General features: G+C 42.4%; 107 protein-coding genes and 2 pseudogenes (1 of these 109 running past the window's edge). 70 read left to right on the forward strand and 39 right to left on the reverse strand.

Features of this window, described 5'->3' with window-relative positions; all coding sequences use genetic code 11:
- A pseudogene (locus tag Q0R52_RS20385) lies at window positions 1-246 on the forward strand (hypothetical protein); the annotation flags it as partial.
- A gap of 224 nt (window positions 247-470) precedes the next feature.
- On the forward strand, window positions 471-1,523 hold the full coding sequence (locus Q0R52_RS20390; protein ID WP_295797765.1) for a serine hydrolase domain-containing protein: 1,053 nt from the start codon (window positions 471-473) through the stop codon (window positions 1,521-1,523).
- Between the two features lie 113 nt (window positions 1,524-1,636).
- Here the strand turns inward: Q0R52_RS20390 and Q0R52_RS20395 are convergent, their stop codons facing one another.
- Genes Q0R52_RS20395 through Q0R52_RS20405 form a run of 3 tightly spaced genes read right to left on the reverse strand, consistent with a single transcriptional unit; the run spans window position 1,637 to window position 4,019 of the window.
- Window positions 1,637-1,948, reverse strand: a complete 312-nt coding sequence (locus Q0R52_RS20395; protein WP_295797768.1) for a hypothetical protein — start codon at window positions 1,946-1,948, stop codon at window positions 1,637-1,639.
- Between the two features lie 11 nt (window positions 1,949-1,959).
- Window positions 1,960-3,387, reverse strand: a complete 1,428-nt coding sequence (locus Q0R52_RS20400; protein ID WP_295797769.1) for a hypothetical protein — start codon at window positions 3,385-3,387, stop codon at window positions 1,960-1,962.
- A 47-nt stretch (window positions 3,388-3,434) separates the two neighbouring features.
- A complete protein-coding gene (locus Q0R52_RS20405) occupies window positions 3,435-4,019 on the reverse strand; it encodes a Crp/Fnr family transcriptional regulator (RefSeq protein ID WP_295797771.1) in 585 nt (194 codons plus the stop codon).
- Window positions 4,020-4,280: 261 nt separating this feature from the next.
- Here Q0R52_RS20405 and Q0R52_RS20410 point away from each other — a divergent pair, with 261 nt between their 5' ends.
- The 18 genes from Q0R52_RS20410 to Q0R52_RS20495 all read left to right on the forward strand — a co-directional run bounded on the left by Q0R52_RS20410 (window position 4,281) and on the right by Q0R52_RS20495 (window position 18,842).
- Window positions 4,281-5,153, forward strand: a complete 873-nt coding sequence (locus Q0R52_RS20410) for an RteC domain-containing protein (RefSeq protein ID WP_295797776.1) — start codon at window positions 4,281-4,283, stop codon at window positions 5,151-5,153.
- Between the two features lie 157 nt (window positions 5,154-5,310).
- Window positions 5,311-5,853 (forward strand): hypothetical protein, encoded by a 543-nt coding sequence (locus tag Q0R52_RS20415; protein ID WP_295797778.1) that lies wholly within the window; start codon window positions 5,311-5,313, stop codon window positions 5,851-5,853.
- 67 nt (window positions 5,854-5,920) lie between these two features.
- Entirely contained in the window at window positions 5,921-6,268 is a 348-nt protein-coding gene (locus Q0R52_RS20420; protein ID WP_295797781.1) for a DUF4134 domain-containing protein, read from the forward strand.
- Entirely contained in the window at window positions 6,265-6,588 is a 324-nt protein-coding gene (locus Q0R52_RS20425; RefSeq protein ID WP_295797783.1) for a DUF4133 domain-containing protein, read from the forward strand. The genes Q0R52_RS20420 and Q0R52_RS20425 overlap by 4 nt, the downstream gene beginning before the upstream one ends.
- Entirely contained in the window at window positions 6,585-9,086 is a 2,502-nt protein-coding gene (locus tag Q0R52_RS20430; RefSeq protein ID WP_295797788.1) for a TraG family conjugative transposon ATPase, read from the forward strand. The genes Q0R52_RS20425 and Q0R52_RS20430 overlap by 4 nt, the downstream gene beginning before the upstream one ends.
- Before the next feature lie 18 nt (window positions 9,087-9,104).
- On the forward strand, window positions 9,105-9,482 hold the full coding sequence (locus Q0R52_RS20435; protein ID WP_295797791.1) for a hypothetical protein: 378 nt from the start codon (window positions 9,105-9,107) through the stop codon (window positions 9,480-9,482).
- A 63-nt stretch (window positions 9,483-9,545) separates the two neighbouring features.
- Window positions 9,546-10,226, forward strand: a complete 681-nt coding sequence (locus Q0R52_RS20440; RefSeq protein WP_295797792.1) for a conjugal transfer protein TraI — start codon at window positions 9,546-9,548, stop codon at window positions 10,224-10,226.
- The gene (locus tag Q0R52_RS20445; protein WP_295797795.1) at window positions 10,213-10,905 is read left to right on the forward strand and encodes a hypothetical protein; all 693 of its coding nucleotides are present in this window, start codon (window positions 10,213-10,215) and stop codon (window positions 10,903-10,905) included. The genes Q0R52_RS20440 and Q0R52_RS20445 overlap by 14 nt, the downstream gene beginning before the upstream one ends.
- Before the next feature lie 12 nt (window positions 10,906-10,917).
- Complete coding sequence (locus Q0R52_RS20450; protein WP_295797797.1) at window positions 10,918-11,553, forward strand: TerB family tellurite resistance protein; 636 nt, start codon at window positions 10,918-10,920, stop codon at window positions 11,551-11,553.
- 2 nt (window positions 11,554-11,555) lie between these two features.
- On the forward strand, window positions 11,556-12,743 hold the full coding sequence (traJ, locus tag Q0R52_RS20455) for a conjugative transposon protein TraJ (protein ID WP_295797800.1): 1,188 nt from the start codon (window positions 11,556-11,558) through the stop codon (window positions 12,741-12,743).
- 41 nt (window positions 12,744-12,784) lie between these two features.
- On the forward strand, window positions 12,785-13,408 hold the full coding sequence (gene traK, locus Q0R52_RS20460; protein WP_295797803.1) for a conjugative transposon protein TraK: 624 nt from the start codon (window positions 12,785-12,787) through the stop codon (window positions 13,406-13,408).
- Entirely contained in the window at window positions 13,405-13,620 is a 216-nt protein-coding gene (locus Q0R52_RS20465; protein WP_295797805.1) for a hypothetical protein, read from the forward strand. Before traK ends, Q0R52_RS20465 begins: the two co-directional genes overlap by 4 nt.
- Before the next feature lie 29 nt (window positions 13,621-13,649).
- Entirely contained in the window at window positions 13,650-14,717 is a 1,068-nt protein-coding gene (gene traM / locus Q0R52_RS20470; protein ID WP_295797807.1) for a conjugative transposon protein TraM, read from the forward strand.
- A 4-nt stretch (window positions 14,718-14,721) separates the two neighbouring features.
- Window positions 14,722-15,996, forward strand: coding sequence for a hypothetical protein (locus Q0R52_RS20475; protein ID WP_295797808.1), 1,275 nt, complete (start codon window positions 14,722-14,724; stop codon window positions 15,994-15,996).
- A 59-nt stretch (window positions 15,997-16,055) separates the two neighbouring features.
- The gene (locus Q0R52_RS20480; protein ID WP_295797811.1) at window positions 16,056-16,235 is read left to right on the forward strand and encodes a histone H1; all 180 of its coding nucleotides are present in this window, start codon (window positions 16,056-16,058) and stop codon (window positions 16,233-16,235) included.
- 576 nt (window positions 16,236-16,811) lie between these two features.
- Complete coding sequence (locus Q0R52_RS20485; protein ID WP_295797813.1) at window positions 16,812-17,393, forward strand: hypothetical protein; 582 nt, start codon at window positions 16,812-16,814, stop codon at window positions 17,391-17,393.
- A 206-nt stretch (window positions 17,394-17,599) separates the two neighbouring features.
- Window positions 17,600-17,800, forward strand: coding sequence for a hypothetical protein (locus tag Q0R52_RS20490; RefSeq protein WP_295797817.1), 201 nt, complete (start codon window positions 17,600-17,602; stop codon window positions 17,798-17,800).
- A complete protein-coding gene (locus Q0R52_RS20495; RefSeq protein WP_295797820.1) occupies window positions 17,784-18,842 on the forward strand; it encodes a DUF932 domain-containing protein in 1,059 nt (352 codons plus the stop codon). Before Q0R52_RS20490 ends, Q0R52_RS20495 begins: the two co-directional genes overlap by 17 nt.
- A gap of 58 nt (window positions 18,843-18,900) precedes the next feature.
- Here the strand turns inward: Q0R52_RS20495 and Q0R52_RS20500 are convergent, their stop codons facing one another.
- Window positions 18,901-20,121, reverse strand: a complete 1,221-nt coding sequence (locus Q0R52_RS20500; protein ID WP_295797823.1) for an IS4 family transposase — start codon at window positions 20,119-20,121, stop codon at window positions 18,901-18,903.
- Between the two features lie 171 nt (window positions 20,122-20,292).
- Between Q0R52_RS20500 and Q0R52_RS20505 the strand changes: the two genes are divergently transcribed.
- Window positions 20,293-20,490 carry a hypothetical protein gene (locus Q0R52_RS20505; protein ID WP_295797827.1) on the forward strand — a complete coding sequence of 66 codons (198 nt, stop codon included), beginning with the start codon at window positions 20,293-20,295 and terminating at the stop codon, window positions 20,488-20,490.
- Between the two features lie 219 nt (window positions 20,491-20,709).
- Window positions 20,710-21,309 (forward strand): chemotaxis protein CheB, encoded by a 600-nt coding sequence (locus Q0R52_RS20510; protein ID WP_295797829.1) that lies wholly within the window; start codon window positions 20,710-20,712, stop codon window positions 21,307-21,309.
- A gap of 17 nt (window positions 21,310-21,326) precedes the next feature.
- Here Q0R52_RS20510 and Q0R52_RS20515 read toward each other — a convergent pair whose 3' ends face one another.
- The 3 genes from Q0R52_RS20515 to Q0R52_RS20525 form a co-directional block, all read right to left on the reverse strand.
- Window positions 21,327-21,566: a hypothetical protein gene (locus Q0R52_RS20515; RefSeq protein WP_295797833.1), complete on the reverse strand. Its 240-nt coding sequence runs from the start codon at window positions 21,564-21,566 to the stop codon at window positions 21,327-21,329.
- A 107-nt stretch (window positions 21,567-21,673) separates the two neighbouring features.
- The gene (locus Q0R52_RS20520; protein WP_295797835.1) at window positions 21,674-21,925 is read right to left on the reverse strand and encodes a hypothetical protein; all 252 of its coding nucleotides are present in this window, start codon (window positions 21,923-21,925) and stop codon (window positions 21,674-21,676) included.
- Between the two features lie 211 nt (window positions 21,926-22,136).
- Window positions 22,137-22,316: a hypothetical protein gene (locus tag Q0R52_RS20525; RefSeq protein WP_295797838.1), complete on the reverse strand. Its 180-nt coding sequence runs from the start codon at window positions 22,314-22,316 to the stop codon at window positions 22,137-22,139.
- Window positions 22,317-22,736: 420 nt separating this feature from the next.
- On the opposite strand from Q0R52_RS20525, the gene Q0R52_RS20530 reads away from it, so the two are divergent.
- The 3 genes from Q0R52_RS20530 to Q0R52_RS20540 all read left to right on the forward strand — a co-directional run bounded on the left by Q0R52_RS20530 (window position 22,737) and on the right by Q0R52_RS20540 (window position 27,230).
- Complete coding sequence (locus Q0R52_RS20530; RefSeq protein WP_295797840.1) at window positions 22,737-26,270, forward strand: chemotaxis protein CheB; 3,534 nt, start codon at window positions 22,737-22,739, stop codon at window positions 26,268-26,270.
- A 96-nt stretch (window positions 26,271-26,366) separates the two neighbouring features.
- The gene (locus tag Q0R52_RS20535) at window positions 26,367-26,732 is read left to right on the forward strand and encodes a response regulator (protein WP_295797843.1); all 366 of its coding nucleotides are present in this window, start codon (window positions 26,367-26,369) and stop codon (window positions 26,730-26,732) included.
- Window positions 26,733-26,810: 78 nt separating this feature from the next.
- On the forward strand, window positions 26,811-27,230 hold the full coding sequence (locus tag Q0R52_RS20540) for a response regulator (protein WP_295797845.1): 420 nt from the start codon (window positions 26,811-26,813) through the stop codon (window positions 27,228-27,230).
- Window positions 27,231-27,314: 84 nt separating this feature from the next.
- Here the strand turns inward: Q0R52_RS20540 and Q0R52_RS20545 are convergent, their stop codons facing one another.
- From Q0R52_RS20545 to Q0R52_RS20560, 4 genes are all read right to left on the reverse strand, one after another.
- Complete coding sequence (locus Q0R52_RS20545; RefSeq protein ID WP_295797848.1) at window positions 27,315-27,575, reverse strand: hypothetical protein; 261 nt, start codon at window positions 27,573-27,575, stop codon at window positions 27,315-27,317.
- A gap of 16 nt (window positions 27,576-27,591) precedes the next feature.
- Window positions 27,592-27,786 (reverse strand): hypothetical protein, encoded by a 195-nt coding sequence (locus Q0R52_RS20550; protein ID WP_295797851.1) that lies wholly within the window; start codon window positions 27,784-27,786, stop codon window positions 27,592-27,594.
- A gap of 12 nt (window positions 27,787-27,798) precedes the next feature.
- A complete protein-coding gene (locus Q0R52_RS20555; RefSeq protein WP_295797854.1) occupies window positions 27,799-28,221 on the reverse strand; it encodes a hypothetical protein in 423 nt (140 codons plus the stop codon).
- Window positions 28,222-28,405: 184 nt separating this feature from the next.
- Complete coding sequence (locus tag Q0R52_RS20560) at window positions 28,406-30,760, reverse strand: ATP-binding protein (protein WP_295797857.1); 2,355 nt, start codon at window positions 30,758-30,760, stop codon at window positions 28,406-28,408.
- A 472-nt stretch (window positions 30,761-31,232) separates the two neighbouring features.
- Here Q0R52_RS20560 and Q0R52_RS20565 point away from each other — a divergent pair, with 472 nt between their 5' ends.
- From Q0R52_RS20565 to Q0R52_RS20585, 5 genes are all read left to right on the forward strand, one after another.
- Window positions 31,233-31,829 carry an SGNH/GDSL hydrolase family protein gene (locus tag Q0R52_RS20565; RefSeq protein WP_295797860.1) on the forward strand — a complete coding sequence of 199 codons (597 nt, stop codon included), beginning with the start codon at window positions 31,233-31,235 and terminating at the stop codon, window positions 31,827-31,829.
- Between the two features lie 59 nt (window positions 31,830-31,888).
- Complete coding sequence (locus tag Q0R52_RS20570; protein WP_295797862.1) at window positions 31,889-32,617, forward strand: alpha/beta hydrolase-fold protein; 729 nt, start codon at window positions 31,889-31,891, stop codon at window positions 32,615-32,617.
- 149 nt (window positions 32,618-32,766) lie between these two features.
- The gene (locus Q0R52_RS20575; protein ID WP_295797865.1) at window positions 32,767-33,666 is read left to right on the forward strand and encodes a helix-turn-helix domain-containing protein; all 900 of its coding nucleotides are present in this window, start codon (window positions 32,767-32,769) and stop codon (window positions 33,664-33,666) included.
- A gap of 103 nt (window positions 33,667-33,769) precedes the next feature.
- A complete protein-coding gene (locus tag Q0R52_RS20580; RefSeq protein ID WP_295797868.1) occupies window positions 33,770-34,177 on the forward strand; it encodes a VOC family protein in 408 nt (135 codons plus the stop codon).
- Window positions 34,178-34,198: 21 nt separating this feature from the next.
- Window positions 34,199-34,813, forward strand: coding sequence for a YdeI/OmpD-associated family protein (locus Q0R52_RS20585; RefSeq protein WP_295797871.1), 615 nt, complete (start codon window positions 34,199-34,201; stop codon window positions 34,811-34,813).
- A 185-nt stretch (window positions 34,814-34,998) separates the two neighbouring features.
- On the opposite strand, the gene Q0R52_RS20590 is transcribed toward Q0R52_RS20585, so the two are convergent.
- Window positions 34,999-35,451, reverse strand: coding sequence for a pyridoxamine 5'-phosphate oxidase family protein (locus Q0R52_RS20590; protein ID WP_295797873.1), 453 nt, complete (start codon window positions 35,449-35,451; stop codon window positions 34,999-35,001).
- 211 nt (window positions 35,452-35,662) lie between these two features.
- On the opposite strand from Q0R52_RS20590, the gene Q0R52_RS20595 reads away from it, so the two are divergent.
- The 8 genes from Q0R52_RS20595 (at window position 35,663) to Q0R52_RS20630 (ending at window position 43,143) form a co-directional block, all read left to right on the forward strand.
- A complete protein-coding gene (locus Q0R52_RS20595; protein WP_295797875.1) occupies window positions 35,663-36,433 on the forward strand; it encodes an ABC transporter permease in 771 nt (256 codons plus the stop codon).
- A gap of 1 nt (window position 36,434) precedes the next feature.
- The gene (locus Q0R52_RS20600; protein WP_295797877.1) at window positions 36,435-37,163 is read left to right on the forward strand and encodes an ATP-binding cassette domain-containing protein; all 729 of its coding nucleotides are present in this window, start codon (window positions 36,435-36,437) and stop codon (window positions 37,161-37,163) included.
- An 8-nt stretch (window positions 37,164-37,171) separates the two neighbouring features.
- Window positions 37,172-38,140, forward strand: coding sequence for an MlaD family protein (locus tag Q0R52_RS20605; protein ID WP_295797879.1), 969 nt, complete (start codon window positions 37,172-37,174; stop codon window positions 38,138-38,140).
- Between the two features lie 103 nt (window positions 38,141-38,243).
- Window positions 38,244-39,599 (forward strand): DUF3943 domain-containing protein, encoded by a 1,356-nt coding sequence (locus Q0R52_RS20610; RefSeq protein ID WP_295797882.1) that lies wholly within the window; start codon window positions 38,244-38,246, stop codon window positions 39,597-39,599.
- 9 nt (window positions 39,600-39,608) lie between these two features.
- Window positions 39,609-40,433, forward strand: coding sequence for a patatin-like phospholipase family protein (locus Q0R52_RS20615; protein ID WP_295797886.1), 825 nt, complete (start codon window positions 39,609-39,611; stop codon window positions 40,431-40,433).
- Between the two features lie 108 nt (window positions 40,434-40,541).
- Entirely contained in the window at window positions 40,542-41,381 is an 840-nt protein-coding gene (locus tag Q0R52_RS20620; protein WP_295797889.1) for a universal stress protein, read from the forward strand.
- Between the two features lie 12 nt (window positions 41,382-41,393).
- Window positions 41,394-42,236, forward strand: a complete 843-nt coding sequence (locus tag Q0R52_RS20625) for a universal stress protein (protein WP_295797892.1) — start codon at window positions 41,394-41,396, stop codon at window positions 42,234-42,236.
- Window positions 42,237-42,285: 49 nt separating this feature from the next.
- A complete protein-coding gene (locus Q0R52_RS20630) occupies window positions 42,286-43,143 on the forward strand; it encodes a universal stress protein (protein WP_295797895.1) in 858 nt (285 codons plus the stop codon).
- Window positions 43,144-43,249: 106 nt separating this feature from the next.
- Here the strand turns inward: Q0R52_RS20630 and Q0R52_RS20635 are convergent, their stop codons facing one another.
- A complete protein-coding gene (locus tag Q0R52_RS20635) occupies window positions 43,250-45,691 on the reverse strand; it encodes a TonB-dependent receptor (RefSeq protein WP_295797898.1) in 2,442 nt (813 codons plus the stop codon).
- Between the two features lie 226 nt (window positions 45,692-45,917).
- Between Q0R52_RS20635 and Q0R52_RS20640 the strand changes: the two genes are divergently transcribed.
- Entirely contained in the window at window positions 45,918-46,799 is an 882-nt protein-coding gene (locus Q0R52_RS20640) for a hypothetical protein (protein WP_295797901.1), read from the forward strand.
- A gap of 43 nt (window positions 46,800-46,842) precedes the next feature.
- Here the strand turns inward: Q0R52_RS20640 and Q0R52_RS20645 are convergent, their stop codons facing one another.
- The 5 genes from Q0R52_RS20645 to Q0R52_RS20665 all read right to left on the reverse strand — a co-directional run bounded on the left by Q0R52_RS20645 (window position 46,843) and on the right by Q0R52_RS20665 (window position 50,506).
- The gene (locus Q0R52_RS20645; RefSeq protein WP_295797903.1) at window positions 46,843-47,811 is read right to left on the reverse strand and encodes a YihY/virulence factor BrkB family protein; all 969 of its coding nucleotides are present in this window, start codon (window positions 47,809-47,811) and stop codon (window positions 46,843-46,845) included.
- Between the two features lie 150 nt (window positions 47,812-47,961).
- Window positions 47,962-48,369: a thioesterase family protein gene (locus Q0R52_RS20650; RefSeq protein ID WP_295797911.1), complete on the reverse strand. Its 408-nt coding sequence runs from the start codon at window positions 48,367-48,369 to the stop codon at window positions 47,962-47,964.
- The gene (gene mltG / locus Q0R52_RS20655) at window positions 48,369-49,424 is read right to left on the reverse strand and encodes an endolytic transglycosylase MltG (RefSeq protein WP_295797914.1); all 1,056 of its coding nucleotides are present in this window, start codon (window positions 49,422-49,424) and stop codon (window positions 48,369-48,371) included. Before mltG ends, Q0R52_RS20650 begins: the two co-directional genes overlap by 1 nt.
- A 1-nt stretch (window position 49,425) precedes the next feature.
- On the reverse strand, window positions 49,426-49,737 hold the full coding sequence (locus tag Q0R52_RS20660) for a rhodanese-like domain-containing protein (RefSeq protein WP_295797917.1): 312 nt from the start codon (window positions 49,735-49,737) through the stop codon (window positions 49,426-49,428).
- Complete coding sequence (locus tag Q0R52_RS20665; RefSeq protein ID WP_295797921.1) at window positions 49,721-50,506, reverse strand: PASTA domain-containing protein; 786 nt, start codon at window positions 50,504-50,506, stop codon at window positions 49,721-49,723. Before Q0R52_RS20665 ends, Q0R52_RS20660 begins: the two co-directional genes overlap by 17 nt.
- Window positions 50,507-50,848: 342 nt before the next feature.
- Between Q0R52_RS20665 and Q0R52_RS20670 the strand changes: the two genes are divergently transcribed.
- Complete coding sequence (locus Q0R52_RS20670) at window positions 50,849-51,352, forward strand: hypothetical protein (protein WP_295797924.1); 504 nt, start codon at window positions 50,849-50,851, stop codon at window positions 51,350-51,352.
- A gap of 196 nt (window positions 51,353-51,548) precedes the next feature.
- Here the strand turns inward: Q0R52_RS20670 and Q0R52_RS20675 are convergent, their stop codons facing one another.
- Window positions 51,549-52,472 carry an NADP-dependent oxidoreductase gene (locus tag Q0R52_RS20675; protein WP_295797927.1) on the reverse strand — a complete coding sequence of 308 codons (924 nt, stop codon included), beginning with the start codon at window positions 52,470-52,472 and terminating at the stop codon, window positions 51,549-51,551.
- 259 nt (window positions 52,473-52,731) lie between these two features.
- On the opposite strand from Q0R52_RS20675, the gene Q0R52_RS20680 reads away from it, so the two are divergent.
- The 6 genes from Q0R52_RS20680 to Q0R52_RS20705 all read left to right on the forward strand — a co-directional run bounded on the left by Q0R52_RS20680 (window position 52,732) and on the right by Q0R52_RS20705 (window position 59,459).
- On the forward strand, window positions 52,732-54,399 hold the full coding sequence (locus Q0R52_RS20680) for a D-arabinono-1,4-lactone oxidase (protein ID WP_295797930.1): 1,668 nt from the start codon (window positions 52,732-52,734) through the stop codon (window positions 54,397-54,399).
- Between the two features lie 191 nt (window positions 54,400-54,590).
- Window positions 54,591-55,226: an ABC transporter ATP-binding protein gene (locus Q0R52_RS20685; RefSeq protein ID WP_295797933.1), complete on the forward strand. Its 636-nt coding sequence runs from the start codon at window positions 54,591-54,593 to the stop codon at window positions 55,224-55,226.
- On the forward strand, window positions 55,226-56,365 hold the full coding sequence (locus Q0R52_RS20690) for a hypothetical protein (RefSeq protein WP_295797936.1): 1,140 nt from the start codon (window positions 55,226-55,228) through the stop codon (window positions 56,363-56,365). Before Q0R52_RS20685 ends, Q0R52_RS20690 begins: the two co-directional genes overlap by 1 nt.
- A 120-nt stretch (window positions 56,366-56,485) precedes the next feature.
- Window positions 56,486-57,595, forward strand: coding sequence for a hypothetical protein (locus tag Q0R52_RS20695; protein ID WP_295797939.1), 1,110 nt, complete (start codon window positions 56,486-56,488; stop codon window positions 57,593-57,595).
- A gap of 345 nt (window positions 57,596-57,940) precedes the next feature.
- A complete protein-coding gene (locus tag Q0R52_RS20700) occupies window positions 57,941-58,831 on the forward strand; it encodes a DMT family transporter (RefSeq protein ID WP_295797941.1) in 891 nt (296 codons plus the stop codon).
- A 55-nt stretch (window positions 58,832-58,886) separates the two neighbouring features.
- A complete protein-coding gene (locus Q0R52_RS20705; protein WP_295797943.1) occupies window positions 58,887-59,459 on the forward strand; it encodes a peptidylprolyl isomerase in 573 nt (190 codons plus the stop codon).
- 173 nt (window positions 59,460-59,632) lie between these two features.
- On the opposite strand, the gene Q0R52_RS20710 is transcribed toward Q0R52_RS20705, so the two are convergent.
- The 6 genes from Q0R52_RS20710 to Q0R52_RS20735 all read right to left on the reverse strand — a co-directional run bounded on the left by Q0R52_RS20710 (window position 59,633) and on the right by Q0R52_RS20735 (window position 69,773).
- Window positions 59,633-60,658 carry a c-type cytochrome gene (locus Q0R52_RS20710; protein ID WP_295797945.1) on the reverse strand — a complete coding sequence of 342 codons (1,026 nt, stop codon included), beginning with the start codon at window positions 60,656-60,658 and terminating at the stop codon, window positions 59,633-59,635.
- A 6-nt stretch (window positions 60,659-60,664) separates the two neighbouring features.
- Window positions 60,665-62,092: an aryl-sulfate sulfotransferase gene (locus tag Q0R52_RS20715; RefSeq protein WP_295797947.1), complete on the reverse strand. Its 1,428-nt coding sequence runs from the start codon at window positions 62,090-62,092 to the stop codon at window positions 60,665-60,667.
- A 73-nt stretch (window positions 62,093-62,165) separates the two neighbouring features.
- Window positions 62,166-63,683, reverse strand: coding sequence for a RagB/SusD family nutrient uptake outer membrane protein (locus Q0R52_RS20720; RefSeq protein WP_295797950.1), 1,518 nt, complete (start codon window positions 63,681-63,683; stop codon window positions 62,166-62,168).
- A 40-nt stretch (window positions 63,684-63,723) separates the two neighbouring features.
- Entirely contained in the window at window positions 63,724-66,777 is a 3,054-nt protein-coding gene (locus Q0R52_RS20725; RefSeq protein ID WP_295797955.1) for a TonB-dependent receptor, read from the reverse strand.
- An 809-nt stretch (window positions 66,778-67,586) separates the two neighbouring features.
- On the reverse strand, window positions 67,587-68,291 hold the full coding sequence (locus tag Q0R52_RS20730; protein WP_295797958.1) for a hypothetical protein: 705 nt from the start codon (window positions 68,289-68,291) through the stop codon (window positions 67,587-67,589).
- Between the two features lie 63 nt (window positions 68,292-68,354).
- Window positions 68,355-69,773, reverse strand: coding sequence for a DUF3863 domain-containing protein (locus Q0R52_RS20735; protein WP_295797960.1), 1,419 nt, complete (start codon window positions 69,771-69,773; stop codon window positions 68,355-68,357).
- Window positions 69,774-69,887: 114 nt separating this feature from the next.
- On the opposite strand from Q0R52_RS20735, the gene Q0R52_RS20740 reads away from it, so the two are divergent.
- The 4 genes from Q0R52_RS20740 to Q0R52_RS20755 all read left to right on the forward strand — a co-directional run bounded on the left by Q0R52_RS20740 (window position 69,888) and on the right by Q0R52_RS20755 (window position 73,085).
- The gene (locus Q0R52_RS20740) at window positions 69,888-70,226 is read left to right on the forward strand and encodes a cupin domain-containing protein (protein ID WP_295797962.1); all 339 of its coding nucleotides are present in this window, start codon (window positions 69,888-69,890) and stop codon (window positions 70,224-70,226) included.
- Window positions 70,227-70,520: 294 nt separating this feature from the next.
- On the forward strand, window positions 70,521-71,735 hold the full coding sequence (locus tag Q0R52_RS20745; protein ID WP_295797964.1) for an ABC transporter substrate-binding protein: 1,215 nt from the start codon (window positions 70,521-70,523) through the stop codon (window positions 71,733-71,735).
- Window positions 71,736-71,873: 138 nt separating this feature from the next.
- Window positions 71,874-72,653: an aldolase/citrate lyase family protein gene (locus tag Q0R52_RS20750; RefSeq protein WP_295797967.1), complete on the forward strand. Its 780-nt coding sequence runs from the start codon at window positions 71,874-71,876 to the stop codon at window positions 72,651-72,653.
- A gap of 24 nt (window positions 72,654-72,677) precedes the next feature.
- On the forward strand, window positions 72,678-73,085 hold the full coding sequence (locus Q0R52_RS20755) for a DUF6855 family protein (protein WP_295797970.1): 408 nt from the start codon (window positions 72,678-72,680) through the stop codon (window positions 73,083-73,085).
- Between the two features lie 64 nt (window positions 73,086-73,149).
- On the opposite strand, the gene Q0R52_RS20760 is transcribed toward Q0R52_RS20755, so the two are convergent.
- On the reverse strand, window positions 73,150-73,857 hold the full coding sequence (locus Q0R52_RS20760; RefSeq protein WP_252793175.1) for a Crp/Fnr family transcriptional regulator: 708 nt from the start codon (window positions 73,855-73,857) through the stop codon (window positions 73,150-73,152).
- 97 nt (window positions 73,858-73,954) lie between these two features.
- On the opposite strand from Q0R52_RS20760, the gene Q0R52_RS20765 reads away from it, so the two are divergent.
- From Q0R52_RS20765 to Q0R52_RS20775, 3 genes are read left to right on the forward strand one after another with little or no spacing between them, the layout of a single operon-like run.
- Window positions 73,955-74,617 (forward strand): methyltransferase domain-containing protein, encoded by a 663-nt coding sequence (locus tag Q0R52_RS20765; RefSeq protein ID WP_295797972.1) that lies wholly within the window; start codon window positions 73,955-73,957, stop codon window positions 74,615-74,617.
- Window positions 74,618-74,621: 4 nt separating this feature from the next.
- A complete protein-coding gene (locus Q0R52_RS20770) occupies window positions 74,622-75,281 on the forward strand; it encodes a class I SAM-dependent methyltransferase (protein ID WP_295797975.1) in 660 nt (219 codons plus the stop codon).
- A 44-nt stretch (window positions 75,282-75,325) separates the two neighbouring features.
- Window positions 75,326-76,966, forward strand: a complete 1,641-nt coding sequence (locus Q0R52_RS20775; RefSeq protein ID WP_295797977.1) for a SulP family inorganic anion transporter — start codon at window positions 75,326-75,328, stop codon at window positions 76,964-76,966.
- A gap of 29 nt (window positions 76,967-76,995) precedes the next feature.
- Here the strand turns inward: Q0R52_RS20775 and Q0R52_RS29380 are convergent.
- From Q0R52_RS29380 to Q0R52_RS20785, 3 genes and pseudogenes are all read right to left on the reverse strand, one after another.
- Window positions 76,996-77,118: pseudogene (locus Q0R52_RS29380) on the reverse strand (hypothetical protein); the annotation flags it as partial.
- Window positions 77,119-77,299: 181 nt separating this feature from the next.
- Complete coding sequence (locus Q0R52_RS20780) at window positions 77,300-77,863, reverse strand: hypothetical protein (protein ID WP_295797980.1); 564 nt, start codon at window positions 77,861-77,863, stop codon at window positions 77,300-77,302.
- 22 nt (window positions 77,864-77,885) lie between these two features.
- Entirely contained in the window at window positions 77,886-80,939 is a 3,054-nt protein-coding gene (locus Q0R52_RS20785) for a GH92 family glycosyl hydrolase (RefSeq protein ID WP_295797983.1), read from the reverse strand.
- 180 nt (window positions 80,940-81,119) lie between these two features.
- Here Q0R52_RS20785 and Q0R52_RS20790 point away from each other — a divergent pair, with 180 nt between their 5' ends.
- Entirely contained in the window at window positions 81,120-82,298 is a 1,179-nt protein-coding gene (locus Q0R52_RS20790) for a TlpA disulfide reductase family protein (protein WP_295797985.1), read from the forward strand.
- A gap of 73 nt (window positions 82,299-82,371) precedes the next feature.
- On the opposite strand, the gene Q0R52_RS20795 is transcribed toward Q0R52_RS20790, so the two are convergent.
- Window positions 82,372-83,157 (reverse strand): amidohydrolase, encoded by a 786-nt coding sequence (locus Q0R52_RS20795; RefSeq protein WP_295797986.1) that lies wholly within the window; start codon window positions 83,155-83,157, stop codon window positions 82,372-82,374.
- Between the two features lie 191 nt (window positions 83,158-83,348).
- Window positions 83,349-84,494, reverse strand: a complete 1,146-nt coding sequence (locus tag Q0R52_RS20800; RefSeq protein ID WP_295797989.1) for a methionine aminotransferase — start codon at window positions 84,492-84,494, stop codon at window positions 83,349-83,351.
- Between the two features lie 99 nt (window positions 84,495-84,593).
- Here Q0R52_RS20800 and Q0R52_RS20805 point away from each other — a divergent pair, with 99 nt between their 5' ends.
- The 5 genes from Q0R52_RS20805 (at window position 84,594) to Q0R52_RS20825 (ending at window position 91,673) form a co-directional block, all read left to right on the forward strand.
- The gene (locus tag Q0R52_RS20805; protein ID WP_295797991.1) at window positions 84,594-85,565 is read left to right on the forward strand and encodes an ABC transporter substrate-binding protein; all 972 of its coding nucleotides are present in this window, start codon (window positions 84,594-84,596) and stop codon (window positions 85,563-85,565) included.
- Complete coding sequence (locus Q0R52_RS20810) at window positions 85,565-86,434, forward strand: ABC transporter permease (RefSeq protein ID WP_295797994.1); 870 nt, start codon at window positions 85,565-85,567, stop codon at window positions 86,432-86,434. Before Q0R52_RS20805 ends, Q0R52_RS20810 begins: the two co-directional genes overlap by 1 nt.
- Window positions 86,435-86,630: 196 nt before the next feature.
- On the forward strand, window positions 86,631-87,380 hold the full coding sequence (locus Q0R52_RS20815; RefSeq protein ID WP_295797995.1) for an ATP-binding cassette domain-containing protein: 750 nt from the start codon (window positions 86,631-86,633) through the stop codon (window positions 87,378-87,380).
- Window positions 87,381-87,614: 234 nt separating this feature from the next.
- Window positions 87,615-90,221 carry a M1 family metallopeptidase gene (locus Q0R52_RS20820; protein ID WP_295797997.1) on the forward strand — a complete coding sequence of 869 codons (2,607 nt, stop codon included), beginning with the start codon at window positions 87,615-87,617 and terminating at the stop codon, window positions 90,219-90,221.
- 159 nt (window positions 90,222-90,380) lie between these two features.
- Window positions 90,381-91,673, forward strand: coding sequence for a metallophosphoesterase (locus Q0R52_RS20825; RefSeq protein ID WP_295798000.1), 1,293 nt, complete (start codon window positions 90,381-90,383; stop codon window positions 91,671-91,673).
- A gap of 31 nt (window positions 91,674-91,704) precedes the next feature.
- On the opposite strand, the gene Q0R52_RS20830 is transcribed toward Q0R52_RS20825, so the two are convergent.
- The 4 genes from Q0R52_RS20830 to Q0R52_RS20845 all read right to left on the reverse strand — a co-directional run bounded on the left by Q0R52_RS20830 (window position 91,705) and on the right by Q0R52_RS20845 (window position 96,495).
- The gene (locus Q0R52_RS20830; RefSeq protein ID WP_295798001.1) at window positions 91,705-92,925 is read right to left on the reverse strand and encodes an ABC transporter permease; all 1,221 of its coding nucleotides are present in this window, start codon (window positions 92,923-92,925) and stop codon (window positions 91,705-91,707) included.
- Between the two features lie 127 nt (window positions 92,926-93,052).
- On the reverse strand, window positions 93,053-93,754 hold the full coding sequence (locus tag Q0R52_RS20835) for an ABC transporter ATP-binding protein (protein WP_295798862.1): 702 nt from the start codon (window positions 93,752-93,754) through the stop codon (window positions 93,053-93,055).
- A 50-nt stretch (window positions 93,755-93,804) separates the two neighbouring features.
- On the reverse strand, window positions 93,805-95,106 hold the full coding sequence (locus Q0R52_RS20840; RefSeq protein ID WP_295798003.1) for an efflux RND transporter periplasmic adaptor subunit: 1,302 nt from the start codon (window positions 95,104-95,106) through the stop codon (window positions 93,805-93,807).
- Window positions 95,107-95,118: 12 nt separating this feature from the next.
- Window positions 95,119-96,495, reverse strand: a complete 1,377-nt coding sequence (locus tag Q0R52_RS20845; protein ID WP_295798006.1) for a TolC family protein — start codon at window positions 96,493-96,495, stop codon at window positions 95,119-95,121.
- Window positions 96,496-96,794: 299 nt separating this feature from the next.
- On the opposite strand from Q0R52_RS20845, the gene Q0R52_RS20850 reads away from it, so the two are divergent.
- Together Q0R52_RS20850 and Q0R52_RS20855 are read left to right on the forward strand one after the other, a co-directional pair.
- Window positions 96,795-97,745: an energy transducer TonB gene (locus Q0R52_RS20850; RefSeq protein ID WP_295798009.1), complete on the forward strand. Its 951-nt coding sequence runs from the start codon at window positions 96,795-96,797 to the stop codon at window positions 97,743-97,745.
- Window positions 97,746-97,751: 6 nt separating this feature from the next.
- The gene (locus Q0R52_RS20855) at window positions 97,752-98,768 is read left to right on the forward strand and encodes an energy transducer TonB (RefSeq protein WP_295798012.1); all 1,017 of its coding nucleotides are present in this window, start codon (window positions 97,752-97,754) and stop codon (window positions 98,766-98,768) included.
- A gap of 30 nt (window positions 98,769-98,798) precedes the next feature.
- Here Q0R52_RS20855 and mdh read toward each other — a convergent pair whose 3' ends face one another.
- Entirely contained in the window at window positions 98,799-99,737 is a 939-nt protein-coding gene (gene mdh / locus Q0R52_RS20860) for a malate dehydrogenase (protein ID WP_252790410.1), read from the reverse strand.
- Window positions 99,738-100,368: 631 nt separating this feature from the next.
- Here mdh and Q0R52_RS20865 point away from each other — a divergent pair.
- On the forward strand, window positions 100,369-101,379 hold the full coding sequence (locus tag Q0R52_RS20865; RefSeq protein WP_295798014.1) for a glutamine synthetase beta-grasp domain-containing protein: 1,011 nt from the start codon (window positions 100,369-100,371) through the stop codon (window positions 101,377-101,379).
- A gap of 71 nt (window positions 101,380-101,450) precedes the next feature.
- On the opposite strand, the gene Q0R52_RS20870 is transcribed toward Q0R52_RS20865, so the two are convergent.
- Window positions 101,451-103,604, reverse strand: a complete 2,154-nt coding sequence (locus Q0R52_RS20870) for a protein kinase (RefSeq protein WP_295798016.1) — start codon at window positions 103,602-103,604, stop codon at window positions 101,451-101,453.
- A gap of 106 nt (window positions 103,605-103,710) precedes the next feature.
- Window positions 103,711-104,109 carry a gamma-glutamylcyclotransferase family protein gene (locus Q0R52_RS20875; RefSeq protein ID WP_295798020.1) on the reverse strand — a complete coding sequence of 133 codons (399 nt, stop codon included), beginning with the start codon at window positions 104,107-104,109 and terminating at the stop codon, window positions 103,711-103,713.
- A gap of 128 nt (window positions 104,110-104,237) precedes the next feature.
- On the opposite strand from Q0R52_RS20875, the gene Q0R52_RS20880 reads away from it, so the two are divergent.
- The 8 genes from Q0R52_RS20880 to Q0R52_RS20915 all read left to right on the forward strand — a co-directional run bounded on the left by Q0R52_RS20880 (window position 104,238) and on the right by Q0R52_RS20915 (window position 113,472).
- The gene (locus Q0R52_RS20880; RefSeq protein ID WP_295798023.1) at window positions 104,238-105,596 is read left to right on the forward strand and encodes a glutamine synthetase family protein; all 1,359 of its coding nucleotides are present in this window, start codon (window positions 104,238-104,240) and stop codon (window positions 105,594-105,596) included.
- 68 nt (window positions 105,597-105,664) lie between these two features.
- Window positions 105,665-106,051: a GxxExxY protein gene (locus Q0R52_RS20885; RefSeq protein ID WP_295798027.1), complete on the forward strand. Its 387-nt coding sequence runs from the start codon at window positions 105,665-105,667 to the stop codon at window positions 106,049-106,051.
- Between the two features lie 156 nt (window positions 106,052-106,207).
- Window positions 106,208-107,314: a hypothetical protein gene (locus Q0R52_RS20890; protein WP_295798028.1), complete on the forward strand. Its 1,107-nt coding sequence runs from the start codon at window positions 106,208-106,210 to the stop codon at window positions 107,312-107,314.
- Between the two features lie 142 nt (window positions 107,315-107,456).
- Window positions 107,457-108,326: an HAD-IIA family hydrolase gene (locus tag Q0R52_RS20895; RefSeq protein ID WP_295798031.1), complete on the forward strand. Its 870-nt coding sequence runs from the start codon at window positions 107,457-107,459 to the stop codon at window positions 108,324-108,326.
- A gap of 78 nt (window positions 108,327-108,404) precedes the next feature.
- Window positions 108,405-109,436, forward strand: a complete 1,032-nt coding sequence (locus Q0R52_RS20900; protein ID WP_295798033.1) for a glycoside hydrolase family 43 protein — start codon at window positions 108,405-108,407, stop codon at window positions 109,434-109,436.
- 84 nt (window positions 109,437-109,520) lie between these two features.
- Window positions 109,521-110,954 (forward strand): beta-lactamase family protein, encoded by a 1,434-nt coding sequence (locus Q0R52_RS20905; protein ID WP_295798036.1) that lies wholly within the window; start codon window positions 109,521-109,523, stop codon window positions 110,952-110,954.
- A gap of 238 nt (window positions 110,955-111,192) precedes the next feature.
- Window positions 111,193-112,254, forward strand: a complete 1,062-nt coding sequence (locus Q0R52_RS20910) for a glycoside hydrolase family 2 TIM barrel-domain containing protein (protein ID WP_295798038.1) — start codon at window positions 111,193-111,195, stop codon at window positions 112,252-112,254.
- 42 nt (window positions 112,255-112,296) lie between these two features.
- The gene (locus tag Q0R52_RS20915; RefSeq protein ID WP_295798040.1) at window positions 112,297-113,472 is read left to right on the forward strand and encodes an aldose epimerase family protein; all 1,176 of its coding nucleotides are present in this window, start codon (window positions 112,297-112,299) and stop codon (window positions 113,470-113,472) included.
- A gap of 50 nt (window positions 113,473-113,522) precedes the next feature.
- Here Q0R52_RS20915 and Q0R52_RS20920 read toward each other — a convergent pair whose 3' ends face one another.
- Window positions 113,523-115,343 carry the 3' portion of a CocE/NonD family hydrolase gene (locus tag Q0R52_RS20920; RefSeq protein ID WP_295798043.1) on the reverse strand. It continues 447 nt past the right edge of the window, so the window shows 1,821 of its 2,268 coding nt (coding positions 448-2,268); its start codon lies beyond the right edge, outside the window; its stop codon occupies window positions 113,523-113,525.

The following is a 115,343-nucleotide window of genomic DNA, read 5'->3' on the forward strand; positions in this document are numbered from 1 at the left end:
GCATGGGCTGCGGTTCGCATGAAAGATTCCTATTGGCATGCTTTATTCGATAAATTACGTAAACGTATGAAAGCGCAAAAAGCCATTGTCGCTGTCGCAAGAAGATTACTTAAGGTGGTGTATAAAACATTGGAAACATTAACTATTTATCAGGAAAAAGGTATTGCTCATTTTGTGGACTTACAGGCAAAGGCAGCGTTGTATCATGCTGCAAGACTATCATGGCCGCAAACTGATAATATTTAAACGAATTAAAAGGACGGAAAAGGTAATAGAATAAAAAGTCTGAAACCTAAGCTGCCAAAACTGTAGATAGCACCCAGGCTTGTTCCATGAGAACGCAGAGGAAACTTATTTTTTAATCTTGTAAATATTGCTAACTAATGATTTTGATGGCAGGTAATGGTTTTATATTGAATGAGACATGTAACGAATAAACTTTTACCGCGTCTTAAGGACAAACAAAGTTTATGAATAAATCATATAAAAGTACCTTATTTATTTTTCTAACAACATTTTTAATTGGAACCCGAACATTTGCACAAAATGACAAAGCTTCCTTAATAAATACTTATTTAAAAGATGCAAATCAAGCAGGCCTTTTCAATGGGAATATATTAATAGCCGATCACGGGAAAGTGATCGTTAGAAAGGCAATCGGATTTGCAGATGCGTCGAAAAATGTTCCGCTTACCCTGCAATATCGTTTTCATATAGGGTCGATAGCGAAAGAGTTTGATGCAGTAGGCATTATGATGCTTCAAGAGCAGGGTAAATTAAGTAACAATGATAAGGTATCTAAGTTTTTCCCGAATTTACCGGCATGGGCAGAAAAAATTACTATCAAAAATTTATTACAGTATACAAGCGGGCTACCTGAAATAAAGTATCAGACAGTTCACGGTGATGCTGATAATTGGAAGAATCTGGATTCGCTGCAAAAATTAGATTTTGAACCTGGCAGCAGCTATGCGTACAATAATAATAATACCTTTTTGCGCAGACAAATAATTGAACAGGTAACGGGTATACCATTTAACCAATTTGTACAGCAAAACATGCTCAAAGCCTCGGGTATCAACAACGGCGTGGTAGACCCAGCTGCCAGTGATACATTAATAGCCCGGTCTTTTAATAATGATTTTAAACAGGATGGGCTTGAAGTGCCAATATCCGGCTGGACTTGTCTAACTACCGACGATTTTTACAAATGGTCACAGTGTATCAGTAATTTCTGCTTGATCAGCCCTGCATCTACGCGTACGATCATCACTCCCGCCGGACCTGATGAGCAATGTGGCCTTGGCGGCGGCAGTATGAAAGGCGAAAAGGTTATTACTCATACACACGATGGTACAGCCTTACATTACCAGGCCTTAGAATTAACAGATGCTACTAAGGGAAGGACAATAATCATCCTATCCAACCAAAGGCAGGGAAATGTTTATGACATCGCAACCGCGATACAGGCAATTTTAGATGGTAAATCCTACCAATCACTGTCCAAAGCTGGTTCAAAATAGATGCTTATTTTGATAAGGTTCCCTTTGTATTTTTAGAGGAAACCTTATCACAAGAGCAAGCGAGTTGCTTGCATTTAGATAAGTGCAAATTATATATTATAATGGATTATTTCTTATTTTTCTTCCAAATAAGTTAGGCTAAACCTCTTATGGTGAAAAATCATCTGATACCACTCCCAAAATCGCCAGGGCTTTATGGTAAAAGTCCTATAGAGGGTTTTATCTTTAATATCGGGATGAGTTTCTAAAAAGTAGGCATATTTTCGCTGGCAGCCCTCAAAGGATTTCCCTTTGCCCCCCTCTTCATTGTAATAAAAACTGCCGTCAATATTACTATAGGTGTAGTTCTCCTGAAAAAAGAAGTTAAACAATGGTAGGTTGCTAATTATAACAATTGCCACTATAATGATCAGTATCTTTTTCATAATTATGGATGTTAATTACATGGGCCACTGCTATTTGGTGTATAACCACCAGTCGTATTTACATTGCTTTGACCTTTCATATCTTCTATACTGCCGCCCAGATGTGCTGGTGTCATAGCCTTATCTAATGACATGGTAGCACCGTTCAATCCAACCACTCCCATCGCATCCGGTATTGTGATGCCGCCTGCCTGACAAGCACTACTTACAAAATTGGTACAATTAAAAGTATTTAAATCATAAGTACCTGGAGGATTAGCTACATAGTTGGTAATTTGATTAAATTGGGTTGCACTTACCGAGTAACTTATACTTACATTATAATTTAAATCTCCACCATTATCCACAATTTTGGAAGGAGCATTAAGTTTGGCGTAACCCGTCGCATTAGGATAAAATCCAACAGTTTGTGTTATTGAAGTGCTCCCGCTTGATTTGGTAAGACCAATAGCAACGTGACCAACGCTATTTGGCCCGATGTCAAATGACGTTCCTGGCCAGGGTTCTTCAACGTAAACCGTTACAGTCATTTTTGCATTCGGATCAGTGATGTTACCGAAGCACTTCATTAAAGCTTTTGGATTAACCGCATCTTTATTTTCGCCGGGCAAATTAGATGGTTGCGATGCAGGGCTTGAACTACTGCCCGTTCCGCCACCGCCACCGCCTGCATCCCCTGTGCTTCCAGTGTAGCCACCACCACCGCCACTACCACCGCCATCATCATAAATCGTTGTAGTGCAGTCTAATTCTGAATAGACGGTAAACACCCCATCACCGTCAATGTAACTGCTGTCATTCCATTGACAATCCTGTTGAACAGAAACCTCATCGGTTTGAAATTTTGATGGCTGTGTTGTACTGGTTTGTGTTGTTGCAGAAGAAGTCAGCTTAGGTTTAATTTTGCCCATCAGTTTACCATTCCCATAGACATCCCCACTAATTAATTTATAATTTTGGTCATAAATAAATACCCGGCCTGTAAAATCAGCGACTGTCGCTTTCTGTTTCCGTTGCAGGTAAATGGCATCGGGAATAATTTCTAAAATTCTGGATTGAATTTTCCCTGTTGAATCTCTTATAAAGGCCAGTTTACGGTATCCTTGTTTTACGTTTTTAAATTTAGGTTGACCATCTAAATAAACAAGCCAGTAATTCCCTTTTGTATTATTAACCGATTGTGCCTTTTCCCAGGCAAACGGTACGGAAGATAGTGCAAACGTTTTATTTGAACCTGCCGTACTTGTTGCATTCAAGCTATTGGTATTTGATGGTGTAGAAGCATTTTTGCCGTACCAATCTTTAACTTGTGCGAGTGATAGCGTTTGAAGCGAATCGCTGTTTTGTAAAGCTGATTTTGAGTTGACCGACTGCTGGTCTTTTTTACAGGAAATAATCATACTCAATAAGAGTAGCATTGAAATTAATTTCGTTTTCATAGCTTTTCATTGATTTTAGAACGGGTTTGCATTGGTTAATTTTTGACTTATGTCAAAATTCCTTTTTTACCGCGTACCCTGCTTAGGGTTTCAGGGCTTATTCCCAGGTAAGAAGCTACTTGCCCCATTGATGCTTTTTTCAAAATACCAGGGTGGGATTTAAGTAGTAATTCGTACCGTTCTCTTGCTGAAAGCGTCCGAAGCAAAATTGACCTTTCTTCGCTTTGTATATAATATTTCTCTGTAACTATCCTGCCTATATAATTAAACTCTTTAAAGTCGGCATAAATAGCTTGTAAATCAGTCCAAGACATAGATTGGATTACGCTATGCTCCAGTATTTCAATACTTTCTGCTGCTGGCTGTTGGGTTAAAAAGCTATAGATAGAGATCATAATGTCTCCCTGGCCCATGAACCAGGAAGTACATTCCTTACCCTCTTTGGTGTAATAGTAGGCCCTTGCAAATCCTTCTTTAATAAAAAAGATCTTTTTCGCGGTCTGGCCTTCGGTAAGTAAAAGATGTTTTTTAGGATAATGATCCTCAGTGATATAGCCTGCGAATGCCTGCTGCAATCCGGCTGATAACGGAGCAATGAATGTAAGTGTTTGTAATAGCAAATCGGCATCCATAAAGCAAAAACTGTTTAGTTAAAACGATTTTGATATTTATCAAGGCTTATTCAGGCGATAGTACTTTTCTTTAAAATTACAATTGGTACTTATTAGTTAACCCCCGAATGTTTAAAATATTGCCCTTGTAAGATTTCAGTTCGTTGAATTAACCGAAAAAATGGATTAGCCTATGGATAAACTGCTACTTATTTTCCTGCCTAAGTGAAAAGTTGTTGCCAGTGAACAGGCGTGTCAGGGCTTACCTAAAATATAGCTAATATGATTCAGGAATTAAGTACCCGGCTTTCAAAACAATTAGAGCAGGATTTGGAACAAGTAGTATTACAAATCAAAGATCCATTCAAGAAACTCACGAGCGCCTTAAAACTCATTAGGGAAGCCCTTAAAAAGTTAAGGGGATATATCACACAATATCCCGTTGAAAACAAGGAAGAGGAAATACTCATCTTCAAGTTTACCAAGCCCGCATTTTACCAGTGGCAAATTTATTATACGGAATTATATACCATCGAGGCCGATTTGCCATTCGGTGACCTGGAAAAGCAAGTTGCTTACCTGCAACGGGAGCTACACTACATCGAACGTTTTTTCCGGCAATATGCCTTTCTTTACCAATACTATAAACTCGGCGCTGTTGAACTGGATACCCTGTATTTCGTGCGAGGTGTCGATGTTCAAAGTGTACTCCTACCAAACGTCCCTGATCTCGACCCTGAATTTTGCACCAGTTGCGGTTACCTTTTTTCCAAGTTTAAGGCTTTTGAGGGCTTGCAGGAATGGGTTACCGAAAGGCTAATGTTTCTGAAGAAAAACCCGCTTACCCCTTATCAGATTGGAAACGATCCCGGAGAAATGAACTGGACGGGCGATACCATCAACCTTGCTGAAGTCGGTATCGGTTTTTTCAATACGGGGCAAGTCAGGAACGGTACGGCCAGTCTATCCGAAATTTTCAGATGGCTGGAAGAAAAGTTCCAGGTCAGCATAGGCGTGCCGTCCAAACGTTTGGCTGAACTCAGGCGCAGAAAACGGCTTAGCCGAACAAAATACCTCGATGAAATGAAAGAAAGCATCATCCATAAATTAGATAAGGAAGATGGGTATGACCCGGACAGGGGAAACAACAAATAAAGAACAAAATAGTAAACCGCATAAATATCAGATTTTAAACGATTTAACATTTATTGTTAAGGTATCCCTGAATGGTTCAGTAAAGATTTTGGGGTTGTTGAAAATTTGCTTTTGTAAATCACGGCACAATAGGGTGCCGGGATAAAAGTAAAATATTATGTTACACTATTTCACATGGCAAGCCTTTTTAGTCGCTGCCCTAATCCTTACCATCACCTGGTATGCGGTGGTTATCCTTCTCTTTTACCGCAAAGAATTAAATGATTTTATAAGCGGCAACCGTCCGCCTGCCATGCAGCCCGAACCGTTGACCCACGCATGGGATGAAGACTTTGACAACGACCCTTTAGCCGATGAAGAAAATTTGATAGGCAAGCCTGTTATGCCCGAGGGAATGAGCAGGTTGAGTATGTCGCAATTCGGCTTTGCACCGAATGTTAAGGAAACTGCAATTCAAGATGACCACAGGGACACAGCTTTAGGACTAATACCTGATGTGTTGGAAGAACTGAAAAGGATCTTTCATATCCTGGATACAGAGCATGGGGATAAGGAAGATTTCATATCGCTGTTTGGTTTGGTAAGCTCCAAGTATCCTAAAATCAGGAACACCGCTAATCAGCAAGCCTTAAACGATTATATCCGTGAAAACCTGGCCTTTGAAATTTCAAACGAGGAATTGGACAAACTCTGGATATAATCTAAACACCTTTTAAACCCTGTTTAATCAATTTCTAATTAGTGTAATCCTAAAAATTAGAATCATCATGAAAAGTCAATTCATAGGTCCCAAAAAGTTATATATCGCTAAACTATTGTTGCTTGCTTTCATAGTCAACGCCTACTCCTTGTTACTCGATGCCTTAAATGCAATGGCCCAGGATGGCAACGCTGGCATTCAGCAAGCAACCACAATGGTCAAGGGTTATTTTGACACCGGTTGCAGCCTCATGTATGCCATCGGCGCAGTTGTCGGCATAGTGGGGGCCATCAAAGTATTCAACAAATGGAATGCCGGCGAACCGGATACTAACAAGGTGGCCGCAGCCTGGTTTGGTTCATGTATTTTCTTAGTCGTGGTAGCCACTGTAATCAAATCATTTTTCGGGTTATGAGCAGCGTATATCACATTAACAAGGGCATTAACAAGCCGATTGAATTTAAAGGTTTGCGGGCACAATACATCGCATATTTGGCCGTAGGGCTTGTTTCACTATTGGTCAGCTTTGCCGTCTTGTATATCTGCGGCCTAAGCCTTTTTGTTATACTACCAGTGATATTAGGCTTAGGGACAGCCTTGTTCCTTATCGTATTCCGGTTAAGCCACAAATACGGCGAACATGGCCTGATGAAATATTTTGCCAAAAAACAATTGCCAAAATACCTATGGTTCAGTTCGCGCCGCTTATTCACTCAATTAAAAACCTTATCATGAATAGAAGCAGAAACAGTTTTCCAACAAACGGAGGAATAAGAGGTGCCGATATATGGCCATTGAGCAAAGTAGAAAATGCCGCTATCCTTTCGGCAAATGGCGACATCACTATTGCCTACGAAGCCGGGCTACCGGATATTTTTTCATTGTCTGACCGGGATTACGAAGCCTATCATCAGGCATGGGTAAAAGCGATCAAGGTGTTACCACAATTCAGCATTTTTCACAAACAGGATTGGTTTACCGAAGCTGCTTATAAGGCGAATTTTGAAAAGACCGATAAAAGTTTCCTGTCCCGTTCAAGTGAAAGATTTTTTAATGAACGGCCCTACCTCGCGCACCGCTGTTATATATTCCTTACCAAGAAGCCGAATGACCGCAAGCTGGCCTCATCGGTTTACAGCAATATCCTGCGCAAATCTATCGTTCCGCAACAAACCATTAATCCTGTCTTATATAAGGATTTTCTGGACTGCACAGGCCAGCTTGAACGTATCCTGACCGACAGTGGGTTTGTTTCGATGCGCAGGCTAAATGATGATGAATTGGCCGGAACAGCAAACCAGCCGGGTATTATAGAGCAATTTTGCTTTTTACTGAACTCCGGCCAGCAATCCGTTATCAGGGACATTCATTTAAAAGATGAAATAAAGGTTGGCGACCAGCATTGCGAGTTGTACACCCTTTCGGATGCCGAAGACCTGCCCGCGCTTTGTGGCAGCCGTATAAATTATGATAAATACAGCACCGATAAAACAAAATTCAGCATTGGTTTTGCCAGTCCGTTAGGCCAGTTATTGAATTGTAACCACATTTATAACCAGTACATTTTTATCGAGGATGCACAAAAAACGATCAAAAGGCTCGAAGCAAAGAAATTACGGTTGCAATCCCTGTCCGCTTATTCGAGGGAAAATGAAATTGGCCGGGATGCCTGCAATGATTTTTTAAATGAAGCTATCGGGGAGCAACGTTTACCTGTCAAAGCACATTTTAATGTATTGGCCTGGTCGGATGGTGCAGCCAAAATTAAAGACCTAAAGAATTTAGTCGGTTCAGCTATGGCGCAAATGGATGCCACCGCCAAACAGGAAACCGACGGTGCACCGCAGGTTTGGTGGGCAGGATTACCAGGCAACGAAGCAGACTTTCCGATGAACGACACCTTTGATACCTTCGTGGAACAGGCAACTTGTTTTTTTAATCTCGAAACGAATTACCGCGATAGTATCAGTCCCTTTGGCATCCGGTTGGGCGACCGCCTTTCCGGCAAACCGGTGCATGTAGATATTTCTGATGAACCTATCCAGCAGGGATTTACGACCAACCGCAACAAGTTTATTTTAGGGCCGAGTGGATCAGGCAAATCTTTCTTTACCAATCACATGGTACGCGCCTACTACGAGCAAGGCACCCATATTGTTTTGGTGGACGTAGGGCACAGCTATAAAGGATTATGCGATTTAGTGGGTGGATATTACTTCACCTATTCGGAAAATGACCCAATCAAATTCAATCCTTTTTATTTATCAGACGGCGATATACTGGACACCGAGAAAAAGGAAAGTATCAAAACCCTAATGCTGGCCTTATGGAAAAAAGACAATGAAACTTTCCGCAGGTCGGAATATGTGGCTTTATCCAACGCACTAACCGGGTACTTTCAGCACCTGGTTAAATACCCTGACATCTTTCCCTGCTTTAATACTTTCTATGAGTACCTAAAGGAGGAATATTTACAAGTTTTGGAAGATGGTAAGGTAAAGGAAAAAGATTTTGACATCGGAAATTTCCTGTACGTGCTTAACCCGTATTACCGGGGCGGTGAATTTGACTATTTGCTGAATGCGACTGAAAACCTTGATCTACTTAATGAAAGGCTAGTAGTTTTTGAAATTGATTCTATAAAAGACCACCCCATCCTTTTCCCTGCGGTAACGCTTATCATCATGGAAGTATTTATCTCCAAGATGCGCAAGCTAAAAGGCATCCGCAAAATGATCTTAATTGAGGAATGCTGGAAAGCTATCGCCAAAGAGGGCATGGCTGAATACATCAAATACCTCTTTAAAACGGTCAGAAAATTCTTTGGTGAAGCTGTAGTGGTTACGCAGGAAGTCGAGGACATTATCAGTTCGCCAGTGGTTAAGCAGGCCATTATCAATAATTCAGACTGCAAAATCCTTTTAGACCAATCAAAATATCAGAACAAGTTCGACCAAATACAGGAACTTTTAGGATTGACTGAAAAAGAAAAGGCGCAGATCCTTTCGATGAACAAGGCAAACGACCCGAAGCGCAAGTACAAAGAGGTATTTATATCCCTGGGCGGACAATACAGCAAGGTTTACCGGACGGAAGTTTCCCCCGAGGAATATTTGGCCTACACCACCGAGGAAAGCGAAAAAGTTAAAGTACAGGAGTACGCCCGAAAATACGGCAGTATTCAAAAAGGCATTACCGTGCTGGCACAGGAAATCAAGGACAAAAGAAAATAACAAATTAAACTTAAAACTATGAAACGAGCCTATTTAGTATTAGCGTTAGCCATCATCGGCTTATCAGCTTGCCAAAATCAAAGCGACAGTGTAAAAGCCTTTATACCCGGCACGTATATAAACTCAGCAAAAGGTGAATATGCACAGGCGGAAGACACATTAACAATTACCCTGGCGGGTAATAATACTTATTTCATTACAAGAAATACTACTTACCAGGCCATCCGTGACGGAAAGTTCCTGCCCAAACACCACAAAGTTAGCAAACTGAACGGCGTATTTGACCCGCAAACGCAGCTACTCAACGAAACCATTAACGGTGAAGTTTTCAGGTTTGACCCGGCAAAACGGGTTTTAATCATTAACTCAAAAGGCGAATACAAAAAGATCAATTAACAAAGTTTATTAACCATCAAAATAGAATAATCATCCTTAACGGGTGATTAAAGGGGGTTTATTATGAAAAAATATATGGTCATTCTGCCAATTTCCGCAATGACAATCTTTATATCTATACCTAAGGGTGCAGATGCTCAATTTATAGTAGGATCGGTTATTTCATCCACAGTAGGCAGGGTCATACGTGCAATTGACTTGCATGTACAAAGTATGCAGAACCAAACGATCTGGCTGCAAAATGCTCAAAAGGCGTTAGAAAACCAGTTATCCAAATTGAAACTAACGGAAATATCCGACTGGTCACAAAAGCAAAAAGACCTGTTTAGTTCCTATTACCAGGAACTATGGCAAATTAAAACCGCCATAGCCTATTATTCGCGAATAAGTGAAATGACCCAAAAGCAAGTTGCGCTGGTCAATTCCTATAATCATGCGTGGAACCTGCTAAAATCGGACAAACACTTTACAGCCGACGAACTCACTTATATGAGCAACGTCTATTCCGGCATATTACAGGAAAGCGTCAAAGACTTAGATCAAATACTGCTGGTAATCAATCCTAATAAAACACAGATGCCGGATGCCAAAAGAATGGAGATCATCAATAAGTCCGCCGACCACATGGATAGTAATTACAACGACATGCAGCAATTCAACAATCAAAACGAAATACTAAGCCTGCAACGGGCCGGCGATGAAAATGAGGTAATAACACTTAAAAAATATTATGGAATCAATTAAGGTAAAAGGCAAAAGGTTAAAGCTGAAAGGTTTTTTAAGCCCCTTTAGGGGTTTGGGGTTGTGCTTTATGCTTTGCGCTTTCAGCTTTCAGCCTGCAAAAGCGCAGTCTTTCGACGAATGGTTTGCACAGGGTAAAACGCAGGTCAAATATCTGATACAACAAATTTCTGCTTTATCCGCTTGCGAAAGTTCCTTGAAACAGGGTTATCATATCGTTAGCGGCGAGTTAAGTTCCATTAAGAACTTTTCAGGGAGTGAATATAGCCTGCACCAGGGCTATTATAATTCGTTAAGCCAGGTTAACCCGCTGGTAAAAAACAGCACGGATATGACCGCCATTCAATATGAACAGCAAAGCATTATCAGCCAGTTTAATGCAATCAGTAATTTATCAGGTTTATCAGCGGCAGAACAAGCCTATATCCAAAATGTAGCGCAAAGCCTGATGTCAGAATGCAATAAAGATTTGGAGGAATTGCAAGCAGTATTAACGCCTGGTAAACTGACCATGTCCGATGATGAACGCATTAAAAGGATTAATAAGGTAACGGCATCCATCAAAGACAAGTACATTTTTAGCTGCTCGTTTTGTACTAAAGTGCGGGTGTTGGCGGTGCAAAGGGTTAACGACAGTAACAGTAACAGCACGCTACAAAAGCTTTACGGCATTAATCCTTAAACAACAATCATCATGAAAAAAATCATCATCATACTAATACTAACGGGTGGGATAACAGTTTCAGCACATAAGGCCAACGCCCAAGCTTCAACCGCGCAGGATGTACAGCAACTGGTACTGGATATTGAAAAGTTAACACAGTTTAAAGCAATCCTTACCGATATGAAAACAGGTTACACTTTGTTAACGCAGGGGTACAACCAGGTAAAAGACATCTCACAGGGGAACTTCAATATACATTCAGCCTTCCTGAACAGCTTGATGGCAGTAAGCCCGGAAGTCAGGAAATACGGCCGCATTGCTGATATAATTGAAGAACAGGCAAGTATTGTTTCGGAGTATAAATCTACGTTGCGGCAAGCTAATGCGGGGGGACACTTTTACGCGGAGGAACTGATTTATATGAACCAGGTATTCAGCCAATTGCTCACCCAAAGCCTGAACAATTTAACAACGCTTGCCAATGTAATTACCGCCGGTAATCTACGCATGACTGATGCGGAACGACTGCAAACTATTGACCAAATCTATTCAGACACACAAAACAAACTGGTTTTCCTGCGAAGCTTTGATAATCAGGTGGCTATCCTTTCCCTGCAACGGGAAAAGGCACAAAATGATGTAAACACACTTCAAAAACTTTATTAATCATGAAACGAAAGTTAATTTATACAAGTATAGGAGTGCTACTGCTACTCTTTACTGCCACTCAAAGTCAGGCACAGGACATCACATCGAGCCTGCAAGGTATGCAACCCATACTTGACAATGTGTATAACCAAATGATACCCATGTGCAGCAACCTGATTGGGGCGGCGCAGGGCATAGCGGGATTTGCGGCTTTGTGGTATATCGCTTCGCGCGTATGGCGGCAGATTGCCAATGCGGAGCCGCTGGATTTTTACCCGCTTTTGCGCCCGTTCGCTTTGGGCATGGCGGTGATGCTGTTTCCAATGGTCATTTCGCTGATGAACGGCATTATGCAGCCTATCGTTTCGGCGACCGCCGCTATGGTGACAGATTCCAATAATTCAATCACATTATTATTAAAACAAAAGGAAGATGCTATTAAAAACAGTTCAAGCTACCAAATGTACGTGGGCGATGACGGCAACGGCGACCGCGATAAATGGTACAAATACGCTCACCCTGATGACCCGAATGATCAAAACGAGGGAACATTTTCCAGCCTGGGAAATGATGTTAAGTTTATGATGGATAAGGCTTCTTACAATTTTAAGAACAGTATTAAGGAATGGATGAGTGAGATTTTGCAGGTGATCTATGCCGCAGCTATTCTTTGTATCAATACCATACGAACTTTTTACTTGATCGTTTTAGCCATTTTAGGCCCGCTGGTATTTGGCTTTTCTGTCTTTGACGGCTTACAGCATACCCTCTCCCAATGGGTTGCCCGGTATATCAATATATTTTTATGGTTGCCCATCGCAAACATATTCGGCAGCATCATCGGTAAAGTACAGCAGCAAATGCTCCAATTGGATATAAGCCAAATTCAAAGCGCCGGTGATACCTTTTTCAGTCCAACTGATACCTGTTACCTGATTTTCCTCTGCATTGGCATTGTGGGGTACTTCTCCGTTCCGAGTGTGGCTAATTATGTAATTCATGCACATGGGGGAAACGGTTTATTGAGTAAGGTAAACAATGTGGCATCCACAACGGTAAGCACAACCATAAGCGCGGCATCAGCAGTAGGTGGCCGGATGGAACAAACCCGGAGTAACATACTAAATGCGCCAGGCGATTTTAAGGCAGGCTACAACAGTGGAAATTCCGGAAGCAATTACCAAAAAGACAAACTATCCGGGAAATAAATCGGTGCAATCATTAATTAATCAGTGTAATCCCAATCAATATGTTCAATCAATTCAGAAATATCGACACCGCATTCAAGCATATCAAGCTATTCAGCTACTTGTTAATTGCAGCTTGTATAGCTATTTCCTGCTTTGCCATTTATAAAAGTTATCAGAGTTCGGATAATTACAAGGCACACATTTATATCCTTGCCAATGGCAAGGCATTGGAAGCTATCGCATCCGACCGTAAGCAAAATATACCCGTAGAGGCACGCGATCATATTAAAATGTTTCACGAAGATTTCTTCACGCTTGACCCGGATGAAAAAGCCATACAAGCTACAATCACCAAAGCTTTGTATTTGGCCGATGAAAGCGCAAAAAGGCAATATGATGATTTAAAGGAAGCCGGTTATTATTCAAACATCGTTTCCGGTAATATCAGCCAGCAAATAGCAATAGACAGTATTTCATTGGATATGAAAGTATATCCATACGCCTTTAAATGCTTTGCGACCGAAAAACTGATCCGCACTACATCAACAACGACCAGGAATTTAGTAACACAAGGTTATCTCCGGAATGTCAGTCGGAGCGACAATAACCCGCATGGGTTTTTGATAGAACAATGGGAAACGCTGGAAAACAAGGATGAACAAGTAAAAAACACGCAACCATGAGAATTTTTCGCAGAAAGCAAAGGGATTACAGCCCGAACCCGCTGGCGGCAAAAGCTATCAGCCGCCTTTCGGAATTGCAGTCGAATACAGCCGATTGGCTGAATAGCCGTACCATTCAATTTAACAGGCGGCAACAGGTATTGTTCCTGGTCATTATTTGCCTGCTGTTTGGCGGCGGCAGTCTTTATCTGATATGTAAAGCGATCTTATAATTTATTATTAACCTAAAAAAATTAATTCCATGAAAACACAGGAAGAAAGAAAACGAAAAATGCTGCTGGTCTTACCACTGCTGCTATTGCCCTTTTTGGCATTAGCCTTTTATGCACTCGGCGGCGGCAAGGGAAATCTTGCAAACGGAAATCAACAAATCAGCAAAGGGTTAAATACCACCCTACCCGGAGCACAGTTGCAGCACGAGAAAGCGCAGGATAAAATGGCGCTGTATGATAAAGCTATGCGGGATTCCGCTGCTGCTAAATCGCGGGCCAGTGGCAATGCCTTTGCCGCGTTAGGTTGGGATACTTCAGGACAAGGGCAAACCAATAAATCATTACCTACCCATAGCGCACAGGTTAACGAAACAAAGATCAACCAAAAGTTGGCAGAGATTAACAGGCAGATCAGCCAACCCGAACCATTGGCTCATTATCCCAACAATTATTCAAATACAAATTCCGCTTCACCTGATTTGGACAGGATGGAAAAGCTTATTAAAAGCAAGGAACGGGGAAATACCCCCGACCCGGAAATGAAGCAGCTAAATACGATGCTCGACAAGATCATGCAAATACAAAATCCGGGTTTAGCCAAAGCAAAGCAAACGGATAAACCTGTTTCAAAAGACAGTGCCTTTAAAGCCATTCCCGCCATGATTGACGGTAACCAAAAAGTGATAAACGGCGGCGTAGTGAAACTACGATTGCAGGACACCATCAGAATAAATGGCGTGACTTTTCCAAAAGGGCAATCTTTATCGGGCTCCTGCACGGTTACAAACCAGCGGCTGTTGTTGGATATTAAAAATATCCGCTTGGGCACATCCATTCTCCCGGTCAATTTGACGGTCTTTTCACTGGATGGGATGCAGGGCATTAATGCACCGGAAGCGGAATTAGGCGGAGCTGCCGGGGACGGCGCAAACGGCGCATTGGAAAATATGGAGTTTCTAAGCATGGATCAATCGGTATCAACGCAAGCGGCTACCGCCGGTATAAATGCTGCCAAAGGATTATTGGGTAAAAAGGTAAAGAAGATCAGGATAAAGCTAAAAGGCGGTGTAACTGTCTTGCTCCGAAATAATAAATGACCCCATGCAACTGGAAACCAAATATGCTGAAAAGATCATCACCCTGCTGGAAGACGCACAAGATGTCGGGCTTGCGCATGTCGTGTTTGAACTGCGACCGCAGGATATGGAACTACAGCCCCACCAGTTGAGTTTTTTTGAAAAGCTCGGTGAGGCTTTAGACTACCTCGACAATGCGGCAGGAAATAATTACCTACCGGGGGACGCGGACTACCCAATTTACTACCGGCACGCCGACCAGTTACTGGAAGAAATCAAACAAGCGAATCTATTAACCATAAACAAGATTGACATGAATTTAAACAATTTAGAAAACCTCAAAGAGGAATTAAAAGCGTTGGCCTTTAAGGATAAGGTCATCAGCGAAATGGAAAAGAACATGGAAAAGGGTATCCCTGAATTTACCCTTAATGACCATGTTGCAGGTGCCAGGGGTCAGGTTGACCTTACTCTGCATTTCAAACAGTCCGGGCAATCGGAGTATTATTATTTTAACAAATTTGAAGTGGCCCTCAACCAGGGCAAGCCATTGGAAGACGGACAGAAATATATGGTTGTTTCGCCAGATGGGGCCGGAAAGAACATGGTTAAGAAGCTGGAAAACGTTTCGGAAGCCATCGCATTTTTTAAAGAGCAGAAAGGCAACAGTGAATTAGCTACCGGCAAGGATGAAAAAAACCGTACCAAGCTGGCCACAATGGAAAACGGAAAGGTAAACTATGTCGCCAAAGAGTTTCAACGCACTTTCAAAACACCATCCGTAACGCAAACCTTTTACGTGGATAAAGGAAAGGGCTTTACCGCCGATCAGGCCGCAAATTTGATACAGGGACGTGCGGTTTACCGGGATGACATGGCGAACGTTGCAGGGATTACTTATAAGGCATGGGTCAAATTAGATATGGATACTGCTAAAGACCGCCACCAGAATTTTTACACTAACCAGTACCATGATCCGTCTTATGGGTTCAACCTGGCCAATACTTTAGATAAATTCAATATCAAAGAATTGAACGACCCAGCGAAAAAGGAAGCATTGGAAACTTCATTGAAAAACGGCAACCGCCCCTTAATCACTACCGTAAAAGACGGGCAGGAAGTCAAAATGTTTGTCGAGGCCGTTCCCCGTTACAGCCAAATCAACCTTTACCAGGAAAACGGCAAGCCGGAAAAAAGGGAGCAATTCTTAAAAGAGCCTAAAATAGATCAATCACTGAACCAGGGCAAAGGCCAAAGTAAGGGTAAAGAAATGGCCGAAAGCCAGGGAATGGGTGTTTAAGGATACCCCGGTAAAGAACTAATCAAATAATTTATAAATTCAATTTAAAATCTAACAGCATGAAAAAGTTTGAAGAATTAAAAGACCTGGTAACATCTGTAGAAAATGATGCAAAGGCGTTCTATGAAAAAGGTAACAGTGCAGCAGGCAGGCGTTTGCGCAATGCTTTACAGCAAATTAAAGTTGCTGCGACCGATATTCGTAAGGAAGTAACAGAAATCAAAAGCAAAGCAAAATAAACAGCCTTTAGCTGTGTTGGAGCCTGAAGCCCGGCCTGAAAAGTGTCCGGGCTTTTTGTTGCCTATATCTCAGCAGGTCCAGCCGCTTCATTCGTCCCTCATTCAGCCGCTTCCCTGCATTTTAAAAGACCGTGCGGTTTGGGCATCGCCTGCGCTCACCCAAACCACACGGACTTTTTACCGCCACTTCTTATTTTTTTAATAACTGCTCCTTATTACCTCTTAAAATTCCCCCAGGCTTTTTGGTTAGCAAATTTCTGAACAAGCCCTTTGACGTCAAGACCGGGGCCCTGCGGGTTTGCTGAAAAAAAATCTTCCTTGCTCGTTCCTCGCAAGAGTATTTTTTTTCGCAAAGTCTTGCCTTACAAAGGGCTTGTGTTCAGGTGAGGTTGCTTAACAAAAAGCCAGGAGGCCCTGCCGACTGACTTTAAAAAGAAAAGCAACCATGAAAACAGCAAACGGCAGAAGCCCACCACACACAGCCCAACAGCGGAGCGAACAGACCGCCCCGCCATTGCAAAACGCCTCATTAGGGCAATTACTGAATTTATTAGAAACATTTAAAAATTAGAAATTATGAAAACCGCAGAAGTAAAAACAACAGGGATTAACAATAACAGGGCAAATATCACAGGTAACAATAATGTAACTGCAAAAGCAAGCAATTTGCCAGTAAGTACTTTAAACGGCGAAGCCAAAAAAGACGAACCGAAGAAAGCGGAAACCCCCGCACCTGTACAGGCAACCGAACAGCCTAAAGAAATAGTACAGGCAGAGAACAGCCCCAAAATTGTGGCAGAACAGCCAAAGGCAGAAGAACCAAAGAGAGTTGCCGAGGAAGTAAAACCCGCTAAACCTGTAATGAATTTAGAGGGTACGTTAAAATTAGTGGAAGAACTGCACCGCCGTAAAGTGCAACGGGATAAATTAATGGATACCATCCAAAGTTTGGAAGCTTTTGAGGTTAACCAAAAGGATGAAGCCGAAGAAAGCGGGATAACCAATTATTCCCGGTGCGAACTAACCATTGCAGATGACAAGGGCAAAAGCTTTACCACTAAAAACCCGGTAATCATTTTTCATGTAACGCAGTATGTGAACGCCCTTTGTATAGACAAACTGGCGCAGATTGAAGCAGGTATCATTATTCCCGCTTAATTAATGGAAAACGCCCCCTGCATCTGAATTGCAGGGAGCGTTTTTAAAAACTTCTATTTTCTTAAAAGCTAAGACAATGTTAGAATTATTTATCGAATTAACCAACCAAATTTTTTGGGATGGTTATGCACAGCAATTAGCAAATGAAAACCCCGCAGTTTTCAATTCCGAGTTAAACGATTTCATTAATAATTACAACTGATAAGATGATGAAAGACACCGTATTTCTATTTATTAAAGTGGTTATCCGCACCAAGCATCAACATATACAGGATGCTATGAAAGAACTGGAAAACCAAACACAATACACCATCGGCAGTACCGAAAATGTGGAAGTATTGGAAACAGAGATTATTAAACTGAATAAAGAACAATTAAACAAAAACAGCAATGGCACACAATCTTAATTATAACGAGCAGACAGAAAAGCACAGTTTTTTTTCGGTTAAGGAAAAAGCCTGGCACAACTTAGGGCAGATCATTACAGACTATCCGACAAGCGCAGAAGCTATCATATACGCAGGGTTAAACTACACCGTTGAAAAACGCCCTTTGTTTACGTATGATACCGAAAATCATACAGGCGACCCCGAAACGGATATTTTAATACCCGAAATTGAAGTGCCGGACTTTTACGCCACCATCCGCAACGATACCGAACAGGTTTTGGGCGTAGTTGGTAAAGATTACGAAGTGGTACAGAATGTTAACGCATTTGAATTTTTCGATAGTATTGTAGGCGGTAAAGACGGGATTTTATACGAAACTGCCGGGGCGTTAGGCAAAGGGGAGCGTATTTTTATTACCGCTAAACTGCCCGATTATATCCGGGTGGGCAAGGATGATTTAATAGAGCAGTATTTATTTTTAACCACTTCGCACGATGGTTACGGCAGTATTACCGCAGCTTTTACCCCTGTAAGAATAGTTTGTGCAAATACTTTAAACGCTGCCATGCGTAACCATAGCAACGGCATTAAAATACGGCATACCGCCAGCGCAAACGAAAGGCTAAAACAAGCACATCAATTATTAGGGATTACCAACCAGTTAGCCGACGAACTGGAAGAAGTGTTTAACCATTGGTCAAAAATCCGTATTACAGATAATGCCGTCAAGCATTTGATACAAATTGCAATGGCGCCGAATAAGGAAGTATTACAAAACCTGCAAAACGGGAAGCAGGACGAATTAAGCACCACCTATAATAATATGGTGAGTAGCGTTATGGAATATGCCCTAACCAGCCCAACACAACAGGAAGCGACCACAAAAGGAACTTTGTTTGGGGCTTACAATGCAGTTACGGGCTACTTTCAGAATGTCCGAAACTTCAAGGACGATGAAAGCAAATTTAAAAGCATCATGTATGGGACTGGATTGCAACGCAGTCAAACCGCCTTTGATTTATGTACTGAATTTGCCAAACATGGTAATACTTTAAACTAACAATAACTAACAGGGGGCTAAACACCAGTCATGGTCGGAAGAAATTCCGGCCATTTTTTTATGTTTTAAAAAGAAGGTCGGGATTCCCACCACATTGCACTACAATTAAAGCAATGGCCAAATCCCTTACTTCCATTGCAAACCGTCTTTTGGCTGTTTTGTAACCTATATTATTTGCTTTTTTATACATTAATACCAACATCGCAACTATTAAGGTCATATATAACATTACCTGTATTCCATTCGTGTTTAACGAAACAAGGTGGCTTACATTAAGTTCTTGTTTTAAAAACCGAAAGAATACCTCTATATCCCATCTTCGCCTGTATGCCTGCGCAATTTCTTTTGCAGAGAGCTTAAAATCATTGGTTAAAAACCAATATTGTTTACCATCTTCTACTTTGCTTTCTATAATAACAAGACGAAAATGGCTGTCTACCAGTTCTTGTTTATAATACTTCTTTCCAATCTTGTTTTTTACTGAAATACCTGTGTATAATTGAATCCTGCAATCCCTGAGTAGTTTGGATTCACCCAGGTCTAAATCCTGATTTACAGTAACAAATGATTCCAGTTCAACAAATTTTCTGTTTTCTTTGGCCCTGCAAATGAATGTCACAGCAGCCGTACTAAAGCTTTTCATTGCTCTTGTTGATTGCAAACCTCTATCCAGCACATAAATATTCTGGTGGTTGGTTTCTTTTTTAACATGATCCATTATCGCCTCCGGCAACGCAATATCTTCACTGCCATAGCTTGCTGAGGTAAACACATTGGAATGGCAGGGTAAAACGCCATCAAAAGCAATGCTATATTTAACCGCCTTCTTACCGCTTTGGTTGTCCAGGCCTTCCACAAGTTTGCCAACCGTCTCACTAACTATGGAACTATCCACACGGATCAAGTTATATTTCTGCCTTTCTGTCAAGGTGTACAACTCGGAAAACTGATCGTAAATGCAATCGTATATCTGCTTAAAATAGCCCGGGTCTATTTTTGATAGCCTTTCCGAAATAGAAATTCGTCGTACACTTTCATCTTCATCAAGATTGAAAAGCACCTTGAATACTGAATCATTGAAGGTATCTTCCAATGTTCGCTGGCTAAGTTTCTCGTTGTCCAAAATGCCATAGAGCAGCAAATAAAACATCTTTTTCCCGTGCAATACCTTGGCGTAATGATCAATCTTGGTGGTTAGCGACAAATTTACTATCAGCGCTTCAGGAATGAACCCTAAGAGGTATTTGATGTTTATTTTATGATCCTTGAAAACTGCCATATCTTATTGATTGTCAGCCTTTAAGATAACAATTTAATATGGTAATAACAAATTAAATAATTGATAATCAGTCAATTATTTAAAATATATAGAGCTTTTTAAAACAAAAAAGTCGGAAGAAAAATCTTCCGACCATGACTGGCTAAACACCCCCTTTATAAATTAATCGTTATGAGCATTTTAGCAGATAAAACAGATTTTAAGGCTTTGAAAATTATTTCAATATGCCTTAAACAGCTTGATGAAATAAACAGTTTAAATTTAAGGGTTACTAAAATAGATGATTTTGAAATCAGCCTTGCAAGAAATATGCTTAAAAGCGTTATTGACAATAATCAACAGGCGATGGATATAAGCCCCCCTGCTTAACTTAAATTCATAGGCATATAAAGCCTTATTTACGTTAAAAAAGAGGCAGGAAGCCCCCTTATAGGTGCCTTATTAGCAAATTAGCGGCCTGCAATAAGCGGTTTTTGCCGCGTTTTAAGTGCTCGAAAACTTCTTATAAGTGCCCTGATAGGCCGTAAATACGCTTTTAAAATATTGGTTATTTTAAATAAATTAGTGTGTTTAAAATTCACTGTCAAAATGACCTATGACTTTTTTATAGTAGCTATCGGATCTTCGGCAGGTGGATTATCTCCCCTAAAGGATATATCTTCTATTATACCTGTCAAAGCCAATGCTGCATTTGTATTGGTGCCTCACCTGGTTGCTAACTATAAAAGTAATCTGGATATTATTCTTTCAAAATACACCAACACACCTATCGTCCGTGCGTCTCATGGGCTTCGGTTACAATCAAATACGATTTACCTGCTTCCTGAAAATAAAATCATGACGGTAAAAGACGGCTTGTTTATATTAAGAGAACGCCGGTCTAACGAAATAGTTAACAATGCCATTGATGTTTTCTTTTCCTCGTTAGCAATAGATGCAAAGGAAAAAGCTATAGGGGTAGTCTTATCAGGTTGCGGCCAGGATGGCCTATCAGGCGTAAGGCAAATAGCAATTAACCGGGGCTTGGTTATGGTACAAGACCCGAAAACGGCGGAGTTTCCGTATATGCCTAACTCGATTGTAAAACAGGAGCATCCTGATTATATTCTTTCACCTAAAGAGATCGTCAGGAAGATTATAGACCGTATCGGCATTTCACAAGTTAAAGAAGAGAAAATAAAAAATTGATTGCGCTTACCAATCTATCAAACGGTCATTATATCGTTTTTTTTGCCGATACCATCAATACATTTCCCTATGGCTATGATAGCAGAATTGTCGAGTTGGTCTTCATTTCGTTGTACCCATTCATCACCGCATTTATAAAGCATAGCTTCCCGGCCATCTGTAAATTGAATTTTCCATACTTTCCACGTTTTAAAAGTTGCAGTTGTGATTTGCAACAATAATACAGCGCCGTCGGCTAATAGGATTTCATAACGCATTCGTTACAATTTAATAACAGGTCAAAATGATTTGTAGCAAGCTTATGCTAAAATAACTGTAGCTTATTCAGCGCGTTTATTATTGTATGGACTAAATTTAGGAATAATCAGCCCAAAGCCCATTTAGGCTTTTCGCCCTCGATCAATAAACCTAATCTCCTGATGTTGTCTTTGGTGAAATACTTCATCGAAACGTGCTCTGCAACCCATTTATGTCCTGGCAGAAGTTTTAACACGGTCGCATGAGGTTCGCCAATGATCGTTTCCACTTTGAAACGATAAGGTTTGGAACCTATGCAGGTTACAATAAAATCCATTGCCGAATTGTATATCGAAATAATTACTGTGAAACTTTTCATAAGTAAAAGCTTAATACATGATTATTTATTGACAGGACCGCTGATACGCGGCCTTTTTTGCTTCGGTAGCGTAACCAATAGGATAGCCTCTGAAGTGATAACAGGGGCGGTATATTTAATTGCGATCATAATTTAAAGGGTTATTACCAAGTACATACATTACCCTGCAAAAATCGTACTACGAAAATTAATTACCGTGATCAAAGGGGTGTTAAACCTTATGCGGATCACCTAATGGATTTTCAGCTTGTTTTAATAAAGCGGCTTCACTTGCTGAAAATACCCGCGTTGAGGTTATATCCGGGACAGGCGTGTTTATGCCGTCATTTAAAGGTCCTGAAAATCTTTTTCTGTCTTTTATTTTTAAGACTTTTTTTTCGTGCTTTGTCATTTCTATGTTGTTTATTTTTTTGATTTAAAATCGGCTCTTGTAAAACTGAGAATTCAGAACGTTTTGTCGTTAATAGACGAATTATCTAAACGTAATGTGTGACGGTTAGCGCTTCAGCACCCATCCGACTCTTTAAACGAATCAACTTGACCATTTTAACCATTTTAGCATCAGTCAACACTAATTTTACAAAAGTCATAATTCACAGCACATATCGAAATACATCTAAAATGATGCCAGTAAAAGAATTGTTAAGTATTGCATCCTGGCTGTTGTATATTTTATTTTACACATAAAATACATGGTTAAGCACTAATAAAACGCTCATTTTCAAAATTATAGTTGTAAGTTTGATTTCATTTACTCCACTACCAACTAAGAATTTTTAAAAATTCTAATTCCGCTCTTTAAAATACTGCCATGTTGAAAGCTGACCCCCACCATATCATTGCTATCGGCGCCTCTGCGGGCGGCATGGAAGAGATCAATTCCTTTTTTGACCATACGCCTTTAGATGGTGTATCTTATATCATTGTCCAACATTTATCTTCTGATTTTAAGAGTAGAATGGTTGAATTACTTGCCAAACACAGCAAGCTGAAAGTTGAGCAAGCTGAAAATGGAATGACCGTTCAATGCAACCAAGTGTACCTTATTCCAAGTGATAAGTTCATGACCATTCGGCACAATAAATTGTATTTAACCGCTAAGGAAAAAATTAAAGGTCCTCATTTAACGATCAATACCTTCTTTAATTCACTTGCAGAAGATTACGGCAAAAAGGCAATTGGTATTATTTTGTCCGGCTTAGGCGCTGATGGCACAGAAGGCATTAAGGCAATAAAGAAGGCAGGCGGCATGGTGATGGCCCGTGATCCTGAAACTTCGGAGTTTGGCAGCATGCCTTCCCATGCTATCGCTACCGGGATTGTAGATTTTGTCATGGAACCTATAGCTATGCCGGACGCAATTGAAGATTATGTAAAAAACGAAGGAAATTTAACTGTTGATCAGGCGGATGATGAAAAGAACCTATCAGCAATTATTGACCTGATCAAAGAACGATCCCCACTGGACTTTACAGACTATAAATTACCTACGATATTAAGAAGAACTAAAAGAAGAGCTTCTTTTGGGAATTTTACAACACTGGGAAATTATCTTGATTTTTTGAAAGTTACCCCGAAAGAGGTAGAGGCCCTGACCAAAGAATTTCTGATCAGCGTTACTTCATTTTTCAGGGACAAGGAAGCGTTTGACTTTTTAAAAAGCAACGTATTACCCGGCATCCTCGAAAACTTAACCCCTGATGAGGAATTTAAAGTATGGGTAGCCGGTTGTGCGACTGGTGAGGAAGCTTATTCCATAGCCATATTGATAGCCGAGCAGTTAACAGGCAGGTTAGCGGATACCGTAGTGAAGATTTTTGCGACTGATATTGATAGCGCTGCTTTAATACATGCAGGCAAGGCCGTTTATAATAAAAGCATTTCTAAAAATGTACCTGCTGACCTGCTTGAAAAGTATTTCTTAAAAGAGGGGGATAATTACAGGGTAAAGCCAGCGATACGCAAGATGCTGATCTTTGCACAGCACGACTTGGTGAAAAACCCGCCTTATTGCAATATGCACTTGATAAGCTGCCGTAACCTGCTTATTTATATGGCTCCTGTTTTGCAAAAGAAAATATTTGCTATGTTGCTCTTCGGGCTAAAAAAAGGCGGGTATTTATTTTTAGGTTCAACTGAAAATCCTATGCCTATTATTAAAAACCTGCAAGTAGCCCATAAAAAATGGAAGATCTATAAGAACCTGGAAACAAAACGGGCCGTAAGCTTTGATGCCTTTTCAATGCCTGAATTTTTGGATACCAAACGCAAACCTTCCCGCTTTTCACAGGAAGAAGCATCTAAAAATACAAACCATTCATTAGCCGAAGCAATGCATGAGAGCCTGGCAAAAAAATTGGATTACTTTGCAGTTTGCGTTGATGAAAATAATCGGGTGGTAAAATCTTATGGTGATACTACCAAGTACTTACTTCATAAACATTTCAGTTCAAACCTGTCAGAGCTGTTACCAAAACCGCTTGCGGTGGCTTTTAATACCTTGAGCAAAAAGGCTTTAAAAACAAAAGAAAATGTTGTTCTAAACGGAATAACAATCAAACGTGGTCAGTTTATTGTTAAGGTAAGCCTGTCAGTGAGCCCTTTGGTATTAAAAGGCGAAGAGAATTTGTTACTGGTAACTTTCAGTGAAGATAAATCAGTTACGCCATTACAAAAAGATACTGTATTTGATGAAAAGATATACCTTGATCAATACGTTGTTAACCTGGAAGAGGAATTAAAGGAGTCAAAGGACAAGCTTAATTTTTCTAATGAAAAGCTGGATGCCTCCAATGAAAACTTACAATCCTTCAATGAGGAGCTGATCTCTGCCAATGAAGAAATGCAAAGTACTAATGAGGAAATGCAGTCCGTAAACGAAGAACTCCATACCATTAATGCAGACTACCAGCTAAAAAATAAAGAACTGCTGGAAATTAATGATGACCTGAATAACTATTTCAGGAGTAATATCAACGGCCAGTTATTTATTGACAATGAACTGCGGTTAATGAAGTTTTCGCCGGGTACTGTAAAGCAGATCAACTTACTGGAAACGGATATCGGCAGGCCGCTTAGCAATATTTCTACCAATATCAAATTTGAAACCATTATTGAGGACGTAAAAAAAGTACTGGCTGAAGGAATCGTTATCACCAAAGAAATTGAAACGAACAATGGTAAATGGTACCAGATCATGACGATGCCTTATGTGCAGCAGGCAGACCATAAAAACACTGGTGCCATCATTACTTTTAATGACATTACCGAATTAAAAAAAATACAACAGGAATTAAATATCAGCAATAAAATGCTGGGTATAGCTATAGATTCAGCCGCAATGGGCATGTGGTCTATAGAGCTTCAAACCCGTGAATTTGTTCCGTCCCAACGGCTTAAAGAAATATTTGGCTTTCATCCTGATGAGCAAATGACTTATGAGGCGGCTATTGGCCAGATTGATAGTAAATATCAAACCTTAGTGACCGATGCAGTTGAAGCGAATATCAGCCAGGGTATTAAATGTGATGTGGAATATCCACTGCGGGGATTTCACGACGGAAAACTTCGCTGGGTAAGGGCCAGTGGAGACCTTTCCTACGATCAGGACGATAAGCCAACCTATTTCACAGGTGTACTGCATGATATTACTATGCATAAACAGGACGAGATCCGGAAAAATGACTTTATCGCAATGGTGAGCCATGAACTTAGAACGCCGCTTACCTCACTTCAGGGGTATATACAGCTATTGACTTCCAGGGCAAAAAAAGCCGAAGATACTTTTAATGTGGTTAAACTGGATAAGGCGCATATCCAGGTAAAGAAGATGACCGCCATGATCAATGGTTTTTTAAATGTTTCGAGTTTTGAAGCCGGGAAAATCTATTTGAATGAGCAGACATTCGAGATGAATGCCTTATTGAATGAAATAGTGGAAGAGGTTACGCTGATAACCGCAAGTCACAACATTGTGGTACTGCCGTCGCCAACGGTATCTGTTAAGGCGGACAGGGATAAGATCGGCCAGGTGATCAACAATTTTCTTAGCAATTCGGTAAAATATTCACCGAAAGGTAAAAATATTGAGGTTTCCTGCAAGGAAGTGAACGACAATATACAGGTAAGTGTAAAGGATGAGGGCATGGGGATAAAGCCACAGGATCAGGAAAAGTTATTTGATCGTTGCTACCGGATAGAAAATATGGATACGCAAGCAATTTCCGGTTTTGGTCTTGGCCTTTATCTGTCCGCTGAAATTATCCAGCGGCATAATGGTAAAGTGTGGGTGGAGAGTGAAATGGGTAAAGGATCAACATTTTACTTTAGTTTACCTCAATTTTAAATAGATTTACAAATGACAATCGGGACACTTTTATATATAAACTCAATGCTGGCATAATATTAGCGGTAAATATCAAGTCTTGTGCCCTCCTAATTTATGAGCAAAAAAATATTAATTATTGACGATGATCCTGACATTTTAGATTTACTTTCTTTAATATTAGTTGAGGGTGGTTACGAAGTTCGGATGTTATCTTGCGGTGACACTGTATTTGATGATATTAAATACTTTCAGCCAGACTTGTTATTAATGGATGTAATGCTGGCCGATATGGATGGCCGCGCGATTTGTAAAAGTATAAAGGAAAATCATTTGACTCATTTCCTGCCCGTTATTCTTATCTCCGGGACACATGACCTGGCTGAATCGCTGCTTCTGCCAGGAGCCCCAAATGATTTTGTAGCAAAACCATTCGATATTGACTATCTCCTGCAAAAAATTGAAACGCAATTAGCAGCTTGATGGTGTCTAAGTTATTTGGGTGAAGAATCATAATTTATTAACAGTCTATTTTTTACGGCCTATTTTTTAAATTATTGTATGGATTATGCCAACCCAGCGAACATTATGATTATTGACGACGATGAAATCAACAATTTTATCGTTGAAAAATTAATAAAGAAGGTATGCAAAATCACCAAAATCACCACTTGCACTGATACCACGAATGCAATAGACTTATTATTAAGTATAAACAAGGAATCAGGTCGCTTACCTGAGTTTATTTTCCTGGAATTGTTCTCTCCGTCAATGAATGGTTGGGATTTTTTAGCCGAGTACAGTAGGCTTAATCTTGATAAAATTATTGAAAGTAGGATCATTATCTTAACCTGTTCCATTTTCCAGCGTGATATTGACCTGGCATTAAATCATACATATGTAATTGATTACATCACTAAACCCGTCACTACAGAACGCCTTAAATCCCTTTTTGCAAAATCATGTAGCGCACTACTATGAATTGGTCTATGACACAATTAGTTTTTAATTGCTGTAATTAACGGTGGCGGCCGCGCTGTCAAGGCCCGGGTTCCAGTGGTAGGATTATGCTACCGTTTTCCCTAATTTAAAGCTACAGTTCCATGAACCGTTCCTAACCTCGAATAAGACATCTTCGTTTCTTTCCGGGAAATGTTGCTGAATACATGCGGTGATCTGCTCTTTTGCCTTACTATAGGCTAATCTGAAATCTTTTTCATTATCCGGGAGATTGATAATAATATGATCCCTGAATACATCCAGTTGCCAACCGGACGAACATTTTTCACGGATGATGCTTAGCAAGTTTTCCTGTTGTATTTCCATTTTAAATAAGACATGCCTACTGGATACGATGATCTTTTTCCTGCCAATAAATCAGTTCTATAAACAGCTTATTATCAATAGCTCGTTCTGCTCTTTTCTTTTCCAGTTGTTCCTTTCGCTGCTTTTCATCCATATCAGCCGATAAGGACAGATAGGCAATCACATTGCCGGTCTGGGAGTTAATAAACTCGTAATGAAGTTCCTGCTTCATGATAAATGCGTTTTAAATTAAATGTAACAATTCCTGGCACTCGATGGCTAAGGTGATAGCCTGTTTTAATCTTTCATCCAGTCCTTGGCCTAATAGCATAGCCCAGCCTTGCGGTTCATATTGCAGCCAGCAGACCAATGAATCATGAGCTATTTTACTACTGAGTGCTACTTTATAAAGGGATTGGTTATTGCTATAAGTCACTTTCAGCACTTTTGTATTATGTACCTGTCCTAAATAACTAAATGTTATGATGAATATTTTGTGAGATGATAGCCTATTTTGAATTTCAACCAGTGTTTCTTTTAAGTCCGAAGAAAAAGAAATAGGTACGCCACTAATAAGTTGATCATGATCAGTTACTGTCCGGCGTCGTGTACCAGGCACAGTTTTTTTCAGGGCAATGATAGGTTTTGGTGCTTCGGAAACTAACATATATAGAAACAATTAAATTAAAAATGCAAAACCATGCTTATGATGCAGGCAAAAGAGAAGAAAATGAGAAACATACCCGTATAAAATATGGGTACGGCTACATTGGTAACTAAATTATACCTGATATGTTTTCAAATCGTATAAAAAAGTCTTCCAGGTTATCAAACCTTTTCAGGACTTTGATTTAAACTAATGGCAGGGTAAACCAAAAAGTGCTGCCTTTACCTAATTCGCTGTCCACGCCGATTTGCCCACCGTGCCTTTTAATGATCTCTGCACTGATATACAATCCCAATCCTAAACCCGAATATTGCATACCGCTGCTGTCTACCCGGTAATAACGGTCAAACAAATAAGGCAGCTTTTCAGGAGGAATACCGGGGCCTTTGTCGCTAACAGACACTTTAGCCATATTATTTATTTTTTCAATCTTAGCATGTATTTCTTTAGTGCCAGGTGCATATTTGATGGCGTTATTCACAAAATTAACGACCACCTGGTCAATACGGTCTGAATCTGCATGAACCATTAATTGCTTATCGCCATCAGTGATGATGGTATATTGACCTTCAATCCGTACATGCTGACAGCAATCGGCGATCATTTGCGCTATGGTAAAGGAGGTTTTATTCAAGTGAAGTTGTCCCTCGTTCAATTTATTGGTGTTCATCAGGTTTTCAATAAGCGTGGTTACTCTTCCCATGCTTTTATTTGCCTGTCCGATCAGGGTCGCCAGCATTTTATTGGGATTATCCTTCATGCGCTCTAATAGTTGCAGAGAAGCCTTCAGCGTAGTGATAGGTGTCTTGAGCTCATGACTGGCAATACTCATAAAATCATCCTTTTGTTGTTGTAACAGCTTAAGTTCATGAATATCTGTTGCCGTACCGACCCATAGCAGGGCCTTATCCTCTTCCTTATTAATCGGCATTAAACGGCTTAGGTGCCAACGATAAATACCTTCGGCACTCTTAATGCGGACTTGAAATTCACCACCATCACTGCTTTCCCGGATGGCCCTGAATTGATCTAATGTAAATTGCAAGTCGTCAGGATGAATTGCTTTGCGCCATCCCCATGTTTTGGTTTGCACGTGATCAAGCCCGGTATAATCGTACCATCCCTGGTTATAAAATGTAATTTCACCGCCAAACGTATTTGTCCAAGCTATTTGTGGCATTGTTTCCATCATATTACGGAAACGGTTTTCACTTTCCGCTAAGGCTTTTGTACGGTTTACTACTCTTTCTTCCAGTTCCTGGTTTAAGAGTAAGAGGTCATGATTGCTAACCCTGACTTTTTCTTCCTGCTTGATAACCAACTGGGTTTGTTCATTCAATTCCTTATTTGCCTGTCTTAATTCTTCGGTTAATTGGGCCAGATCTTCTGCTCTTCGTTCCTTCTCTTCGTTTTGAATGACCAGTTCTTTATTGGCAATGATCAATTCTGCGGCACGGTTTTCTTTCTCTTCGTTTTGAAAGGCTAATTCTATGTTAGCTATAAGTAATTCTGCCGCCCGGTTCTCCTTCTCACTATTTTGAAAAGCCAATTCAACATTAGCAATGAGCAATTCCGCTGCCCGATTTTCTTTTTCACCATTTTGAAAAGCGAGTTCGACGTTAGCGATGCGCAACTCAGCTGCCCGATTTTCTTTTTCGCCGTTTTGAAAGACCAACTCTTTATTAGCAATAATTAATTCTGCGGCACGGTTTTCTTTCTCACTATTTTGAAAAACCAGTTCATTGTTTGCAATAACCAATTCTGCCGCCCGATTTTCTTTTTCACCATTTTGAAAAGCGAGTTCTATGTTAGCGATGTGTAACTCAGCGGCCCGATTTTCTTTTTCGCCATTTTGAAAAGCGAGTTCTATGTTAGCTATGAGTAATTCTGCGGCACGGCTTTCTTTCTCACCGTTCTGAAAAACCAATTCTTTGTTAGCAATTACCAATTCTGCGGCACGATTTTCTTTCTCTTCATTTTGAAAGACCAGTTCTTTATTTGCAATTACCAATTCTGCGGCACGGTTTTCTTTCTCTTCATTTTGAAAGACCAGTTCCTTATTAGCAATAACTAATTCTGCGGCACGGTTTTCTTTCTCCTCGTTTTGGAAAACAAGTTCCTTATTAGCAAGGAATAATTCCGCTGCTCTATTTTCTTTCTCTACGTTTTGGAAGGCGAGTTCTTCGTTAGCAATAACTAACTCTGCAGCACGATTTTTTTTTCCTGCCTTTTGAAAAGCAAGTTCCACATTCGCAATTACTAATTCTGCGGCACGGTTTTCTTTCTCTTCGTTTTGAAAAGCAAGTTCCTTATTAGCAATTACCAATTCTGCGGCACGGTTTTCTTTCTCTTCGTTTTGAAAAGCAAGTTCCTTATTAGCAATAACTAATTCTGCGGCACGATTTTCCTTTTCTGAATTTTGAAAAGCAAGTTCCTTATTAGCGATGATTAATTCTGCTGCCCGTTTTCCCTTCTCTTCGTTTTGAAAAGCAAGTTCTTTGTTAGCAATAACTAACTCATCCGACTTTCTTTTATCCATTTCCTGTCTTTAAAAAGTCGGTTTGTTTTAAAATTGTACACTACGGCAGTCGTGTAACAGTAGGATTGAATAATTGTTTTTTTTAAATGAAAAATAATTCGGCGAATTTCAAAAGCGAACTCAGCTACACCGGCGATGATCCTTTGTTGCAGAAAAACTCCCGACATTGCTTAATAAACATACATTCTAAAATTGAATTTTTTAGTTAAAAAAACCTCAAATAAACTGAAATAAAACACATTTTTTGTATCTTTGACACATAGCATTTGCAGCTATACCAAGGTAAATTAAAAGTGGTGAGTAATTCGGTGAGTACAGAATAAAACCCATTGTAACATACTGAAATAGAGCGGTCTTTAATGGGGTTACAAATCCCTAGCTCTCCGCTGAAGGAAACAATATTTGTTGTTTCCTTTTTTTATGATTTGATTTTTTACATTAAGCCTCAAATCAAAAAGTTAAATTTGCCGGTATGTTTTGGTACGAAGATGAAGTAAAACGACTGGAAACAATCGGCCGGCAAACAGGATATAAAGCCGGGACAATTTTCTATGGCAGCTCAACCATCCGGCTATGGGATAGCATGCAGAGCGATCTTCCCGACCTGCAACCTGTTAACCTTGGCTTTGGCGGTTCAACGCTAGCCGCCTGCGTTTGGTTCTTTGCCCGGGTAATGCATGGCTATAAGCCCGAACGGTTAGTTGTGTATGCGGGCGATAATGATTTGGGGGATGGCCGGCATCCCGAGGAAATATTTATCTTTTTTCAGCAATTGGCTGCTGTTGCCAAACAGCATTTTGGCGACCTGCCATGTTATTTCATTTCGCTAAAACCAAGCGTAAGCCGGTGGAACATTGCAGACCAGTTTAGGTTTACCAACGGCCTGATTGCAATGGAAATAGCCGAGCGCCTACCGGGCTGGCAATATATAGATGTATTTACGGCTATGCTCAACGCTGACGGACGGCCCAACCAGGACTTATTTTTAGACGATGGCCTGCACCTCAGCAGCCAGGGGTACAACCTGTGGAAAACAATTATTGCCGATAAAATATGTGTCGATTGTTAATCCAGCATTTATCTTCAGTTAACACGTTTTAAGGACATTTGCCCGACTAAGCCATACCAATGAAGAGGGAGTATCACAAATGGTATAGCGATCGGATGCAACGGGAGATGGAGTTGCTGGTTTTTGGGCATAGTGGAAGAGCGATACTATTTTTCCCTACCCGCATGGCCCGTTTTTATGATTACGAAAACTGGGGCATTGTTGATGCCCTGCGGGAGCGTATAAATAACGGCGAATTCCAGCTGTTTTGCGTTGACAGTGTCGACAATGAAAGTTTTTACAATAATAACATCCACCCGGCAGATCGGATCAGGCGGCACCTCCAATACGAGCAATACATTCTAAAAGAAGTAGTCCCGTTGATGCAGTCACGGAGCAGCGGCAGTCAATTGCAAGTGGCTGGCTGCAGTATGGGCGCTTACCATGCCGCCAATTTTGCATTAAAGTATCCGCAGCTTTTTAAACGTTTAGTTTGCATGAGCGGGCGATACGATCTTACCCAAAAAATCGAGGACTTCAGGGATCTTTTTGACTCCTATCATAACGAAGATATTTACTTCAACATGCCGCAGCAGTTTTTGCCGAACATATCTGACTGCACACTTTTAAATTCGATACGCTCGATGGAGATCATTGTAGCTATTGGGGAAACAGACCCTTTTATAAACGACAACCGTTACTTTAATCAAATGCTTTGGGCAAAAGGCATCACCAATCAATTTTATGTATGGAGCGGTTTTGCACACCGGCCCAGGTACTGGCGGCAAATGGTTGCGCTATATTTATAATTCAGCAGATGTAATTGGCGTTGATTGGATATTCAGCGAGGTCGCGCAAAATCGAAAAAGTTCCAAATTTTTTATCGATCATTTTATGATTGGCAGATGAATAGATTTTCTTTTTCTATTTTCGGATCAATCTTCTTGTGGCTTATTTTATGAAGAAAACAAAAACTACGCTTCCTTATTACACAGAAATCAACGATTTCCTGGCTTCTATTCCATGGCCGGGCCGCACAACTAATCCAGATTTTTACTGTTTGCGGTTAAGGCGACTCGATCAGGATGTGCAGGTATACAGGCCGCCTTTTAAACGTTCATTTTATTTTTTTGCCCTGTTCTTTAATTCCGGTAAGATTGAGGTTAACTACGGTGATCAGACCATTCATGATCCTGATTCGTACCTCGTATTTCACTCGCCCAATCTTGTGTATAGTTTTGCTCATAACAACAACCTGGAGGGGTATGTGATTTATTTTAAGCCGGAATGCTTCTCATTCTTCAAACCTGACTTTCACCAGCAATTTCCCCTGTTTGATGTGTTACATACTAACTTGTTTAAGTTTGACCATGCAACCTTTAAACAATTAGTTTCGCATTTTGAAGCTGTATTTAACGCTTATGAAAGGTCGGCCAAAGCACAGCATATTGAAGCACGGATACAGCTACTTGGTTTGCTCTACCACCTGGAAGACTTTGCGTCGGAGAAGAAAAAGGAAATTCCCCGGGCTACAACGCAGCAGATCCTGTTGCGTAAATTTATCCAGTTAATTGATAACCATTATATTAATAAGCGCACCGTGCAGGAATACGCAGATATGCTTTCAGTTACAGCCAATTATCTCTCTCAATCAGTCAAAAGTGTTTCGGGGAAAAATGCGCTTACTTTTATTGCCGAACGCCTCGCGGCCGAGGCCAGATCCCTCATTCAATACACCGATTTTGAGGTAGCTGAGATTGCCTATCAGCTCAATTTTTCGGACCCCGCTAATTTTGGCAAATTCTTCAAAAAACAGGTAGGCTTGGCGCCCTCAGAGTTCCGGAAACAACGCAAGTAATTAAATTGACCTGTTTACCCAAGTTTTCGACCAAATTTCCTGCTTTGGTTTAAGTTTTTTTGCGTGATAAATTAAATATATCCAAAACAATCAGTTTAAAAACATGGCAACTAAAGTATTTATTAATCTACCTGTGACGAACCTGGCTAAGTCTATGGCGTTCTTCCAAAATTTAGGTTTTTCTTTTAATCCGCAATTTACCGATGAAAAAGCCGGATGCATGATTGTGAGCTACAGCATTTTTGTGATGCTGCTGACCAGCACTTGTTTCAAGTCGTTTATAGATACTGAAATTTGCGACGCGCATCAGTCCACCGAAGTACTTATTGCACTTGACGCCGCATCGGCAGACGAAGTGAAACAATTTGTCAGCAAGGCCGAATCGCTGGGCGGAAAGATATACGCCGTGGCAAAGGACCACGGTTGGATGTATCAACACAGTTTTGCCGATTTGGACGGTCACAAATGGGAAATGGCCTATCTCGATATGAGTCAGTTCCCGCAATCGTAAACTGTTAAAAAATTAAACGTTATGAACTACAATTCAGCATTAGATGCTTATATAGCCAACTCGGAAGATTTTGCAAAACCCATTCTTGAGCACTGGCGCCGGCTTATTCATGAAAATTGCCCGGGCGCCGAAGAGAAGATAAAATGGAGCCTGCCCCATTTTGATTATAATGGCGATAATATGCTTGTAATGGCATCCTATAAAAATCATTGCTCCTTTTCCTTTCTGAAGGATGGACTAATGACGGACCCGCGCCTGAAGGCAAACAAGGACTTGAAGCCAATCCAAAGATTTTTGGGGAAGATCAGCAAAATAAGCGATCTTCCACCAGATGATGAATTTATAGCCATGCTTAAAGAGGCAGTGCAGTTAAATGAAAGTACCATCAAGATAAAAAGGGAGAGGCCGGAATCTGATAAACCTAAGGTACTGGAAACACCCGATTATCTGTTGGCAGCATTAGCAGCTAATCCTAAAGCAAAGGAAGTTTTTGAAACCAAATCCAACTCTTTCCGCAAGGAATATATTATTTGGATTACTGACGCCAAAACAGATGAGACGCGACAAAAAAGGATAAGTGAAGCTTTGGAATGGATAGCCGAAGGAAAAGGCAGGTTTTGGAAACACCAAAAATAGGCATCAGTAAAATGGCACCTTATCACAAAATTATTAAAAATAGAAACAAGAAATAGGCCAATTATTTCTTGTTTTTATTTTTCTGCTATCTCCTTGATTACTGCCTGAATCGAATTAGGTGTTCTAATCGAAGGGAAATCGCGTTTAAAATAGGAGGCTCCTCTGGAGTTTTTTGTACTTGCTTTTTAATTATCTTCAAACCGCCCCGTTTTTTTTGTCAATCGTATTTTATAAATAATCAATTCTACTTTGCTTTCTATATCGCCGGGGTTTTTAGTGATGCCATGCCATGGGTGGTCAGAGGGGTTATTTGAAAGCGGCATAATCCGGTGAATCAGTCCCTGCATTGTGCGCTCGCGTTCATCAGCATCCGTTATTTCTTCAAACTTACCCCAGCTAATTACACTTTTCCAACGGAAGATGTTTTGAATTTCGTCAACCTCGAAGCAGACATTTGGATTCTTGCGCATCATTTTAATTTTTTTTCCGGCAGACGAATGCCCATAAATGTAAGTACCATCGTAAACGTAATTGACCGGTACGATGTACGACACCCCTCGCACGCAGCAGGCAATCCTCCCGGTTACCTGCTTTTTAAGCATATCTTCTATTTGTAGCTCGCTCAGTTTACCTAACATGATAGTGTTTTTTAATCAATGTAAAATTAGTTCGATACAACCTGGCAAAGATGACAGGTGTCATTATTTACGCTGATTATTATCATGTGTTAATGTGCACTTGGGACGGGGTTTTAAAATTTGTTGAGAGTTAACCATTTGTGATGTAAATCAGTAATTCTCATGAGTGTTGTCATTAAGGGTGGCAGGGCTTGCAGCCTATCTTTAGGCTATGAAATTCACTGCAAACGTCCGCGAGTTTTTTGGAGAGACCGGCAACCTGGCCGAGTTCACAGGCCGGTTTTTTTCAATCGGAATAAAGCCGCGGTTTGAGATAAAGGAATTATTTAACCAATGCTACCTGATTGGTTATAAATCGCTGCCGCTAATAGCGCTTACCGGGTTTATTATGGGTCTTGTGCTTACTATGCAGTTACGCCCCTCATTGGTAACCTATGGTGTAGAATCGCAATTGCCGGTAATGGTCGGTATTGCCATAGTGCGGGAGATAGGGCCTGTAATAACCGCTTTAATATTTGCCGGCAAAATAGCCAGTAGCATAGGAGCCGAACTGGGATCGATGAAAGTGACAGAACAGATAGATGCGATGGAAGTAGGGGGCACTAACCCCTTTAAATACCTGGTTGCAACCAGGGTATTGGCAACTACAATGATGTTGCCCGTGTTAACTGTTATGGGGGACGCAATTTGTTTGTTTGGCGCCTACATCGGTGTTAATATCCGTTCGGTAACCAGCTTTCATTTGTTTTTTACCCAGGTATTTCACAGCCTTAGTTTCGGCGATTTATTACCTGCTTTTACAAAAACATTCTTCTTTGGATTTGCCATCGGCATTGTGGGCTGCTATAAAGGTTACAATTCAACCAAAGGCACACAGGGAGTAGGCAATTCCGCTAACTCGGCAGTTGTACTATCGTCTGTTATGATTTTTCTAATCGATCTGCTGGCTGTTCAGTTCACTGATATTTTAGGGCTTAATTAATATGGAAGCTGTTATTGTGATAGAACATTTATATAAAAGCTTTGGGACCAATGTGGTGTTGAATGATTTTAGCCTGGAGGTTGGGAAAGAAGAAAATGTGGTAGTGCTGGGCAAATCAGGATCAGGCAAGTCGGTTCTTATTAAATGTATTATTGGCTTACTGAGACCCGACAGCGGAACAATTAAGGTGTTTGGTGAAAATATTCCGGATCTTAATCATGAAGAATTAGACAGAACGCGGACAAAAATAGGTTTCCTATTCCAGGGGAACGCACTGTACGATTCTATGACCGTGCGGGAAAACCTGGAGTTTTCACTGCGCAGGCATTGGATTGACTTTTCGCAGCAAAAGGTGGATGGCCTGGTTATAGAGGCCTTAGAAAATGTCGGCTTGCCCCATACCGTTGAAATGATGCCGGCGGAATTGTCAGGAGGGATGCTCAAACGGGTCGCCCTGGCCAGAACGATGATCCTTCAGCCGGAAATTATTTTGTACGATGAGCCTACTACGGGCCTCGACCCGGTAACAGCAAGAGAAATAGATAACCTGATTTTAAAGCTTCAAAAAAAATATCATACATCATCAATCATTATTACCCATGACATGAATTGTGTGAAAAACACGGCAGACCGTGTGGCGCTTCTACTTGATGGGAAATGTTATGCACAGGGCAAATATGACGAGTTTGAACGCTCAACAGATCAACACATAAAGCAATTTTTTGAATAAATATTATTATGGCAAACCAGGGAGAAAACAACCTAAAGCTCGGTGTATTTGTATTGGCAGGACTAATGGTACTGATCCTGGCTTTTTATATGATAGGCAAAAATCATAACCTGTTCGGTAGTAATTTTGCGGTCAAATCGCACTTCTCAAATTTAAACGGTTTAACCGAAGGCAGCAACGTGTTATTTTCGGGCATACAGGCCGGTACAGTCAAAACCATAAAGCTGCTTAACGATACTACCATAGAGGTTACTTTATTAATTGATGATAAAGTTAGGGCATACATTCATAAAAATGCGGTTACCGCCATCGGCACCGAGGGTTTGATGGGAAATAAAATCGTAAATATTTTGCCTTCACCCGGAGAAAGCCCACGCATTGAAGAAGGAGATCTGCTGGCCAGTCAGAAAAATATTAATATGGACGAAATGCTGCAAACCCTGGCTAAAACCAACACCAACATTGCCGGCATATCTGATGCCTTAAAGATTACTGTTTTACGAATTAACAAGAGCGCCCTCATGGATTTGCTTAATGACGACGGCATTGGAAAGAGTTTAAAATCATCGTTACGACACATTAATCAAACCACAGCAAATGCAGGTGAAATGACCAATAGCCTTAATACATTGGTAGCACAGATTAAAGCAGGCAAGGGTGGGGCTGGAATTCTACTGGCAGATTCAAGCTTCGCGAAAAACTTACGGGAGGCTATGCTGCGAATTCGCATGGCAGGCGAAAATGCAGACAAGTTAGTTACGCAGTTGAACAGAGACCTGACAGGGAGCAAAGGACCCTGGAATGTTTTGCTAAAAGATTCAGCTGCAGCCCAAAACATAAGCCGCAGCCTCGAAAATATTGAAAAAGGCACCGATGGCTTTAACCAGAATATGGAAGCTTTGAAGCATAATTTTTTATTCAGGGGCTATTTCAAAAACCTGGAAAAGGCAAAAAACAAGAAAAATACTTCTAAGTAATGGACATATTAAAAAGTAAGCCGTTGCTCTGTTTTTTATTTATTAACTATGCGTCTGCGACCTTTGCGGCAGACAATCTTAAGTATTTAAAACCTTCGCGATCATGAAACTCAGGATCGGATTTTTGATGCTTAAACTCATCTTTTTATGTTTTTTACCTGCATTGTCGACAGCTCAGGCCCGGTCAACAGATACTTTAAGTAAACCAAAGTTCGGCCGTGCGGCCCTGGAGCTAGGATTGGCTGAAATTTCACCATATGTCGTAGACAGGTATATCAGACATGCCAAAGTTTATTATATATCTTTTAAAACTTTAAGTAATAATATTAAACCATCCAGTTGGGCTTTTGATAACGATCCCCTTGGCACTAATCAGTTTGGGCACCCTTATCATGGTAGTTTGTTTTTTAATGCGTACAGGGCCAACGGGTATAGTTTCTGGCAAGCCGCACCTGCTGCACTTGTGGGTAGTTATATATGGGAAACTGCTGCTGAAAATCAGCCACCGGCAACAAACGATTTTATCAATACAGGTTTTGGTGGGATCGTATTGGGCGAGATGACGTATCGCCTGTCTAACAAAATCGTCAATAATCGCACACGCGGCGTTAAACGCCAGGTTAGCGAAGTTTTTGGGATGATAGTAAACCCAATGAATGGCTTAACCAGGATAATGAATGGGAAATGGGGTAAAGTGGCTCCCAATTCACCGGAGCGCGACTCTTCTGTTATAAACGCGGAGTTTGATCTCGGCATACGAAAGATTAATGGAGGAAAACAAGGGGGCGACTTTGGCTGGTTCGGACATATTAAACTTTTATATGGAACACCATATGAAGACTTTAAAACCCCGTTTAGCAATATTTCAATAAATACCGAATTTGGAAAGGACGATTCTACAAAAGTGAACATTATCAGCGTGTACGGTTCATTAATAGGCTGGCGCATCCGGTCGTCCGAGGATTTTCGCCATTTGGTAGTATTATCGGCCAACTACGATTATATTAACAATCAGTCGTTTTTTTATAGTGCGCAAAGTCTAAAGTTTAACCTGTTCTCGGAGTTAAAGCTGGGAAAAATTTGTAAAGTAAATACAAACTTTGGTACCGGGCTAATAATATTAGGGGCAGTACCAGACAGCTACATGTATTACGGCCGTAACTATGACTATGGTATGGGTATAGGAGTAAACGCCGGCGGAAGTGTGGTATTCGCCAACAAGTTTTATTACACATTAAACTACAGGGGAGGCTGGTTAAAAACCGTTAACGGGAATAAGTCTTACTATTTTTTACACACCCTTTCCAGTGAAGTGAGGTACCGGTTTGCGGAGAGGTTTTCTGCATGTGCCGAGGGCGGATATTTTACACTGCATGGCCATTACGTTCGCTTTGCAAATGTAAATCGCAACTATCCTTATTTGAGGATATCTGCCAGGTATGATATAAGTATCCAATAAATTAAAACGATGCAAACAGTAGGATTAGTACTTTCTGGTGGAGGAGCCAGGGCAATCGCTCACCTTGGGCTTTTACAACTAATGGATGAAATGAGTATAAAGCCCGGTGTAATTTCTGGCGTAAGCGCCGGTGCTATTATCGGCGCCTTATATGCATCAGGCATGGCTCCTAAACAAATATTGGACGTTGTTAAAGAAAATAACAGCCTGGCTAAAATCGTGTTGTCTTCCGGCGGGCTGTTTACTGCCACAGGTCTGCAACAGATATTAAATTCGGCATTACCTATGGATGATTTTGACAGGCTCTCCGTTCCTTTATATGTAACCGCTACCGATATGATTAGCGGGACTTCAGTAACTTTCTCTAAAGGCCAGTTAATTGATGTGCTGATCGGCTCATCTTCGGTCCCTGTGCTGTTTACTCCCAAAAAACATGGTCGACAGTACCTTGTTGACGGTGGTGTGCTTAATAACCTGCCCGCTGAATGCCTGGTGGGTAAATGCGATAAAATCATAGGTTCACACGTAAACCGCCGCTACAAACCAGCCAAAAATTTGGATAGGCTTCATGTATTCGATCAGTGCTTTCATATGGCCATCGCTAAAAATGTAGCGCAAAACTCCGCTTTATGTGACATTTTATTTGAGCCGGAATTGGATAAGTATAGCATGTTCGATATCAAATACGCTGACAGGTTATTTGAACTTGGTTATCAAACCGCTAAAGAGAATAAGGCGCTGACTATGCTGGCTGAAACTGTTCATCAGCAGACATTTGAGTTTATACCACAGGTAAATATGGTCAATGATGACAACAGTCAGTTAAAAACCTGATAGATATCATGGGGTAGAGGCAAGCTGTTCACTTAATTTGTGTATCGGTTTTCGAGTTGAAAACAATCATTGAGCAATCTGTGATTAGAGAGTATTTATCTGCGAACTATGAAAAAAATAAGTGCCGTTTTTGATGGCTTACAATTCTCGGGAGGCACGCTGACCTATGCAATTAAGCTTGCCGAAAGCAGTAGCGCGCTATTATCTGGCGTTTTCCTTGAGTCTTTCCTATATCATAGTTATGGATTGTATGACTTGGTTGGAAGCCAGGGAGTTTCTGAGGCAAAAATAAAATGCCTGCGCGAAAACGACTTAGAGACAAGACTAATCTCGTCTGTTGTTTTTGAGTCGGCTTGCAAAAAAGCCGGTATTTCTTACGCCATTCACCACGACAAGAACTTTGCTTTGCAGGAATTACTTAAGGAAAGTATTTACAGCGACCTTGTTTTGATAGGGGCGGATGAGAACATGAGCCATATTAACGAGAAAGCTCCAACCAATTTCATCCGGGACTTTTTAGCCGAAACGCAAAGTCCTGTACTAATCGTTCCCAGGCAGTACCACGAAATTGAAAAAGTTGTTTTGCTCTACGATGGAAAACCTTCGTCTGTGCATGCAATCAAAATGTTTAACTATATGTTGCCGTGGATGTGTGACAAGGAAACGGAAATAATCTCAGTTACCGACGCTAAAGAAGCCCGGGAGCTCCCTGACGAGAACCTCGTACGTGAATTTATCCAATGCCATTATCCGAAGGCAGTTTATACCTTATTACAGGGCGACCCGGAAGAGGAAATTTTAGACTATCTTAAAAATATCCCCAAAAATGTCCTGGTAGTTCTTGGCGCGTATCAGCGCGGTAATGTGTCGCGCTGGTTTAAAACCAGCATGGCCGACTTGCTAATGAAAAATACATGCAGGCCATTGTTTATTGCACATCAAAAATAGAGGCCCTTAATCATGGAAAAAATATTAGTCACCACAGACCTGTCTGCCAAATCGAAATCTGCGATCCAGTTTGCCATTACCCTGGCGAAATCAAGAAAGGCTGAGCTTATTATTTTGCACGTATACCATTTAGTAAGGCCATTTAAATGGACCGACGAGGCATACAGCGAGTACTGGCAGCGCTTTAAAAATAGAACCATGCGTAAATTAACGGCATTTACTGCTGAGCTATTTGGCACTGCGGGGCCGAGCGTGCCATGCCAAATGGTGCTGCACAGCAATATAGATGTAGTCGACGGGATTATGGAATATGCTGAAAAGCACGATTGTGCTTATATCTGCATCAGTACAAGGGGCGCCGGCAGGCTAAAGAAACTATTTGGAACGCATACCAGCAAACTAATCAGCCACTCCCCGGTACCGGTTCTGGCTGTTCCGAGTTTTTATCATGTATTGGAGTTAAAGCATATCCTTTACGCAACAGATATGACAGATTATGAAAGAGAACTGGAAAAAGTAGTCGCATTTGCGCGGCCCATCGGTGCGGATATCGATATGATCCACATTGCGTATCCGTATGAATTTCAACCAGCTGAGCAAATCATAAAGGAGTTTGTAAAGAGGAAACTACATTATCCTGTTAACATTCTTGAATGGGAAAGAAATATCACTCACACACTATTAGAGGATATTGATGCCGCAGTTAAATCTAATAAACCATCATTGCTGGCACTATTTACACACCAATCGAGGCCGTTGTTGGATAAGTTGCTATTACCATCTAATGCTAAAGCTTACTCATTTTATAGCAAGGTTCCGTTGCTTACATTTAGTAAAACAGAAAGCAATAAATAAAACCAGGTCAGCTGGCAAATAATAGTTTTATAGTTTAAAAACGTTTGTTATGAAGACGATCCTGGTGCTAAGCGACTTTTCAGAAAATGCTGGCCACGCTGCTAAAACTATTGCCCGGCATGCCAAAAGTTTAAGTGCCGATATTTTGCTTTATAACACTTATTACGACCATCCAATTCTTCCGGATTATTCCGGCGGCCCTTGGGTTGCCGAAGCTTTTGTTTTAAGTAAAAGCAAAAGTGAGACTCAATTAGGCGAACTCACTATTCAATTAACGCAAGTTATTGCCGAATTAGCCGGGGACGGCTTTAAACCGCAGATATCCTTCCTATGTGGCGAAGGAGCGCTCGGTAAAAACATAGCAGCTGTCATCGCGGAAAATGATGTAGAACTGGTTGTAATTGGCAATAGTACGGATAGCACAATTGACCACCTGATTTTTGGCAGCGATACTATGGACGTGCTTGATCATGCCCCTTGCCCGGTACTGATCATCCCACCAAAGGCAGAGATGCTTCATTTGAAAAAAGTAACACTGGCTACAGCATTTGAGTTGTCGGCCATTAATGCTATTAACTACCTGGGCAACCTTGGGCAAAAATTAAATTTTGAACTGGAGGTTGTCCACGTTTCAGTTTTTGAGGAAAAGGACGACCCGGTAAAGGAAAAAGCAATTCAGAACCATATTAATGCTATAAAACAAGCTGATGTAACATACAAGCAAATATGGGGGAAGGACGTTGTGAAAAGACTAAACAGGCTGTGTGCGGAAAACGGTTCGGATATGCTGGCCCTTATTCATCATCAACACGGTTTCTTTTCAACCATTTTTAGCAAATCCGCAACTGCAGCAGTAGTTGCGGGCAGTAATATACCTTTAATGGTTATACCTTCCGAAATGGAATAATGAAATTCGAATAAAAGACCATCGAACAAATAGCGCCCCCTCCATACAAAACCCCGGCCGAATAGCCGGGGTTTTTTATTTATTATATCGACCGTTAGCGGGTCGGTTAAAACTTATAAGCCAACGTTGTTAAAAGCTGGCGCGGGGCGATTGGTGTAATGCTGTAGTTATCGTGTATCAGGTAATTTAAAGTATTGGTAACGTTGGTTACGCTTGCCAGCAACGATATCTTTTTGTAGGTATACCCTGCTGAAAGGTCGAGCGTTGTAAAACCACCAACCGGAACCAACCTGCTGTAAGCCTGTGCCTGCCCAACGGTATTGTTGTAGCCAGCCATGCGGTTGCCGGTGTAAAATGCACTTGCACCAACTTTAAACCCTTTTAAGGTTGGGTTGGTAAATGTGTAAAATAGCGTGGCGTTGGCGGTACTTACCGGGCCGATAACCAGCCTTTCGCCTAATATCGGCGAACCTTTTAAACCCGTTGTTTTAGTATAACGTGCATTGTTGTACGAGTAACCTGTTATAAGGTAAAAATTCTTTGAAAGATGCCCTGTTACATCGATATCAAAACCGTCGCTGGTAGTTTCTCCGTTCAACTGTTTTACGGTATTGTCGCTGTTAACCGATCCGTCAGCTTTAAAAGGAGCAACTACAGCCAGGTTGCTGTTAATAATGCGGTATACGCTCACGTTGGCAATAATTTTGCCATTAAACAATTCATTTTTCACGCCGGCCTCGTATTGGTTAACCAGCGATGGCTTAAGACCTTGCCCGGTGTTAACATCTGTGCCGCTATTCACAATAAAGTTGTTGCTGTAGCTAACATAAATTGAGCTTGTACTAACCGGTTGGTATATGAACGCCACTTTCGGCGAGAAGGCGCGGTCGTAGCGGGTTATAGCTACGCCGTTTCCTGAAGTATGTTTTTGCAGGTACTGAATATCGGTTTGATATGTTTGTTGCCACGACCAGCGTATACCGGCCAGCATCTTAATTTTATCTGTAAAACTTACCAAATCCTGCACGTAGGTTCCTACACGGTACACAGGCGCTTTAATGCGTGCGGTATCCATTGCGTTTGGAATATCGGTGCGCTGCACATATTTGCCCAGGTCGATGGTGTTTATTTTATCGTAGGCATAGGTGCTTATGTTTTTGCCATCGATGCTGAAGCCATTGGTAATGTTTAAAACTTTGGTAACATCGGTTCCCACTAAAATTTGATGCGCGATTGAGCCGGTTTTAAATTTACCGGTTAAGTTTACCTGGCCGGTATAGTCATTTTCAGTGGTTTTTGCCCTGGCCAACCCGCGGTTCCATTCGCCGGTTGCGCTTACAGTGTTGGGCAAGCTCGCCTGGTACGAGTCGATATTGGTGCCTTGGGCCGATATGATAGCGTTTAAGTGCCAGTTATCATTAAACTGGTGATTAAGGGTTGCCATGCCCGAAAACTGGTTCATGTGGCTGTAGGCCCACGAGGTGTTGATATATTGCGAGCGGGGGACCATAGTTGGAATAGCCTGGCCGTTATTTAACGAACCTATGCCAAAATCAGGCGTCAGGCTTTCGCGCAGGTAGTCGCCTGAAATAAGCAAGGTGGTTTTTTTACCGAGGTTAAACAGTAGGGAAGGGTTTACATATTTCCGTTCGGTGTATACATGGTTACGGTAGCTGCCATCGTTTTCATAGACACCAATCAGCCTGAAAGCTATATTCTGACTTAACGGACCATAAACATCCACGCTGGGTTTGAACATGTTATAACTGCCATAACGCATAGATACTTCGCCGCCGGCATCAAATTGTGGCTTTTTGGTAACCATATTAATTATTAGCCCGCCAGATACGTTCCCATATTGCAATGCAGCGCTTCCTTTTAATATTTCTACCGATTGCAGCGTACTTGCTTCAGGAAAGCCTGCTGTGTTGGTTAATACACCATCCTTAAAGATACTGCCCGATGCACCTGTTATACCGATACTGTACCCTCGCGCCGAAAATGTTTCGCCTACGCCACCCCGGGTTTGCGTTGATGATACGCCGGCAACGTTTTTCACCGCATCGCCTAACCTGTTTATCTGCTGGTCTTCAATAACACGGCTGTTTACGGTTCCGGTACTTTGTGGTAAATCAAGCGCGCGGATATTTGCTTTGTCTAACGAAACAGGCTTAGGCGTTCTGTTTGCGCTGATAACAACCTCGTTTAGCTTTGAATAGGTTTCGGTCAATGCAAAATTTACCGTTACGGTTTTAGCGGCTATTACCGTAACCGGCTTTTCCTGGCTTTGGGTGCCGATAAATGAAACCACCAGGGTATAATTACCTGGCTTAATATTGCTAATCACGAAACTGCCATCGTCGGATGTGCTGGTTGAGCGGTTTAGTTCTTTAACAGATACCGTTACAAACGCAGCCGACTGCCCGTCAGAAGTTTTTACAGTGCCTGATATTTTCCCGGTAGCCAGGTCGTCATCGGCTTTAACAATACTGCAGCATATTAATAGCAGGAAAATGATACGAGTAGATAAGAGATATAGTGCTTTCATTCGTTATTTAGATTAAGTCTAATTAAGCGCAAAGATATAAGCACTATTTGGAATGGCAAATATTATTTAGAATTAGTTTAAATAATGATAAATTTAGTTGACGCAGACCTGTAAATCTTCATAAAGTGTTTATTTGATTTTGAAAGCAGAAGCCATATATTTATCCACGACATTAAAATATATCTGTTGCCAATAAATCACTTTAACCTTAATCGAAATTACAACTATGGGAGCCTGGAGCGCTGTAATCTTAGGTAATGATACTACTTGTGAAATTCATGAAAGGTTTCTGGAATTATATGACTTGGGGGAAAATCCTGATTGCATCGCCACAATTGTCCTCGAAGAACAAAAGGAAAATCTTGTATATGATAGAACAAACGTATGGTTAGGATTAGCGTTAGCCTGTTGGGAGTGTAAGGTGTTAACAACAGAGATATTTGAAGAAGTAGAAAAAATAGTAGATACAAAAGAAGATATAAAATACAATGAAGAACTAGATGCAGATGCGGCCTTTTTAAAAAAGCGGGAAAAAGTGTTAGAAGATTTTATTGTTAAGATTGGCAAACCTAAGGAAAAAGCACGGGCAAGAAAGAAGATTCCGGTTCAAATAGAATCACCTTATGTTTCGGGAATGTGTTTATCATATAAGAATTCAAGTGGAAAGTATATTGGAATTTATTTAACTGAGTCTGAACATTTCAAAAATAGGGGGCAAATAACATTTTGGTTTTTGGATTTTGAGTTAGATACTGTTCCAGAATTGTCCATGTATAGTAATGCCAGGCTTTTTGGATTGAAAAAATTAGGACCCGAATGGGGCAAAAGAGAATATATGGGAAACGTAACTGATATCAGTTATGAAAAAGCTACAAAAACCGATTTTTTTATCAACGTTCCTAAAGTACTGAATGTTGTTGGTAAACTTGGGGTTTGCAACCACGCTAAGTTAACTAACAACTTCAGTAGCGGATTCAAAAATTTAAATGATAGCAATGATATTATTCGAGCTCTAGAGCAAATTAGAACAGAAGGGAAATCGAAGCATGCCGTATCAGACCTTACACTTTGTCAATTATTAGAGAAAATTCAAGGAGAGGGTTTATAGGATAGTCTTTAACTATAAATAATACATTTTAGCAGGATTTACGTTATTCCACAGGCCTTTTCCTGAACGTATTAAACATCGGTTTCACTTCCTTAATGTTCCGTTTGGAGTATTCGATGCTGGCATTCAGTTCAAAGCCAATCAGCAGGATAAGGGAGTTTAAATACAGCCAGAGCATCAATATGATGAGCCCGCCTAAGGAGCCGTATACCTTATTGTAGGATGAAAAGTTGTTGATATAATATGCAAACCCCAGCGATGTCAATATAGCCAGTATGGTAGCCATAATGGAACCCGTGCTTAAAAACTTCCATTTCTGTTTATTTGCGGGCCCGTAGCGGTAAAGCAGGGATATCGTCACAAAAAATATCGACACCACGATTATCCATCGCGCCAGCTTAAGCAAGTATATCCAAAAGACACTATCAGCCCCAATGTGCTTCTTTAAGAGGGCTATCAATGCCTCACCACCGGTTAATAAGGTAATTGCGACGAGTAACGCCACACTTATTACCACTGTAAGGGATAAAGCAATCCTTCGCCTCTTAAACCAGGTCCGCTTTTCAATAATTAATGAGGACCTGTTAAAAGCCTGCATTAAATTTACGATGCCATTGGTGGCGAAGTAAAGCGCTGAAACAAAGCCGATGGACAACAAGCTGCCATTATGTATCCGCACAATATCCTCAATGGTGGCCTCAAACGCCATGTAGGCGTTATACGGTAAAACCGTCGCCAAAACCCGCAGTAATTCTGCCTGGAAGTTTTTTATGGGGATGTAGGGGATAAGCGTAAACAAAAATATGGTGGCCGGGAAAAAAGCCAGCATAAAGTTAAATGCCAGTGCCGACGCTTTGTTAAGCAGGGTACGCTGCTGTATTTCGTGGGAGAAAAATGCCGCTACGTCATACAAAGGCAAGGGATGGAAGCCGGGCAATACATACCCCTTCGACCATTTAATGAACCTTTTGTAAAACCCGAACCGCAGTAATATACGATGTGCCCACTTCATTTATTGATGCTTTCAAATTTACCCCACAATGTTTTTGGTAGCCTCACCTAAATCCTCTCCAAAGGAGAGGACTTGACCTGCAGCCTTTTCATGACCCTCTCCTTTGGAGCGGGCAGGGTGAGGCGAACTACAAATCATTTACGGGTAAACTTACTCAAAAAAAGCTTTCAATTTATTTCTGAAATCTTCCGGGGCAAGGCATGGCCTATTGGTGGTCATGTTGATGAATACCAGCAGGGTTTCGCCGGTATTTATCAGTTCCTGTTTTTCGTTATAAAGCTCATAGTTAAAATGGATGCGGATGCGCGGCATCTCTTTCATAATTACCTTTACGGTAATTTCCTCATCGTAAAGGGCTGGTTTCAGGTATTTGCAGCTGAGTTCAACAACCGGCATCATAATACCCGATGCTTCCATGCCGCTGTAGGTTAACCCCATGCTGCGCAGCATTTCCACTCGGCCAACCTCGTAAAACTGGGCATAGTTGCCATAATACATGTAACCCATCTGGTCGGTTTCGCCATACCGCACCCGTATTTTGGTAGAATGCTCAAACATTACTTCCTGATGTTTCTGTCGTTAAGCGCCTTTTGGAATGCATGAGCATTCACCATATGGTCGGTCATGTTTGTAGCAAATGCGTGGTAGCCCGAAAAGTCGGCCTTGGCACACATGTAGATGTAGTCGTTATGTTGGTAGTCAAGTACCGCATCAACAGCATTTACCGACGGCATCATTATAGGACCGGGGGGCAGGCCGGTATGCAAATAGGTGTTATATGGCGAATTTATCGACAGGTACCTCGTTAAAACCCTTTTAATGGTAAAATCGTGTTCGGCAAAAATAACTGTTGGATCGGCTTCCAGTTTCATGCCTTTTTTGAGGCGGTTTAAATACAAGCCTGCAATGGCTGGCATTTCATCGTCGTGCAAGGCTTCGGCATCCACAATTGATGCCAGTACAGATACTTCAACCGGGGTTAAATTCAAGGCAGCTGCCTTTTGCTTGCGTTCGGGTGTCCAATACTTTTCGTAATTGGCATACATCCGCTTAAAAAACTTATCGGGCGTGGTGTTCCAGTATAGTTGATAAGTATTCGGCATAAACACCACGTATACGTTATCGGGCGTTAATCCGTATTGTTGCAGGTAGCTTGCGGAATCGAGCAGGCGTACCATCGATACCGAATCAGGTTCAAGGTGCTTGCCTACAAAGCCTGCAAACTCTTCCTTCAGCCTTAAATTATGGAACGAGAAGTTAACCGGTTCCTGTGTGCCCGAGGCCAGCATATTTATCAGCCGGCGATTGCTCATACCGCTTTTAAGGTGATAGCGGCCCGCCTTAACCCGGCTCACATAGTTCATGTTTTCGGCAGCTTTATAAAACGATGCCGTGTCTTTCACTATACCCTTGTCCTGTATGGTTTTATACACGGCGTTAAAATCGGCGCCGGTGTGTATGTAAAGGTATTCCTGTTTATCGGTAACGTTAGGGGTATAGTATTTTAAGTAATAATTAAGACCGGTAAAGCCCACTGCTATTATTAAAATTATCACCATAACTACCACAAACTTTCTGAAAGTATGGCCCGATGATGCTTTTTTATTAGTCATTTTAAAGTGTTTGTTGTTTTAATTTTTGGAGGGCCATTAACCCTCCGGTTAAGTTGCGTACTTGCAGGTAACCATTCCGCGTTAACAGGTCAGTTGCTGTCTGGCTGCGCAGGCCTGCCTTGCAAATAACAATAATTTCGTCTGTTTTGTTATACCCCAGTTGGTTTATGTTTTCATTAACCTTTGAAAGGGGAATGTTTTTACCGCCAATGTTATAGGTATGGTATTCAATTTCCTCCCTAACATCAAGTAGGTTTAACGTTTCTCCGCTTTGCAAGCGGTCGTGCAATTCCAGGCTATTGATTGATGGCATCTTTTTTACCCTGCGATACTGTAAGATTTATCCTGGTACCATTGCTGGTTTTGCTCGCCGAATCTGTTTTCATAGGCGATTGCGACACAACCACTAAACTGGTAGAATCGGTAATAGCGCCCTGGTAGGTGATAGTACCCACGGTAAGGCCACCGTTTTTTATCACAAATTTAGCAGCGTCAAGATCCTGGTTCACCAAATCGGGGATATCAACCTCGCTGGCGCCTTCACCGTTGCCCAACACAAGGTCTATTCGCGAGCCTTTGGGTATTTGGGTGCCCGCCTTTATGGGCTGACCGCCGAAACGCATTTCGAGTATCCGGTCGCGTGCTATATCCGACCTGTAAGTTGTGTCACCAACCTTAAGCCCGTAGTTCGCCAGCGTAGCAATAGCTTCGCGGTAGGTATAGGGCTCTAAATCGGGCATTTTAATGGGCGGCGCAAGCTGCGTTACCACGGTTAAATAAATGGTGCGGTTTTCTTTTACGTTGGTACCCGGGTCGGGGTCCTGCTCGATAACGGAGCCTGGTGTTTTGTCGAGCACGTAAACCGAATCTATCTTAACATCAAATCCCTGGTCTTTTAATATGCTGATGGCCTTGTCGGCTTGCAGGCCCTTTAACTGCGGAACCGGTACGCCTGTACCATGGCGGGTGTAAATGCTTAAGCCGAAGATGATTGCCATAAACACCACCACAACCACGCCAACGGCCAACAGCACATTAACGCGGAATTGCCTGGATTTTAGATATGCCCAAAATTTACTCATTTGTTTTATTAGGGATGTGTAGAAAAAATACAGTCAAACATAAGGATTTTTTTATTTCGGATGTCGGATTTTCCATGTCGGATTTTGGAACGGTCGCCTTTTTGAATTTTTACCTTCATTTGCAGGATATTATATCCACTCAAATTATAAATCCCTAAAATTTATGCCTGGTATAAAACTTAATTTATCGTTGTTTATTGCGGTTGTTATTGCCTGCCGGAAAAATGCGTTGCGAGTGGTACTTAGTAAAATATGCCATTTTGATGGTATTTCGACAGTTGAAATTTATCCCGTGGTTTGCTATGCAGTTTAACAATTAAAAGCACTGCGCAAAACTAAATCATGAAAACAATCCCTGCTTCATTTTTAAAAATAATAGGCGTTTGCCTGTTTATTTCATTTGCAATTGCAGCCTGCAAAAAAGATAGTAAAACACCAACCCCGGCAAAAACAACCGGCAAATTTACGTTTAAGCTCGACGGCGGCGCAGCCATAACAGTCGACTCTGCAAATGCCACATTATACAGCGTTGCTGCTGTAGGCCGAATGATGGATGTATACGCTTATAAAGGCGGAGTAGAAATACTGGAGTTTCACTTTGCACCAACAACAGGCAACAAAACAGCAGGCACAGCCCTTGGCACCGGTGCATTTTTAACCTATATGGAATCGCCGGTTTTAAGTTTCGATTCGCAATCCGGGTCGATAAACGTTACCACTTGCGATACGGTAGGCAATAAGGTTGAAGGCGACTTTAGTTTTGTAGCCAAACAATACCCGTACACCGGCGGTACCTCAAAATCAATTACCGAGGGGCATATGGTGTTTACTAAAATCAGTAAGTAAAATTAAAACAAAATCGTCATTGCCAGGAACGATCCGCCAGCTGGCGGACTACGTACGCTAATCAACGAAGCAATAAAACTGTGGTGACCTATCCGCCGCATTTAGGTCACCACAACTATACCGTAAAATGATTGTCCTATGTAGTCCGCCAGCTGGCGGATTGTTCCTCGCAACGACGTGATGTTGAGGACCTTATTTAGCCACCCACTTCAATAACCACTTTCCCATTAACCCCGCCACCAGAAACCAAATCCTGTGCCTGGGCGGCGTCTTCCAATTTAAAGGTTTTGGCAACCTGTGTTTTAATTTTTCCTTCTTCCACCAGTTTGGCACCGAACTCCAGTTTTTTATGTGACGGTGCGGATGAAATAAATTGCGCGGTAATACCGTACTGCTGTGCCAGTTCCTGCGATGGCGGCATTACAGCGCTTAGTAATTTGCCTCCTTTTTTAACTACCGCGAATGATTTAACCTGGGTTTCGCCGCCTGCAAGGTCAATTACCAAATCAACATCTTTTACCAGTTTGGTAAAATCCTGGTTTTTATAATCTATCACCTCATCAGCACCTAAAGATTTTGCCAGTTCGAGGCCCTTGCCCGATGCTGTGCCGATAACATAAGCGCCCAATGCTTTGGCCAACTGTATCATCACTCCGCCAACTGCCCCGGCAGCGCCATGTATCAGTACCTGCTGGCCTTGTTTCAGTTCGCCGCCTTCTACCAAAAATGAGTAGGAGGTAACCAACGGTATGATAAGGGCTGCGGCTTCGTTAAGTGTTACGTTTTTGGGTATTAAAGCTGCGCTGTCCTCTTTAACGACCACATATTCCGCGTATGTGCCGCCAAATGAGGACGCGAATACCTTGTCGCCCACCTTTAACCGTGAGACACCGCTGCCAACGGTTTTAACTGTTCCTGCAGCGTCCGAACCGGGTATCCATGGCAAATTAACGGGTACCACCTTCTGCATCGAACCTGAGCGCACCTTCATATCAAAAGGGTTTACCGTGGTGGCGGCTATTTTTATCAAAATTTCGCCGTCGCCTGGTTGCGGCTCATCGGCCTGCTTTAACTGTAGTACGCTTGAATCGCCGTATGTTTCAATTTGGATTGTTTTCATGGGTAGTTTGTTTAATGTTTTGTGTGGCAAATTTAACCACAGAGATACGGAGAATGCACGAAGAGCGCAGAAAAAGAAAATTTATTACAAAGCAATGTATCAAACTTACACGTTTGTGCAGGATTAATTCTTAGCGTACTCCGCGCCGGCCGGTGTATCTCCCTGGTTAAAATCGATAATATTTCGAAATTAACAGTCAAATTATTGCGCAATGTTGAATAATTAATAGTTAAATTAGCCACACTTAAATCTTATAGCAATGAAAACAATAATTGTAAACGGGGCTACCTATTGGTTGCCCGAAAACAACACCGACGTAATTACACTCGTAAACGATGCTGTAGCCAACAACGAGATTATTTGCCTTCGCGGCTCAGGCCATTCATTCCCTTTAATAGGCGACCTTGAGACCGAAAAAAAATCAGTAACCGGGAAAACCTACAAATACGTGATGCTTTCCGAAATGTATGCCATCGAAATGCTTGATGCCAACACGGTAAAAGTGCAGGCAGGATGCCATCTCGGTGTCGATCCGTTTGACCCTACGGGCATCTCTACGGTGGAAAACTCCTTATGTTATCAATTGGATAACATGACTCCCCCGCTCGCGCTTCCCGATTTGGGTGGCATCACCCATCAAACTATCGGCGGCTTTTTGTCGACCGGTTCATCAGGCGGCTCAACGCAGTATTCGTTTGAAGATGCTGTGATAAGTGTTGATGTGGTTGCCTGCCAGGCAGGCCAGGGTGCGGCCATTACTACTTTTACCCGGCCGGCAGATGGTAACCCCGATGACCCGTTCTTTGCTGTGGGTGTTGCCTCTATGGGTTTGCTTGGCGTTATCGTATCAGCGACTTTCAAGTGCATCCCGCAGTTTTATATCGCAGGGTCCGAAACTATTGAATATGCCGATAAATGCACCACGATTAATCTTTTCGGCAATTCGCCCGGCTTGCCCGACATGCAGGCATTTTTGGAGCAAACTGAATATACCCGCTTAATGTGGTGGCCGCAGCAAAATAATGTGCCGGACACCGACCTGGCGCGGATGGTAACCTGGCAGGCAAAACGTACCGACAAGGCCGGCGCGGAGGCCTGGGCAAAACATGCTTTTGACTTGATGAATACCCCGCCAACCGTACCACCGCCACCAACGCCTCCTGCTGATGGCTTAAAACCATATGAGGAAGTGCCTTATATTTTCGGCAGCCCAATTCCTGCCACTATAGCGGCCGATATTTTATACACCGCCATAGGCCAGTGGCCGGATTGGCTGCAAAAACTTTTAGCAGATAAACCGCTGGAGTATCAAGTTATTAAGGCCGTTGTGGAAGCTAACTACGCACCTAAAATATTCCCAGCCATAATGGATATTTTTGTTACTGTTGATACGCTCACTAATAGGAATAAAGGGCCGCAGCTGTTTTCTGACCGCTGGTATACCGGTTTGCCAATGGATAACCAGATGAGTGATAAGCTGATGCCGGTTTGGTTTACCGAACTGTGGATAGATATTAACCAGTCGGAGCAGGTGATGGATGCGCTGAAAGCCTGGTACGATGCACAGCCGATTACCATCGACCTTAGTTTCAGTACTGAAATTTATGCGGCCAGGCAAAATGATTTCTGGCTCAGCCCATCGTACCAACAGGATGTTATCCGTATTGACGTGTTTTGGTTTGGCCATAACAAAGGTAATCCGGCGGATTTTTACCAAAGTTTTTGGGATTTGCTGGCGCCATTCAACTACCGCCCACACTGGGGCAAATACATCCCCGATACGGTTAATGGCACATCCGGAGTAACCTACTTCTCTGATCAATACTCAAAATGGAACGATTGGATGGCCCTAAGGTACAAAATGGACCCCAACCAGGTTTTTGTAAACGATTACTGGAGAGGGAAATTGGGGATACCGGTAGCGTAACCTAACCCCTTTGTCATTCTGAACGATCGTGAAGAATCTTATACGAGCGATGGGTATGCGACTGATAAGTCGTAAACCTTGCACTCGTATAAGGTTCTTCTCTTTGTTTAAGACCTGAAAATTTCATTTTTTTGCGCAGTTATTTCTGTAACAATTCATCACCCCAACAATCTAACCAAAAACCTTCCTGCATGCTGCATTTTATAAAATTCAAAAAATTTTATGGGAATTTTCCTGCGTTAACAATTGATGACTTTGCCATTGAGCCGGGTATTTACTGGATAAAAGGTGTTAACGGCTCGGGGAAAAGCACGCTGCTAAAATCAATTGCGGGCATTCTGGCGTTTGATGGCGATATTGTTTTGGAAGGCAACATCAGCATAAAAAAACAACCGGTTGCCTACCGCCGCCTCGTAAATTTTGCCGAAGCCGAGCCGTTGTTCCCGGAGTTTTTAACCGGGATGGAAATGGTAAAGCTGTTTGCATCGGCCAAAGATGCGCCGGCGGGGCAGGAGCAACAGTTTATAAGCAGCATGAAAATGCAAAGCTATATCGACCGCCCAATCGGCACCTATAGCAGCGGCATGCTGAAAAAACTATCGCTGGTACTGGCATTTTTAGGCAAGCCCAAACTGATATTACTCGATGAGCCGCTGATCACCATCGACACTGAATCGTTAAAAATACTTTACAGCTGGATACGCGACGAGCATCGCGACAACGGCGTAAGTTTTATGCTATCATCGCACCAGGCACTGGACGTTGACGAGCATCTTGATGCCGGCGAGTTATTGGTTGATGCCCAAACCCTGCAATTTACCCGCTGATGCCAAAGCCATTGAGCAATATACTGGTTAAAGTTTTCGCCAGGGGTTTTTACAAAGTAAACTCCGGCTTGCTCATTTTTATGTTTGTAATATTGGTTAGCTATTGCTTTTTCATCAACACGCTTGGCGATGTTAAGCTGCTGCCACCGGGTAAAGAGCTGTATTACCAGTTTTTTATCCTGATCAACTTTGTAAACAGTCCGGCCATGATGCTGTTATTTTTTGCCTGCTGGCTTGTTTACACCATTAAAAGCTGGCAATATGTAGCCGGCCAGCTGCGCGTTGAGCACCACCAGTTTTTATATTACAGCATTTTATCGGCAGAACGCAAGGCGCAGTTTAAAAGCTGGTCTTATATGCAGTTTATTATTAGTCTGCCCTTTGTTTTTTATGCGGTGCTGGCGTCGGTAATCGGGCTGGTGTTTCACCATTATTTAACCGTTGTCATCATCATTTTATTTACGCTGCTGTTAATTGCCATTAGCGCATTTATCTATCTAAAACAAATCAATAACCTCGTCCGCGAAAAAGGGCAAAGCACGTTGCTCAACCTCGGCCAAAGCTGGGGTAAACCATTCTTTAGCCTGTTTATTTATCAAATATTTGATAAGCTGAAGCTGGCTTTTGTGCTGTCGAAACTTTTATCATACATGGTCATCATCAGCGTAATGTTTTCGTTTGCAGAGGTGAGGACGGACAGCAGGGTTGCGGCATTTGCTATACTTGGCGTTGTAATGGCGCATGCTGTACTGATATACCAGCAACACAGGTTTGGGCTGGTTTATTTATCAATCACCCGCAACTTTCCATATAGCCTGACCCGTTTGTATATACAATACACACTTACATGGCTGTTATTGCTGCTGCCTGAATGTATATGGCTTTTTGCCGGCTTTGGCTTGTTTACAGCTTTCGGCTTGCTCTTTTTATTAATGGCGATTGTAATGCTGTTCCATTGCGTATTATACCGCATTGGCTTGGCCATGAATACTTATTTACCCTGGTTGCTGGCCCTGTTTTTTGCAATTTCGCTGGCAATATTGTTTGGCTGCGTTTGGCTATTGGTGCCGGTTTGTTTTGGGATATCGTTAATGTTGTTTTATGGGAATTATTACAGGGAGGAGTTGGATGTGCGGTAATCTTCTCCACCATGTCATTGCGAGGAACGAAGCAACCGCGAACTATGCAGGGCCGCCCTGTAGAGTTCGCGGTTGCCGCGCTCGTTCCTCGCTCGCAATGACAATTTTTAATATTAACTTATGCAATCACCACTAACCACCATCCTCCTGAAAATATTTGCCCGGGGTTTTTACCGGGCGCATGCCGGTATTTTGGCCGTGGGCTTTTTTGTGCTGTTCGGCATGGTTGAGCCGGGACAGATTGTGAACTACCATAAAACTTTAATGCTAACGCTTGCGAGCAGTCCGCTAATGATGGGGGTGGTGTTTTTGTGCTGGCTTGTTTATAGTATTAAAACCTGGCATTATGTTGTGGGGCAAATAGGGGCAGTAAACCAAGCGTTTTTATTTTACAGCAGTAATGCGTTCGCACCCGGCAAACAATTAAAAAGCTGGTTTTATATGCAGCAGGTTTTGCTGTTGCCCATATCTGTTTACGGGCTGTTTGCCGCGGTATTGGGCGTGGCGCACCATTATTATCTAATTCCGGCGGCTATTATCGCTTACCTGTTTTTGCTGGCTACTCTTGGCGCAGTGTTGTACCGCCGCACAGTTAATAATTTGGTGGATGGTAATACCCAAACCTGGCTGTTAACCCTCAGCAGCAAATGGCGCAAGCCCTGGTTTAGCTTGTTTATTTATAATGTGTTCGATCAGCACAAGGTTACCTGGCTTATCACCAAAGGCCTGTCGTACCTATTGATAACCGGGTTCTTCCTGTTGTTTGCTGATGTTGCGCACGATACCCGTGTGGCCGGTATTGCCCTGCTGGCTGTGGTTGTGGCCCATGTAAAGCTGATATTCGAGGAACGCTGTTTCGAAGAAAAATGGCTGAGTTTTACCCGTGGCCTGCCTTATAGCCGGGCGCAGTTATTTGCCAGCTTCGCCGGGGTTTATTTGATATTGATGCTGCCTGAAGCTATCTGGCTGTTTAGCAGGTTTAACCCACTGATTGCCGTTGAGTTGTTACTGGCTGGTATCAGTATCGCTATGCTGTTTCATTGCCTGTTATACTATATCGGGCTGGATATGGAGAAGTATATGCTGTGGATATTCTTTTTGTTTGTAGCAATTTTTTGGATGATACTATTTAAGCTGATTTGGGTGGTTGCTGTGGTTAATTTGATGGTGGCGTTTGGAGTATTTTGGAAATGTTATTATCGTGAACAAAATACGTTGACAGAGCAATAAAGCTACCTCTTTCGCCCATGTTGGTGTTGTCACCGACAGGATTTGGCGTGCAAAATATTACTCTTTGCAAAAAGCTGCGGGCTAATTCTGCTTACAATGTTCATCGGTTTTGTTGGTGACAATAACGGCAAAGGAGAAGGTTTTTCGAACACCTGTTACGACAATATCGATAAATGTAGAAAATTAAATGCTTGATAATCAGCGTTTTTTATAGCGTTCGGGGTGTTCCGCGTGCAAAAATGGAACGCTGAAATGAAATCCGCCCGATATTGTTCTTTGAACTGACATTCAACTGACATCTGTTGTCGGCCAAATAATTATTTTAAGCGACAAAACAAGCATAAAATGAGGAACAAAAAGGGGCTTGAATTTCCGGCGGTGTTCGCGGTGCTATTGGCTATTACCAGTTTCCAGGGTGGGGCGGCTATTGCAAAAGGCCTGTTTCCTGTACTTGGCGCAGCCGCAACTTCTTCTTTAAGGATAGTTTTGTCTGCCATCATCCTGGTTATTTTTAACCGGCCCAACCTGCGAAATTTGACAACCACGCAATGGAGATTAGTTGCGTTGTATGGTTTAACGTTAGGGGCAATGAATACCATTTTTTACATGGCAATATCCCGCATACCGCTTGGTTTGGGTGTTGCCATCGAGTTTATAGGTCCCCTGGTGCTTGCCCTGGTCGGTTCAAAACGCCTGATCGACTTTCTATGGGTTCTGCTTGCTGCCGTGGGGATAGCATTGGTTGCACCATGGAGCAGTAAGGGTTTAGACATTCTTGGTGTACTGTTTGCGTTGCTTGCAGGCGCACTTTGGGCAGCCTATATTTTACTTGGCGGGCGTATATCTAAAATAATGGATGGAGGAAAGGCCGTTACCATCGGGATGATTTTTGCGTCTGTCTTGGTGTTGCCGGTTGCTATAGGTAACGGATTATTCATCCACCTAAAACCTGTAATGCTGCTGCCGGGGCTTGCGCTGGCCGTGCTGTCAAGCGCCCTCCCTTTTACGCTTGAGATGCATGCGCTGCGGAAAATACCAGCAAAAACGTTTAGTATCTTAATGAGCCTGGAGCCCGCCGTGGCGGCGTTTTCCGGTCTCCTGTTCCTGCATGAGTACTTGTCATTTCAGGAATGGCTTGCGGTTGCATTGGTTATTGTTGCAAGTGCCGGCGTTACACTAACCGGGAAAAGGAATGCGCATCCGGCGAGTGATACTCCACCTATAAAAGATATTTAAAGGTCGATGAAGTCAAAAAATAGTAACTTCCCCAATAATTCTAAACCCAAGCGATATGAAGAAAATAGCCGTCCTTTGTTTATTAGTAACAATCACTTTCAGTGCTTTTGGGCAGTCAACAATACACTGTCTCATCAAAACCGGGTTGGGCGATATAGCTATCGAACTTTACCCCGCCAAAGCGCCTGTTACGGTTGCAAACTTTATGCGGTATGTGGATAAGAAACTGTACACCGGCAGCAGCTTTTTCAGGGTGTGCACACCCGCTAACGAGGCCGACCGAAAAGTAAAGATCCAGGTGATCCAGGGCGGCAATGTGCCTGACAGCTTAAGCCTCGACAGTATAAAAATAGAAACTACCAAATTTACCGGCTTGTTGCACAAAAACGGCACGCTCTCCATGGCGCGCAGCGGACCAAACTCGGCCACAAGCCAGTTTTTTATCTGTATAAACGATCAGCCGGCTTTAGACTATGGCGGCGCCCGCAACCCCGACGGGCAGGGTTTTGCCGCCTTTGGCAAGGTAATCGAAGGGATGGATGTGGTGAAGAAAATACAGGCACAAAAAGATACCTCGCAATATTTGGTTAAGCCGGTGAAGATCTACAGTGTGAGTAGGGTGGAGTGATCAATTGCCGGTGTCCAATGCCGGCGATTATTCTATCTCCACCTTTTACGTTGCCTACACCAGCAAAGCGTTCCATTTTTGCACGCGGAACACCCCGAACGCTGTGAAATATGCTGATTATCAGCGTTTACAAAAACGCTTCAGTGGCTAAACTAGCGTATTTTTTGTTACTATCAAATAGCCGGCGTAATCCCCTTACCTTCCCAATAATCAATTATCGGTTTGTATGGGCCGTATTTATGTTGCGTTTCGGTGAAAGGGTCTTTAAACGGTCCTTTGTCATAATCTATGGCTTTTTCTTCGTAAAAAGGGTAATCAACCTCTTTGGTTGTTTTAGGAGCCGGACGTTTATGTTTGGTATCGTCGTTAATAAAGGCTGCAATATCCAGCGCTTCAGCATCTGTTAAAAATGCCTTGCCTGGTGTGGTTTTATCATAAGGCATATTGCCTTTTAACCATTGCGCCAGTTTAACAACCCTGTGCATGCTTGAGCCGGGGCGATAAGCCAGCATTCCCCACACTGGCGGGTATTCATAGGATACATTACTGGCCAGCATTTTCCCTTCACCATTTTGGGCGTGGCAGCGCTGACAATGCAGCGCATACAGTTTTTCGCCACGGTCTGAAGACGCTGCTATATCAGGTAGTTCCACTGTCATGTTTTTAAGGCCCTTTGTATGACTATCGGTATGTGACGAATCACTCAGGAATTTGAGGTAAGCCATTATCGATATCATCTCTTTGCCATCCAAAGGTAAAGGCCTGCCAAGGTTGGGGCGCATCACGCAATTATTGATCCGCTCGGCAAGCGACAGTATCCTGCCTTCCCTTGCCCGGTATTGGGGATAATCGCGGAAAGAGCGCACAAGGTTAAAAGCAAAAGGCCTTGTACCTGCATCGCGGTGGCAGTTGGTGCAATTCATTTTATTGCCGGTGTAATGACCGTTTACCCCATCCGGGCCAATGTAATAAGCAGTATGTAACATTAAATCCCTCCCGTATTTTACGGCAGCGCCATATTTACCCTTTGGGATTTTTGAGGTATCAACTGTCAGTAACGTATCGGCATGGGTAGCCAACGAATCCTGGTTATTGGCCCGCCCGGTACCAGTAGCATTGCATGATGACAGCAGCTGTCCCATAATTACCAGTACCAAAGCGGCAAACAGAATAGCTGTATATTGGTATATCTTTTTCATCTTTATCTATGGTTTTAAATAGTCGTCAAGTTGTTGGAATTTAATAAAGCCGGCGCGGTAGGTTGGTACCGATGTTTCCATCGTCCACTGTAACACACCTTTGGCGTTGGTTAATACAATAATGTGCCGTTTGGAACAGCATACTAAAATGCTGGTATCGTTTATCATATACGCGCTGCCCATGCGGCCGTTAAATATCTGCTTGGGCAACTGAAAGTGCATGGCAATTTTGGCGCTTTTGTTTTGTTCATCAATTTTCATGGCAAACACGCCCGACTGGTGTTTCTCAACGCCATTATCAAAAAACATCAAATTGCCCTGCTGATTGATATGGGCTGCGTGGGCTTGGGTAAAATTGCATTCGGCAGGCAAGGCTATGGTGCCGCCTTTGCCAAATTTGTAGATCACTTTACCGGTTTTAGCATCAATCTTCCAGATTTGCCCGTTGTTGTAAAACGACATCAGGTAGTTACCATCGGTATCATAATTTAGGCTGTTGGCATGCATCCAGTCCTTTTTTGTTTTTAGCAGTTTTTTATCCATTAACGGGTCCATCACGTCGAACACGCTCCACTTGTAAAGCTGTTTGCCTGTTTTATCCATTACCATAATGCCATCGCCGTTCACGGTGTCTTTTTTGCCGCCACCAATAGCAGTAAGATCTATTATTTTTTGATCGACAAACAAAGTCACCAGCTGGCCTTTATCGTTTTTTAGGATCTCGTGGTGTATAGTTTGCTGAAAATCGCCCTGACCTTTGGTCAGGTGTAATAATGTATCGCCAAGCAGGTTAATTTCCAGTATCTCGCTGCCGTAGCTGGTTGGCTCATCATTGCGTCCCAAAATGGACAGCAAGGTGTGCTCTTTTGTAAAATTGATCACTTTAAAGCCAAGGCGATCGATCATATGATACCATCTTACCTGTCCCTGGTGGTCAACCAAATAGGCTACCCCGGGTGCAAAACGTTTATTGATAAGCATTAAGCCATCTTTAAACTCTGCCGGTAAAGCTGTTTTATCCGCCGTTTTGGCCTTAAACTGATCCTGCAAAAACATTTGCAGCTCGTGCGATTTGAAAGTGTACACCTTGCTAACACTTTTTACCCCATTGCTAAGGCTTATCACATTGTAAGCGTAGTCGGTATTGGGAACGATATTGCAAAGTACGAGCGAATTCATGTCCTTGTTTTTCGACAACAAAGACCTGAATTTTCGGCCGCTTCTATCTTTATCTGCCCAATACTCCACATACACATCGGCAGGGCCGCTGGTGGTCACATCTACCTGTATCTTTAAATCGTTATTATTGTGTAACCCAACGTGAATTTCTTTAACAATAGCTTTACTGCCGCAGCCGGTAAAGGCTATGCCAATTGCTAATACTGCTAAATAACAAACCCAACGCTTTGTTATACCCCGTTTTTTTGTATTCATTATTTTAAAAGGTAAAGAATATACAGCTTTTTAAGGCCGTATATTCTTATTTATATAGATAATTGGGGAGCAATTATTGCCTTCCTGAATTATTCAGGTTAGGGTTGATGTTCACCTGGTTTATAGGGTAAGGGAAATACTGATCGCGGGGTAAAGTTACTGTCTGGTTTAGGCCCGCCCGTTTCAGGTAAGCATTTACCACTACATCATATTTACCAAACCTCATTAAATCGGCTCTTCTTTTTCCTTCATAATACAATTCCCAGCCGCGCTCCTGTAAAAGTGCGTCGCGGAATGAAGATTGGTTAAGCTCGCCCATTACTAATTGTTTAGCATGCGACCGTGCTTTAACCATATTTACTAACCCTATGCTTTCTGCAGTTGGTCCGCTCAACTCGTTTAAAGCTTCAGCTCTGCTTAGTAATACATCCGCATAGCGCAAAATATCAACGCTATGGCCATCATAGTAAGTGTTATCAGCTCTGCTTGGGTCGGCATATTTCATGGTTGCGACATCGGGCATATACAAAACACCTGCCGGCGGGGTTGCACCTAATGTTGGGGCTTCTTTGTGCGTTAATCCATCAACACCATCGTACTCGGTAAAGAACATTTTTTTACGGTCGTCTTCATCGCCATAGCTGTTATAAAAATCCCAGGTTACGGCATAATACTGCCACCTGTCTGTTAGTACCGGGTGGTTAAGCGGGCCAAAGTGATTCAGCAACTCAGTTCCATTTACGTTTGCATCGCTCAATACCGAAAATATATTTTCTGAACACCATTTGTTGTCCTCTTTAAATAAACCGGCATAAGTTGGATATAACTGGTAAATGCCCAGATCCATAACCTGCTTGGTTAAATCAGCAGCTTTTTGCCATTGGTGCTGACGCAGGTATAGTTTAGCCAGTAAAGTCATGGCAGCGCCTTTTGTAGCGCGGCCAACATCGTTTGTTGAGTAATATTTGTTGTTTTGATAATCAACAGGCAAAGTGCTTATAGCACCCTCCAGGTCTGATATTAGCAGCGCATCAATAGTTGCAACAGACGTAACAGGTGGCTGGCTTGTGTATTTAGGATTTGCAATGTCTTTTTCGGTTACCAAAACTACCGGCCCCCATGCATCTGTCAGGTCAAGGTAGGCAATGGCGCGCAAAAACTTCATTTCTGCAAGGAACTGGCTTTTAGCGTCATTACTGATTGTGGTCATAGCCGAAAGATTATAGATGGCGTTATTAGCATCTGCAATCAGTTTATAGATTTGTTTCCAGTCCTCGGCCAATAAACCGTTTGCTGAGTTCCATTGAACCAATGAAAGCTGACCCGGGTCGCCGCCATAATCGCAATGGCCAACGTCTGTCGTTAAATCGGTAAGGGCAAAGTGTCTTACTGTCCAATAGTCAAAGTTGTCGCCAACGGCGGGGCCCTTTAAACGGGCGTAAACTGCGTTTACCGCGGCCACCGCGTCTGATTGTGTGTGGAAGGCGTTAGTGCTGGTTAAGTTGCTGTATACCTTCGGGTCGAGGTTCTTGTTGCAGGAGAACTGCAAAAACACAGCAGCTATGATCAGGGTAATATTATATTTTTTCATTTTATTAATTTTATGTTGATCCGTTAATGGATGATTATGATTAATGAACAGATACTTTAACACCAAAAGCGAAGGTTCTGAACGCAGGGAAGGCGTTGAAATCCAAACCTCCTGCGGTATTGCCTGTATGTACGTTTACTTCCGGGTCGGTTCCTTTGTAGCCTGTTACGGTAAGCAGGTTTTGTGCTTCACCATAAATTCTTATGCCCTGCACAATTTTAATGCGCTGGAACAATGAAGACGGGAAGTTATAGCCTAATGAAACAGATTTTAAACGGGCATACGAAGCATTCTCCACAAAGCGTGAGTTTACGTAACCGCCATAAGTGCTCAGGAAGTAACCTTCACGCGGGATGTCAGTATTTTCGTTTTTGCCGGCCACAAACCTGTTCAAGGCGTCGGTACTGGTTGTCGATTCCAGAACCAACCTGTTCATATTAAACAATTTGTATCCAAATGCGCCCTGGATAAACACGTTAAGGTCAAAACCTTTGTAGTGAAAATCGTTACCAAAACCCATGGTGTAATGAGGGTTTGAGTTACCTAAGTATTTCTGATCATCAGGGGTGATTTTACCATCAGCATTTACGTCCACATATTTAGGATCGCCTGGTTTTGAATTTGGCTGCGGTGCATAAGTTTCGCCGGTTTTAAGTACGCCTGCATAAACGTAGCCGTAAAGCTCGCCCAATTCCTGTCCTACCTGCAACCGCGAAAACTCGCGGCCCGATACCGTTCCGCTTGGGTTAGCGGTATTGCTGCTGATGGTTTTGATACCACCGAGGTCCAAAGCTTTTTGTTTGTTGTATGCAATGTTAAAGCTGGTGTTCCATGAAAAGCCATTTGAGCGGATGTTGTTTGTATTTACAGAAAGCTCGATACCCCTGTTTTCAATGGCACCGGCATTTACCAGTTGGGTATTAAAGCCCCACCATTGGCCTATTGGAAGATTAAGCAACAGATCACTGGTTTTTTTACGGTAAACGTCAATAGTAACGTTAATCCGGTCATTTGCAAAACCCATATCCAAACCTGCATCAAATTGCGCGGTGCTTTCCCACTTAAGGTTGGGGTTTGCCAAAGTAGACGGCTCAATACCTACCTGCAACGCCCCGCCCGGGCTAAGCACTGTGCTATAGTTACCAAATGTGCTCAGGTATTGGTAGTTGTTGATCCTGTCGTTACCTGTAACACCGTAGCTTACCCTTGCTTTTAAATTCGAGAAAGTGTTTAAGTTTTTAATAAAATCCTCATCACCAAATTTATAAGCCACAGCCCCCGATGGGAAAATACCATGCCTGAAGTTGCTGCCGAATTTCGAGGAAGCATCATCCCTTAAAGTAAATGTAGCCAGTATCTTATCTTTATAAGCATAATTTAACCTGCCGTAATAATCGGTAAGTGACGACTCAGATTTACCGCTGCTATAACCGTTTACTGTAGAACCGGCACTTAAGTTATAATACAGAAAAACATCGGTAGGGAAACCCTTGGCACCTGCACCAAGTGACTCGGCAACGTCTTTTTGGTTCGAATTACCTACCAATAAGGTAAAGTCGTGATCTTTAATCTTGTATTTGTAGGTCAAATAGTTTTCAACCAGCCACCTGAAAGCCGTCGACATTTGCTCGCTGGCTATACCACCATTTGCTTTACCTGCAACCAATGTCCGGGGAGTGTATTGACCTGCTGTAACCTGGCTGTACTCGCTGCCTGCGCCCAGATGATAGGTAAGACCTTTAAATAAAATATAATCTAAAGAAACGTTACCGTTCATCAATTTGCTGCCGCTTTTGTTGGTGGGCTCCAAAAGGGTGGCCAACGCATTGTTTTTACCCTGGTACACATAATAAGTACCATCCGGGTTATAAACCGGGATATTGGGCTGTGCCGTTAACAGTCCAAACAATGGTGGGGTAATGTCGCCGGAGTATGATTGTAACGTTGAATTACCGCTTGCTCCATAAAAGTTGGCGCTTAGTTTTAAGTTTTCGTTCAATGTTTTTTCAGCACCAATCCTTGCGGTATAACGCTCCAAACTGGTGTTTTTTAATACGCCGAGTTGTTTGAGATAATTACCCGATACATAAATTTTTGAACCTTTGTCGGCGCTGCTGATGCTTAAATTGCGGTTTTGAACAGTTGCATTTTGAGTAGCAGCTTTTAACCAATTGGTGTTGGCCAATGGGTAATTTGAAGGGAATATCGGCGGTTTGCCATCTTCAACAGCCGTTGCATTTTGAATATCGGTATACTGTTGGCCGTTTAATAGCGATGGATGATAAGTTAAATATTGCTGACCGTTTGATAGATCGGCTTCAACTACTGTGGAGCCTATTTTACCCTTTTTAGTGGTAATTAAAACTACACCGTTACCACCTCGCGAACCGTAGATAGCAGTTGCCGATGCATCTTTCAAAATCTGGATATCTTCAACATCATTAGGGTTTATCTGGTTACCGTTATCAGAGATAAAACCATCAACTACATATAACGGCGCGTTACTTGTATTAATAGAGTTACCGCCGCGTATGGTAATTGATATGGTACCACCCGGCGCAAAGCTCGATTGCTGAACCATTACGCCAGCCGCTTTACCTTGTATGGCCTGGGCCAAATTTGAGGTGGTGCCGCGTAAGTTAAGTTCACTTGCCTTTACCGAACTTACGGAGCCGGTAAGGTCGCTCTTTTTAACTGAGCCGTAACCTACGACCACAACTTCGTTCAGTTTGTTAAGATCTTCCTGCAAAGTAATTGTCGAGCCATCAGCGCTGCCCGAAGAAATTTCCTGGGTTTTGTATCCTATATACGATACTACCAATATGCCGGAGCTACTCTTAACTGTAATTTTAAATTTTCCGTTTAAATCTGTAGTGGTAGAGTTTTTAGCTCCTTTTTCGGTTACTGTAGCGCCCATGATGGGGCCGTCCTTGTCTTTTACAGTGCCGTTTACCACGGTTTGGGCTTTTGCCAGTGCCGGTAGCATTAAAAACAGGCAACAGCAAGCCATTTTAAAAAGGGTACCAAAAAGTTTCTTTTTTGAAAAAGATCTTTTTGCATAACCCGGATCAGAGAGTGTGTAAATTTCAATCATACATTTTCGGTGTTAGAATTAATTGGGTCAGTGTATTAATTTATTGTTAGTTTTATAATAAAACTTCAGCAACGAAAATTAGAGATATAGCTATCTCAAAACGAAAAAACATCCCCTCAAACACAGCGCAAACGTTTGTTCTGGCCAAAAAACGGCGTCATAAACCTTTTATTAACAGTGTTTTATGTAGTATTGGCTAAGTAAAAAGCAAAGAAATGAGGGTTGTTGAGGCCTTGTTAATGTTGAATTCGGCGTAAAATTCCGATAAGCTGCTCGTTTTATGTCGGCACCAAAGTATTTGATCCTGAATGTGCGCTGAGATCGAACCAACACCGGGTCGACAGGTCACTTAACCGGATTTAGGTAGCCACAACGTTCAGTCAGCGCAAAAAAGCAATGTTTTTGGCGGTGGAAATCCGCAGATCATGTTAGGAAATAAAGCGTGTTTTTTCTAAGGCTGATTATTACAATCGTTAGTGTTGACGGAATTTCCGGGTACTCTGTTTTGGTGAACAATAAAGCGTCCTAACTCAACGCAAACGTTTGAAATGTGGCTGCATTTAGCCATCACCCGGCATCAATTACTAATTTAACGCGGGGGCGGGGTAACCTCGCGATCAGCTCACCCCGAACCGCTCTCCGAAGAAAGGGGAGATGCTAATCATAAGTATAAAGGGCAAACGCGCCGTTTTTTCCTGTGCGAATACGATTCGGCAAAAATCCAATAAAAAGCAGTGTTGGTATAACCCTTTTTATAAGAATATCTTTTACAGAGATTTAAGCTTTGCTGCTTGAACACTGAAAAGTCTCTACAATTCAATTACCGTTATTAATTCGTCATTGGTGATTGAGATTTCGTTTAATGCTTGCAAAACATATTCGAGGCCTGAACTTTTAGGATTGTGCTCGTACAAGGAATAAGAGCCATTTTTAGAATTTGCAATAGCTTCCCGCACGTCTGCTTTTTCTTTGTCTGTCCAGTATTTCTCTTTTATTTGGCCGATATTCCCAAAATGCGCTTCGATTTTAGACTTTAAAATCGAGTATTCGTCATACGTCAGGAACCCAATTTTTTCGTCATTAGTGAAACTTTCAAAGTTTACGTATCCTGTTAAACAACGGCCCTTTATGATGAAATTCCAAAGCTGGATAAAATCGCGGTCATTAGTTTTTAATACCATGTCGGTACTTTCATTATATCGCCATTTATTCATTGTCGGCCCAAAAAGTTCCAGTATTTTGTTTTCACTGTTTGTCGAGTCACAGTAATTTAGAAACTCAGAAGTTAGTTCATCAATTAGTTTTTTGTCAAGATTATGAAGGTTATATTCGAAATCATCATTTTGCGCCAAATAACTTTTTAATTCTTTATTGCCAAATGTTTCGTTGAACTGTAGTACTGAAGAGTCGGCGGCATCGAGGTACCATTGCCTGAATGTCGAAAAATTCTCGAAAATTGTTTCTTTAAGAGTTTTTCTAAGAATACTTCTATAATAACTAACCCGTTGGCCCATTTTAATTTTTCAAATATTTCACTTAATTATTGGCGGCGCAAAGTTCACGCGATCATTTCTTTTTCACCTCATCAACTCCGGATAATACCCCGCTATCAAATCTTTCGCCGTTTTATCCAATTCTTTGATCAGCCTCGGCTTATCCTGCGGCCGCAATCCCTTTTGATTAATTTCATTTATCAAGCTCCAGTTTTTATCAGGATGTTCCGGACTAGGGTCGGCAGGTTCTTTGGCGGTAAGATCATAGCGGGTGAAATCTATTACCATATCAGGCGTATTTTGGTGCCAGTCGCGAAGCAGTGCCAGCCTGAATTCCTTGTTCATGAACCATTTAATTTCAAGGTTATTGTACGAGTCGCCGAGGCCGGAGCCACGCTCTTCAAAGCGGTAATTCCATTTGTCGTTGGTTTTGTACTGGTTGCGCCAAATGTTGCCATACTCGCCAAAGGTTACAAAGTGAGTATCGGGCCAGCGTTTTTTGGTACCGGTTACCCACATTTCAAGGGCGCTGCAGATAAAGTCTTTTCCAAACTCATAAACCAGCTGTGCCTCCCAGATATTGGTAACCCAGCCAAAGCCGTTTAATTCAAAACCTTTATCAAAATGTATTGATTGCGTGTGCATAACCTCTCTGTGGCCCAAATCGAGCCCCCAGCCGTGGTACGTCTCCAGCGGGCCAACGCCCCGGCGACTGTTATAACCATCTAATTGCTGCCCGATGGCACCACTTCGGCGCGCACAAATAAAATCCATAGTCCAGCCATCCAGGTTTACGCAATCTATAAAATCCTTGCTGCCTTGCGCCGGTTTACAAAAATGTTCTTTGGAAGGATAAAAAGGGTAGGAGGGCGAACCATCTGCACCGCCGCCATCAATATTAAACTGGCTCCATATTACGGCATGTGCCGTATGGATATGTTCTTTTTCGGCGAGGTATTGTAAGTTGTTGGCCGATAAAAAGCCGCCCATTATAGCTTGCGGCCGGTAACCGTTGCCCACAAAATCGGTAATTGTCTGGATAGCCTCCGTCATTTCCCTGTTTATTCTTTCGCGCGGCAGATACATTGCCGGGAAGTAACCCGGAAAGTAGGAAACCTCGTCGCCATATTTTTGCTGGCATTCGGCTACATAATTCCTTATTTCAACATAATTTTTTCGTTTATCTTCCAGCGCATTTAAGGTAAAGCCCCAGGTAAGCCGCCCATCTGGATTGTTTTTGGCGAAAGCTTCGCGCATCCATCTTACACCTTCAAGCGTATGCCACGCGGCTTCATCACGCGGGTGCAGCTTCACGTCTCTTGATACTTCCCAGGGCGTGGTGCGGACCATGATGCAGAAAGTCACAAACCTGTTGCCGTTTAGCTGCAGGGGCGCCGGATTATTTAACAGGAACGGATCAAAACCCTTAAATAAGTTTGATTGGCCAACCGCTAAGCCGGCTGTTGATATTGCGGAACTTTTTACAAAAGTGCGTCTGTCCATATCGAATTGAAAATCTTTGGTTGCCGTTAAAGATATTAATTCTTTTTACCGCAGGATAGGACAAAAACTGCGAAGTTTACGTTTATATAACATCGCACTAATAAACATTCAAACATGCAACCACCGGTACTGATTCCAATAAGCATTCAACAGGAAACCAATAATGTTAACGCTTATAAAAATATCCCCCTTTCAATAGTAAACGATCATACGGTCAGGCTGAGCATAATGACAGAGCCCTTTTACTGGCACTATCACCCCAATTCTGACGAAACTTTCCTGGCATTGGAAGGGGTATTATGTATCGATCTGGAGGACAAAACGGTTGAACTGTCGCCTAACCAGCTAATAACCATACCCGCCAATGTAGTCCACCGCACCAGGCCTAAATACGAGAGGTCGGTTAATGTTACTTTTGAGCGGGAGGGTATTGAAACGGTTAAACTAACGTGAGTTCAATATAAAAACACGATGCTTTGAGTTGCGGGCGACATCACAATAGATGGTCGTCGCCTCACCCTGCCCTCTCCGAAGGAGAGGGTTCTGAAAAGGAATTTCCCATGAGCAACGCTCAAGTCCTCTCCTTTGGAGAGGATTTAGGTGAGGCGAAACGCAAGCCGTTAAGTAAAACGATATGGATCTATTAGTACAATTCTTATATCGAACTCACGTCAACTGTTATTAATTACTACCTATAGGGATATTTTATTTAATTTAGAGCAAAAAATTATCACCAAATCACCCTAAATGAAAAAAGTATTAGTACTTATAATTGCATTTTTGGCAATCATCACCTTCCAGGCCTGCAAAAAAAATCATACCTATTATGTGCCATCAAAAATTGTGGATGTTAGGGGGCTTTTCTCTTTAACCGGCAACTGGTCGTCGTTAGGGGTTACCTCAAGTGCAGCAATACAACTGGCTATGGAAGACATCAATACATACCTGGCGAAGAAGAATGCTGGATTCCGCATAGCAGCATCGGTTTCAGACACCAAGCTGGATGTGAACCTCGCCAAAACATTATTTAACAAAGCCAATAGCGAAAAAATACACTTTATTATCGGCCCGCAGTCAAGCGCTGAGCTGGCCGGGCTGAAACCGCTCAGCGATGCCGCCAATATTATAGTGGTGAGCCAAAGTAGTACCGCCGGCAGTTTGGCTATAGCTAACGATAATATTTTCCGCTTTTGCCCTTCGGATAAAATAGAAGGTGCTGCAATTGCCAATACCATAGCAAAAAAAGGCTTTAAAGGATTGGTTACCGTGGCGCGCGACGATGCGGGCAACAAAGGCCTTCAAACATCGACAGGCGCAGCGTTTACTACTGACGGCGGGCAAGTAGCCGCAATAGATCCGTATGCAACTACCACTACAGATTACGCTGCAGTTGTCGCATCCATTAAAACCCAGCTTAATACAATGATCACTACTTACGGCGCAGATAAGGCAGCCATTTACCTGGCATCGTTCGACGAAGGCACTGAGATATTTAAGCTTGCAGCTGCTGACCCGGTCTTAAGCAGCGTAAAATGGTTCGGCGGGGATGGCGTAGTATTAAGCACAGCATTTTTAAACGATCCGGTAGTAGCTGATTTTGTAATAAAGACAGGATTTTTTGCGCCATCTTTTGGCCTGTCGGCAGCTACGCAGGACAAATGGGCGCCTGTTGCCGCACGTATAAAAGCAAAGACAGGCACCGACCCTGATGCTTTTGCACTGGTGGCCTATGATGCCATGTGGACTATAGCCTACACACTTGAAGGAACCAATGGCAGTACCGACGATTTTGCCGCTCTTAAAGCTGGATTTGTTGCAAATGCCAATAAAAATACCGGCATTGTTGGCGCCGAAGCGCTTGATGAGTTCGGCGACCGCTCAAATGGTACTTTTGATTACTTTGGCATCGCAAAAAACGGCACATCTTATTCATGGCAACTGGTCGGGAAATCTGACGAGTAAACTGTAATATTTTTAATTATACGCAGAGCCCGGTATGAAAATATCGGGCTTTGTTGCTTATATTGCTTCAATTTCAGGCAAACAAGTTTATCCATTCTAATTGACGATAACGTTAATATCAGCTAAGCCTAATAAAAAATGAACAACCTGCATAATCTCGACAATAATATAAAAGCCAAAATTAATGGCGGCGGCGTATCCATTGGAGTCTTTCTTGTTAGTGGCAGCCCGTTTATTGCCGAGGCTATGGCAAATTTCCCGGTTGATTGGATGCTTATCGATTTTGAGGCATCGCATATAACCAATGAAAATCTGCTGCATATTTTACAAGCCATTAACGGCTACGAAATTACCCCGGTTATAAGAGTTGCCGATCAAAACAGGCGTATGATTGAATTTTGCCTCGATCTTGGCGCCAAAGGCGTGATGATACCGAAAGTAGATACTGCGGCACAGGCTGCTGAAGTTAGTAATGCCTGCTATTATCAGCCGAAGGGTAACCGGGGAATAGGCGGCATTAGGGCGTCGGCCTTTTATACCAATACAAAAGAGTACCTTAATAGGGCTAATGATTGCATACTATCCATTGTTCAAATCGAAAGTAAAGAAAGCATAGCTAATTTAGATGGTATTGCGGGCACGGCAAACGTTGAAATACTTTTTATGGGCCTGGGCGACCTGGCAGCATCATATGGGCAAACCGGCAATGTGGAAGGTAAACTAATAGACGAGGCACGGCAAAAGGTGGTGGCTGCCTGCACGAAATATAACAAGATTCCCGGCATTTATGCACACAGCATTGATGTTGTGAACCAATATATCCAGGAGGGATTTACGTTTATCGCTATTGGCAACGAAATAAAATTCATGAGCCAGGGCCTGGGAGATAGCTTAAATAAGATTGCGTTAAGAAGCTAAATTGTTTAACCATAAAAAAATATAATGAAAGAGAAAATAGGCACAAAAGAAAACCCGCTGGCTTTGCAAACGCCGCCATTATCGTCGGCCTACACTATGCACACCGATGTAAAGGACGGGAAAGACGTTTTGGTATGCACAGTCGGCAAAACAGTGTTGCTTTACGATTACCGCTGTTTAACCGACCTGCACGAAATGCTTAAAAAACATGGCGACTGGATGGAACTCGGCAGCGCCGACGAACAAAAGCCGGCAAAAGATGGCACCGTTGAATCCTGGGGGCGTTCAGCAGATAACCCGGTTGGCGGCTGGTATGGCCTGAAGAAAGGCTTGCGCGGGCGTTTTGGTATGTATGTACCGCCATTGATGGAAGCTTTGGGCTTAGCTGAGGTAACACATGAAGCTAAAGGAAATAAAATGCGGGCAAAATAGGTGTCAGCGCTATTGTGGAGACATAATAGCGCGTCACTTTACGCACCAGGCGACGCGAGAATATCTACTTGTAATTTGATTTCTTAACCAGCCTTCGGATATCTTTTATCAATATCTTTCTGCCTTCAGTTTCTATTATGCCTTCTGCTTTAAATTCCTTTAACAATCGGATAACATTTTCCTGTGCAATTCCGGCCATACTGGCAAGGTCCATCCTCGATATATTTAGAATGATGTCTTTTTCGCCCGGTTTATCGTCTTTGTATTTTTCACGCAGTACAATTAGTGCAATAGCTAAGCGCTCGTGAGCTGTTCTTTGAGCGATTACCGAAATGGTATTCGCCAGTACGGTAAATTCGTGACTCAAAGTTTTCAATAACCGGTGTGTAAAAGCGGGCGACCGGTGTAAAATACTGATAAAATCTTCTTTTGGGATAAAGCTTATCAGGCTGTCCTCGATAGCAGCAGCTGAATCCGGGTATCGTTCTTCTGATAAAACAGCATGATACCCGATCAGTTCCCCGTGATTGGCCACATAAATTATCAGCTCTTTCGCCAAATTGTCGACCTTGTATTTTTTTACCTTGCCGCTCCTTATCAAAAAAATACCAGCCGGTACCGAACCTTCCCTGAAAATAACATCACCTTTCAAATATTTCTGATCGCTTTGGTTGGCTACCAAATCTGCATATTCTTCTTCAGAAAGAATATTTAGCATTGATTGCGTGGTAAAATTCCACCGGTCGATAGGGAAAATTCCGGACAAGCTCATAGTTCAAAGGTACGTTTTTTTAAAACTGATAAATATCAGTTTCCGGGCTGATCTGTTACAACAAATAGCCCTGCCATAAAGTCTAGATTTACCGGGCATGAAAGTTTATACACTTCCTGGTTTTTCGCCGGTTGCTGCACATCAGCCGGGAGCGCAGATAGCAAGTTCAAAGACAGAGAATTTATATCCGCCCTTATTTACAAACGATGCGGCATTTGACAGTCAATTCCCGCAGCATTTTCAAATGATATCGCCTAAACACTGGACGCCATTGGCAGTCGCTCATATAGCGGCTGGTTTTTTGGCAGGGCCCGGTGCCCGGGTACTTGATATTGGCAGTGGTATCGGTAAGTTTTGTTTGGCAGCAGGTTTCTATTTTCCCGAAACTTACTTTTATGGAGTCGAGCAGCGACAAGAATTAATTTACCTGGCTGAACAAGCTAAACAATGCACGCAATTGCACAACGTGAATTTTATTTACGCCAACATTACCCAGGTTAATTTTAAGGGATTCGATCATTTCTATTTCTACAATTCCTTTTATGAAAATATCGATACGACAAATCAAATTGATGACACGATTGAAATATCGGAAGGGTTGTATACCTATTATACCCAATATCTCCATTCGGCGCTGGATGAAAAGCCTCCCGGAACCCGCGTTGTTACCTTTCACAGCTTAGAACAGGAGATACCGTCAAGTTACAAACTGGCAGCCGTTGCGTGTAACGCCCTGCTCAAAATGTGGATTAAAGCATAACCAAATGGAAACGCTCCGGTTTTTATACGCCAAATTTAAAAAGTACCAAACTGTTAGAAAAAATAAAAGAATGCTTAATGAGATTTTAAACCCTTCGCTCTTCCGCCACGACAACACATTTGATGATTTATACCCTCAACATATACAGGACATGTCGCAACTGCACTGGACACCTGTTGACATAGCGAAAAAGGCGGCCAATTTCCTGGCTATTCCTAACGCCAGGGTTTTGGATATAGGAAGCGGCGTAGGGAAATTTTGTATTACTGCCGGCTTTTTTCATCCCGAAACCGCTTTCTATGGAATTGAACAGCGAAGTGAACTATATGCATTTGCCGAAATAGCCAAAGAGGAAGTGGATTTGCCCAATGTGAATTTTATTCATGGCAATTTGACAGAACTGGATTTTCGGGACTATGACCATTTTTATTTCTATAACGCTTTCTATGAGAATATTGAACCTGACAGGCGCATTGATTATGCAGTAAAAACTTCTTTCGAGCTTTACAATTTGTATAGCCGGTTTGTTTATCAGATGCTTGAAGAAAAACCCCCGGAGACAAGGCTGGTAACTTTTCATTGCCCGCACATGCAGGTTCCTCCCGGCTATCAATTAGTCAGCAATTTTTACAGCACGGCATTGAAAATGTGGATAAAAGAATAGGGAGTAACGCACTATACAAATAATGATATGTTAAAAAACAAAGCATGTTTAGACCGAAGTTAATAGATACTTTAAAAAATTATAGCCGGGAGCAGTTTAATAAAGACGTAATAGCCGGGCTTATTGTGGGCATTGTTGCCCTGCCGCTGGCTATTGCATTTGCCATTGCTTCGGGAGTATCCCCCGAAAAAGGGATTTTTACAGCTATTATTGCCGGACTGATCATATCGGTTTTGGGCGGTAGCCGTGTTCAAATTGGTGGGCCAACCGGGGCGTTTATTGTAGTTGTGTATGGTATTGTTCAGCAATTCGGAGTCAGTGGTCTGGTTATCGCAACTTTTATTGCCGGCATACTCTTAATTATAATGGGCTTAACTAAGTTAGGTAATGCCATCAAGTTTATTCCCTATCCATTAATTATTGGCTTTACGACCGGTATTGCGGTTATCATCTTTTCATCCGAAGTAAAAGATTTTCTAGGGTTAAAAATGGGAAACGTTCCGGCTGATTTTATAAACAAGTGGCTGGCCTATGGGCAGCACCTGTCTTCAATCAATGGTTATGCAATAGGCATCGGGCTGTTCACTTTACTGTTGGTTTTTCTGTGGCCCAGGATTACCCGCAAGGTACCAGGTTCAATAATTGCCATTATCATCACAACACTGGCAGTTCATTTTTTTCATCTCCCGGTCGAAACTATCGGTAGCCGCTTCGGGGCAATTCCATCTTCTTTGCCTATGCCTGTTATCCCGGCTGTAAGCCTTGCAACGCTTCAGCAATTAATACGGCCGGCGTTTACCATCGCATTGCTCGGCAGTATAGAATCTTTATTATCTGCGGTAGTGGCAGATGGTATGATAGGAGGGAACCATCGCTCAAATACCGCATTAATTGCCCAGGGTTTTGCCAATATCTGCTCCTCTATTTTTGGCGGAATTCCCGCAACCGGGGCTATTGCACGTACAGCTACCAATATCAAAAATGGTGGAAGGACCCCGGTTGCGGGCATCATACACGCAGTTACCTTGTTGATCATCCTCCTTTTTGTCGGCAAATGGGCGGCCCTTATCCCAATGGCAACCCTCGCAGGTATTTTGATTGTTGTAGCCTGGAATATGAGCGAGCTGGAGAATTTTATCAGCGTTTTTAAAGGATCGAAAAGCGATGCTGCTGTTTTGATAACCACCTTCACCCTTACGGTATTGGTTGACCTGACGGTAGCTATTGAAATAGGAATGATACTCGCCGCTTTCCTGTTTATGCGAAAGATGATGCAGGTTAGTTCCGTGCAACAAACTGTCCTGTCGACTGACAGGGGAGAAGATGTGCTTACAACGGCATTGATTCCCAAAGGGGTTGATGTTTTTGAGATTACCGGCCCCTTGTTTTTCGGCGCAGCCTATAAATTTAAGGATGCGATGAATGTGATAGAAAACCCTGCCAGGGTATTGATCATCAGGATGAGGAACGTTCCCGTTATTGATGCCACAGGCATCCGGGTATTGCGTGAGGTGCACACAGCCGTAAAAAGAAACGGAACAAAACTAATCCTGGCAGAAGTGAATAGCATACAGGTAATGGAAGAATTAAAAAAGGCGCGTTTAATATTTCAAATCGGCAAAGGAAATATCAGGGATACCCTTGAAAATGCGTTGAAGCGGGCAAATGACATTTTGCGGGGATAGAAAGGCAAATGGGCAATTTTTGACAGGTTTCACTGTACTCCCTGTACGGTAAACTTAAAGCATGTCCCTTTGTTCAATTCGCTTTCCACCGTTATGGTATCGCCATGTGTTACTAAAAAGTCTTTACAAACAGCAAACCCTGGTCGGTGCCCTCTTCCATGCTGGTGCCTAACAGGGAGGTTGAACTAGAGTCGCAGGACAACATGTCTTTGGTTTCCCGCGACATACCTCGCCAAGCCATGCGTTCCGGCTTGGCTTGCAAAACAATTTCGCTAGCCTGGAGGTTAACAAAATACTGCCTTCGAGCGTGTATACTTAGCGCGCCACCGATTGTTAATTCAAATAATTTATAATGGCTTGTTCATCAGATAAATCAACGAATGTCGCCGCTTCCCAGTCAACCAGTAAAAGACCCCACCTTAACCCCACATCATTGAGAAATGAGATAAGTTTTTGTCTCTCAATATTCCAGGCATGGGTTAACCATATATTTTTTACGATGTAATCTTGATAGTCGAAATAAATAGCTGCATAATCAGAACCAAAACCAACGGTATCAATACTTTGAATACGATAATCCTGCCCGTAACCTGTTAGAACCTCTGATGCACGTGGAAGATGTAGTTCTGATAAAAAATTTTCAAGCTCGCTTTTTTGTATGCTTATTGTACTTAGTCCGATTGGGTTTTCGTCCCGTATGAAAATTTCCTTGTAACCCGTGCCATCGAAATTCTTCTCGGAAGAGCCTTCTATTTGATTACATTGTAATTTAATGAAATTCAGGTTTTCTTTCGGTAAAAGTTCTACCTGACAAAAATCATCTTCATGGAAAAATAATGGGGAACTCAAGCTTTGTTTTTGAGTTTTATCACCTTTAAAAATATTCCAAAATCCCACGATGTGCGTTATTTAATGTCTGTCATTCTATAATTATCTCATCCGCAAAAATATACGATGGGCTACCTTTACTCTCATGCCAGTCCGGCAACGGACCGTACTGTTTGGCAATCACCTTAATATAACGTGCACTGGCATTTAGCGGAGCCGTATAGTCCTGGGTTTGTATGTTTAAATCTGCAACGTCAATTTTAGTGTTAACGGTAGCAGCAAGCTTGTAGTTTACGCCATCGTCCGATAACCAGTACTCCACTTGTTTTGGGAACACAATCCACGCGCGGCTATCCTGCAGGGCACCGAAGGTTACCTGTTTTACGGGTTTAACCTGCTGCATATCAATTATGGCAACAACATCGTTGCCCTGGTAGCCCTGCCAGTTGCCCAGGCGCCAGTTGGCTTTGCCGCGGATTCCGTTGATTAAAGTATTATCGCCCTGGTCGGCGTAGTTGGGCAGGTATTTGTTTACAAGGGTGAGCTTGATATCGTCGCGGATTTTGGTAAAGGTACCGCTTACCACAAAGCTTGATTTACCATTTTGAATGGCGATTGCTTTTACGTTTGTATTCACTGTAATATCTAACGGCCCGCCATATCGCGTAGAGGAAGCTGTAGGAGCGGAGCCATCCGTCGTGTAGTAAATCTTCGCATCTTTTTCGGCAACCTTTATTTCAACTTTTATGGGTTGCTTAAATGTTTTCGATGGTGCTATAATGTAAGGATTTGACAAGATAAGACTATCCGTAATCTTCGATGTCGGTTTTTCAAGGCTCGAAACGAATATATTGTTCGGCAGTTTACCGGTCAACACTTCAAAATCACCGCCCTTTACAATATCATCATAACTAAGGTAAAGCTTGTTATAGGCTGATTTATTCAGGTTCATGCCCTGCAAATAAATATTGCCCCGGCTTATGCTGCTGCCGGGATTGGTGATGGTGAATTTTTTACCGTTCTCTAGGTTTATAACCGCCTTATCAAACTGCGGCATGCCAATCTGAAATTGCTGCTGACCCGGTGCAATGTTATAAATTCCCAATGAGCTCATCACATACCAGGCCGACATCTGCCCGCAATCTTCGTTACCCGAAAGGCCATCCGGTTTATCGCTATACTCTTCGCGCAAAATGCGGCTTATGTATAATTGAGTTTTCTCAGGCGCATCGGTAAAATTATACAGGTAAGCCATGTGGTGGCTTGGCTCATTGCCGTGGGCATATTGACCAATCAAACCGCTTACATCATCCTGCTGGCGACCGCTTAGTTTCGAGTCGGTTGTGAACAGTTCGTCCAGTTTGGTTTCGAAAGCCTGTTTGCCGCCCATCCGCGCCGCGAGGCCTTCAATATCGTGTGGCGCTAAAAAAGAATACTGCCACGAGTTACCCTCGGTATAATTGTTGTTTATTTCTGTAGGCTCAAACGGCGTATACCAGCCGCCGTTGGCACGGGCCTGCATAAAGCCATTTTGGTTATTATAGTTGTTTTTCCAGTACTGCGCACGTTTGATGAACTCGGTGTAGTCCTGTGGTTTGTTCAGCATTTTGGCCATTTGGGCAATACACCAGTCGTCAAAAGCATATTCCAGTGTTTTTGAAACAGACTCCGGCTCATCGTCAGATAGCACCACGCCATTATTTCGGTAAGAATCCATCCCAAACTGGTTGCGGTTTACGGCAGCTTTCATCGCTGTAAATGCCTCCTCGGCATTAAAATCGCGGATACCCTTGGCGTAAGCATCCACAATAACGGGAATGGAGTGGTTACCCACCATACAAAACGTTTCACTTGACGCAAGCGGCCAGATAGGCAGCAGCCCGCCCTGCTCGTACATCGCCAGGAAAGATTTTATAAAATCAAGCGTTCGTTTGCGGTCGATTAAATTCATTAAAGGGTCTTCTGCGCGATAGGTATCCCATAACGAGAATACGGTATAATAGTTAAAGCCGTCGGCTTTGTGCACTTTCTGGTCCATTCCCCGGTATTGCCCATCAACATCACTATAAACATTCGGGGCAAGCATGGCGTGGTAAAGCGCAGTGTAGAATATAACATGCTTTTGTTTAGCGTAATCAACTGGTTGCACTTTTTTCGGAGCACGGCCGCGATAGTTGCCATTGCGGCTGTTATAGCCAGCGTTCGGGTCCTGTGTGTTTTGCGGCATTTGTTGTGCCTTTGCATCCGGCCCGCCACCCTCAACCTCTATTTTTGCCAGTTGATCTACCCATAATGCCTTCGCATCGCGTTGCACTTTTTTAAAGTCGAAATCGGGAACTTCGGTATCCAGGTTTTTTAAAGCGCCATCAGCGCTTACTGATGATATCCCCACTTTTGAAATTACTTCGCCGGGATTATCAAAACGGATATACATTTTTATGTTTTTGCCCTGCAGCTTGTTTTTACCTTGCTGCAGCTGGTCGTCGCTGGCTATACCATAAGTTTTAAAGGGCTTGGAGAACTTGGCATAAAAGTAAAGCGATTGGTCGGTAGCCCATGAGCTCGAACGGCGGAACCCACGAATTTCATGGTCATTAACCACCTCGATCCACGAATCAAGCACTACATCACGGTGCTGCAGATCGATAATAATATTGGCTTCTTTAGTGCTGGGGAAATTATAACGGTGAACGCCGACACGGGTGCTCGCGGTAAGCTCTACATCTATATCGTATTTATCTAAATGCGTTTTGTAGTAGCCGGGACTTGCCACCTCATTTTTCTTTTGAAATGCCGACATATAATCGGTGTTTTTAAACTGCGGGTCGCCGGTAGTTGGCATAAATAGCACGTCGCAGTAATCGGCAATGCCGGTACCGCTTAAGTGGGTATGCGAAAAGCCGTAAACTGTTGTATCGCTGTAATAATAGCCCGAGCATCCGTCCCAGCCTGTTAAGCGGGTATCAGGGCTGAGCTGCACCATGCCAAACGGTACTACCGCTCCCGGGTAAGTATGCCCATGCCCGCCTGTGCCGATAAAAGGGTTAACATATTTAGTGAAATCTTTCTTTTTTTGGGCGGATGCCGAAAGAGCCAGAATTGAAACAAGACAAAACGAAAGTATAACGCGGGATAAGATCTTCATTGAATTAGTGGATGATTTACAGAGGGTAAAAATAGATTAAATTATCTGTACAGGAATTTAAGGCATAAAAAAGAATTGTATGTAACAGGAATTTAACGCTTTTTAACGGTTTTTAACGTCTTTTAGCTTTTGCGTTCGGTATTTTGTTTATACCATTGAAAAAATAAAATCCGAGCCTAAATGCCTGTCAACATATGTAAATTCAAAGCGCTTTTTTTAGTTTCATTATTTTTTCCAGGCGCGTTGTTTGCGCAAAAAACCTTCAATGTCACGATTGAATTAGATAGCAGTGTTAATCCGAAAAATGTTCATTATCAATACGATAATGGGAAAAGTACAATATTTGTACCTGATACCTTTGGTAACAACCGAACCATCGTATTACGTGGTTCGTATTATTCGCCATACGCAGCGCTTAATGTAAATTACAGCGATTCCACCAAGAACTACTTTGGTAATGACTTCTTTCTAACAGAAAAGCCAGCCAGAATTAACTTTTACTTTAAGCCAAATATGGACAGTTCGTTGGACTATTCACATGTTGAAAACGCTGTGAGGGTTTATGATACAGTTGATAATAAAATATTGCTCAACCTTTGGGCTTTCACAAAAAAGGAAGGTATGGTCCTGGGTGCTTTTTTTAACCAGAACAAGGCGGCACTCGGCCGCAACGACTCGATTAAACTGGAGTTTGTCAAATTGTACAAAGCCCGGGTTAAACGCGCAATGTTATTTTTTCAGAACTATCCAGGCGATTACTTTTCATTTTGGTATTTCCGTAACCAGTTGGTGCAGCTGCCTAACGGATATCTGAACCGGGACACTGCTTTTCTAAAAGAGCAACTGGTTTATTTTAACACGATTTTCCCGGCAAAATTTACTAAAAGTATTGAGGGACAAAATTTGAAGGAAATATTTGACGCTGTTTTAAGCCCCGTGAAAACGGGCGAGATGGCCCCTGCATTCTCTTTAATTGATCTCGACGGAAGAAAAATTGATTTGCCAGCACTGAAGGGTAAATACGTGCTGCTTGATTTTTGGGCCACCTGGTGCGGACCTTGTATGGCCGAAATTCCCTTCATAAAGGAGATAAGGAAAAAATATCCTGCAGGTAAACTGGTAATTATTGGGATGAGCCAAGACAGAAACAAGAAAGCCTTTGCCGATGCGATAAAAAAAGAGGGAATGAACTGGCTACACTTTTTTGACAGTGAAGGCGATATCAGCAGGCTTTATGGCGTGAATTATTTCCCAACGCTGATATTAATTAACCCTATTGGAAAGATAATTTACCTGAGTGATGGAAAACTGGAGGATAAAGATGCTTTGCGGCCGGTATTGACGCGATTCCTAGATTAAAAGGATTTGCAGGATTCAGCTCCATCGAGGGTAATCCTGTAAATCCTGTTAATCGCTAAATCGTGTCTAATCGCTAAATCTCAGTCTTTATTTCAAACTCATCCATATCCTTCAAAAAAGGCAGTGCCCGGCGCGTTTTCTTCACTTCCTCGGCAATAATGGTAAATGTGTACATATCCTCTTCATCGCGTTTGTAGTAAACCACATTGCCGTTAGGGTCAATACAGGTAGAATCGCCGGAGTGGTAAACTTCATTACCATCATGGCCAACACGGTTAACAGCAATCACATAAGCCTGGTTCTCGATGGCACGGGCGGGTATCAGTGCACGCCAGTGGGCAATTCGGCGCTCGGGCCAATTGGCAACAATCAACAGTAAATCATATTCGGCATCAACATTGCGCAGCCATACCGGGAAACGCAGATCGTAGCATATCATGGGGCAAACGTTCCAGCCGTTAAGTTCGACTATCAACTTTTTGGTACCGGGGGTATAGGTTTGGTGTTCTTTGCCAAGGGCAAACAGGTGGCGCTTATCGTAGCATTCGTAGGTGCCATTGGCGCGCATCCATATTAAGCGGTTATAAAACTTGTTTTCATCTTTAATAATGATGCTGCCGGTTATTACGCATTCATATTTTGCGGCAATTTTTTGCATCCACTTCATGGTTTTACCGCCCATTGGCTCGGCCAGCTTTTCGGCTTCCATGCTGAACCCGGTGTTAAACATTTCGGGTAAAATTATCAGGTTTGTTTTTTCGCGGATATTGGAAAGTTTCAGTTCAATATTCTGCAGGTTCCTGTCAATATTTTCCCAATATAAGTATCCCTGGAAGACCGTAATTTTTAAATTATCCATTTCGTGCGCAGTTCATAGTTGATGGTTCATAGTTCATAGTAGAAATGGCCTAAAACATTGGCATCAACCCGGTAAACAATTAAACAATAACAAGTAAATCTATCCTTATAAGCAAAAGTTTTATCAGAACCGGCCAATTAGCTATTTAACAATAAACGACCATGAACTATGAACCGTCAACTATGAACTCCTCACAACTTTAACAATCTATCAACGGCTTTATCCAGCGTTTCTTGCCTTTTGGCGAAACAAAAACGTAAAACATGGTGGTCGGTACCCTGGGTGTAAAACACCGATGTGGGTATGGCTGCCACCCCAATTTCCTTTGTTAAGCGCAGGGCAAAGTCACTGTCTTTTTCGTCTGTTATTTTATTAAATGTTACCGATTGAAAATATGTTCCTGAACATGGCAGCAATTCAAACTTTGTCTGCTCCAGTCCTTTACGGAAATAATCGCGCTTTTGTTGGAAAAAATCAGGCAGCGACAAATAGGTGTTCTCATCCTTTAAATGTTCGGCAATTGCATACTGTAAAGGCGCGTTTACGCTGAACACCAAAAACTGGTGCACTTTCCTGAATTCCTGCATTAAAAAAGCTGGTGCCATACAATAGCCAACCTTCCAGCCGGTAGCGTGGAATGGCTTACCAAATGACGCCACAATAAAGCTGCGCTGCTGTAATTCCGGGTAACGGGCCATTCCATGGTGCATCTCCCCGTCGAATATCAAATGCTCGTAAACCTCGTCGCTCAAAATCAGTATGTCCTGATTTTTTACTAAGGCACTTAGCTCGTCGATGTCTTCCTTGTGCAATATGGTAGCAGTAGGATTATGCGGCGTGTTAAGGATAATCATCCTTGTTTTGCTGTTTATCAGTCGTTTTACCATATCCCAGGGGATGCGGTAATCAGGGGGCGATAACTCCAGCGATTTCACAATACCGCCGGCCAGTTTTATGGCTGGGGCGTAGCAATCAAAAGCCGGTTCAAATATTATTACTTCGTCGTTGGGGTTAATAACGGCGGTTATAGCAGTAAAAATTGCCTGCGTGCCACCTGCAGTAATGGTAATCTCGGTGTCGGGGTTATAAACTGCGCCGTAAAGTTTTTCTGTTTTTTTTGCGATTTCCTCGCGCAGGGCCATAACGCCTGGCATCGGCGCGTATTGGTTATGCCCATTCTTCATTGCATTATTTACCAGCTTTATCAGTTCGGGCGAAGTTTCGAAGTCGGGAAAACCCTGCGACAGGTTTATGGCTCCAACCTCGGCCGCCAGGGCCGACATTACGGTAAAAATTGTGGTACCCACCTGGGGTAATTTAGAAATAATAGGTGTCATGCAGGGGCTAAATTACGTTTTTGAGGTGAAAGCAGGAAATTGACAAGTGGCTAACCCTTTTCCTTTTGCCTTTCACCCTGTATTTTCTACCTTAGCATCATGAAGCACCTAAAATACCTTCCGATAATTTTATTAGCTGTTGTGATCGCCTCATGCCAGCAAGGCCAGAAGAAAACAGAACTGCCAGTTGTTGGCTTTGTTGACGCCTTCCAGGATGCATCGATTGCGCCGGCACGCACAGGTTTTATCGATGCCCTGAAAAAGAATGGCTTCGAGGACAAAAAGAATATAACCATCGACTATAGCAACGCCCTTGGCAGCATCCCTACGCTTACACAGATAGTAAACCGCTTTGTATCTCATAAAGTTGATTTAATGGCGACATGCACTACCTTATCGTCTATAACCGCGGCTCAGAAAACCAAAACCATCCCCATTTTTATGATGGTATCGCCAACAGTAAAGCTGATGAACATGGAAGACGCCAGTGGCAAAGGACAAGCTAACCTGTTTGGTGCGGTTGAGGACTTGAATTATATCGATACTTCATTTTCAAACATTCCAAAATTTATGAAGCCAAAGGCTGGCAAGCTGGTTGTAGGCATGATCTATAACCAAAGCGAGCCGCAGTCTGTTGATGCGAAAAAAAGGATACAGGCTGATGCTGATAAATTAAATATCACGTTGGTTGCATTGCCGTTAAACTCGTCGGCCGAGGCGCAGCTGGTTACCAAATCGTTATTGTCGAAAAATATTGATGCGTTTTTTGCTAATCCTGATAACAGTGTGTTCGCATCCTTCGAGACCATTTTGAAAAGTTGCGACCAGGCCAACGTGCCCATTTTTACCAGCGAAGCCGGTTTGGTACAGCGTGGTGCGGTTGCTGCTTTTGGCGCCGATATTTACCAATGGGGCTACCAGGCCGGCGAACAGGCAGCGCAGTATTTAAAAACAAAAAGCACTGCCGGCCTACAACCCGAAATGGTGAAAGTACGACGCAGGGTGTATAATGCGGCCGCAGCAAAAAAATACAACATTACCGTATCTTCAAACTTCGAGGCTGTTAAATAATGGATTTTTACCTTACCGCGCTGCTACAGGGGCTTTGCTTTTCGGCATTGGCATTGGGGATTTTTATATCGATGAAGATATTTAATATTCCCGACATCACTACCGATGGAAGCTACACGTTAGGTGGTGTGGTTACGGCGGTAATGATAACCCATCATCAGCCAGCATATATTATTTTACCTGCAGTGATAGTGGCCGGTGGTTTGGCCGGGGCGTTAACGGGCATAATCCATACCAAGTTAAAAATCAATGCACTGCTTGCGGGGATTTTGGTAATGACCGCCTTGTACTCCGTTAATCTTTCTATAATGGGCACTTCAAACCTGCCGTTAAACAGCTTGCCATCACTGTTTTCGTTATTGCATATAAGCTCAGATGCCAACCATAATGCATTTTTTATAGTAGCAACATTTGTGCTGGTAATAGTAGTTCTTATCGGTTACCTGCTTAAAACCGACTTTGGTATAGCCATGCGGGCAACGGGTAACAGCGAATCGATGATAAGGGCGCTGGGCGTAAATACCGACCGGATGAAAATTACCGGCCTGGCGCTTGCCAATGCTTTGACAGCTGTCAGCGGTTACCTCATCAGCCAGTACCAGGGGTTTACTGATATTAGCATGGGTATCGGCATAGTGATTATCGGCCTTGGCTCGGTAATTATTGCCGAAACTTTGATTAACTGGTTTAAAATAACTTCGGTTTGGTTAAGCTTAGGTTTAGTATTGGCCGGCGCAATAATATTTCAATTAGTGCTTGCATTGACGCTGGATATTGGAGTAGATGCCAATTTGCTGAAATTGGTAACAGCTGCGTTTGTGTTGATAATAGTAAGTTTGCCGAGGTTGAAATTTGGACGGACCAGGTAAGCATGGGGTAGGGAATCAGTTAAAAAATTAATGCAAAGCGTTCCATTTTTGCACGTGGAACACCCGGAACGCTATGAAACACGCTAATTATCAGGGTGTTGAATTTTGTGCTAATTATTAAAAACGTAATAACACAGCCTTTATATCCAATTTACGTTAATCATAGCGCTCGAATAGGAGTTAGAAAAGAAACTAAATGATTGATCTTAACGCCATCCACAAAACCTTCAACCCCGGCCAGCCAAACCAGGTAAACGCCGTTAACGGCATCGATCTAAAAATAAACACGGGCGAGTTTTTAGTGATTGTTGGCTCCAACGGCTCGGGCAAAACAACCTTGCTTGATATGGTTGCCGGCAGCGTGTTCCCCACCTCAGGCACAATAGCCATCGACGACGAAAACGTAACCAAACTGCACGATTACCAGCGCAGCAAATGGATAGCCCGAGTTTTTCAAAACCCTATGAGCGGCACCGCATCCAATCTAAGTATCCTGGATAATTTCCGGCTGGCTGCTATCCGTACCAGGGCGAAGGGTCTGGGCATTGGTGTGAACGAAGTTTTTAAAAACCAGGTAAAGGAGAAGATAAGCACGCTCGGTTTAGGACTTGAAAATAAGGTTGACCAGCAAATGGGCACACTATCCGGCGGGCAGCGCCAGGCGTTAACCTTACTGATGAGCGTGATGGACAGCTGTAAAGTTTTATTGCTCGATGAACCCACCGCTGCACTCGACCCGCGTTCAGCAGACGTGGTAATGCGCACTGCCGATGAACTGATAAAAGATTACCGGCTAACAGCCATATTAATAACCCACAACCTCAAGGATGCTTTTACTTACGGTAACCGGATCATACTGATGGGCGAGGGGTACATCAGGAAAGACCTCGATACAAAAAACAAACAAAACCTGAAGCAAAGCGACTTGTTTGATTGGTTCTCGTGAAGAGACGCAAGAGTCAAGAATCAAGAAGTCAAGAATTAAGAAGAGGAGCTTCATCATAAGCGGCGCAAACTGTGACTGCCACTTGTTTTTTTATCTTGACTCTTGACTTCTTGCATCTATTTTTACCTTGATTCCTGGCTCTTGTATTTTGCTTCTGTTTTTTATCTTGACTCCTGATTCTTGACTTCTTGCATCTATTTTCTATCTTGCCTTAAAATTAACTGACTTCTATAAATGAAATACGCTAAACTACCCCTCTGCCTGTTGTTATTTGCAGGTATGTTCAATGCCCGTGCACAAAACGCAGATGAACCTAAATCAAATTACGATCAGCATAAAGTTTTTAATCCGCTGTTTTATCCCGAAAAAGGGAATGAATATCGTACGGCAAGTGGCGCTCCGGGTGCAAAATACTGGCAAAACCACGCTGATTACAAGCTAAATGTTACCCTCGATACTGCCAAACACAGCGTAACGGGTACCACGCTGATAACTTATACAAATAACAGCCCCGATGCACTGGGCTTTTTATGGCTGCAGGTTGATCAGAATATTTATAAAGAAGATTCGCGCGGCGTGGCTACAAGCCCGGTTGAAGGCGGTCGCTTCAGTAATAAAACCTTTACACAGGGCGATGAGATAAAAGGCGTTTACGTTATAACAAACGGCAAAGCCGAAAAGGTGGACTACATAGTTACCGATACCCGTATGCAAATTAAATTGAAAGATAATTTAGCTGCAGGCGGAGCAAAAATTCAGCTTAAAATTGATTACAAGTTTGATGTGCCCGAATATGGAACCGACCGTATGGGCCGCAAGCTCTACAAAAATGGCTGGGTGTATGAAATTGCCCAGTGGTACCCCCGTATGGAAGTTTATGATGATGTTACGGGCTGGAACGTAATACCATACATGGGCGCATCCGAGTTTTATTTGGAGTATGGCGATTTTGATTATACCGTTACGGCCCCGGCCAACCTGTTGGTTGTAGGTTCGGGCGAGTTGCTGAACCCGCTGGAAGTTTATTCGCCAAAGATTTTAGCGCGTTTTAATGCTGCTAAAGTTAGCGAGAAAACTATCATGATAAAGGACTCGGTGGATTTAAACAGCGCTGATTCTTATCCTAAAAAAGCAAGCGTGACCTGGCATTTCTTCTGTAAAAACGCCCGCGATGTTTCATGGGCCGCCTCAAAAGCATTTATATGGGATGCTGCACGTATTAACCTGCCGAGCGGCAAAAAAGCGGTTGCTCAGTCGGTTTATCCGCTTGAGAGTAAAGGCCAGGGCGCCTGGAGCCGTTCGACAGAATATGTAAAAGCGTGTATTGAATTATACTCGTCTGAGTGGTTTGAATATACTTACCCGGTGGCCACCAATGTTGGCGGCATAGTAGGCGGGATGGAATATCCTGGTATAGTATTTTGCAGCTCACAGAGCCAGGGTGGCGGTTTATGGGAAGTTACCAACCACGAATTTGGCCATAACTGGTTCCCGATGATAGTAGGCTCCAACGAGCGTAAATATGCCTGGATGGATGAAGGTTTCAACACATTTATAAATGGAGTTGATACCAAAGTGTTTAATAAAGGCGAATATTGGGAGCCGGCCGACCAGCAAAAGGCCGCAACAGCAATGTTTGCGCCGGGGGCAGATCCGATTATGAGTACGCCCGATGTGATACAACCTGATTATTTAGGCTATGCAGCTTACGAAAAACCAGCTTTGGGACTTAAAATTTTGCGTGAACAAATATTAGGTGAACAGCGTTTTGACTACGCGTTTAAAACCTATATTAAACGCTGGGCCTTTAAGCATCCAACGCCGTGGGACTTTTTCCATACCATGGATAACGCCGCCGGCGAAGACTTAAGCTGGTTTTGGAATGAGTGGTTTACTACTACCTTAACCCTGGATCAATCGGTAAAAGCGATTGACTATGTTGAAAATGATCCGACAAAAGGCTCGCTGATAACCATTGAGAACAACGAGGGTATGGCATTGCCGGCGATCATAAACATAAAAGAAGAAAACGGTAACTCAAGTACAGTTAAATTACCTGCCGAAATATGGCAGCGCGGCGGTGTCTGGACATTTGCGTACAAATCAACATCAAAAATAACTTTTGCCACACTCGATCCCGACCATTTTTTGCCGGACATTAAGCCGGACAATAACTCACTAAGCGGCCTGTCGATGGCGAAAGATGTAACAGTAAACTCGGTCGTTAAAAAATACCTGGACGCTATTGGTGGCGAACAGCGGTTAAAGGACATAACCGACCTGACTATAACTGCTGAAGGCAATGTACAGGGCTATACATTTGTAAAAGTGAGCAAATACAAAACTCCGAATAAGGAGCTTATTGATGTTACCGTGCCGAAGTACAATAACTTCAGCCTTAGCCATGTAATTGTTAATGGCGATAGCGTTACCGTTACGCAAAATGGCCGCCCTGCACCACTTGCAGGCAAAAGTGAAAAAGGCGCCGTGCTGGCCCGCTATAAACTGTTCCCTGAACTGGATTTTAGCAGGCAGGGATACACCACTGTGCTCGATACAAACTACCAGGTGGTTAACGGACAACTGGCTTACCTCATTACCGTAACCGGCCCCGATAATATAACCGTGAAGTATTTTTACGACCAAAAAACCGGGTTAAAGGTTAAACAATATACCGATGTTGTAAACGCTACGATAATGGAATTTAGTAACTATCAAAACGTAAACACCGGCATCAAACTACCATTTAGCGAGATGAACAGCGTTAACGGTCAGCCTATTGAATTTAAGGTTCAAAGTGCAACGGCTAATACAGGAATTGGTGCCGATGTGTTTAAGTAGGGAGAGTTGATTAAGTGGTGGGGTGCACGATATTTTAAATATTTTCACTTCATTTAATCGTTTGTTTTTATATTTATAAAAAATAGCGGGCAGGTATAGTTTGTACGTACCCGCTATTAAATAATACCTGGCAAATACCTTATTACCTAATCAATTGTTATGAAACCTGTCACATTTTTTTTAAGCTGCGCGTTTGCATTGTCAATTTTTTGTGGCTGTCATGGACCAAAGCATGAAGAAGCAGCAGTTGCTGACGCACCGAACGGGCATTGTCTTTTTGTTTCAGACATGCACTTCAATCCATTTTTCACAAACGACGGAAAACACAATATCGATACTAAGTTGCGGGACGTGCTTGCGACGGCCGACGTCACCAAATGGGATTCTATTCTAACCGCTTATAATGGCGCCAAACTAGATACCGTTCGCGGCTTCGACTCGGATTATAACTTGATCAAGTCGGCTATGGATAATATTAGCGCAACCTATCCTAACCCGGATTTTATTGCGATAACAGGCGATTTTCTCTTTCATAGCAATTATAATAGTACTGACACCATCCCTTTCAAAAACCCTCAACAGGAGCGGTTGCTAAGGTTCAAAACCATGGCTTTTTTAGCCGGTTTGTTTAATAAAAAATTTCCGGGAGTTTCGGTGATACCCGCATTTGGTAATAACGACACCGACAATGGCGATTACGTATTTCCGACAGATGCTTTTTTATCAGCTTATCTTAAAGATTGGAACCTGGTACCTTCGCCCACCAGTAAGTTCAAAGTAGATACATCAACTATTCATACCGGGGGTTATTACAAAGCACAACTTGGCAACCAGGTATTTTTATCGATCAATACCACCATACTTAGCAGTAGCAAATCCAATGTCACATACAGTCCCAAGGTTAATGCGGCGTTATTTGCGTGGCTTAATAAGGAACTTTCTGCACCTAACCAAAATGTATGGATAGTTTCGCACATACCGCCGGGCGCCGATTTTTTAAAGAGTGCTGACTCTGACACACTTGAATCTATAATTAAGGCACACAGCTCAAATGTGAAGCTTTACCTTGCAGCGCATACGCACTTTAATGACTTGAGGGTTATTTATAAGGACTCAACAACGCAATATGCCTTTATACGTATGGTATCATCTATTACAGCAGACCACAGTAATACGCCCGGTTATATTTACGCCGACTTTGATCAAAACGGAAATGTTACCAATGAGACGCAGCATTATTTAGACTATAAGAGCCTTACCTGGAAAACCGGATTTGGTATCGGCACACTGAAAATGGGAGAAGTTAACACAGCAAATGTTTTCAAATTTTTGCAGACAACCCAGGATCCGTTTAAATCGACGCCTTATATACAATTCCACAGTTTAGATAGCATAAACCGTGATAGCTACCTGAAGCATACCTTTGCACCTAATTTATTGCAAGTTAAATAGTTTAACTATTGACTTCGGACTCAAGACTTGCCTACTCATACCGCAGGGCTTCGATAGGGTCAAGCCTTGATGCTTTTTGGGCAGGGTAATAGCCGAAGAAAATGCCGGTAACGGCGCAGACGGCGAAGGATAATATTACCGATGATTCGGAAACTATCGTTGGCCAGCCAAGCGTTAAGGTTACTACTTGTGTTGAAATAATACCAAGCAGTACACCTATTATGCCGCCGGTTATGCTGATGATTACAGCTTCCATTAAAAACTGCATTAAAATATCTTTACCACGCGCACCTATCGACATACGTAAGCCTATTTCTTTTGTTCGCTCGGTAACGGATACGTACATGATATTCATGATACCGATGCCACCAATAACCAGCGAAATGCCGGCAACCACTGTTAACAGCACAGTAAGCAGTCCGCTTGTGGAGCTAAGCGTCGCAATCAATTCCTGCTGGGTACGTACGTTAAAATCGTTATCCTCGAATGAACGTAAACGGTGCGAATCGCGCAAGGTTTGAGTTATTTCGGCAACAGCCACTTGTGTAGAGTTTTCATCAACCGCCGAAGCATAAATATTTGAATAATATATGGTTGCCAATATCCTTTTTTGTACAGTGGTATAAGGCGCTATCAGGATATCGTCCTGGTCCTGCCCGAAGGAGTTGAAACCCTTGGCAGCCAGCACTCCGATAATTTGAAAGGGAATATGGCCAAAGCGGATAACTTTGCCTACCGGGTTTTCGCCATTCGGGAATATGTTATCAATAACAGTTTGCCCAATAAGGCAAACCTTGGCCGATGTACGCACATCGTTTTCAGTAAAAGCGATGCCATCTCTCAGGCTAAGCTTCCTGATATCGAGGTACTCCGGGCTAACTCCCGACATGGTAGTGGGCCAGTTTAACGCGCCATTTATTGCCTGTCCTCTCGAAGTTACTGCCGGTGATAACTCGCTGATGTTTTTTACCGAAGCCTTTAACGCAACAATGTCTTTCAAGGTAAGTGTTTGAAAGCTTGTACCGGCAATGCGCACACCGCCATTAAGATTACTTGCAGGCTGCACGGTAATCATATTGGTGCCCATATTGCTAAGTTGGTCGTGGATGCTTTGTTTGGAACCCTGGCCAATAGCCACCATAGCAATAACCGAGCCCACGCCGATAATAATACCGAGCATAGTTAAAAATGCACGCAGTTTATTGCGTTGCAATGCTTTAAGCGCTATTCGTATCAGGTTGGCTAAACTCATTTTTTTGTGTCATTAGTCATTTCGCTGTGCTGTCGTTAGTCATTTGTGCCTTGCCGATTTTACAAATCCGTAATTCACTAATTATTAAATCCGAAATCGAAAATCCGACATCCGAAATAAAATTCAATTAATAATCATCCGTTACCGGCAAACCCGCCAGCACTTCTTTGGCTTTACGTATGTTTTCATTACGACTGTCTTTTTGTACCATTCCGTCGCGCAGTTGTATCGTTCGGCTGCTGAACATTGCTATATCCGGTTCGTGCGTTACAAATACGATGGTTTTGCCCTGTGTTGTATTAAGTTCCTGCATTAGCGCCATAATCTCATATGATGTACGGCTATCGAGGTTGCCGGTTGCCTCATCCGCCAAAATCATTACAGGCTCGTTTACCAGGGCCCGTGCAATGGCAACCCGTTGTTGCTGTCCGCCGGATAACTGGCTTGGCGTATGGTCAAACCTGTCTGCAAGCTTTACGGCTTCCAGCGCATGTACTGCCCTCTCGCGCCGCTCAGCCGAACCTATTTCTTTGTTGTACAATAACGGCAACTCTACGTTTTCAAGGGCCGTAGTTCGAGGTAACAGGTTGTACGACTGGAAAACAAATCCTATCTTATGGTTACGCAACATGGCAAGTTCATCGCGCGACAATTGTTTTACATCAACCCCATCCAAAAAATAGTTACCGATGGATGGTTTATCCAAACAGCCCAAAATATTTAACAGGGTAGTTTTACCCGAACCGCTGCTACCCATAATGGTAACAAACTCACCGGCATCAACGTCAAATGATATGCCCCTAAGTGCATGCACCGTTTCGCTGCCCATGATGAAGTCGCGTTTTAGGTCTTTTATTTCCAATATTTTTTTACCCTTGCTCATCGGCCACGGCCTCCTCCGCCACCGCCTGTTCCTCCGCCTCCACGACGGGCAGGCAAGAACGGACTCGCGCCCGGTGTTGTGGCGCCTAATTTGCCCGCCGGTCCGCCGGTAAAGCCCGAAACGACCAAATCATTAGTGGTTAAACCCGACAGTACTTCTACATGTGTATTGTCATTTAAGCCAATGGTTATCCGCTTTTGAACCAGCTTTTTACCCTGCAGCAGCCATACAGTTGCATGCTGTTTAGGAACCGCCGACGTGTCTGAACGGCTCTTTGCCGTATGCGATACCTGGTTGGCATCAGGGCTGCCCGCACCGGTGCCTTTGCGCATTTTTTTACGGCTTACCTTGCCTACTATTTCATAATCCTTTAATAAAGATGAATCGGGTGTAAACGCTAATGCTTTTGCCGGTATCAGCATTGCGCCCTGTACTTCCTTGGTGTATATGATGATATTGGCCGTCATCCCCGGTTTTAGTTTTTCATCGTTATTTGGCGCGTTAATTATTGTTGTATAAGTAACAACATTTGAAGATACGGACGGGTGAAGCCGGATATCCTGTACCGTGCCGCCAAAGGCATCGTTTATAAAAGCATCAACCGTAAAACTTGCCCGGTTGCCTTTTTTAACGTCGCCAATATCGGCTTCGTCTACGTTGGCCTGTACCTCCATTTTTGTGATGTCTTTTGCTATTACAAAAAGAGTAGGGGTGCTGAAACTGGCAGCAACCGTTTGACCTACGCTGATGCTCCTGTTTAATATTACACCGTCAATTGGTGAGTAAATTTCCGAATACGATAAGTTTTTCAGTGCCGACCTTACCTGCGCCTGGGCACTCTTAACGCTGGCCTTCGACGCATTGTAAGTATTCAGGGCAACGTCGTAATCAGCCTTGCTTATGGCGTCAGTTTTAAAGAGCAGGTTTTGCCTGTCGAAATTATTTTTTGCGTAAACTTCCTGGCTTTCGGCATTTTGCAGGTTACCGCGGAACTGATCTAATGTAGCTTGCAATAACGATTTATCAAGCTCGGCAAGTAACTGGCCTTTTTTTACCTTCGAGTTAAAATCGACATAAAGTTTTGAGATAATGCCCGATACCTGCGTACCCACAGTTACTGTATCCACAGGCTCAATTTTGCCGGTGGCGGTAACGCTTTGGGCGATGTAGCCGGTATCGGGCTTTTCGGCCTGAATAACAATGAGCGCATCTTTTTTATGGAAAAACAGCAGCCATATCAGCACTATCGCTATCAGTATTGCGGCTATAATTAATATTCGTTTCAAAACTGGTTTCATGATAGCTCCTGTTTATAATTTAATGGGGATGCCCCGGTAAAAATCATAGATTTTTAAAGTAAGCAGTTCGTTGTATTTTGCCTGGATAAATGCCTGTTGGGCCTGTACAAACAAAGTTTTCTGCAACAAAAAATCAACAGTGTTGGCCACCCCGACTTTCAATTGTTCACTGGCAATGCGGTAACTTTCCTTGCTGTATTTATATTGCTCCTGCGCGGCATCGTACTGGCTTTTTGAATTTAGCACATTTATAAATGCCCGCTCCACCGTTTGCGAGAGCGTTATTTTGGTATTGTTTAAATTGAGTTGCGATTGCTGGACATTTATTTTGGCTTCCTCCACCTGCGTTTTTACCGTTCGTTTGGTGAAAATCGGGACAGATAATGTAAGCCCCACTTGTTGGGTAAAATTATTATTGAGCTGGCTTCCGAAACTGCCTTGCCCGCTTCCGGAAGTATAGCCCGTATTTAATGATCCGCCCGCTGTCAGCGTTGGTTTATACCCGGCCCTTGCTTTGGCGACATCGTATTGGGCAATCTGCACACCCAACTCACCATTCTTTACTTCAGGGCGGTTTTGCAGGGCAATTTGCTCAACTGTATGAAATGCGGTTACAGTATCAATAGGCGCAATGGTATCAGGTTTTACAATGTCGAAATTAACATCGCTTGGCAGCAAGAGTAATTGCTTTAAAGTAAGCAAATCGCCGCGCTGGGTGTTCTGTGCGTTTACAAGGGTATATTTATCGTTGGCAAGCTGAGCCTGCAATTGTATCAGCGCTGCCCGGGCTACGCTGCCGGCATCGTAGCGCTGTTGTTCAACCTTTACCTGCGCGGTAGTGGTGTTAACCAAATCTGTATCGTAAACTATGTTTTCCTTGTCGAGTAAAATGGCGAGATAGCTCTGGGTTATCTGCAGGGTAATGTCGTTTTCCTGTTGGATGATATTCAAATTTGCGGACTGCACCGACAGGTTTTTTTGCTGGATATCGTTAGTAATATACCCGCCATTATACAGGGTTATTGACGAGTTTAACCCGTAAGCGCCGGACGCCACGAAAGACGAACCACGATTATTGATCGCCACACCATTACTATCCACCTGGGTAACGCCGTTACGGCCGCCATTATTAAAATGCTCGAAATTTTGCGATGCCGAACCGGAAAGATTTGGCAGCCGGCCGGCTTTTGAAAGCAGTAGTTCCTGCTGGCTTATTTGTTGCGAAAGGCGCAGGCTGTTTATCTGGATATTGTTCTGTTTGGCGTAATCGATGCACTTTACAAGGTCCCATTTAATGGTTTTGCCGATTAAGGTGCTGTCCTGTGCAGAAAGGCTTTGATACCCTAAAAGCAACATTAATATCAATATACATTTCTGTTTTAACAGCATAACTCTATTTTTTCAACTAAGAACACAACCGTCGGTTTCCGACCCTCAAAAGTTCGTTGTTGAATTTGATTAGGAAATGACCTATATCAGCTTAAACAATGATAACTATCATCATATTCCGCTGTATAAGTTTTTGGATGTGGATCAGTACCAGTTAAATGATATAAGCCTGAAAATGTTTGATTTGGTGAGAGTTATGTTTGTAATAATTTGATTACTATAAGTGTTATAAAGCGGCAACAATTTGATTTACGATAATTGCAAAACTTGTTTTATCTTCATCTGATAATTAATAAACAATGATTAAACCTTTACTTGCCTTTTTTATAATTTTATTGCTTTTTACCGATGCCGAAGCTCAAAAAGGCGGCATAGTTTATTACCTAACCAATTCCGGCAAACTTGTATCGACAAAAGACAGCGCTGATTATTCGATGGTGGTATCGCCGCCTGACTCCAGTATTGACAAAACCATGTATGTTGTACGCGAGTACGACAAAAACGGGAAAGTGAGATTGGTAACCGGCTCAAAAACCAACGACGTTAACTTGCAATATTGGGGGCGTTATGTGGCCTATTATACAGCCGGGAAAAAGAAAAGCACAGGAACTTTCAAAGACGGAAAACTTTCCGGTAGCCGTGTTGAGTATTACCCGACCGGCAAGTTTTATAATTCAATTAATTGTTTGCCCGGTGACCGGGTATTATATAATACTTGCATGGATTCACTGGGCAAAACTCTTGCCGAAAACGGTACAGGTGAATGGATTGACTTCGACGAAAGTTTTACCAAAATTATAGCACAAGGTAAAATAGTAAATGGGGTTAGGGACGGTGAATGGCGTGAGAAAAAGAATGACACTGTAACGAAAATCAACAATTATAACAATGGAATGCTGATGTCGTCGGATGAGGTTGATGCGTCTGGCAAGACAATATTTAGGCCTGTTGAAGTTGTTCCATCATTCCCCGGTGGGCTGGAGGCGTTTTACCAGTTTATAAACAAAAATACGAAATACCCCCGGACGGCATATGAAAACAACACGTCAGGCAAAGTCATAATTTCTTTTGTTGTTGAAAGGGATGGTAGCTTAACCGATGTAAAAGTAAAACGCGGAATTGGCGATGGCTGCGATGAAGAAGCAATGCGGGTAATAAAATTATCTTCCCCGTGGATACCAGGTACGCAGGGGGGCAAACCGGTGCGAGTTGCTTACAGCGTTCCTATATCTTTCGGATTATCAAACTAAACTATAATGACAAAACCTATTATATCGTTAATTTTAACCTTGGTTTTGTACTTGCCTTCCTATGCCCAGCAAAGCGGCTTAATCTATTACCTTAAAAATAACGGTAAACTTGTAGCTAACAAAGACAGTGCCGACTATTCCATGGTTGTTTTGCCGCCGGACACAACCGTCGACAAAAATCTCTATATCGTTTATGAATACGATAAAAACGGTAAACGGACATTAATAACAGGCTCAAAAACCAACGACATAAATCTAAAATACGAGGGCCATTACATTACTTTTTACGCCAACGGGCACAGGAAGAAAATGGGAAACTTTGTTGGCGGAAATCCCGTTGGGCACGAAACTGAATACTACCCGAACGGAAAATTGTACTATGTCAAAGATTATATTTATGAAAAAAATGATGTTACCGAAAACGAGATTAATCGGGCTAAGACAAGGGAATTTAGAGCCGAATGCAGGGATTCGACAGGGAATATATTAACTGCAAACGGTAACGGAAAGTGGATTGAATTTGACGAAGACTTCAAGAACGTGATTGCAGAAGGACCAATAGCACATGGCGACAAAGATTCCACCTGGTATGTACGCAATAACGGATTTGTTGTAAAACAAGAACATTATAAAGCTGCCAGGTTAGCATCATCTACAGATAACACTGGTACTACCGTATACAGCGACGTTGATGGCATGCCGGAGTTTCCGGGAGGTATGGAGGCTTTGGGTTCTTTCCTTTCAAAAAACATAAGATACCCAGCTGTGGCACGTGAAAATGGTACCCAGGGCAAGGTGATAGTAAGTTTTGTGGTGGAACCCGACGGCACACTAACGGATGTTCATGTTTCCCGTGGGATAGGTGATGGATGCGATGAGGAATCCAGGCGTGTTATCGCATTATCTTCTCCCTGGAAACCCGGTATGAAAAATGGACAGCCCGTACGCGTGGCTTACAGTATCCCGATTTCTTTTGCTTTATCAGAAGAACCCAAAACAAAAAAGGCTTCCACCAAACAGTGAAAACCTTTTCTCAATAAATAAAGTTCCTTGTTAAATAACGCCGGTATCAACCAAAACCTGGTTCATATTACGTACAGCGTCAGCGCTCTTGTTAAACTCAGCCTGCTCGGCATCGCTTAATTTAAAGTCGAGGATTTTCTCCCAACCACCTTTGCCTAAAATTACCGGAACAACCAGCGAGATGTCTTTCTGTCCGTATTCGCCATCAAGGGCAACACCGCATGAGATTAGTTTTTTCTCGTCGCGTACGATGCTTTCAACCATTGCTGCTGTACCTGCGCCTGGTGCGTACCATGCAGAAGTACCGATCAAAGCTGTTAAAGTTGCACCGCCAACCATGGTTGCTTTTACAACTTTATCCTGTTGCTCTTTGCTTAATAGCTGCGTAACCGGGATACTGTTCCAGGTAGCGTGGTTAATTAAAGGGATCATTGTTGTATCACCGTGACCACCAATAACAACCGCGTTTAAATCGGCAGGCGAGCAGCCAAGTTCCTGGCTCAGGTAATATTTAAAACGTGATGAATCCAATGCACCACCCATACCTAAAATTTTATTTTTCGGTAAGCCCGAAGTTTTAAGGGTAAGGTAGTTCATGGTATCCATCGGGTTTGATACCACGATGATGATGGTATCAGGCGAATACTTTAATATATTTTCGGTAACGCTTTTTACTATACCGGCGTTAACACCGATCAATTCTTCGCGAGTCATGCCCGGTTTGCGCGGCAGGCCCGAAGTAATTACCACAACTTCCGAACCGGCAGTAGCCGCATAGTCGTTAGTAACACCTTTAATTTTAGTGTCGAACCCTAACAGGGCTGATGTTTGCATCATATCGATGGCTTTACCTTCGGCAACGCCTTCTTTGATGTCTAATAAAATAAGTTCTTCGGCCAATTCTTTCCTGGCGATATTATCTGCGCAGGTTGCTCCAACAGCACCGGCGCCAACAACAGTTATTTTCATAATATATTTGATTTTGCGGATAGAAAATTAAATTGGCCGAAGATAGATATTTAAATTTTTTCTGCGTGTAAAAATTATACAATAAGTGTTTTGAATTCGGAATTCGGAATTTCGATTTCGGAATTAGAATAGCATGACCTATACCTGCGTAAAATTGCAGCTTTTTATGTTTTGTCAGATAAGGGCTCGAAAATGACTGGAAAATTTCGACGATGGTTGCATTTAGGTGCTTTAATTATAAAAATGGAATAAATATGTATTAAAAATTGCGCTGAACGTCGGTTTTTTGGATGTATTTGTGTAGAATGCTTTGTTTTATGATCTGTAATTTTACGATAAGCTATGTTAACATAGCAAATGATTTTTTTTAGTCCTTAAAAATTGCCACGGTGTTTCTACCTTATGTGACTTTTGCCTTTTAAGGATAATTTTTAATCGGTTGTTAATAAGTTTTAGATTTTATGCCTTGTTTTAGTGAATTTCGCAGTATAGATGCATGTTTTTAAAAAATATTAGAATTTTTTTAACATTTTATGATGAAATTTATAAAAATAGTTTAAATTCGCCTCATTATTCGTAGATAACTCTACAAAATTTAAGATTTCAACCCATATTATAAATTAATTAAACAATGGCAACTAAACTCGAGTACATCTGGCTTGATGGATACAAACCCACTCAAAGCCTGCGCAGCAAAACAAAAATTGTAAGTGATTTCGGCGGCACATTAGAAGAATGCCCAAACTGGAGCTTTGACGGTTCATCAACCGAGCAGGCACCGGGCGGTTCGTCTGATTGCGTGTTGAAACCTGTATTTATTTGTAAAGATCCGGGAAGACTGGATGCTTACCTTGTAATGTGCGAAGTACTTGATTCAACTGGTGCAGCTCATGAGTCGAATGGCCGTGCGCTTATCCAGGATGATGACAATGATTTCTGGTTCGGTTTTGAGCAGGAATACTTCCTGTGGGATCCTGAAACCAACAAACCGCTTGGTTTCCCTGCTGGTGGCTATCCTGGTCCGCAAGGTCCTTACTATTGCTCGGTTGGCGCAAACAACGCTTACGGCCGCGACATAGTTGAAGAGCATCTTGACCTTTGCCTTGAAGCTGGTTTAAATGTTGAAGGTATCAACGCTGAGGTTGCTGCAGGTCAGTGGGAATTCCAGATATTTGCTAAAGGCGCTAAAGAAGCCGGTGACCAGATTTGGGTTGCACGTTACCTGCTTGAAAGAGTTGGCGAGGCACATGGCGTTTCTATCAACTGGCATTGCAAACCGCTTGGTCAATTAGACTGGAACGGTTCAGGCATGCACGCTAACTTCTCGAACACTACTTTGAGAACTTGCGGAAGCCAGGAGATCTATACCAAAATTTGCGAAGCTTTCCGTCCGGTTATTGCTGAGTGTATTGCAGTATACGGCGCCGATAACGATCAGCGTTTAACCGGTAAACACGAAACTGCTTCTATACATGACTACAGCTATGGTGTTTCTGACCGTGGCGCTTCAATCCGCATCCCGCTTTACACTGTACAAAAAGGCTGGAACGGTTACCTGGAAGATCGTCGCCCTAACTCAGCTGCTGATCCATACAAAGTTGCCGCAGTTATTATCAAAACCGTTAAATCGGCAAAACTGTAATTCCTGACTAAAGTAAATATGTTCTTATCCCCTGGTGGTAACTCACCGGGGGATTTTTGCGTTAGGCCGGACTATAGGTTTTTGTAATCAGGATCTAATACTTCGTAGAAGCTCTCAATCCACGCCCCAACATTGTTCGACTGTTTAAAAACGCCATCTACCATTTCCTTGATCCGGTCATTGGGTATTCCTAAGACACTTTTAAATACCTTTAACCCTTTTAGTTCTGGCTGATATCTATGAAAAGAAAGGTCATTAAAATCATTTTTGGCCTTGTTCCCATAAGAATTTCTGCCTTGACAGTCAGTAATCATCAATAAATATTGGTCGTGAGGGTCAGCCTCATGGAAAAAAAACACAGAAGTAGGATGTTCGGACTTTAAGACACTATATTCACTTAGTGTACTTACAGGCTTTAAACCCAAAAATAGGCCTTTGCATTGTTTATAGTCGAAATTCGATGACTTGTCAAAAAGTTCCCCACACAGGCCCCTTTTCAAATCAAGATGAGACTTGATGATTTGTATCAGTTGTTTACGTGAATCTAACTGTATCGCGATAGGTAAATCGTATATATTGTTTTGTTTATCGTTGCATAAAGCCAAATATTTATTTATTTCTGTTTTGAGTAAATTAGCCAAATCTTTAGCATTTTGATTGTGTTTGGTTTCGTGTAAGCCGTTTAATCTGTCCGCCAAATCCATCGCCCAAGTATACCCAACTTCCTGAATACTAAAAATAAAAACACGTTGTATAGATGCTCCGCGAATAGCAGCCAATTCTGTGGCGCTAAAATATCTCCCATCCATACCTAAAGCAGAACTACGCCACATTGCAGGGCTCGTGATACTTATAAAACTGTCCCCTTGACCTAGTCTGCCGAACAAACTTATCATTACTAATATTAGTCGTTCTCTTGTATCATTTAGTACTACTACATCTTTAGATAAACCTTTAATGGTTTTTTCAACATCATAAATTCTTTGCGCAATTAATTCCTCTAAAAAAGGATTGACTTTTTCGCCTTTGATTCCGATTTCGAAATTTATTGAATCCCAGGTTTCATTTAACGACTTAAGTCTATCTAGTACCTTCGGGATTTTTGAGGTGACATAAGAATTCTGGTCTACGTAAGAATTCAATGCAGCCAATATTTCACGCATTGCCGGACGATCTATCGGATCCAATGAAACGCATTTGCAAATAATATCAATCACAAACGGATTTTCGTCAAAAGTCCCAGGATTGCGTTTGGCGAATTTTTCTTTGATCAATTGACGCCGCTTATAATCTCTGAATTCACTTGATAAGATAGGTTCTTCTCCTATAGCCAAATGTAAAAGAAGCTTTCCATAGGAATAGACATCTGCTTGTTCCGTAATAAATATTTTACCATCGTTTCTCTCAGGTGCCCTATATGCGTGATCTTTTATTTGTATTTTCGAATCTCTGTTCGGTTCAGTCGAAAAGGCATCTCCAAAATCAATAAAGACCGGATAGGGTTTACCAGCAAAGTCGGTTTTTATGAAAATATTGGGCGGCCATATATCTCCATGTGCCACTCGTCGCTCATGGATATCGGCTAAACCGACAGCTAAACATTGTGCCAATTCTATCCAAGTTTTTGGATCACTCATACCAGTCCAATTGTCAATAGTTTTCCCCCGTTGACTTAAATAAGGCCTTGTCCTTTGCCCTATATTGGTTAAATAAGTTTCGAGGGGTACTGCGTCATCTAAAAAAAATTGAACCGTGACTGGCAATTCTACTAATTCGCCATTAAAATCATCTGGAAATTTTGAAAAATCAAATATTGGATTTGCGTATATACAGTTGTTAAGACGAGCACGCGTTAACTTCCATTCTTTTCGACATTCTTCGCACTGTTTGCGTAGGTAGTCGTTAATCTTACCTGCTGTAAACTCATCTGGATTCAAGTTTGGCACCTTCAATACGATTTTTTTTGGGGCCGGTAGCTTTTTTCCATTTAAGTCAAGTGCATATCCGTCTGTTAATGGATTGTCGTGTTCGTCGGAAACAAATCCGACTAACGCAATTGCCCTACCACCTTTTTTTATACCCCCCTCTTCAACTCCATAATATCTTTTTTCGTTCGCCAACCAAGGCATGTCCTTCATATCTTCCTCGCTGAAAGGTAGGTCATACGTGAAGCGAAAGGGCAATGGAATATTTTTGTTTAGTAACTTAATGGTTTTTAATGACATATGTCTGTAAGATTTAGATTTTTATAAAAATATAAATCTTTTATTTATGTATCAATTTATTTTAGCGTACACTATCCCATGAATTGTGAATTGTGCTGACATAAATTTAATTTACACGGTATACACCCGATGCAATCAGCCTAAATCCATCCACCGATAAATTGTATAAATAAACCCAGCACTCAACTGTTGTGTCAGCCGCCTCAACCGACATCAATTCTCTTACATATAAATTTGGCTGCGCTTCATCCGGTCCAAACCCTTCGTAGTGGTCCAGTTGTTTGAATACCTGTTTTGTATTATTTAACTTGTAAATTTTTCCGTAGACATAATTTTTGCCTTCGCTATCGACAACGGCTCCGGGATATTCACCCATATCATAAAGTCTGCCTTTAAATTTACCATCAGCATAAAAAGTACAATTGGCGTTGAGATAGGCGCCAAATTCGTTCTGCTTATCCAGCAGCGTACCGTAGACAAATAAATAGGGGCTTCCGTTTTTCATTTCAATCGTAAAGATATCTCGTGTTGGGTACGGACGCAATATTTTCCGCCTTTGGTGAATGATTTCTTTATTGTTTAACACATTAAATTTATCTTGCTTAAATTGCCACGCCAATTAGTTGATGCGCCATGAACGAAGAACAGGTAAAAGCCTATATACAGGATAACGATATAAAAAAAATAAAATTTGCCTTTGCAGATATCGACGGGGTATTGCGGGGTAAGGTAATTCACCCCAAAAAGTTCCTGGATGGGCTTGAAGGCGGCTACGGCTTTTGCGATGTAGTATGGGGTTGGGATAGCAGCGACGCCTGTTATGATAACGTAAAGCTTACCGGCTGGCACACCGGCTACCCCGACCAAATGTGCCGTATCGACCTTTCAACTTTCCGCACTGTGCCATGGGATGAAAATATTCCTTTCTTTTTAGGGGACTTCAGCAAAGCAGATGGCAATGATTTGCCGGCCTGTGGGCGCAGCCTGTTAAAACGAATTGCTAAACAATGCGCTGATATGGGCTATCATGCAGAGTTTGCCCAGGAGTTTGAGTGGTTCAACTTTAGCGAAACACCGCAAAGCCTTAAGGAAAAGAGCTTTACCAATTTAGAAAGCCTTACACCGGGCATGTTTGGCTACTCGATACTGCGTACATCATTAAACGATGAGTTTTATAATGACTTGTTTGATTTGCTGCTACAATTTAACGTCCCGCTTGAAGGTTTGCACACTGAAACCGGCCCCGGGGTTTACGAAGCTGCCATACTGCATGATGGCGTTTTAGAAGCGGCTGATAAAGCCGTGCTGTTTAAAACAGCAGTAAAGGAGATTGCCAACAAACACGGCATTATGGCAACCTTTATGGCCAAGTGGAACGAAAACCTGCCCGGTTGCAGCGGTCACCTTCACCAAAGCCTTTGGACAAAAGACAAAGCAAAAAACCTGTTTTACAGCGCGGACGATGAGTTTAACATGAGCGACTTGCATAAACATTATCTTGCCGGTCAGCTGCATTGCCTTCCGCAAATATTGCCCATGTATGCGCCTACAATAAACAGCTACAAGCGCCTGGTTGAAGGCGCCTGGGCGCCAACTACTGTAACATGGGGTATCGATAACCGAACAACTGCGTTACGTGTTATCCACACATCCGAAAATTATACCCGCTTGGAAACCCGCATCCCCGGTTCTGATACTAATCCATACCTTGCTATGGCTGCGGCCCTGGCATCGGGCTTATATGGTATTAAAAATAAACTGCCCTTAAATATTCCGGCAACAGTTGGCAATGGTTACCAGGATAAACGCAATGGCAGCCTGTCATCAAACCTCTTTGATGCGACCAATATGATGAAAAATTCGGCACTGGCGAAACAATTGTTCGGTGACCCTTTTGTAGACCATTTTACAAATACCCGCCTCTGGGAATGCCGGCAGTTTGGGAAATCTGTGACTGATTGGGAACTAAAGAGGTATTTCGAAATAATCTGACCTGGATTAAGAGATTTTATGGATTAAAACGGATGCCTTTCCGCAGATTATTGATTTGATTTTTAAGTATGCCGGAGCAATTAAAGTATGATGATATTACGCATAGAATAATTGGTTGCGCGATGCGTGTCCATTCGGCACTGGGTAATGGGTTTGTGGAATCCGTTTATCAAAACTCCTTGGAAATTGAAATGAAATCGGAGGGACTTGCATTCGAAAGAGAAAAAGTCATGTCGATTTTTTATCGAAATATCGAGGTGGGCAGGCGGAGAGTTGACTTTTTCGTTGAAAATTTAATAATGGTTGAATTGAAAGCGATAATAGAAACCGAAGACGTTCATCTTGCGCAAGCATTAAATTATTTAGAAGCGTACAATATCGAAATTGGCTTGTTAATAAACTTTGGTAGTAAATCTTTAACATTCAAGAGGCTTATAAATAAAAAATTCAAATAAATTTTAACATGAAAAACTTTAAAATTCATAAATACCGGTTAGTGTTGTTTAATAAAAAATTAACCGCTTAATTTGGCAATCTTATAAACTGTGATGTTGTACCGGCAAAGCGACATCCATAAAAATCTCTGAAATCCATAAATCCCGGTTCAGAAAATGAATAAAAAAACAACACAAAATACCATTCTTCCATCCTTCCCGGTTCGTGCATCCAAGGTTCAAATTAAAATTGATTATGAAGCCGTATTGAAAAAAGCATGGGAGGGATACGATTCGTCAAAAACGATAAGGGAAATAGAGGATATCAGTGCGATGGTTTCAACTAACCATGTGTTCCGCATTACGTTCGAGGATGATGATATTATAATTGCCAAGCTGTCGTATTTTGGTAAATACGAACACTTTAAAGAAGATCACCGTATTATCCACGCGCTATCAAATAACCTGCTCTATCCTTTCGAAAACCTGCTTTCGAAATCACTTTTAAAGAATAACAGGGTATATGTTTATCGGTACAAACAAGGTAAAACAGATGCCTGGGTTATTTTTTACAACCCAACGCGCATACTTGAACGTTTACCGCGGCGGCTGGAAGAGCATCACATTATTAAATTAGGGCAGCAGGTTGGCAAGTTTCACAAAGCTTGCTCAAGGGTGAAAAACGTACTGCCAAAATCGTCGAAAACATTACGCACGGATATTTTTGCATTGCAAAAGGAACTGGAAACCAACGAAAAGCAGTTTGGCACCCCAATGCAGGTCGATCTACTAAAATATCACTGCGATCTTTTCCTTAAAAACCGCTCGAAGTACAATATGCACTCCTTCGAGATTATACCTGTTTTTATCGACTGGAACATCGGTAATTTTTCAGTAACATCCGATTTGGAACTGTATTCGCGCTGGGACTACGATTGGTTCCGAATGAGCTACCGGATACTGGATTTTTACTTTTTTAGCCGAGTCTGTTCAGACAGGGGCGACCGCACGGTATTCAGCTACGTGATAACCACCATGATGGAAGACAGGTTTATCCTGTTTTTAAAGGAATACCACAAGGTAAACCCTATAACTGCCGACGAAATCAGGTTTTTAAAAGAGGCTTACCGCTTTTTTATTTTAAATTACGTGATAAAGGATGGCAAATACTTTTTTAATGAACAATATGCCAAAAAACTGCAATCCGAAGCTTTTTCAATCTACCTGCCATCAGTCGATCGTGATTTTGATGCGGAGAAGATAATTAGTGCTTTAGGGTTGTAATAAATAGTTGATTAAGTTGAACAAGAGAGCGGTTGATTAGGTTGTGGGGAATTCGGCGAGATCCAAAAGAAAGCAACAAGGAACAAATATTTTTAACTCAATCAACTTAATCAACCCAATCTAACTCAATCAACTCATCTCCATGAAACGCATAGAAAACTTTAAATCGATAATTGATAAATACGATATCATATTTTTTGATGCGTTCGGCGTAATAAAAACCTACCAGGGGTTAATGCCCGGGATAGAAAAGACGTTTGAGTATTTACTGGCGCAAGGCAAAGAGTATTACATAGTAACCAATGATGCCTCACGAAGCCCGGCGCAACTGGCAGAGAGTTACCATAAAAATGGCTTGTCGGTTATTACTTCGGATAGAATTATATCATCCGGCATGCTTACCAAAGAATATTTGGATTTAAAGGTGGATGACGGCATAGTAGCATTTTTAGGCACGCCGGAGTCGTCGCATTACATCGAGAGTTCGGGGCTGCATACTTTGCCGGTTCGCGAAATTGACAGCAGCAATATCGACAAAGTTAACGCCCTTGCTTTCTTGGATGATGAGGGTTTCGATTGGTGTGCCGATTTAAATAAAACCGTAAATATCCTGCGCAAACGTACCATCCCGGTAATAGTTGCCAATACCGACAGGGCGTACCCGGTTTCTATTCATGACGTAGGCATAGCAATAGGAGGTATAGCCGCGATGATTGAGAGTATTATCGGCAAACAGTTTATCCGCTTTGGCAAGCCTGATTCGCAGATGTTTATGTTTGCTTATGATATGATACGGGAGTACAGGCCAATTACCAAAAAACAAATAGTGATGGTGGGCGACACCCTGCAAACCGACATTTTAGGCGGCAATAAATTCGGCTTGGATACAGTACTCGTATTGTCGGGCAATACATTGGCGAAGGACGCTGATAACCGGATAACATCTACCGGCATTGTGCCTACCTATATCTGTGATTCGGCAGTGGTTGATTTGACAGGGTTTAGGTTTTAGAAAATAATTTAGGATTTGTTTGATAAAGACGCGATGCATCGCTTCACTTCACTACGATAAACACGTAAAGTGATACCTATGAAAAAGTTCATAAATATTTTGTTAGCAGTATTGGCCTTCAATTCTGCATCCGCGCAGCAAAAAACATTCGCCAATCCACTACTTCTGTCCGGAGCCGACCCTTGGGTAATTTATCATGCAGGCTATTATTACTATACCAACTCCATGGGCAGTAAGCTTATCCTGTATAAAACAAAAAACATGGCTGATTTAAAATCGGCACCGAACAAAACCATTTGGACACCGCCGGCCGGCACCATGTATTCGAAAGAACTTTGGGCGCCCGAACTGCACTTTATCAACCATAAATGGTACATGTATTTTGCAGCAGACGACGGCGACAACGACCATCACCGCATTTATGTGCTGGAAAATCCATCGGCCGATCCAATGCAGGGCGATTGGACTTTTAAGGGAAAGGTAGGCGACGAAACCAATAAATGGGCCATTGATGTTTCGGTGTTTGAAAATAAAGGTAAACTATACATGATTTGGGCCGGCTGGGAAGGCGATAAAAACGGTGAACAGGATATCTATATCGCGGAGCTAAAAAATCCGTGGACAATCGGTAGCAAGCGGGTTAAAATATCGAGCCCGAAATATGACTGGGAAAAATACGGCGACCTGGGCGAGAAGAGCAACCCGCCGCATGTAAATGTAAACGAAGGCCCGGAGGTATTAAAGCATGGAAACAAACTGTTTTTAATATACTCCGCTAGCGGCTGCTGGACAGATTATTATGCATTAGGAATGCTAAGCACATCGGCAGATAAAAACTTGCTCGATTCAACTTCCTGGGCAAAATCAGAAACGCCGGTTTTTAAACAATCAATTACCAACAAAGTGTACGCACCCGGACATAACTCATTTTTTAAATCGGCCGATGGCAAGCAGGATTGGATAATTTACCACGCCAATTCGCAGCCGGGGCAGGGATGCGGTAAAGACCGGTCGCCCCGCATGCAGCAATTTACCTGGAATAAGGATGGTTCGCCAAATTTTGGTGTGCCGGTTAAGGAAGGGATGTACCTGAACGCGCCGTCGGAATAAAGAGAATTTATTCCTACATTCACGTTTGGTAAATTATAAATACCCCTGAATTTTTACGGCATTTTCTTAACAAACTGACCCATTATGAAGAGGTACTATTATATGATGGTCCTGTTATTTTGCTGTGTTTGCGCCTCAGCCCAATCGAAAGCCGACCGTATAGACACCCTGATGCAGGCTTACCACCGCTTTAACATGTTTGACGGCAGCATACTTGTTGCCGAAAATAACCAGGTGATTTACAAAAAAGGTTTCGGGCTTGCCAACCGGGAGTGGAACATCCCGAATACTACCGACACGAAATTTATGCTCGGGTCTATCTCTAAGTCGCTTACGGCATATCTGGTGCTGATACAGGTGCAGAAAGGGCTTATTGATCTAAATAAAACCATCAGCGATTATATACCGTCCTATTCCGAAAAAAATGGACGGCGTATAACCATCAGGCAATTACTTAGCCACACTTCGGGCATTGCGGGATATGAGGCAATTCCTGATTTTTTTCCGCGCGTTACGCGGCAATATTACAACAGGGAAGATTACATCAAACTATACATGGATTCGACCCTGCTTTTTACGCCGGGAACCAATTACAATTATAGCAGTTGGGGTTATTATACGTTGGGATATATATTAGAGCGCGTATCCGGTAAATCGTACGCGCAGCTGATGAAAGAGGATATTTTCGATAAGCTGGGCATGAACAGTTCGGGTTCTTATTATCATACGCAGGTGGTTTCCAAACGGGCAACCGGGTATGATTACAGCCTTGGCGGATACACAAGTTCCGATTTCAGGGACCAGTCGAACACGCTGGGTACCGGGGATATTTATTCGACGGTGGAAGATATGTTTAAATGGCATGTGGCAATATCTGATAACCGGTTGCTAAACAAACAACTAACTAAACAGGCCTTTACGCCAGGCATCCGCCCGTGGCGGTATGGCTTCGGCTGGTTTAATCAAAACTTTAAATACACCGACAAGGATAGCGTTTTCACCAACTATCACCTGGGGATGACCGAAGGGTTCCTCTCCTTTATTGTGCGCGTACCTGAAACCAACAGCTTTATTATTTTCCTGTGCAATAGCGCACCTACCGATTTTTTTGGCATCACCAAATCGCTGCTCAAAATATTGTACAATAAACCGGTAGCCATAAAACAGCCGGTGCACAAAGTTGTTGAACAGGTAATCAGTAAGTATGGCGTTGTTGCCGCGATTAAGCAATATGACATACTCAAAAAAGACACCGCGCATTTTTTTGTGGAATGGTGGAACATGGACAGGGTAGGCCATCAACTTCTTGACCTAAAAAGATATGACGAGGCACTGTTGATTTTTAAGAAGAATGCCGAAGAGTTTCCCGGCCACGATATCATATTCGACAGCTTAGGTAGAGCGTATGAAGAAATGGGACGAAGAGATGAGGCCATAGCAACCTACAAAAAAGCTATCAGCATCAATGCAAAAGATGAAGAGGCAAGGGGGCGGCTAAAAAAGCTTGAAAGTAAATAGCAGCACGGTCACTTCACGCGAGGCGGCAGCCGTGCGCAAACACATTAATCCCTACCGGGAAATTTACATTAAGCAGGGCCCAATACACCCGGAGGGTTGAAAGGGGGCGATCCATTAGCACAGGTCGCTGGTCTGTGGCAAAAAAAAACGTGTGATATAGTTAACACAATTTTAATCCTGCTACTGTCTTTATGTTTTTTATTGTATGTTTGACATATATAAACCATCAAAACCACGCATGAGAGTTAAAGTTATCCTTGCCGGGCTGCTGCTGATGTTCAGCTCCGCTGCTATAGCGCAAAAGGCGTCCGTCCCGGGCTTATGGTCTGTTGAAAAAGCCAATGCCTGGTATGCGCAGCACAAATGGATAAACGGCGCCAATTTTACGCCCAGCACAGCCATTAACCAGCTGGAAATGTGGCAGGCTGATACGTTCGACCCCGCAACGATCGACCGTGAACTAGGCTATGCTGAAGGTATTGGTATGAACACGATGCGGGTGTTTCTGCACAGCGTGGTATGGAAAGAAGACCCCTCCGGCTTTAAAACTCGGATAAATAAGTACCTCGCCATAGCGGATAAGCACCACATACAAACCATTTTTGTGTTTTTTGATGACTGCTGGAACCCCAATGCGCATCCCGGTAAACAGCCGGACCCAAAGCCGGGTATCCACAATTCGGGCTGGATGCAGGACCCCGGTGTGCCACTTACAAACCCCGCGCAATACGCTGGTCTGCAAATTTATGTGAACGATATATTAACCACCTTTAAACACGACAAACGCATATTATTGTGGGATTTATACAATGAGCCTGGTAATGGCGATAAAAATAAAATAGCCGCCACTCTTTTGGCTAAGGTGTTCACATGGGCACATGCTATACGGCCCGACCAGCCGGTAAGTGCAGGTGTTTGGAACCAGGAACTGAAAGAACTTAACCAGGTTCAGGTTGAAAACTCGGATGTGATAACCTACCACAATTACGAGACGCCGGACATGCACCAGCACGAAATTGACTTTTTGAAGCTTTACCAGCGCCCTTTGATATGTACCGAATACATGGCAAGGCCACGCAGCAGCACCTTTGAAAATACGATGCCAATGCTGAAAAAGGACAATGTAGGGGCTATAAACTGGGGTTTTGTAAGCGGTAAAACCAATACCATTTATGCCTGGGATACCCCAATGCCTGATGGCAGCGAACCGAAAGTTTGGTTTCATGATATTTTCCGCAAGGATGGAACGCCATACAAACAGGAAGAAGTTGCCCTGATAAAGCAATTAAACGATAAATAAATACTAACCTTAACAAAACCAAATAACTAAATTAGCAACCCTATGAATCTTATTAAAAACATTTCTGCAATAATGTTACCTGCCTGCATTTTCGCGATGTCGGCCTGTAACCAACCATCAACTGATAAAAAAACAACCACCATGACCGACAGTACAACACATGCTGCCCTGCCCGACACTTCCGCTTACGCAAAAACTATTAACGGCAAACAAACCCACTTATATATTTTAAAAAATAAACATGGTATGGAAGCCGCTATTACCAATTACGGCGGTCGTGTAGTAAGCATTTTAGTGCCTGATAAAGCTGGTAAGATGACTGACGTTGTATTGGGATTTGACAGTGTAGGTGGTTTTGTTCATTCAACCGAGCGTTATTATGGGGCAACCATAGGCCGTTACGGTAACCGGATTGCAAAGGGCAAATTTAAGATTGACGGTAAGGAATATCAATCAAGTACCAACAACGCGCCAAATATGCTGCATGGCGGTAAAAACGGTTTCCAGGAAATGGTTTGGGATGGCAAACAAATTGATTCAACAACTTTGGAGCTAACTTATCTTTCGAAAGATATGGAAGAAGGATTCCCAGGCAATCTGAAAGTGAAAGTAACCTATTCGCTTACCGATGATAATTCTTTTAAATGTGAATACGAAGCCACTACCGATAAAACGACCGTAGTGAATTTAACCAACCACGCATTTTTTAACCTGAACGGCGAAAGCAGCGGCACTATTTTAAACCATACTTTACAGGTTGATGCTGATAATTATATCCCGGTTGATTCGACACTTATCCCGTTTGGCAAAATAGAAACAGTTGCCAACACACCGTTTGATTTCCGTAAATCAACAGCAATAGGCGCACGCATAAACGATGATAACGTGCAGCTAAAAAACGGTAAAGGCTACGACCATAATTTTGTACTGAACAAACATGATATGAAAACCCCGATTGCCGCCATCACCGGCGACAAAAGCGGCGTAAAAATGGAAATCTTTACCGAAGAGCCGGGTCTGCAGTTTTACAGCGGTAACTTTATGAAAGGCGCCAATGCTATGAAGAATGGTAAAAAGGATGAATTCCGCACCTCGTTCGCGGCAGAGACACAACATTATCCTGATTCACCAAACCAGCCTTCGTTCCCCTCAACATTGTTGAAACCGGGGCAAGTTTATAAAACGCAATCGATTTATAAGTTTTCGGTGGTTAAGTAAACCAATTAAAAAAAAGCAGCATTGTCATTGGGCAATGCTGCTTTTTTGTTTTATCGCATCACCGGCACATTAATAAAACTATCGTTCCCCCACCATATCTTCAGGGGTCCGCCGGCGTCTTTAATAGTTTCTTCACTTACATCTTTACCGGTTCCATAATTAACCTGGGCAAACGGGTTTTTATCTATGTTTAAAACAACCAGTAACCTGCTGCCTTTGCTTAGCCGCCTGCTCACCATGCGCGTACGGGTAAATGGTATGGTTTCTTTAACACCCGGGTGCAACAAGTGGCGCACGCTTGCATCTTTAGCATAGCTCGCACGCCCCAGGTAGTAAGAAAGTTCAAAGTAGTCACCGTTTGGCATTACTTCGTAAAGCACAACCCCGATATCCATATCTTTTTTATTGATGATGGCCTTTAGTTCGCCTGTAAATATGCCATTAACCTGTATGGGCTTATCAAATGGTTTGCTGATAAAGAACAGACCATTACTGCGGTTAAGCTGTTTTTTAATGATAGGGTCGGGGTAATAATCGTTATTGGAAGTCGTGCGATCGGCAAGGTTGACTTCCTGGTACAATGATGCTGGTTTGACCGGCTTTTTATCAACCATCAGGTAGTTGCTGTCGGCTTTAATGTTGGTGAGGTACAGCTTTAGGGTATTGTTGTACATTTTATCTAACGACGGCGCGTGTTGCCAAACATTGGCGCCCATCACCTCGTAATTTATTTTATCTTTTAAAATGGCAGGCTTTCTGCCGCCTTTCAGTATGTAATCAAACCACTCGAAAGTAATATCCCGGGTGTGCATTGGCGCCACAGGATCGAGATGGTAATCCCTTAAAACCGCCGTGCCGCCTTGCTGAGTTCCAAAATGATCGTATGGGCCTATAATGAGGTAATGGTTGGCTTTCGGGTTATATTTATAATGATCGAGGACGTATTGCATACCTGAGATCTGCCCGTCATCATAGTATCCTTCAAAAGTTAGCACCGGTATATTTATTTTGGCGAAATCAGTTTTATAAGGCACCATAGCCTGCCAGTATTTATCGAATGCAGGATGTTTCAGCCATTTTTGCTGCCATGGGTTGGGCGTGCCATCAATGCTGTCGACTTTATTAAATGCCGCGCCGCTATTGTACCAATTGTTGCGAAGATTGCTCCAGCGTTGATTGTCGTTGTTTACTGCATCGTCCGTGTATTTGTTGTTGGTTACATAAAAAGCCCACTGGTAATTTACATTCAGGAAGATGTTATTTTCCATAGGTACGCCTTGCCCCGGTATGGCTGCCACATAAGGCACTATGGTTTTAAGGGCTTTGTTCATGTGTTTTGTTGCCGCCCATTGTGAAAAGCCCGAATAGCTGCCGCCGTACATGCCCACTTTGCCATTACTCCAGGGTTGAGCGGCTATCCAGTCAATTACCGTGTTTACGTCTTCATTCTCATGCTCGTAAGGTTCGATGGGGCCGGGGCTTAGCCTTTTGCCGCGCGTGTCGGCTACAATCCCAACGTAACCACGAGCGGCTGCGTTCTTTGCTTCGTACAAACTTCGCTCAAGGTTTGAGTAAATAAAAAACAGCATTACGGCCGGCTGCGGTATATCGATGCCTCTTTTTCGAACTACTACAGCCGAGAGTACCACTCCGTTTTTCGCTTTTATAAAAACACTATCCTGTATAATGTAACGGCGGTTATCATCAGCCTTTTGTATCGTTTTGCTAAGCGGTTCTATGTCCTCAAGAACATGCATGAGATTGTAGGCTTTGCAAAGTTCAATAGCATCTTTAATATCCAGGCTATCCTTTTGTTGTTGTTTAACTAACCCGCTTTTAAAGTCTGATTTTAAGTCGCTTATCCCACTTCT

Origin of the sequence: Mucilaginibacter sp. (genome assembly GCF_025359345.1) — a bacterium.
Lineage (GTDB): Bacteria > Bacteroidota > Bacteroidia > Sphingobacteriales > Sphingobacteriaceae > Mucilaginibacter.

Excerpts from the sequence above, each read along its gene's own strand:
- Q0R52_RS20670 (WP_295797924.1), top strand. The coding sequence starts at position 50,849 with ATGAAAACAATCCCTGCTTCATTTTTAAAAATAATAGGCGTTTGCCTG.
- Q0R52_RS20735 (WP_295797960.1), bottom strand. The coding sequence starts at position 69,773 with ATGGACAGACGCACTTTTGTAAAAAGTTCCGCAATATCAACAGCCGGC.
- Q0R52_RS20650 (WP_295797911.1), bottom strand. The coding sequence starts at position 48,369 with ATGTTTGAGCATTCTACCAAAATACGGGTGCGGTATGGCGAAACCGAC.
- Q0R52_RS20405 (WP_295797771.1), bottom strand. The coding sequence starts at position 4,019 with ATGGATGCCGATTTGCTATTACAAACACTTACATTCATTGCTCCGTTA.
- Q0R52_RS20645 (WP_295797903.1), bottom strand. The coding sequence starts at position 47,811 with ATGAAGTGGGCACATCGTATATTACTGCGGTTCGGGTTTTACAAAAGG.
- Q0R52_RS20395 (WP_295797768.1), bottom strand. The coding sequence starts at position 1,948 with ATGAAAAAGATACTGATCATTATAGTGGCAATTGTTATAATTAGCAAC.
- Q0R52_RS20855 (WP_295798012.1), top strand. The coding sequence starts at position 97,752 with ATGACAAAACCTATTATATCGTTAATTTTAACCTTGGTTTTGTACTTG.
- Q0R52_RS20890 (WP_295798028.1), top strand. The coding sequence starts at position 106,208 with ATGAATAAAAAAACAACACAAAATACCATTCTTCCATCCTTCCCGGTT.
- Q0R52_RS20905 (WP_295798036.1), top strand. The coding sequence starts at position 109,521 with ATGAAGAGGTACTATTATATGATGGTCCTGTTATTTTGCTGTGTTTGC.
- Q0R52_RS20730 (WP_295797958.1), bottom strand. The coding sequence starts at position 68,291 with ATGGGCCAACGGGTTAGTTATTATAGAAGTATTCTTAGAAAAACTCTT.
- Q0R52_RS20835 (WP_295798862.1), bottom strand. The coding sequence starts at position 93,754 with ATGGGCAGCGAAACGGTGCATGCACTTAGGGGCATATCATTTGACGTT.
- Q0R52_RS20725 (WP_295797955.1), bottom strand. The coding sequence starts at position 66,777 with ATGATTGAAATTTACACACTCTCTGATCCGGGTTATGCAAAAAGATCT.
- Q0R52_RS20450 (WP_295797797.1), top strand. The coding sequence starts at position 10,918 with ATGAAAAAAATCATCATCATACTAATACTAACGGGTGGGATAACAGTT.
- Q0R52_RS20400 (WP_295797769.1), bottom strand. The coding sequence starts at position 3,387 with ATGAAAACGAAATTAATTTCAATGCTACTCTTATTGAGTATGATTATT.
- Q0R52_RS20850 (WP_295798009.1), top strand. The coding sequence starts at position 96,795 with ATGATTAAACCTTTACTTGCCTTTTTTATAATTTTATTGCTTTTTACC.
- Q0R52_RS20875 (WP_295798020.1), bottom strand. The coding sequence starts at position 104,109 with ATGAAAAACGGAAGCCCCTATTTATTTGTCTACGGTACGCTGCTGGAT.
- Q0R52_RS20825 (WP_295798000.1), top strand. The coding sequence starts at position 90,381 with ATGAAACCTGTCACATTTTTTTTAAGCTGCGCGTTTGCATTGTCAATT.
- Q0R52_RS20720 (WP_295797950.1), bottom strand. The coding sequence starts at position 63,683 with ATGAAAAAATATAATATTACCCTGATCATAGCTGCTGTGTTTTTGCAG.
- Q0R52_RS20675 (WP_295797927.1), bottom strand. The coding sequence starts at position 52,472 with ATGAAAACAATCCAAATTGAAACATACGGCGATTCAAGCGTACTACAG.
- traJ (WP_295797800.1), top strand. The coding sequence starts at position 11,556 with ATGAAACGAAAGTTAATTTATACAAGTATAGGAGTGCTACTGCTACTC.
- Q0R52_RS20900 (WP_295798033.1), top strand. The coding sequence starts at position 108,405 with ATGAAAAAGTTCATAAATATTTTGTTAGCAGTATTGGCCTTCAATTCT.
- Q0R52_RS20500 (WP_295797823.1), bottom strand. The coding sequence starts at position 20,121 with ATGGCAGTTTTCAAGGATCATAAAATAAACATCAAATACCTCTTAGGG.
- Q0R52_RS20635 (WP_295797898.1), bottom strand. The coding sequence starts at position 45,691 with ATGAAAGCACTATATCTCTTATCTACTCGTATCATTTTCCTGCTATTA.
- Q0R52_RS20800 (WP_295797989.1), bottom strand. The coding sequence starts at position 84,494 with ATGACACCTATTATTTCTAAATTACCCCAGGTGGGTACCACAATTTTT.
- Q0R52_RS20525 (WP_295797838.1), bottom strand. The coding sequence starts at position 22,316 with ATGACAAAGCACGAAAAAAAAGTCTTAAAAATAAAAGACAGAAAAAGA.
- Q0R52_RS20745 (WP_295797964.1), top strand. The coding sequence starts at position 70,521 with ATGAAAAAAGTATTAGTACTTATAATTGCATTTTTGGCAATCATCACC.
- Q0R52_RS20755 (WP_295797970.1), top strand. The coding sequence starts at position 72,678 with ATGAAAGAGAAAATAGGCACAAAAGAAAACCCGCTGGCTTTGCAAACG.
- Q0R52_RS20820 (WP_295797997.1), top strand. The coding sequence starts at position 87,615 with ATGAAATACGCTAAACTACCCCTCTGCCTGTTGTTATTTGCAGGTATG.
- Q0R52_RS20660 (WP_295797917.1), bottom strand. The coding sequence starts at position 49,737 with ATGCCATCAATCAATAGCCTGGAATTGCACGACCGCTTGCAAAGCGGA.
- Q0R52_RS20495 (WP_295797820.1), top strand. The coding sequence starts at position 17,784 with ATGGCACACAATCTTAATTATAACGAGCAGACAGAAAAGCACAGTTTT.
- Q0R52_RS20915 (WP_295798040.1), top strand. The coding sequence starts at position 112,297 with ATGAATCTTATTAAAAACATTTCTGCAATAATGTTACCTGCCTGCATT.
- Q0R52_RS20550 (WP_295797851.1), bottom strand. The coding sequence starts at position 27,786 with ATGAAGCAGGAACTTCATTACGAGTTTATTAACTCCCAGACCGGCAAT.
- Q0R52_RS20810 (WP_295797994.1), top strand. The coding sequence starts at position 85,565 with ATGGATTTTTACCTTACCGCGCTGCTACAGGGGCTTTGCTTTTCGGCA.
- Q0R52_RS20770 (WP_295797975.1), top strand. The coding sequence starts at position 74,622 with ATGGAAACGCTCCGGTTTTTATACGCCAAATTTAAAAAGTACCAAACT.
- Q0R52_RS20815 (WP_295797995.1), top strand. The coding sequence starts at position 86,631 with ATGATTGATCTTAACGCCATCCACAAAACCTTCAACCCCGGCCAGCCA.
- Q0R52_RS20620 (WP_295797889.1), top strand. The coding sequence starts at position 40,542 with ATGAAAAAAATAAGTGCCGTTTTTGATGGCTTACAATTCTCGGGAGGC.
- Q0R52_RS20765 (WP_295797972.1), top strand. The coding sequence starts at position 73,955 with ATGAAAGTTTATACACTTCCTGGTTTTTCGCCGGTTGCTGCACATCAG.
- Q0R52_RS20710 (WP_295797945.1), bottom strand. The coding sequence starts at position 60,658 with ATGAAAAAGATATACCAATATACAGCTATTCTGTTTGCCGCTTTGGTA.
- Q0R52_RS20865 (WP_295798014.1), top strand. The coding sequence starts at position 100,369 with ATGGCAACTAAACTCGAGTACATCTGGCTTGATGGATACAAACCCACT.
- Q0R52_RS20560 (WP_295797857.1), bottom strand. The coding sequence starts at position 30,760 with ATGGATAAAAGAAAGTCGGATGAGTTAGTTATTGCTAACAAAGAACTT.
- Q0R52_RS20630 (WP_295797895.1), top strand. The coding sequence starts at position 42,286 with ATGAAGACGATCCTGGTGCTAAGCGACTTTTCAGAAAATGCTGGCCAC.
- Q0R52_RS20625 (WP_295797892.1), top strand. The coding sequence starts at position 41,394 with ATGGAAAAAATATTAGTCACCACAGACCTGTCTGCCAAATCGAAATCT.
- Q0R52_RS20465 (WP_295797805.1), top strand. The coding sequence starts at position 13,405 with ATGAGAATTTTTCGCAGAAAGCAAAGGGATTACAGCCCGAACCCGCTG.
- traK (WP_295797803.1), top strand. The coding sequence starts at position 12,785 with ATGTTCAATCAATTCAGAAATATCGACACCGCATTCAAGCATATCAAG.
- Q0R52_RS20505 (WP_295797827.1), top strand. The coding sequence starts at position 20,293 with ATGAGCATTTTAGCAGATAAAACAGATTTTAAGGCTTTGAAAATTATT.
- Q0R52_RS20565 (WP_295797860.1), top strand. The coding sequence starts at position 31,233 with ATGTTTTGGTACGAAGATGAAGTAAAACGACTGGAAACAATCGGCCGG.
- Q0R52_RS20895 (WP_295798031.1), top strand. The coding sequence starts at position 107,457 with ATGAAACGCATAGAAAACTTTAAATCGATAATTGATAAATACGATATC.
- Q0R52_RS20520 (WP_295797835.1), bottom strand. The coding sequence starts at position 21,925 with ATGAAAAGTTTCACAGTAATTATTTCGATATACAATTCGGCAATGGAT.
- Q0R52_RS20640 (WP_295797901.1), top strand. The coding sequence starts at position 45,918 with ATGGGAGCCTGGAGCGCTGTAATCTTAGGTAATGATACTACTTGTGAA.
- Q0R52_RS20480 (WP_295797811.1), top strand. The coding sequence starts at position 16,056 with ATGAAAAAGTTTGAAGAATTAAAAGACCTGGTAACATCTGTAGAAAAT.
- Q0R52_RS20575 (WP_295797865.1), top strand. The coding sequence starts at position 32,767 with ATGAAGAAAACAAAAACTACGCTTCCTTATTACACAGAAATCAACGAT.
- Q0R52_RS20750 (WP_295797967.1), top strand. The coding sequence starts at position 71,874 with ATGAACAACCTGCATAATCTCGACAATAATATAAAAGCCAAAATTAAT.
- Q0R52_RS20410 (WP_295797776.1), top strand. The coding sequence starts at position 4,281 with ATGATTCAGGAATTAAGTACCCGGCTTTCAAAACAATTAGAGCAGGAT.
- Q0R52_RS20435 (WP_295797791.1), top strand. The coding sequence starts at position 9,105 with ATGAAACGAGCCTATTTAGTATTAGCGTTAGCCATCATCGGCTTATCA.
- Q0R52_RS20590 (WP_295797873.1), bottom strand. The coding sequence starts at position 35,451 with ATGTTAGGTAAACTGAGCGAGCTACAAATAGAAGATATGCTTAAAAAG.
- Q0R52_RS20885 (WP_295798027.1), top strand. The coding sequence starts at position 105,665 with ATGCCGGAGCAATTAAAGTATGATGATATTACGCATAGAATAATTGGT.
- Q0R52_RS20775 (WP_295797977.1), top strand. The coding sequence starts at position 75,326 with ATGTTTAGACCGAAGTTAATAGATACTTTAAAAAATTATAGCCGGGAG.
- Q0R52_RS20390 (WP_295797765.1), top strand. The coding sequence starts at position 471 with ATGAATAAATCATATAAAAGTACCTTATTTATTTTTCTAACAACATTT.
- Q0R52_RS20510 (WP_295797829.1), top strand. The coding sequence starts at position 20,710 with ATGACCTATGACTTTTTTATAGTAGCTATCGGATCTTCGGCAGGTGGA.
- Q0R52_RS20700 (WP_295797941.1), top strand. The coding sequence starts at position 57,941 with ATGAGGAACAAAAAGGGGCTTGAATTTCCGGCGGTGTTCGCGGTGCTA.
- Q0R52_RS20910 (WP_295798038.1), top strand. The coding sequence starts at position 111,193 with ATGAGAGTTAAAGTTATCCTTGCCGGGCTGCTGCTGATGTTCAGCTCC.
- Q0R52_RS20485 (WP_295797813.1), top strand. The coding sequence starts at position 16,812 with ATGAAAACCGCAGAAGTAAAAACAACAGGGATTAACAATAACAGGGCA.
- Q0R52_RS20475 (WP_295797808.1), top strand. The coding sequence starts at position 14,722 with ATGCAACTGGAAACCAAATATGCTGAAAAGATCATCACCCTGCTGGAA.
- Q0R52_RS20445 (WP_295797795.1), top strand. The coding sequence starts at position 10,213 with ATGGAATCAATTAAGGTAAAAGGCAAAAGGTTAAAGCTGAAAGGTTTT.
- Q0R52_RS20805 (WP_295797991.1), top strand. The coding sequence starts at position 84,594 with ATGAAGCACCTAAAATACCTTCCGATAATTTTATTAGCTGTTGTGATC.
- traM (WP_295797807.1), top strand. The coding sequence starts at position 13,650 with ATGAAAACACAGGAAGAAAGAAAACGAAAAATGCTGCTGGTCTTACCA.
- Q0R52_RS20845 (WP_295798006.1), bottom strand. The coding sequence starts at position 96,495 with ATGCTGTTAAAACAGAAATGTATATTGATATTAATGTTGCTTTTAGGG.
- Q0R52_RS20870 (WP_295798016.1), bottom strand. The coding sequence starts at position 103,604 with ATGTCATTAAAAACCATTAAGTTACTAAACAAAAATATTCCATTGCCC.
- Q0R52_RS20790 (WP_295797985.1), top strand. The coding sequence starts at position 81,120 with ATGCCTGTCAACATATGTAAATTCAAAGCGCTTTTTTTAGTTTCATTA.
- Q0R52_RS20440 (WP_295797792.1), top strand. The coding sequence starts at position 9,546 with ATGAAAAAATATATGGTCATTCTGCCAATTTCCGCAATGACAATCTTT.
- Q0R52_RS20690 (WP_295797936.1), top strand. The coding sequence starts at position 55,226 with ATGCCAAAGCCATTGAGCAATATACTGGTTAAAGTTTTCGCCAGGGGT.
- Q0R52_RS20600 (WP_295797877.1), top strand. The coding sequence starts at position 36,435 with ATGGAAGCTGTTATTGTGATAGAACATTTATATAAAAGCTTTGGGACC.
- Q0R52_RS20760 (WP_252793175.1), bottom strand. The coding sequence starts at position 73,857 with ATGAGCTTGTCCGGAATTTTCCCTATCGACCGGTGGAATTTTACCACG.
- Q0R52_RS20490 (WP_295797817.1), top strand. The coding sequence starts at position 17,600 with ATGATGAAAGACACCGTATTTCTATTTATTAAAGTGGTTATCCGCACC.
- Q0R52_RS20425 (WP_295797783.1), top strand. The coding sequence starts at position 6,265 with ATGAGCAGCGTATATCACATTAACAAGGGCATTAACAAGCCGATTGAA.
- Q0R52_RS20685 (WP_295797933.1), top strand. The coding sequence starts at position 54,591 with ATGCTGCATTTTATAAAATTCAAAAAATTTTATGGGAATTTTCCTGCG.
- Q0R52_RS20880 (WP_295798023.1), top strand. The coding sequence starts at position 104,238 with ATGAACGAAGAACAGGTAAAAGCCTATATACAGGATAACGATATAAAA.
- Q0R52_RS20515 (WP_295797833.1), bottom strand. The coding sequence starts at position 21,566 with ATGCGTTATGAAATCCTATTAGCCGACGGCGCTGTATTATTGTTGCAA.
- Q0R52_RS20580 (WP_295797868.1), top strand. The coding sequence starts at position 33,770 with ATGGCAACTAAAGTATTTATTAATCTACCTGTGACGAACCTGGCTAAG.
- Q0R52_RS20545 (WP_295797848.1), bottom strand. The coding sequence starts at position 27,575 with ATGGAAATACAACAGGAAAACTTGCTAAGCATCATCCGTGAAAAATGT.
- Q0R52_RS20680 (WP_295797930.1), top strand. The coding sequence starts at position 52,732 with ATGAAAACAATAATTGTAAACGGGGCTACCTATTGGTTGCCCGAAAAC.
- Q0R52_RS20530 (WP_295797840.1), top strand. The coding sequence starts at position 22,737 with ATGTTGAAAGCTGACCCCCACCATATCATTGCTATCGGCGCCTCTGCG.
- Q0R52_RS20705 (WP_295797943.1), top strand. The coding sequence starts at position 58,887 with ATGAAGAAAATAGCCGTCCTTTGTTTATTAGTAACAATCACTTTCAGT.
- Q0R52_RS20695 (WP_295797939.1), top strand. The coding sequence starts at position 56,486 with ATGCAATCACCACTAACCACCATCCTCCTGAAAATATTTGCCCGGGGT.
- mltG (WP_295797914.1), bottom strand. The coding sequence starts at position 49,424 with ATGACTAATAAAAAAGCATCATCGGGCCATACTTTCAGAAAGTTTGTG.
- Q0R52_RS20540 (WP_295797845.1), top strand. The coding sequence starts at position 26,811 with ATGGATTATGCCAACCCAGCGAACATTATGATTATTGACGACGATGAA.
- Q0R52_RS20535 (WP_295797843.1), top strand. The coding sequence starts at position 26,367 with ATGAGCAAAAAAATATTAATTATTGACGATGATCCTGACATTTTAGAT.
- Q0R52_RS20610 (WP_295797882.1), top strand. The coding sequence starts at position 38,244 with ATGAAACTCAGGATCGGATTTTTGATGCTTAAACTCATCTTTTTATGT.
- Q0R52_RS20595 (WP_295797875.1), top strand. The coding sequence starts at position 35,663 with ATGAAATTCACTGCAAACGTCCGCGAGTTTTTTGGAGAGACCGGCAAC.
- Q0R52_RS20715 (WP_295797947.1), bottom strand. The coding sequence starts at position 62,092 with ATGAATACAAAAAAACGGGGTATAACAAAGCGTTGGGTTTGTTATTTA.
- Q0R52_RS20615 (WP_295797886.1), top strand. The coding sequence starts at position 39,609 with ATGCAAACAGTAGGATTAGTACTTTCTGGTGGAGGAGCCAGGGCAATC.
- Q0R52_RS20795 (WP_295797986.1), bottom strand. The coding sequence starts at position 83,157 with ATGGATAATTTAAAAATTACGGTCTTCCAGGGATACTTATATTGGGAA.
- Q0R52_RS20830 (WP_295798001.1), bottom strand. The coding sequence starts at position 92,925 with ATGAGTTTAGCCAACCTGATACGAATAGCGCTTAAAGCATTGCAACGC.
- Q0R52_RS20585 (WP_295797871.1), top strand. The coding sequence starts at position 34,199 with ATGAACTACAATTCAGCATTAGATGCTTATATAGCCAACTCGGAAGAT.
- Q0R52_RS20420 (WP_295797781.1), top strand. The coding sequence starts at position 5,921 with ATGAAAAGTCAATTCATAGGTCCCAAAAAGTTATATATCGCTAAACTA.
- Q0R52_RS20430 (WP_295797788.1), top strand. The coding sequence starts at position 6,585 with ATGAATAGAAGCAGAAACAGTTTTCCAACAAACGGAGGAATAAGAGGT.
- Q0R52_RS20840 (WP_295798003.1), bottom strand. The coding sequence starts at position 95,106 with ATGAAACCAGTTTTGAAACGAATATTAATTATAGCCGCAATACTGATA.
- Q0R52_RS20555 (WP_295797854.1), bottom strand. The coding sequence starts at position 28,221 with ATGTTAGTTTCCGAAGCACCAAAACCTATCATTGCCCTGAAAAAAACT.
- Q0R52_RS20740 (WP_295797962.1), top strand. The coding sequence starts at position 69,888 with ATGCAACCACCGGTACTGATTCCAATAAGCATTCAACAGGAAACCAAT.
- Q0R52_RS20785 (WP_295797983.1), bottom strand. The coding sequence starts at position 80,939 with ATGAAGATCTTATCCCGCGTTATACTTTCGTTTTGTCTTGTTTCAATT.
- mdh (WP_252790410.1), bottom strand. The coding sequence starts at position 99,737 with ATGAAAATAACTGTTGTTGGCGCCGGTGCTGTTGGAGCAACCTGCGCA.
- Q0R52_RS20570 (WP_295797862.1), top strand. The coding sequence starts at position 31,889 with ATGAAGAGGGAGTATCACAAATGGTATAGCGATCGGATGCAACGGGAG.
- Q0R52_RS20605 (WP_295797879.1), top strand. The coding sequence starts at position 37,172 with ATGGCAAACCAGGGAGAAAACAACCTAAAGCTCGGTGTATTTGTATTG.
- Q0R52_RS20665 (WP_295797921.1), bottom strand. The coding sequence starts at position 50,506 with ATGAGTAAATTTTGGGCATATCTAAAATCCAGGCAATTCCGCGTTAAT.
- Q0R52_RS20415 (WP_295797778.1), top strand. The coding sequence starts at position 5,311 with ATGTTACACTATTTCACATGGCAAGCCTTTTTAGTCGCTGCCCTAATC.